Origin of the sequence: Lautropia dentalis (assembly GCF_003892345.1) — a bacterium.
Lineage (GTDB): Bacteria > Pseudomonadota > Gammaproteobacteria > Burkholderiales > Burkholderiaceae_E > Lautropia > Lautropia dentalis.
In genome coordinates this window covers 1-115,343 of the sequence record NZ_RRUE01000002.1, presented here as the reverse complement: position 1 = coordinate 115,343, position 115,343 = coordinate 1, and the positions used below count along the sequence as shown (strand labels likewise).

Sequence of the window (115,343 nt, the reverse complement as noted above, 5' to 3'; positions counted from 1 at the left end):
GGCACCTGGTTCTGCAGCACCTCACAGGCGTTCTGGCGCCGCCATTGCTGCGCGGGCTGGCGACTGGGCGTGCGGTCCATCCGGCCGTTGCGGCAGCCGGCCTTCAGGTGGACGTTCAGGATGGCCAGTGTCTGCGGTGTGCCTGCGGTCGTGTCTGCACCGCTCACTCCACTGATTCGACGGATGGCCGAAAATGGCAGATACATGGCCAGCCCGGGCCGGATGCGCCGGCCTTCGGTACTGCGAGAGATTTCCCCGATCACCTCCACCCGCGGCTCGGTACGAAAATGTCCCTGCCGCCACGCCACCGCCAGATTCTGCGAATTCTGCGCACCCCCTTCCCACAGCTCGGCCGTGGTGTGGATGGTCCAGCCGTCGCCCAGCACCTCACGCACCGCAGCGGCATCGGTCACTTCCTGCATCAGCACCACGTCCGGGTGTGCGCCATGCACCAGCTGTGCCAGCTGCCGGTATTTTGCCTGCAGGTCGTCCCGGGTGCGCAGGGGACCGAAGATCAGCCGTCCCTGCTGGTCATGGCCGTTGAGCGCATCGCAGTAGGGCAGACCCTTCGGCCGCGGATGACTGCGCCGGTCCTTCCAGCCCTGCGGGCCGCAGAACGCCTGCCATTTTTCGAAAATGGCGGGTGACATCAGGTGCTCGGCATTGAGCGTCAGGACGCGCAGGGCGTGCGGATCATCCGGATTGTCCGGCAGCTCGGCGCCGCGTTTGTGACGACCGGAGCGCTTTTTCTTGCGGTGCTTGCGGCCGGGCTGGTCCTCTTGGCCTTCTGCGTTGGCAGGGGGAGCTGACACGTCTCCCGGGAGAGCGGACGCATTACCCTGGAGAGCTGGTACCCAGGAACGCCCGGCGGCTGTGACGTGGCTTTCATCAGATGCTTCCTGACCGCCGGCCCTCGTTCGGGAGTGGGCGCGCGCATGGTTCGTCCCGTGCTGGCCCCGCAGCTTCCCGTGTGTGCTATTTGTTCCTGCTGCTGTATCTGCTGTGCGGATGATTCGGGCATGGACGGCCTCGGTTTCGGTCGAATCGGGTGACGTACAGCCGGCCAGCGGTGCACAGACGGCGAAGCCCAGCATCAGGGCCGAAATCGGAGCAGACAGGCGGAAGGGCAGGGCGTTCATCGGGACATTCCAGGGAGGTCGGACAGTGGCCGGACCGGGAGGTACCAGTGCGCCCTGCTGGCAGGGCGCACTGCCTGGCCGGCATACGGATCTGGGCCTGCACGGGGATGAATGCCTCCATGACATGCGCCGGGCCAGCCAGCGGCCAGACCGGGAATGATGCCAGCACCGACCTCCGAAAAACAATCGGCCGGATGGATATCCATATGGCCATGCTGCCCACTGGTCGGCCCGTCGTTGTTGCCGTGCCTAACGAACGCGACGCGTTCCACCACAAGGTGGATGATGCCCTCATGCACACACAGGGGCGCCCCGGCAAACGTGTCGCAGCATGGTTGCCAGGGCTTTCGAAAACGCCACGCGGCACGCTTTGAAGGATGCACCGCAGGATGCAGGACGCCTGCGATGCGGGACGTTTGCCGTGGGGCATCAGGGATGGCTCGGCCAAAGTGCTTCAGGGCTTTTGCAGAGCATACCGAGAGACACGAGGCACTATGGAATTCCACAAGGGGTTTTGGACGGCATCGCTGGGTATTGTTGGCCTGATGGGTGGGCTGGGCTACGTGGACCATGTCCGCAGCAGCCAGTTCATGGACAATGAGGCCGCCCTGCTGGCCGATGCTGACCGGCATTGCCTGCCGGCGTCTGGTGTGGTCACACCGGGGGCCTTTGCGCCGGGCGTGTTTTCGGCCAGTACCTTTTCCGGTGAGCGCACATGCGCGGACAGGAAACGCTATGCGGTGAAATCCAGCCCGTCGGCACCGGCGGGGGGCATGATGGCAGGGCCTGACGGTGCGGCATCAGCGGCCCGCAAAACCACACCGGGCGACGGCATGACTGGTGAAGGCACGACGACGGGTGACAGTGCCACAGTGGCTGACGAACAGACCGGAAATGCCCACAAGGGGGCAGGTGCCCAAAAGGGTACAGGTGAGAAAAAGAACGCCGGAGCTGATCAGGCCGCTCACGTCGCGGCAAAACGCAGGACGCAGGCAGCAGAGAATTTCCGGGCGCTGCAGGAGGCGCGCGATTATCGCGTGCTGTTCGAGTCGCTGCTGGCGCATCCCAATGATGTATCGGGCTTTTACGCCAGCTACATTCTGAACGCCTGTGGTGAAATCCGCTGGGCGCACGAGCATGACACACACACCGTGCTGCCCCCGACCTCGTCGCAGCAGGAAGAGGCCCGGCAGCTGATGAGTGCCCGCTGCGCCTCGTTTGCAGAAAATGAGCTGCCCTGGAACCGCCAGCCCCCGCTGGACAGGGACCCGCGTCTGGTTGAAAGCTACCTTGGCTGGCCGAAGCCGGGTACCGGGCTGAACATGCCGTTTTCTCCGGAAGACCGGGCGCCGGAACAGCAGGCGATTCTGGCCGTGCAGGACCCCATCGTGCTGGAAGCCTACGGTGTGCCCAAACCCCCCGAGGATAGAACCCGATACCCGTGGGTGCCTGCCTGGGGCTCGGACTCCGACAGTGCAAAGGGCACCACGTGGGTGCGCGCCTGGTACAGCGCCATGTGCGAAGCCACAAAGGCACCGTGTGGTCGTGGCGACCGCTTCGTGCTGGCACGCTGCGCCCAGGACGGCTACTGCGTGGACTCGCGCCAGCAGCTGATGCGCGACGAAGTGCTGGCCGATGAGGGCGAGGCCGAGGCCAGACGCTTCGATGCGCTGGTGGCGGGGTTTGTCGAGGCGTACCGGCAGCGATGATTGTTGAGAGGTCGCATGGTGGCGTGCGACCGGTGAGGCAAACGGGGCCAGCATTGGAGAGCGTGATCCTGTTTGTGCGATGGATGCTTACTGCACGAGGCCAGGCAAGACGACCAGCCTTGTCTGCGCGGTGCGTCTTGTCTGAATACAGCCGGGGCCGGCACGCGAACGCATGAGTCCATGACACGCCCAGCGTTGATGGCAAGGTGAAGCTTCGTGAATCTGGGCGGATGTCATGGGGTCAAAGAAGTTCTGGTTCGTTTCGGCTGCCCTGTTCGCAATCACTTTTGCCGGACTGCTCCTGTTGAATGACTGGCGGCGTGATCCGCCTCCCGAAGCGGAACATGCTGCTCATGCGCTCAGGGTGGGAGATGTCGTTCGGGAGGGCAGGTATCCATCCGGACATGTTGCGGCCGATCCCGCAGATGATGTTTCGGTTTCCGGGGCTGTCCCGGCATCAGTGAGCGATCAGGGGCTTCATGGTCGTCTGCAGAACGCCACTGACTACAGGGTTCTTTTTGAGTCTCTCCTTTCCAGTCCAGTGGATCTATCCAGCCTGTACGCCAAGCATATCCTGAAGGTATGTGCAAATGCACGCAGGGTGGATCTCGACGCGCTTTCCCAGCCCGATTCCTGGCATCAGATCGAGGCGCGGCAGCGCTGGCGTGCGCGGTGTTCCTCTTTCATCGACAGCGAGCTGACGGGGCAGCGACGAATCGAGCTGGAACACGATCCCCGAACCGCCGGTGCCGTGCGGGATATTTTTCTCTCCGATGTGTGGAGCAGGTCGGCGTTCAATTCCCCTGAGCATGACCGCATTCGTGATCAGGTCCTGGCATACGGCGATGTAATGACCCAGTAGAAATCTGCTCAGGTGTTATCGTAACGAGGAGAGCACAATGAGCACGTTGATGGACGAAGAGATCAAACGGTGGACGGCGCGGCGCAAGACCGCGCTGGTACTGGACATCATCCAGGGCAAGACCACGGTGGCCGAGGCATCCCGGGCCTACGACCTCACCCCTTCGGAGGTCGAGAGCTGGGTGGAGGATGGCAAGAAGGGCATGGAGAATGCCCTGAAGGCCAATCCGCTGGATATCCACAGCCAGTACGAGAGGCAGATCAAGGATCTGCAGGAGGCGTACGGCGAGGCGATGCTGGAGCTGCGTGCCCGAAAAAAGTTGCAATCCCTGTTGGACGAGGCAGAGAAATGATCGAGACGATCCGCCAGGGACTGGAAGAAGACGGTTTCAAGGTCTCGATCAGCAAGCTGTGCCGCTGGTTTGGCGTACCCCGGCGTACGTTCTACTACAGAACCGTCAAGGCACCGCCGAAGCTGCAGGAGCGGCTTGTGGAGCCGGTCAAGGCCATGATCGAGGAGAACCCTTCCTTTGGATACAGAACCGTAGCGGGGTTGCTGGGTATGAACAAGAATACGGTGCAGCGCATCTTCCAGATCAAGGGCTGGCAGGTCCGTAAACGGGCCGTCGGATTCCGGCCCCGGATTCAGGCACTGCCCTCCGTGGCGCAGGCCCCCAACGAGCGCTGGGCCACCGACCTGTGCCGGATCTGGGCCGGCAAGGACAAGTGGTGCACGCTGGCAGTCGTCATCGACTGCTACAGCCGGGAATTGCTGGGCTGGCAGCTCTCGCGCAGTGCCCGGGCCAAAACGCCCGAAGCAGCGCTGGAGCATGCCCTGATCGCACGGTTCGGCACCCTGGGACGGGTGCCACGGCCCTTCCTGCTGCGCTCGGACAATGGCCTGGTGTTCACCAGCCGCAGCTATACCCGTCTGGTCAGAAGCTACGGCCTGCAGCAGGAGTTCATCACCCCACACAGCCCTGAGCAGAACGGCATGGTCGAGCGGGTCATCCGCACGATCAAGGAGCAGTGTGCCCACCGGCACCGGTTCGAATCCCTGCAGCACGCCAGCCGTGTACTGGGTGACTGGATCCGGTTCTACAACCAGCAGCGCCCACATCAGGCGCTGAACATGAAGACACCCGCCGAAGCTTACGCTTTAGCGGCATGAACTGTGCAGGTTCCGCTGGGTCATTACAGCGACCCGTTGCTGCTCGAGTCCTTTGGTCCCTCGCTGTTCGTCGACATGAGCGGCGAGCGTATCGAAATTCAGGGCGAGGTCTATCCGCAATCCTGGGCAGGCGGCGTGGCCATGCTGGCCTGGATGGGGGCCGTATGTGAGGCGACCGGGGTTCATTGCGGGAGCGGAGACTACTTCGTCATGGAGCGATGCGCCATCGACGGACATTGTGCCGCTTCCCGGCAGGAACTCATGCGGGATGACGCGATGAACCATGCGGGGGAGGAGGCCGTAAAAGTCTACGATGCCATGCGCACCCAGTTCGTGAACCTCATCCGCACCCGGGGGCGGACATCGTCAGCCCCGTAGACGACTATCATTGAGGGATGAACACACTCACCCTCCGCACCCCCGACGACTGGCACCTGCATCTGCGCGACGGTGCTGCCCTGCAATCCGTGGTGGCCGCCAGTGCCCGGCAGATGGGCCGCGCCATCATCATGCCCAACCTGAAGCCGCCCGTCACCACGGTGGCCGAGGCCACGGCCTATCGTGACCGCATTCGCGCGGCGCTGAACGACGCCGTGGCGCGGGGCGAAATCGACCGCGCCCAGGCCGACAGCTTCCAGCCGCTGATGACGCTCTACCTCACCGAAAAGACCTCGGTGGCCGACATCCGCGAGGCGGTGGCCGGTGATGTGGTGGCGGCCGTCAAGCTCTATCCGGCCGGGGCCACCACCAATTCGGACGCCGGCGTGCGCTCCATCGACCGTGTGATGCCGGTGCTGGAAGCCATGGCCGAAACGGGCCTGCCGCTGCTGGTGCATGGCGAGGTGACGGATCCGGACATCGATGTATTCGACCGCGAGGCCGTGTTCATCGACCGGGTGATGATCCCGCTGCGCACGAAGCTGCCCACGCTGAAGGTGGTGTTCGAGCACATCACCACCCGGCAGGCCGCCGAATACGTGAAGGCCGACACTGCGGCGCCCGGGCTGCTGGGCGCGACCATCACGCCGCAGCATCTGATCTATAACCGCAACGCCATCTTCACGGGCGGCTTGCGGCCGCACTGGTACTGTCTGCCGGTGCTCAAGCGCGAAACCCACCGCGCGGCGCTGGTGGAAGTGGCTGCCAGTGGCGATCCACGCTTCTTCCTCGGCACCGACAGCGCGCCGCACGCGCGGATGATGAAGGAAATCGGTGCCGCCTGTGCCGGCTGCTATACCGGCCCCCATGCGCTGGCCCTCTATGCCTGGGCCTTCGAGGCGGCAGGTGCTCTGGACAGACTGGAAAACTTTGCCAGCGTGCATGGTGCGCAGTTCTTCGGCCGGCCGCTGAACGGGGGCACCATCACGCTGAAGCGCGAGAACTGGACCATTCCTGAAAGCCTGCCCTTTGCCGGTACCGAGATCGTGCCGCTGGCCGCCGGCGAGACGCTGCCGTGGCAGGTGGTGGCGCCGGGGCGCAGCGCTTGATCCGCTTTCTTTCATTTCCGGGGCCAGCGCGGGTATGAACGGGTTCGTACACGCGCTGGCGTCCGACAGCGCCGGCTTGTGTCGACGCCACTGACGTCGGGATTGTGGCAAAAATGCCGTATTCAGCCAGTCTGTCGCGCACGTGCCGCAATGAACGCCCCCCGGAATGAGAAAATGCCCGCCGCCGGCAGGAAGAACGGCAGTCCGCAGAGACAGGATGTGCTGCGCGTTTCCTGCGAAGCCAGTTGGCCGGTATCGATCTCATTCCTCTGCAGGAGAACCCTCATGATCAAATATCTGACCGCTGCCCTGCTGGGCGCTGCCGTGCTGCTGGCGGGTTGCAACACCATGGCTGGTATGGGCAAGGACATCAAGGCCGGCGGTGAAAAGCTGGAAAAGGCCGCCGACCGGTAGAACGCGTGCGTCCATGACATGCCCTGATACGGCCGGCTGACAGGCCATGGCCGGTACAGATCATGGCCGGTATAGATTGCAAACGATCGTGTCACCCCATGCTGCCCCAGTGGTACATGGGGTTTTTTGTGCCCGCATGCACGGAGCTTGGCATACTGGCCCATCTATTCCCACTGCATCTTATCTACAGGATCGAGGAGATTTCGACATGATCAAGAAACTGACCGCTGCCCTGCTGGGCGCTACCGTCGTTCTGGCCGGCTGCAACACGATGTCCGGCATGGGCGCCGATATCAAGAAAGGCGGCGAGAAGCTGGAAAAGAAAGCTGACGATGTCAAAAATGGTTCCAGCGAAACCACCGGCCACGATCACGGCTCGATGGGTGGCGATCAAGGCACCATGGGTACCGACCAGGGCGCCATGGTTCACGATCACAGCAGCATGGGTAGCGAAGGCTCGGCCGACACCATGAAGCACGAGTCGATGGACAGCACCTCGGGTTCCACCGCCCAGCCCACCGAAAGCATGACCAGCGGTTCGGACAGCAGCACCTCTTCCGATCCCTCGCTGTGGGACAAAACCAAGGAAAAAGCCTCGCAGGTGAAGAACAAGGTGAAAGGCTCCCTCAGCAAGTAAGCCTGCCGGCAAAAGCCTGATGCAGGCGGTTTGCGCCGCCTGTACCCGCGGCCTCCGTTGCCTGCCCACCCTACATCATTGGGGAGGGTGGGGTGCGGAGGCCGTTTTGCTGTTGAGAGCAGCCCGGAGGGGAACCCTCTTCGGTGTGCCTGACCCTGTTGGCAATGCCTTGAAGCCTTCGGGAATTCTGTGACCCTGCCGCCCTGTCCTGCACGCCCAACGGGTCGGCCCCTTTGACAGCTGGGTGTGATGCACAGCGCAGAGGCTTGCGCTTCGCACAATAGTTAATAAGAATACTTACTACAATACGGGTTGCTCGCTATTTGCTTTACGCCGTTTACGTTTGCCCTTCCTTTCCATGTCTGCAACAGTTTGCCGTACCCGGAGGTCTGGCGCTCCTTCGGTCTGGAGACGACGCGCGCTGATTCTTGCCCTGGCGGGCGTCTGGGGCAGTCTGCCGCCGGCCACCATGGCTGCAGATCCGGCCTCCGGCCATGTTGGCGCCACCCGCCTGAAGGACGTGGTGGTCACCGGCACCCGCACGGAAAAGGCGCGTGACGAGGCGCCCGTGCGCACGGAGGTGGTCAGTACCGAAGAACTCCGCGCCACCGGCGCCCAGACGCTGAAGGAGGCGCTGGCCAACATCAACGGCCTGCAGCTGCAGGAACTGCACGGCAAGTCCGGCTATTCGCTGGTCATGCAGGGGCTGGCGGGTGATCAGGTGCTGGTGCTCATCGATGGCCTGCCCATCTCGGCCAGTACCGGTTCGTCGGTGGATCTCAGCCAGTATCTGCTCAGTGACGTGGAGCGGGTGGAGGTGGTCAAGGGGGCGGCATCGGCCCAGTACGGCAGTGCGGCCATGGGAGGCGTGGTCAACGTCATCACGCGCCGGCCGGCCACGGGCGTGCAGGGCGCCATCCAGATGGGCGTCGGCACGCGCGGGCGCCAGAACGATTCCGGCAAGCGGATGTCGGCGGCGGTGAAGCAGCTGCAGGCTCATGTGCAGGGCGGTACCGAAAATCTGCGGGGCCGTCTGGCCTACGACCGGCTGAGTGACCAGGGTTTTTCGCCGGATCCGTCCGGCTGGACCCGCCAGGGCGACCGTATCCGTCGCGAACAGGCCACGGGCCGCGTGTTCTGGCAGGCCACGGCGCAGACCGGGCTGTCGGCCGAATTCGGTCGCTACGAGGAACACGACCTGCAGCGCTTCACCACCTTCGTGCCGCCCGTGCGGGTGCCGCAGCACAAGACGGAAGACATCGGTCGCAACCGGCTGGCGCTGGGCGGCCGGCATCGCTTCGGCCAGGGGGCGGTGCTGGATGTGCGCGGCGTGAACGAAGACTACAAAACCCACAGCCAGACCCTGTCCAACGGTGTCCGCACCATCGACCGGCATTCGCAGCAGCGCATGAACCACCTGAGCCTGCAGCTCGATCTGCCGCCGGTGCAGGACCAGCAGTGGCAGGTGGGGGCCGATTTGCACCGCGAGGCGCTGGCACAGACGCAGAACGGCAAGTCCGAACTGCAGGCCGATGGCAAGGTGCGGCGCCACAACCAGGAGCTGTTCCTGCAGGGCGACCTGTTTCTCACACCGGCCTGGGAGCTGGTGCCCGGTGTGCGCTGGCAGGACGATTCCGACTTCGGCCAGCACTGGGCACCGAAGCTGGCGGTTCGGGGCCGGGTCTGGCAGCAGGCGGACGATTCCCTCACGCTGCGGGCCAGCGTGGGACAGGGCTACCGGGTGCCCAACCTGAAGGAGCGCCACTACCTGTTCGATCACAGCGCGCTGGGCTACAAGGTGGTGGGCAACCCGGACCTGAATCCCGAATCGTCCACCAGCTTCCAGCTGGGAGCCGTGCTGGCACTGGGCAGGCAGTGGACGGTGGATGTGAATGCCTACCTGAACCGCGTGAAGGACCTGATCGAAACCGACCGCGACAACGCCCGCGAAGAGAACGGCATCTCCGTCTATACCTACGACAACGTGGCCCGTGCCCGCACGCACGGGGTGGAAACCGACATCGTCTGGCAGCCGGATGCCCGCTGGCGCATCGATGCCGGCCTCACGCTGGGGCGCACGCGCGACCTTGCCACCGGCCGGGAAATCGCCCAGCGGCCCCGTCGCATCGCCCGGCTGGGGGTGGACTGGCAGGCCACCGAAACCACGCAGCTGACGGTGCGGGTGCGCCATCAGGGCAGCGAGCTGTCGGACACGGCCAGCAACCTGCGCTCCGATCCCTGGACGGTGGTGGACCTGAACCTGCAGCAGGGGCTGACGCCTGACCTGTCGGCCTTCCTGCGGGTGGACAACCTGTTCGGCAAGCAGCGTGACTTCTCGCAGACCCACCAGCTGGGGCCGATTTCCGGCCGGATGGTGATGGTGGGGCTGCGGTATGGCTTTGGCGGCAATGAATGATGGCCCGTCATGGGCAAACGGGGGAGTTGCCCTGACAGACCGATGTGCATGACAGGTGTGCGGCATCCTGTCGGCGCACGGCTATGGCCTGCTCCCTGAGATGTTCCCATGATGGTTTCTCGTGATGCTTCTCTCTTTCAGTCTTCCTTCAACGATCGGGGTGCCGTCTGCGCCGCCGTGCCATTCGGGCAGGGGCGGGGGCGGGCGCCCACCATTCCCCTTCGAGGTGACATCTTGAACAAATCGATCAAACAGTCGGGCAAACTGGTTCTGACGGCAGGTGCACTGGCGGTGCTGCTGGCCGCCTGCGGCGGTGGCGGTGGGGATTCCACCCCCTCCACCAATACCGGCAGTTCCGGCGCCAGCAACAGCAGCGGCACGACCGGTACCACCGGCTCCACCGGCAGTACGGATTCGACGGGCACCACCGGCACCACCACCGGCAACCAGTTCACGCAGAAGGCCACCTGGAAGGTGGCCATGCCGGCGGCCGGCCAGTCGGTCTGCTACGACTTCGAGGGGGCCACCGAGGTGGCGGGCTGCACGGGCACGGCCTGGGACGTGAAACTGACGGCGCCGACCGGGCGTGGCACGCCGAAGCTGTTCACCAACAGTGGTGTCAGCGGCACCGGTCAGGGTGGCGTGTACGCGGGCAAGGGTACTGGCCTGATCGACTGGGCCGACCTGCTGAAGTGGGAAACCGGCACGAAGGTTCCGGGCGAAGGGCAGCAGCCGCCGTCGCGCATCTATTTTGCAGACGCCGCGAGCGGCACCTTCAGCGGCACCAATGCCATCGATTCGGCTGCCTTCGAATATGGTCTGGGCGGCGCCACCGATCACAAACTGTACCCGTCGTATCGCGTGTTCCTCGTCACCACCGACAAGGCCAGCAACAGCACGGCCGGTACCGTGGCCTCGCCGGTGTACGCGCTGCAGGTGACGGGTTACTACGGCGGCACGTCCGGCACGGAATCGGGCTATCCGAAGTTCCGCTGGGTGAACCGCTCGGCCTCCGGGGGCGAGCAGGTGCGTGAGGTGCAGCTCGATGCCCACAACGACAAGTGGGTGTACTTCAACCTCGAAACCGGCACCGAAGTGGCCTCCGAGAACGGCACATGGCACATTGCCTTCAACCGCTATCGCATGCGCCTGAACAGCACCGGCACGCTGGGTTCGGCCGTGGGCATCGTTCCGGCCGGCCTGTACGAGGCCGATGGTGATGCCATTGCGTCGGCGCTGATTGCCGCCACGCCGGATTCCACGCTGTCGTATCTGGCTTCGGCCGCCATCCCGGCCACGGTCCAGTGGCAGGCCGACGAAGCGGGCTCGCGCCTGAATCCGAAGGCCGAGCGCGAAAGCAGTGGCAGCTTCGACTATGGCTGGTTCAAGTATTATCCGACGGCCGCCCTGGCCCAGGCCGCCGGCCTGCCGGCCACGGCCCATACGCTGGGTGCCGACCCCGGCGAGGGGGCGATGATCAGGGGCGGTGACGGGGCCAGTTTTGCCCGCTTCCACCTGACGAAGATCGACTACGCCGATACCGCCAGCGCCACCTCGCAGCAGACCTGGACGTTCGAGTTCGACGTGCAGCCGGGCGCCGCGAAGTAAGCGCGGGATGGCCGGGGAGGCCCTGTGCTCTGATGCTTCGGTACGTCACTGCCTGGGCATCTGGCGCGCGCTGCACCATCCGCCGTCCCGGCCTGGCACTTCGGTACACCATTGCCCGGGTACGCTCGCAGGTATCCGGGCACGCCGGCTGGCCGGTGCATGGATGCCGGCGCGCCGGGCAGGGCGAATGAAGGGTGGGTTTTCCGCTTCCCTCTGCATTACAAGGATCGACATGGACACATTCAAGGACCTTGCCGCGCGGCATGACGCGCTGATGGCCGAAGCGCAGGGCATGCGCATTCGCGACCGTGCCAGAAAGCTGCGCGTGACCGAGGGCGAACTGGTGGCGCGCCAGCTGGGCGTGACGGCCCGGCCCATCGCCTGCAAGCCGGTGGAGATCTGTCCGAAGCTGGGCAGTCTGGGGCGCATCCTGTGCCTGACCCGCAATGAATGGGCCGTGCACGAGCGCTACGGCCAGTTCCAGATGGTGGAAGTCAACCCGAAGGTGGGTCTGGTGCTGGGCACCGACATCGACCTGCGGCTTTTCTTCAGCAAATGGACCCGTGCATGGGAGGTGAACGACAACGGTCGCATCAGCCTGCAGTTCTTCGACCGGGAGGGCGTGGCCATCCAGAAAATCTTCCAGACGGACGACACCGATCTGGCCGCCTGGCAGAAACTGGTGGATGAATTTGCGCTGGCGCCTGCGGCTGGCCGGGGTGCACAGGCAGCCGATCCTTCGCCTGTGCAGGCTGCTAGCGCCGCGGTGGCCGCCGGGGCGGGAGCGCCTTCGGCGGCGGCCGTTTCGGTGGGGGCTGCCGCCCAGGCCGCTGGCATCACGCCGGAGCAGGCGGCAGCCCTGCTGGCGGTGCGTGATGCGCCGGTATTCGAGCCGCTCAAACCAGCGGTGACCGACCATGGTGCCACGCTGGACGAGGCCGCCCGCCTGCACCTGCGCAACCGCTGGCTGGCCATGACCGATCCGCACCAGCTCTGGCCCATGCTGCAGGAGCTGAAGCTGAGCCGCATCACGGCGCTGGCCAACGTGGGTGAGGATCTGTGCCAGCAGACCGACCTGCTGGCCATCGAGAAGGTGCTGCAGTACGCGTCGGAACACGAGCTGCCGATCATGGTGTTTGCCGGCAACCATGCTGCCGTGCAGATCCATGGGGGCACGGTGAAGAAACTGATGCGGGCCGGTCCGTGGTTCAACATCCTGGACCCGAACTTCAACCTGCACGTCAATACGGATGCCGCCGTGTCGTCGTGGGTGGTCAACCGTCCCACGGACGATGGTCCGGTGACTTCGCTGGAGCTGTACGCCGACAATGGCGACATCATCGTGCAGTTCTTTGGCTTGCGCAAACCGGGCAACCCCGAGCTGAAGGCATGGCGCGCGCTGATGGAGGGCCTGTGCGCGAAGCCGCTGCATCGTTGATACGATGCAGGCAGGGAGGGCTCGGTGCCATGCCTGCGTACGGCGCCCTGTCAGTACGCGAATTCGGGGCCAGCGCGGGGCGCATGGGGCAGCCGTATTCGCTTCTTCATTCCATCCATGAGGAGGACATGCCATGACCGACAGGATGCAGGTATCGTTGCCTGACCGGAGACGCAGCCTGCTGCGGGGTTTGCTGGGTGCTGCCCTGCTGACCCGGGCCGGGTGGGGATTGGCAGGTGGGCCGGCCAGTACGGCCAGTGCTGGTGCCTCCCATGTTGGCGCCTCCGGTGTCAGCGGGACTCAGGGAGGGGCAGGCCATTACGCCGTGTCCGGAGGGACGCGTGCCGGTCACGCTCCCCGTCGCATCGTTTCGATGGGTGGCACGCTGACCGAAATCATCTACGCGCTGGGGGCGGGTGACCAGCTTGTGGGTACCGACGCATCCAGCCTCTATCCACCGGAGGCGCGCCAGTTGCCGCAGGCGGGCTACTACCGCGGGTTTTCCGTGGAAGGGGTGGCCTCGCTGCACCCCGATCTGGTCATTGCCGCAGCCGAATCCGGTCCGCCACAGGCGCTGGACGGGCTGAAGAAGCTGGGCATTCCGCTGGAGCTGATCGCGCTGAAGCCCGACCTGGATCATCTGGTCGAACGCATCACCGAACTGGCGAAGGTTCTCGACAGAAAGCCCGAGGGCGAGGCGCTGGTGAAGAAACTGCGCAGGCAGGTGGCCGATGCCACCCGCATCAAACGCCCGGCGCGGGTGGTGGCCCTGAGCAACCACGTGGGGCGGATGCAGGGCGCGATACCGCCATCGACGCGCTGCTGCAGATGGTGGGTGCCACCAACCTGCTGGCCGGCAGCCACAAGGGCTACAAGCCGATGTCGGCCGAGGCCGTGGCCGCGTTGCAGCCCGATGCCATCATCACGTCACGCCTGTCGCTGGGCGATGGCGGGCTGGCAGCCTATGCCGCGCAGCCCGGCATTGCCAGCACACCGGCGGCGGTGAACCGTCATATCATCGTGCTCGATGACATGCTGCTGCTGGGCTTTGGCCTGCGTGTGGGCGAGGCGCTGCAGCAGATCAGCGAGGGGCTATCCGATCTTGGGCCGGCCCAGGGCTATGCGGATGCTGGCCATGTGGTGGGCCGGACGCCCCGATGAACCGGTTGCGCCGGGGTGAACGTCTTCGGACCGAATGTTGCGGATGGGTCGTACCGGGACTGACGAGCCGAGGTCGATGCTTCCACAGGCAAAAGGACATCCGGTCGGGAAAATCAGATCGCATTCGGCGGTCGGCATACGGCAATCAAAGGCAGCGGGTGCTGCAGAGGGAAATACAGACATGAATCTGGTGGGTGTGGGTCTGGGCGTCTGGGGCGTCATGGGTGGGCTGTTCGTGATTGCCCTGTTTGCGCTGGCACTCGTCCGAAAGATGGGACGGAACGATCCGCAGCAGAAAACCTGGGTGTTTCCGCTGGCGGTGATCGTGGTGATCTGCGCCTTTGGCCTGATGATCATGTCCGTGCTGCGGCGGGATGTGGCGCTGGATGAACAGGGCCTGCAGCTCAGCGGTTACGCCCAGTTTGCCGTGCCCTATGCCGACATGGAGCGGGTGGTGGTGTATCCGGTCAGGACGGCGGCGCCCGAGCTGCGCAACAAGGTCAGTGGCCTGGCCATTCCGGGCCTGATCCATTCGGGCTGGATTGCCTGCGATGCAAAAGTGCCGTGCTATGTGGAAGCCGTTCCCACGCCCAACATCGGTATCTACCTGAAAAACAGCGCCACCGTGACGGGCTCGAAGGGCAGTGCCCTGATCCTGCTGGAAGTGACCGATCCGCAGGCGATGGCGGCGGCACTGAAGGAGAAGGGCGTGCCGGAGAATAGCAATGTGCCGGCAGCTCATGGTGCCCCGGGTGGCTGACGCCCGGATATTTCCGGCAAGCCAATGAAACCCGCCCGCTTCACGCTCCTTCTGATCACGCTGGCCGCGCTGCTGGTGCTGTCGGCTACCGGTTCTGCGCTGAGCGGGGCGGTGCGCATTCCGCTGGAGGCGTTGCCTGAGTTGCTGATGCCAGCCCCCAATCCCCAGCTTAGCCTCTGGCGCGGCGTACTGCTCGACATCCGCCTGCCCCGCATTGCGCTGGGCCTGCTGGTGGGAGGCGCGCTGGCCGTGGCGGGGGCGGTGATGCAGGCCCTGTTTCGTAACCCGCTGGCCGAGCCGGGGCTGGTGGGGGTATCGGTGGGCGGTGCCGTGGGGGCGGTGGGCGCCATCGTGCTGGGGTACGGCCAGCAGCCGCTGGTGCTGGCGGGGGCGGCCTTTGCCGGCAGTCTGCTGGCCACGCTGGCGGCCTGGGCGCTCGGACGCAAGGCGCCGGGTTCGGCGGGCATCCTGCTGGCGGGCATTGCCATCAACGCCTTTGGGGGCGCCATGCTCGGCGTGTTCACCTACATGGCCACGGACGACCAGTTGCGCAGCCTGACGTTCTGGAACCTGGGCAGTCTGGGCACGGCCGACTGGGCCATGCTGGCGTGGCTGGCCCCCTGGACCCTTGGGCTGCTGGTGTTACTGCTCTGGCAGTGGCGGGCGCTCAACGCACTGCTGCTGGGCGAGCGCGAGGCCATGCATCTGGGTTTCGATCTGGACAGGCTGCGTGGCCGGCTGATTCTGCTGGTCACCTTGCTGGTGGGGCCGCTGGTGGCGGTGTCGGGCACCATCGGATTCGTGGGCCTGATGGTGCCACACCTGATCCGGCTGGTGGCGGGGGCTGAACATCGCGCACTGTTGCCCCTGTCGCTGCTGGCGGGGGCGCTGATTCTCACACTGGCCGACTGGGTGGCCCGGCTGGTGGTACTGCCGGCGGAACTGCCCATCGGCATCGTCACGGCGCTGCTGGGAGCGCCGGTGCTGTTCATGCTGATTCGGCAGGAGACGCGGTCATGAATCTGGTAGGGGTGGGTTGGGGTGTCTGGGCTGTCATAGGCGGAATCTTTCTGATCCTGGGCATACTGCCCCTGCTTTTCGTCCACATCATCGTTCGTGCCGATGAAAAGAAGAAATCGTGGATATTCCCGCTGGCTGTCGTCATCGTGCTTTTCGTGTTCGGATTGATGGTTTTCACTGTCATGCGACGCGATGTATCACTGGAGGCGGATGGCCTGCATATTCGTGGTTACAGCGAGATGCGGGTGCCTTACGATGCCATCGAGGATGTTGTTGTGTATGCGTCTCGCGCCGAGGCGCCCAGGCTGCGTAACAAGACCAATGGGATGGCGATTCCTGGTTCCATCTACGCGGGCTGGATCAGTTGCGATGCCAGCGTGCCGTGCTATGTGGAGGCCGTCCCCAGCCCGAACCTCGGTATTTACGTGAAAGGCAGTGCAACGGTACCGGGTGCACGGGCAGGTGCCCTGATCCTGCTTCAGGTCACCGATCCGCAGGCCATGATGGCCGCGCTGAAGGAGAAGGTCCAGCCTTCCGGTGAGAGCGACCATCGGACTGATCGGTGATCAGGTTTTTGCCGCTGATGGTGAGCGTCGGGGGGAAGACGAAAGTTGATGGATGTACGCCGAATTGGGCGTCCGCATTGTGTGTTTGCGTAGCGCACAATGAAAAGCGGGGCTTTCGCCCCGCAGACTGGTACATCTGTCTTTGCCGGCGCAAGCGCCGGCCTTCTGTTATGCGTCAGTGCACTTTATGCGCGTCTGTACGATGACGCGCTGCGCAGACTCAGTTGCTCGAATCTGATGCGTTGATGCCAGGTTGCTCCGTCGTCGCTTCCTTGCCGAATCCGTTGCGGAAGTTTACATAGCAGGTGTCATCCAAAGGTCCCGTACCAAAGGCACTGTCCGTGTTGTACTGGTAGATGTCGATGGTCTGGGCCGAGGAGTTGAACTTGAAGACTGCCTGTTGGGTACGGAAGCTTTGCAATGGTTCAACGGTTTGAGTTACACCAATCGGGGTTGGATAACGACGCATCAGGTTCAGGACCATGAACATGTTGCCGCCGACGTCCAGGCGGGAGAATACCGGAACAGGAATAGGGATTGTCTGTCCATTGGCCTGGAAATATCCTTCTCCGACATGTGCTCCCAGACCCTGCTTCAGTTGCTCCTCATTAGTCGGTCCTGAACAACCCAGAATCCGCCCGCCAGCCTGCCGTTGAACGGGCTCCTGTCGAGTGGCCTGAAGTCTGAACCGACCGGGTTGGCGCTGCGCTCCACCGCCTACAACGTCATTTCCGACCGATCCGGCAGCATCAGCCGTACACAGGCCAGAATCGACAGCAAAATGAAAGCGCAAAAACGCAGCAGCCGGATGTTGTGTCCGGCACCGCACAGCACTGCGTGAAGTGCATCTCCCAATGCCCCCTTGAGCCAGTTCCGGTCAAGTTTGCCATCGGTCTTCATGTGACCTATCGTCGGTTCGATGGCGCTGCGGCGTCTGATCATCGCCTTCAGTCCCCGGGTCACGCCTCGCCTCTGTCCTGATCGCAGGATTCTCACGCCCGGCACGTCAGCACCGCGATAGCCCTTGTCCACAACGGCAGTGTCGATACGGCAATCTCCCACAATCGACGCTTGCTCCAGTGCTTCGTACAGGGTGTGGCCGTCGTACGGCCGGCCCGGCATCGATCTTGCGCCCACAACGAAACCTTCCCTGTGCGTCGTGGTGATCGAGACCTTGACACCGAACTCGTAGGGATTTCGGGCCTTGCCCTTGCTGATGCACTCCACCTCCTGCGCATGCAGTGCGTACAGCTTGTTCCTGTCTTTCGGCTGCTGCGTCAGAATCCGTTCGGCCCGTGCCATCAGGTCATCAAGCCATTGACGCAATGGGCCGGTCACCTGCTCTCGTTGCCGGTCGATATCCCGCCATATACGCCCGACCCGTTTGCGCAGCTTGCCGAGCACATTTCGCATCCGCTTGAACTGTCTCGCATGCGCATGGCGGCCCACCTGCCTCGCCAGCTGAGGGGCCACACGACTGTAGCTCTGCCGCAGTTTCAGGCCACACGCCCTGGCAGCCTTGACCAGATGCTGTCTGGTACGTTCCAGAAGCCGGGAATCCGTTGGATGCGCAATCGCCTTCGGCATGACCGTCGTGTCCACGATCACCGTCTTGAAGCTGGATTCCTTGAGCATGCCAAGTTCCTGCGCCAGAACCAGCGTCAAAGACAGCATCTCTTCCACGCCAGCCTCGCCCAGCCTTTTGCGCCAGCGCGTCAGGCTGGACGGATCAATCGGCGGCCTGGTCTGCAGGTAGGTCTCCCCGGTGAAGACCTGCCAGTACGGGTTCTCCACCCAGGTTGCCACCACTTCTTCATCAGACAGATCGAAGGCGTGCTGCAGATACAGCAGCCCCGCAATCAGACGAGGGGACGTGGCGGGCCGCCCTGTACGGGACTTGAACTGATCCGCCACCAGTTCATCGATGCGCTCCCACTGGATCCGGTCGCCCAGCAGGATCAGCGGATGCTTCAGGTTCAGGTGATCGCGCAGCGGATACCCGAACAGCTCGCCAGTCTGTGGTTGTGATGACTTTGGACCCATGAGAACCCCGGAGAATTTGCAAGAAAACGAGCCCTATGATCGCAAATCCTGCAATCTCTGCAGGGGGGGTCCCGGGCTCAGGCACTGGGAATCAAGGGGCGAAGCGGGTTGTTCAGGATGGACTTGGTATGGCTGTCGTCTGTGCGGTTGCACATTGCCGGCGGACGGCGGCGTGGGTGGTTGCGTCCCAGTCCTCATCCAGCAGCGAGACCCACGAAGGGCGAACAGGAGGAAAGCTCAGGGTGTTTTCCTCCCGGGGGGTCCGGTTTGCTCATGTTCTTTGGCTCCATGTTAATGTTCATTTTCATATTGCTTCACCGGAGGGTGTGAGGATGACAGTACACGCCACAGGCGGCATGCCCAAGGTACGGGTGTGGAGGTCCATATGCTGAAAGCCCACGGCCTTTCCATCCACCGGGGCGGGCGGCAGATCCTTGCGGATATCGATCTTGCGTTGCCTGCCGGGCAGGTGACGGGGGTGCTGGGAGCCAACGGCACCGGCAAGTCGTCGCTGCTGGCCGTGCTGGCAGGAGAATTGCGTGCGTCGGCAGGCACCGTCACGCTGCATGACCAGCCGCTGTCGGCCTGGCCGGCGGCAGCGCTTGCCCGGTGGCGTGCCGTGCTGCCCCAGAGCCCGTCGCTGCAGTTCGATCTGCCGGTGGAAACGGTGATCGGCATGGGGACGTATCCGCACGTGCACCGCGCCGGGAAGACGCCGGCGGCGGGGACGTTGGCGGGGCGCGTCGCTGTCCCCGGGGAGCAGGTGCCTGCTGCTGCCGGGGGCACAAATGCTTCTGCCGGTGCCATGGCTGGAATTGCTGTGGCTGCCGGGAACAGGCCCGCAACCGGCGTGGCGGATGCATGGACGAAGGCCACGACCCCTGCCGGGGACTCGCTTGCCGCCGGTGCCATGGCAGCCGATGCCGCCATCCTGCAGCAGGTGCTGGCACTGGCCGATGTCGGCCATCTGTACGACCGGCGCTATCGGCAGCTATCCGGCGGGGAACAGCAGCGGGTGCAGTTTGCCCGGGTGCTCCATCAGCTGCTGCTGGCCCGCTCCGGGCCGGATGAGTACCGGGTGCTGATGCTGGATGAGCCCACGGCCAGTCTGGACCCGCATCATCAGTTGACCCTGCTGTCGGCGGTACGTCGGCTGGCCCATGAAGAGAACATCGCAGCGCTGGTGATTCTGCACGATGTGAACCTGGCCGCCGGCTGCTGTGACAGGTTGCTGCTGATCGGCGAGGGGCGCGCCGTCGCGTTCGGTACGCCGTCTGCGGTGCTGACGCCCGGCACCTTGCGTGCTGTCTATGGTGTGGAGGCGCTGGTCATGCCGCATCCGGTCCACCCGGAACGTCCGCTGGTGGTGTTTTGATTTTCAGTGGGCATCGGCCCCCCGTAGCTTCTGCACTCCCATGAACACCAGCGCCAGCACGGTCCCGGCCAGCAGGCCCGCCACCCCCTGGGCGACCGGTGTGGCCAGTCCGGTCAGCCAGGCCGGCACCTGCGTCAGTGCCTGCAGGGGCGCCACCAGATGCTCGATCTGGTGATGCAGCCACGGAAAGCCGTGCACCACGATGCCGCCCCCCACCAGGAACATGGCCATGGTGCCGGCCACGCTCAGCCCCTTCATCAGCCACGGGGCGGCGCGCAGAATGCCGCGACCGATGGCGCGCAGCGGGGCTTTCAGGCCACCCCCCTGCAGCTGGCTCAGATACAGCCCCAGATCGTCCAGCTTGACGATGGCCGCCACCACGCCATACACGCCCACGGTCATGGCCACGGCGATGAGCGCCATGACCGTGACCTGCGTGGCCAGCGGCTCGCCCTGCACGGTACCCAGGGTGATGGCGATGATTTCGGCCGACAGGATGAAATCGGTGCGGATGGCGCCCTTGATGCGGGTCTTCTCGTCGAGGGGGGCTTCGGTATGGTCGGCTTGTCCGTGATCCTCCGACTTGCCATGCAGCATGGCGTGCAGCAGCTTCTCCGCGCCCTCGAAGCACAGGAACAGCCCGCCCACGGTCAGCAGCGGTGTGACCAGCCATGGTGCAAAGGCGCTGATGGCCAGCGCCAGCGGCACCAGAATCGACTTGTTGAGCAGCGAGCCTTTGAACACCGCCCACACCACGGGCAGTTCCCGGTCCACCCGGACGCCGGAGACCTGCTGGGCATTCAGGGCCAGGTCGTCACCCAGCACGCCCGCCGTCTTGGCGCCGGCGGTTTTGGTCAGCACAGCCACATCATCCAGCAGGCTGGCAATGTCGTCGATCAGGGTCAGCAGATTGGCAAAGGCCATGTGTGTCCTTCAGTCAGTGTCTGCGCGGCAGACGCAGGGTTCCCGGAAACCCGCAATGTACCGCATGCCCGGCAGGGGTGTCGTACCGGTCTGCGGGGTGAGGAGAGGCACAATGGTCGGTTTGAGTGCTTCCCGGAATCAGTTTCAGCGTATGTTGCGCGGGTTCTCGCGTTGTCCATTGACCGCCAGAACCTTTACTTGCCGGGCAACGTCGTCTACCTCGTAGAGGACGTTCTGGCCCATCACACCGATGCGCCGGACGCCACGCCCGTATTGTGGCGTTTCTTCGTACAGACGCGGGAAATCGCTCAGGTATCTGGTGGAATCGAACACCGTTGAACAGATGCGTCCGGCCTCACGGGCCGAGACGTTTTCGATCAGATAATCGAACAGATCCAGCAGATCTTCATGGGCCTCTGCCGTCCACTTGACCTCATAGACCATCTGCTGCCGCCTCGCGGATGCGCTCTTCCAGACTGGCTCGAACTTCCTCCATCGTCAGCAAGGGGCGGCTGCTGGCGCGTGCCCGGGCAACCTTTGCTCTAACCGATTCATCATGACGTGCCTGGGCGATCTGTTCGTCGGCCAGTCTCTGCAGCATCCCCTGTAGTTCAGGCGTGTAGGTGTCCGGACGGATGGAGGGCAGATTCTCGGCCAGATCACGCAGGAAACAGGCGTTTTCGTAGTGGGTAGTCAGCGTGGTCATATCTTGACTTCCTTCGATGTGGCTATCGTACCGTTGCCGGTTGCCCCGGTCGAGAGGGAGGTGGTCCAGGAAGGGGGCGAATGGTGGCCAGGGACATGCCGCAGGGCGACAGAGGATGGAACCATCGGACCAGCGCGGAAGCGACTGATTCCATGACACGCGCCACAGGCCGTATGATGCGGGCGGGGGAATGCGCCGTCCGTCCTGGGTTCATGATTCGTCCCGGGACGACAGATGGGCGTGCCCCGGCTGGTGCATCGGGACGGGTGCGTCGAAATCGTGGTAGCCGCAACGTGGAACATTTCGTGAAACAAACATCTCCCTGGCGTCTTCGTGGAACATCCCGTGAAACAGTCATGGATGGCCGCCGGGCCTGTCTGGGCCGATTGCTGGCGCTGGCCGGTGTGGGAGCCCGTGGCCTGACTGGAGGGGGGGCGTGGCAGGTCGTGTCCGCGCAGGCGGCTTCGCCAAAGGTCTGGCTGCCGCCATACCCGGCCTCGCATCCGGTACCGGGCGGCGTGGCGGTGGTGCCGCTGGGGGCTGCCCGGCAGGTACCCCGGGTGCACTGGAAGGAAGTGCCGGTGCTGGTCATCGGATCTGCTGCAGGCTGGTATGCCGTGCTGGGCATTCCGCTGCTCATCCCGCACGACCATCTGACGCTGATCGTGTCCGGCGCGCAGGATGTGTCCGATGCACAAGACTCGCCCGGTAACGCCGCCCGGCCGGGCCAAACGGGCCAGCTCTCCCGTGAAATCCGCGTGTCCATCCAGCCCCATCAGTACGCCGAACAGCACCTGAACGTGCCGCCGGGCAAGGTCACGCTCAGCCGCGAGGCGCTGGCCCGCCACCTGCGCGAACGTCAGCGCAGTGCGAAGGTGATGGCCACTTTCAGCCGCCCGCTGCCGGTGACCATGCGGCTGGCCCAGCCGGTGCCCGGCGTGCGTTCCAGCTCCTTTGGCCTGCGGCGCTTTTTCAATGGCGAGGCCCGCAATCCGCACGGGGGCATGGACATTGCTGCGCCCGTCGGTACGCCGGTGAAGGCGGCGGCCCCCGGCGTGGTCATCGACACGGGCGATTATTTCTTCAATGGCAACACGGTCTGGTTGGACCATGGTGGTGGCATGCTCACCATGTACTGCCATCTGGACCGGATCCGCGCCCGCGTGGGACAGCGGGTCAGAACCGGCCAGGTGATCGGCACGGTGGGCAAGACCGGCCGGGTGACGGGACCGCACCTGCACTGGTCTGTGTGCCTGAATCGCACGATGGTCGATCCGGCCCTCTTTCTGAAAAGTTGATGGCTTGATGGCCGGTCCACAGGCAGACCAGTGGCGTGCGGGCCTTGTCGGGTATGTCGACTCATGCGGCATGATGCAGATCCACTGGCAGACCGTGTATGGTGGTCCGTGTCAGCTGATTCGTGGGTGTACTTGTGTGTCTGGCGGTCTCAGGGAACTGTTGTTCAGCCTTTTGCCAGCATCCGGGCAATTTCCGGATGCCACACCAGCCGGCAGCCGGTGCCCCGTTCGAGGCGCACGGCCGCATTCTGGCGAAACAGCATCAGCCACTCGTCCAGCAGGTCCGGCGGCATGTCGAACACGCAGAAGCCGGGTTCGGGCTGCCAGCTGCCCTTCGGATCCTCTCCCCGCGCCGGCAGCCAGTTCAGGCCGCTGTGCAGGATGGTGGTCTGCAGCCGCGCCTGCAGCGCATCGTTCTCCGCCCGGGCCAGTTCCTGGCCAAACGGGTTCCAGGCCGTCAGAATGCTGGCCGAGTGCGCCGCGTGGCGGTCCAGCCAGGCCAGATGAACGGCGGCGGCGTCACCGATGCGCAGGCAGACGGGCGGCTGGTCCTCGGCAAAGTAGTCCGTCTGCTCATAGGCGCGGATGGTGTCGTCCGAGGGGCGGCTGATGGTGGGCACGGGGGGCTGCTGCTGTTTCATGCGTGCGGATGATCTCCCTGGTCTGAATGAGGGGGCTGCGAAGGAACCTGAGCGCGTCATGGCGTCATTCCATGGAATCATTCTTCCCCGCGCCGGCCCCTGATTCGCGTGCTGGTTCATGCGTCCATGACATGCCCTACTTGAGCGCACGCCCGTTGGGCGTGATGACCTGGCCAGCACCCGGACCCGGCATGGCGCGATCGGCCGACGGGAACGGCTGCCCGCCACGCTGCGCGTCCGGGAAGTTGGGTGACGGGCGCAGGGGATTGACCTGTGGTGCCTCCTGCTGCGGAAAATTGGGTGAGGGACGCAGCGGATTCACACGGGGCGGCTGGTAGCGTGATTCTTCCTCGAAGCGGCGGTTGTCGAAGCGCCGGTCTTCGAAGCTGCGGTCGGGGAAGGCCGGCTCATAATAGGAGGGGCCGCGGTACACGGGGGCCGGCCGGTAGACGGGCGGCGGGGAATAGACCGGTGCCGGGGCGTAGATGACCGGCGGTTCCACATACACTGGGGCCTCTTCCACGTAGACCGGCGGATAGGCCGGCTGCTGGGCCTGCCAGCTGCGCTCGTACTCGATGACGGTGTTGCCCACCCGGCTCCGGACGCGGTACGAATTCAGCGCCTGTGCATAGCGCGGATCATTGAACCAGGGCTGGTCGCTGTAGTGGGCCACCCAGTAGGGCCCCATGACGAACTGTGTCACGGGAATGCCCACCGAAGGGGCAACGGCGGGAAGCGGCCGGCCGTTGCCGTTCACGACGATGCTGAGGCGACGGGCGTCCATCCAGCCCCGTGCGCCCCCTGCCATGACATCACACCAGGCAAAGTCGGGCAGGCACCCCATGATGTTCACCTGGGTCTGCGGCGTGAAGCGCTGCACCTGCGGGTATTCCACACTGGGCCCCGCATACAGCGGCGAGAGCTGCACCGTGAAGGCTGCCGTGACATGGCTGCGGGCCTGGGCCGGTGCTGCGGCCAGTGTGGCACCCAGCCCCAGCAGCATGCCGGTGGCCAGCAGGGAACGACGAGGGATGGAAACCTTCTGGAACATGTGTGCTCCCGGGAGAAAGGGCCGGTCTGGAAAACATGGCCCGACAGAAGAAAAAACGGGGTAGAGATTCCCGGCGTTGACGGCGGTTTGTGGGCAAATTGTTATGGTTGCGTAGGGGGGATGTGACGGGTGGGGCATGCCTGTCTCCGGCAGGGCGAAAGAGCGGGCGTTTACTGGGGCTGTGCTATTGTCAAAATCTGTGCCGACACGTCGATCTTTCCATGGCCATCCTCGCCTCGTCTGGCTCCGGTGTTTCTGCTTCCCCGTTTGCCGGATTGCCCCCTCTGCTGCAGCGCCTGGCTTCGCCGGCCTGGTGCCATCCGGGCTTTGCCCCTTATTGGCCACTGCTGCGGCGGCTGTGGCATATGGCGTGGAACGAGGCCGGATGCCCCGAGGGGCCGCTGCCCGTGTTCTGCGTCACGCCGCAGGGAGGGGTGGGTGACCAGATGACGCCGGGTACCCAGATACCTGACGGCCTGTTCCAGGGGGCTTCGGCTGTGGGGGCGCAAGCTATGGGCGCCTCGTCCACCGTGGGTCCGGATGGAGCAGGGCGCGTTTCCCGGGATGCATCCCCTGTTGACCTTCCCCTGTCCACCTGGGACACGGTGCACTGGCTGCCCTTCATGAACCGTCTGGCTGCCTGGCGGGGCCTGCGTGCGCCCGATGGCACGCCGCTGCGCTTCATGGCGGGCAGTGATGTGGGGGCGGTCGATTACGAGCGCAGCGTGGCCAGTGGACAGATTCCCTGCAAGCTGGAGGGCGCCGGGGCGCGCCATGATTTTCACAATGCGCTGGTCTGGCTGCGTTTTCCCCGGCTCAAGTCGGCCATCAACCAGCTGCATTGCCGGCAGGCCGACACCGGGCGACGCCTGCGTGAGACGTCGTTGCATGGCGGGGATGGTGCAATTGGCGAGGTTTCACGATACAGCAACGAGGCATTCTCTCATGATGCCGACGCGCCGAAGGCGAGGGGCCGGGGCGCACTGCGGGACGCATTGACGCTGCTCGATGAAAACGGCGCCCTGTGGCCCGCGGCAGACCCGGCATGGGTGGCGCTGCTGGAGGCGCGTCAGTGGACGGCGCTCTTCGTGGAGAGGCGGCAGATGCTGCTGGGAGGGAAGAGTCTGGAGGGCGATGCGATACAGATGGATTGCCTGCGACCGCCGGGTACCTTCCTCGGCTCGCATGTCCCGGTCATCGTCGGCCACGGGCTGCTGGAGAAGCTGCATCAGCCCTACAAGTCGATGACCGCCAAGCTGCTGCCCTGTTCCGATCCGCGGGGTTCGCTGGACTGGGGCACGGCGCGCCGGCTGTGGACGCTGGCCCGGGAAGGCGAGTTGCGCCCGGCCCTGTTGCAGCCACTGCCCATCCAGGGCTGGCCCGGCTGGGATCCGGCCAATGCGGATCCCGCCTTCTATCGGGACGAGAAGGTGTTCAGGGGGCCGAGACCGGCCTGCGATGTGAAGTGACGGGGCTACGGCATATGTTGAAGACTGGTCCCGGTTCCGGTCACGACGGCAGGCAGGTCACATCAGCAGCGGGCCGGCCACATTGACGGCGTGTGCCTGCATCGACAACGGCCAGATCATGACGATGGCAGCGTGGCCGCACTGGTGGCGGACAGCCGGCATCGATGGCCGCAAGCTTGCGTCGATGGCTGGCTGGTCACTTCGGTGGCAGGTCCGTCCGGGCAACAGGCCCCTTCACACGGCGGAACGAGTTCCGGCCCGTGCCGGCGCGGCGGTTCTGGCTGCCGTCGGCGCTGGCCATCATCATGCGGCTGCTGCTTCCGTCGGGAATGCTCAGCTGCATCTGGTAGGGGCTGTTCGGGTCGCCGGTCACGTTGACCGTCAGCACGATCTGCGGCGCCTTCACGTCCTCGCGTGAATGAAAGATCACGTAGGGGGATGCTTCGGGACGCATCACCGTGAAGTTCTTCGCGACCGGGGCGCGGAAGCCCTCCGGCACCTCGGTGTTCTCCACCAGGAAGGCCACGGCGGTGGCCCGGTCGTTGGGCGCGCCATCGAAGGGCAGCAGCACCTTCAGGGGCTGGCCCTGCTCGGACAGCACGATAGGCTCGCCGAAATTGACGGGATACTCGACCGCAGCGGCGTTCAGGCTGGCGCCCAGACCGACAGCGGCAACGACGGCCATCGCGGCCCGCTTTGCAACGCGATTCATCAACAGATCCTCAAAAGGGTTCCTGGTCCCCCGAACCGTTCATGCCTCATCCGGCGTGACCGTGCGGCCAGCGTGCCTGTGCTGCTGCATCCTGCACCTGCCTTCAGGCATGGGGTGACAGCCCGGCACTGTTTCAGGGGATTCTTGTGCGGCGCCAGTCTCTGCCTGCGATGCGGCCGTGTCGAGTGCCGGGGGATGAGTGGTTGGCGGGGCGGTGCGACCGTCGGTGTCGCACTTTGGTGGTCTTGTTGTGCCGGATGGCCGCAGCATGATCTGTCGGGTTGTCGCTGGTTGGTATCGGTTCTGGCATCTATTAATATTGGAGCGTGGGCTAGGGCTTCGCGGGGAACGGCATGTTTTTCCGTTCACTCCCCCCTGCCAATAAGCGAACGTGAAAAGCCCACCTTTGGTGGGCTTTTCACTTATGTAGGGGCCTGTGTTGTTGGGCGGTTGCCCGTATTGATGTAGACTCCTTGCCGAAGTCAGGGGCCACGCGGGGCGCAAGCCTCCCCCCCCTGGCGCTACGAGAGAAAAGCCCGCCTTCCCCGGCGGGCTTTTCCTTATCTGGCCTACTGCGCTCGCGGCCGCCATCAGTGATACATTCCCTCTCCGGGAGCAGACCAGACGGTCGCCGGGGCAACCCGGAGGAAAGTCCGGACTCCAGCGGGCAGGATGCTGGCTAACGGCCAGGCGCCATACGGGGCAGAAGTGGGACGGCGTCCCACCAATGCCCCCAAAGCGACGGACAGTGGCACAGAAAACGTACCGCCCGGCAGCGCAAGCGGCCAGGCAAGGGTGAAAAGGTGGGGTAAGAGCCCACCGCGCGGCTGGTGACAGACGTGGCAGGCCAAACCCCATCCGGAGCAACATCATGTAGGCACGCGACGCAGCCCCGGCTGCGCAGGGCGCCCGCCCGAGCGTGCGGGTAGATGGCTCGAGCCTGCCGGCAACGGCAGGCCCAGAGGAATGACCGTCACCTCGCCAGAGGGACAGAATCCGGCTTATCGGTCCGCTCCCCCTCCTTCCATATAAACAGTCCCCGCGTAATCACTGCCGCTGTGGCATAGCGGTTACTCACTGTCGTTTTTCTGCGGACTGTCTCATTCAGGCTGCATGCACAATCACGTCCGGTGATCGCTGCCAGCACGTGTTCTGATGGTCCATCCGGCTGCGCCGGCGCTTTCGGGCCTGTCAAGCGGCTGTTCGGGTGGTGAGCAGGCGGCGCCTGTCAATCCGCATGGCAAAAAGGCTGCAAAACCTGTCGTGCGGCTGCCATAGGGTGGCATTTTCGGCCAGAAACGGGTCGCGCCGCCGCGACGGGTTGGTGGCGGCACCACAGGGCTTCGTCATCGGGGCAACGAAACGGCTACCGTTCGTCGGCCGGAAACGCCGCCAATCGCCCCCGTTTTTTTGACAATCCTTGTAGAAGTGTTGCAAATAACAGCCAGTTACTTGATGACTTACTTGCACAGAGTTCGCTAAGTGCGTGAAAAGTGGCTGGGCGGTTGCTTTCGGAGGATGAGCGATCCTCTGTAAGTCATTGTCATAGCAAGGAAAAACGTTTTCTCCAGATTTGACGCTGTCCGTAACCCCCCGTATTCTTCGAACTGGTGGGGATTTGTGGGAAAAGGTGGGCCAGAGTGGGAAAATTCACTTCTGGCGTGCCTGATCGCACGGCTCGCCACCACCGTCCGGAAGACGGCAACAGGGGTCCTGCCCGGCTCCTGTTGCCCGAATCCAGTCACTAACCGGGTTGGGCAGCCATGTTCGAAGGGAGCTTTCCGCTATCGCTGGATGCGAAGGGTCGGTTGACGATCCCCTCGCAGTGGCGCGGCATGCTCGAAGAGCAGGGCGTGACGAAGCTCGTGCTCACCCGGCACTTTGGTGACCTCCTGCGGATCTACCCGCTGCCCGAGTGGGAGAAGGTACGCGAGCACATCGCCTCCGTACTGACTTCCAAGGACGACCGCATCCGTCGTCTGCTCATCGGCTCGGCAGAGACTGTGGAGATGGATGGTGCAGGGCGCATCCTGGTCAGCCCGATCCTGCGTCGGGCCGGCAAGCTCGACCGCAAGGTGGTGATGGTCGGTGACCTGACCCGCTTCGAGCTGTGGGATGAACAGATTTGGGAAGCCTATCTGGACCAGCAGGCTGCGGCCGGCTTGCCAGAAGACTTGGGCGACATTCCGGGCCTCTGATCATGGAAAGGGGCGCGGACATGAAACCGGACGAAATGACCCAGGGTCTGCACCTGCCCGTGCTGCTGCACGAGGCGGTGGCGGGACTGGCCATTCGTCCGGACGGGGTGTACGTGGACGGCACCTTCGGTCGGGGTGGGCACAGCCGGCAGATTCTGGCGGCCCTCGGACCGGAAGGCCGTCTGTTGGCATTGGACAGGGATCCGGAAGCAGTGGCAGCAGGACAGGCATGGGCTCGTGAAAGCGCGGACGCACGGTTCGGGATCGTGCACGCCCGTTTCTCGGCGCTCGACCGTGTGCTCGACGAGCACGGTGTGGGCCGGATCGACGGCCTGCTGCTCGACCTGGGCATCTCCTCGCCGCAGGTCGACGATCCGCGCCGGGGCTTCAGCTTCTCCGGTGATGGCCCGCTGGACATGCGCATGGATCCGACCGAGGGGGTATCGGCCTACGAGTGGCTGATGCAGGCGTCGGTCGAACAGATTACCGAGGTATTGAAAAGAGATGGTGACGAACGGTTTGCTTTTCCGATTGCAAAGGAGATTGCTGCTCGCCGCGACCAGACCGACGGCCAGGGCATTCAGACAACACGACAGCTTGCCGATCTCGTGGCGGGGGTCATCCGTCGGCGGCAGAAGAATTCGGCGAAAAATCCGGCCACACGCACCTTTCAGGCTCTACGGATTCACACCAATGACGAAGGCGGCGAACTCGCGCGGATCCTGAACATCGCCCTGTCGCGCCTGAAGCCATCCGGCCGTCTGGCGGTGATCAGTTTCCATTCCAACGAGGACCGTGTGGTCAAGCAGTTCATCGCCCGCCATGCCGGCCGGGATGCCGAGCGTCACCCCGTGACCGGTGCCTGGCTGGCCGAGCCGCTGCTGAAGTCCGTCGGGCGCTGGCTGCCCGGCGAGGCCGAGCAGGCGGTCAATCCGCGGGCACGCTCGGCCATCCTGCGGGTGGCCGAGCGGCTGCCGGCGGCGGTGCACTGAGGGGGAACGGAAGATGATGCTGAACCGGATCAACATCGTGCTGGCCCTGCTGCTGATGGCAGCAGCCCTGCTGCTGGTCACCTCGCAGAACCGGGCCCGCCGGCTCAACACCGAAATGGAACAGGCGCAGGGTCAGGCCCGCGAACTGGACGTACGTTTTTCGCAATTGCAGATCGAGATCACCCGACTGGCCAAGCCCTCGCTGCTGGACGCCCGGGCCCGCCAGGATCTGGGGATGATCGCGCTGACCCCAGAGCGCACGATTTATCTGAGAGGAAGCCGCTGATGCCCAAATCAGTCAAATTCGCCGCCCCGCACCTGCTGCAGGCGCGTTTGCAGCTGTGGCGTTCGCGTTTCATGTTTGCGCTGCTGTTCGTGGCGTTCTCGGCGCTCTTTGCCAAGGCGTTCTATCTGCAGACGGCTTCCAAGCCCTTCCTCCAGGCGCAGGGTGCCCAGCGCTATGAAAAGACCATCGAGCTGCAGGCCAACCGGGGCCGCATCCTCGACCGTCATGGTGTGGTGCTGGCGTCCAGCCTGCCGGCCCGCTCCATCTGGGCCTATGCCGACCGCGTGGACCTGAACGATCCGCGCCTCGTCGACCTCGCCCGCCTGCTGGGCATGAAGTCCGAAGAGCTGCAGGGCAAGCTCACACACGGTGATCGCAACTTCACCTTCCTGAAGCGTCAGGTCGATCTGGACACCGCCGAGCGGATTGCCGCCCTGCGCATCCACGGCATCGGCCAGGACAGCGAATACAAGCGCAACTATCCCGAGGGCGAGATTGCCGCGCACCTCGTCGGCTTCACCGACCTGGCCCATGTGGGCCAGGAAGGGCTCGAACTGGCCTTCCAGTCCACACTGGCCGGCAAGCCGGGCAGCCGCCGGGTCATCCGGGATGGCAGCGGCCGCATCATCAGCGACATCGACCAGATCCGCGAACCGCAGGATGGCCGCGACCTGAAGCTCACCATCGATTCGCGCATCCAGTATCAGGCGTTCCAGGCCGTCAAGGAAGCGGTGGTCAGCCAGCAGGCCAAGTCTGGCGCAGCTGTCGTGCTCGATGCCCGCAACGGTCAGGTGCTGGCGCTGGCCAACTGGCCGTCGTACAACCCGGCCGACCGCCGCACGCTCAACGGCAATGGCCTGCGCAATCGTGCCATCACCGACCTGTACGAACCGGGCTCCACGCTGAAGGTGTTCACCGCCGCGCTGGCGCTCGACAGTGGCCGCTACACGCCCTCGTCGCTGTTCGACGCGCGTGAGGGCTTCATGAAGATCGGCCCGGATGTCATCCGTGACGCCCACCGCAACAAGGAACTGATGACGCTGCAGCAGGTCATCCAGAAAAGCTCCAACATCGGCACGGCCAAGATGGCGCTGAGCATGTCGCCCGAGGCGCACTGGAAGATGCTCGATGCCGTCGGTATCGGCCAGGCCCCGCACATCGGTTTCCCCGGTGCCGCGGCCGGTCGCCTGCGTCCGTTTGCCAAATGGAAGCCCATTGAGCACGCCACCATTTCCTACGGTCACGGCCTGTCCGTGTCGCTGCTGCAGATGGCGCGTGCCTACACCGTCTTTGCCGGTGGGGGTGATGTGCTGCCGGCCCAGCTGGTCATGCCCGAAGAAGAGCGCCGCGTGCGGGCCATTCAGGTTTCCTCGCGGGGTGCCGACCTGCGGGTTGGCCAGGGCGCTGCCGCTTCCCGTGGCACGCCGGTGATCAGCGCGAAAACGGCGGCCACCATGCGTCACATCCTCGAAATGTCGGCCGGCAACAAGGACGCCGTGGCGGCTGCGGCCGTTCCTGGCTACCGCATCGGCGGCAAGACCGGTACCACCAAGAAGCTGGAAGGGGGCCGTTACGTCAAGAAATACGTGTCGTCCTTCATCGGCATGGCGCCGATGTCCAACCCGCGCGTCATCGTGGCCGTCATGATCGACGAACCGGGGGCCGGCAAGTATTACGGGGCCGAAATCGCAGCACCGGTGTTCTCGAAAATCACCAGCGAGGCACTGCACACGCTGGCCGTCGAACCGGATGCTCCGTTCGAGACGATGATCTCGCCGATCACCCCCGAACTGACGGTTTCGCCGGGCAGCGTGCCCAGCGCGCCGGGTGACGTGGGCCGCGTGAAGAACATCAGCGTGCCGCGCCATACCCTCATCCCGCAGCCGCGTACCCGGAAGACTTCTTCCGTGGACGAACCCGGCAAGCCGCGACTGGCCGTCCGCCAGGAGAATGAACGTCCGGGCGCCGGACGCGGAGGCGCCTGATGGCCAACCGCCCACCGGGTCAGCCGGCACACATCCAGCCTGAAGCCCTGGTCGCCTGGTTGCGGGAGCATCTGCCCGCCACCGGGCGTCTCGTTTCCGACAGCCGCCGCGTGCACCCCGGAGACGCCTTCTTTGCGTTGGCGGGTCACCGTCTGCAGGGCTCGGCCTTCATCGCACAGGCGCTCGACAAGGGCGCTGCGGCGGTGGTGTTCGGCGTTTCCGCGCCGGCCGCCAGTCATGCGGCTGTGGCTGCCAGTCATGCCGTTCCGGCTGCCGGTCATGCCCAGGAGGCTTCCGGTGGCGGCGTACCGGGTGTGGCCGATATGTCCGGCACGGCAGCGGTGTCCGGTCAGGACAAGGACTTCGCACAGGCCCGGGAGCAAGAGGCGCGGGCCATCGACGACATGCTGGCCAGCCTGCATGCCACCTGGCCGTCGGGCCTGCCCGTGCCCGCCTGCGTCGTGCCCGGTCTGGCCGTCCATCTCGGCCCGGTGGCCGATGCCTTCTACGATCACCCGAGTCATGCGCTGGACGTGGTGGCCGTCACCGGCACCAACGGCAAGACCAGCACCACGCACTGGATTGCTCAGGGCATCAACGATCTGCGTGCCGAGGCACAGCGGGCGGACGGTCTGCTGGCTGCCGACAGGGGTCTGGATGATGCGGACGCAGGCGCTGCTGCCGTTTCCGCCGGGGCAGATTCGCCTGATGCAGGTTCGATCGGTGCAACGCATGGTGCCGGTGCGCATGATGCTGGTGCGCCAGGTGAACCTGTCAGGGCTGCTGCCGGGATGCGCCGGCCCGAAGCGCTGATCATGGCGCTCGATGGCGAGGCCGAACGCGACGTGCCGGTGCCGGCTGGTGCCGGCGTCGTCATTGGCACCAATGGGGTGGGCCGTCCGGGCCAGCTCGAATACGTGGGCCTGACCACGCCCGACGCGCTGACGCTGCAGACGCTGTTCCAGCAGTTTCGCTCGAACACGGACGATCCCGTGGCCGTCGTGGCCATGGAAGCTTCGTCCATCGGCATCGAGCAGGGGCGCATGGCCGGCACCGACATCCATACGGCGGTGTTCACCAATCTCACCCGCGATCACCTCGACTATCACGGTTCCATGGCCACCTACGGGGCGGCCAAGCAGGCGCTCTTTGCCTGGCCCACGCTGCAGGCGGCCGTGGTCAATCTGGGGGATCCGTTTGCGCGGCACCTCATCGATGTGCTCAACGCCCATCCGGCGGCACCGCGCATCATCGGTTACTGGGTCAACAGCGCCTATCGCAACCCCGGCGAAACGGGGCGGGCCGATGATGTGGCCGCAAAGATGGACGAGCATGCCCGCGTCCGTCTGGCGACGTTCTTCCTGCTGTCTGCCCAGTGCGACGAGGTGCTGGAGCTGACCCAGGGCGAGGCGCCCGGCCAGTTCGTGCTGATGATGTTCCCCGGCCGACATCTCACCGACTTTGCCCGGCAGACTGTCGAAGCCGACGGCCAGGAGGGCAGGGATGCGGCCCGCAAACAGCTTACCGGCTCCATGTTCCGCAACGTGGCCGCGCTGCAGCTCGACATTCTGGGTCGCTTCAACCACGAGAACGCACTGGCCGCCGCCGGCAGCTGGCGCGCGCTGGGCTGGAACTTCCCGCGCATTGCCGAGGGCATCCAGCTGCTGCAGCCCGTGCCCGGACGGATGGAAGTGGTGACGCTGCCGGCATCGCCTGCGGCGGCCGCTGCTGATGTATCCGCTTCTGATACAGCCATTTTCGACGCAGCCGTTTCCGATGCCGCTCTTTCCGGTACGACTGCTTCCGGTGCGACGGTTTCTGGTGCAGCCGCGGCCTCTTCTTCGAACATGTCCCTGCCGGAAGGCATGTACGCTGCGGCAGGGGGACCTGCTCCCATTCACGACACCACGCGCCCGTTGGTGGTGGTCGACTATGCCCACACGCCGGACGCGCTGACCAACGTGCTGTCCGCCCTGCGTGAGGTGGCCACCCAGCGTGGCGGCCGGCTCTGCTGTGTGTTCGGTGCCGGTGGCAACCGCGACCGGGGCAAGCGTCCCGACATGGCTCATGCCGTCGAGGCCCTGGCCGACCGTGTGGTGGTCACCAGTGACAACCCGCGTGACGAAGACCCGCAGCGCATCATGGCCGACGTGGCGGCCGGCCTGAAGGCACCGGCCTGGCGTACCGAGGTGGATCGCCGTGCAGCCATCGATGCCGCCATTGCCGATGCCGATGCGGCCGACGTGGTGCTGATTGCCGGCAAGGGGCGGGAAACCACCCAGGAAATCGCCGGCGTGTTCCATCCCTTCTCCGATCCGGACGTGGCCCGGGCCGCCCTGCAGCAGCACTGGTCCGCCGGCGCCGCCGAGCCCGTGCAGGGAAACACGCATCCCGGGGAATCCGGCCGGGGAGACGCCCATGTTTGATCTGCAGAATCTCGCTTCCTGGCTGCCCGAAGTCATCGTGTTCGGGGGTGACGAGGGCCGGTTCACGGGTGTCACCACCGATTCCCGCCAGGTCCGGCCGGGTGATCTGTACATCGCCCTGCGCGGCGAGCGTTTCGACGGGCACGATTTCATCGATGCCGCCATCGCGGCCGGCGCAGCCGGTGTCGCCTCCGAAGTGCGCTTCGAGCGCGCCGGTGTGCTGACCCTGTGGGTGCCCGATACCCGGCTGGCGCTGGGCGCGCTGGCGGCCGGCTGGCGTGCACGCTTCGGCCTGCCGCTCATTGCCGTCACCGGCAGCAACGGCAAGACCACCGTCAAGGAAATGATCGCCGCCATTCTGGTTGCCCACGTGGGCGAGCAGGCGGCCTTTGCCACACGCGGCAATTTCAACAACGACATCGGCGTGCCGCTCACGCTGCTGCGCCTCACCGATGCCCATCGCATGGGTGTGGTGGAAATGGGCATGAACCACTCCGGCGAGATTGCCGGTCTGGCCGCCATGACCCGCCCACAGGTGGCGCTGGTGCTGAATGCCCAGCGCGAGCACCAGGAATTCATGGATGGCCCCGAGGCCACCGCCCGAGAGAACGGCAGCGTGTTCGGCGCGCTCACCCCGGACGGCACGGCGGTCTTTCCCGGCGACGATCCCTGCACGCCCATCTGGCAGCAGCTGGCCGCCGGCAAACGGGTGATGCATTTCGGGCTGGTGGCCGATGAAGCCGCGCTGAACGGGGCCGATCCCCTGCAGGTGGCCGCCGCCCGCGACGCCCGCCCCGGGCATTTCCGTGCCCGCCTGGGCAGCGAAATGGTCGACATCCGCCTGAACATTGCCGGCCGTCACAACGTGCGCAATGCGCTGGCCGCCGCGGCATGCGCGCTGGCGCTGGGCATTCCGGCCGCCACCATCGTGCGCGGACTGGCTGCCTTCGTCCCGGTCAACGGCCGGCTGCGTCTCGTGCACACGCCTGCCGGCGTGCCGCTGATCGACGACACCTACAACGCCAACCCCGATTCGATGCGCGCCGCCATCGACGTGCTGGCCGACCAGCCGGCTCCCCGGCTGCTGGTGATGGGCGACATGGGCGAAACCGGCACGCAGGCCACCGAATTCCACCGCGAAGTGGGCGACTACGCCCGCAGCCGCGGCATCGAACACATCTGGACCGTCGGCAACGACATGCAGGCCGCAGCCGCGGCAGCCGGTGAGCGCGCCCGGCACTGGCCTACCGTGGACGCGCTGCTCGACGCACATGCAACGGCACCGCAGGCAGCGGCCAGCGTGCTGGTCAAAGGGTCCCGCTTCATGAAGATGGAGCGCATCGTCCAGGCCTGGGCAGCCCTGGCCACGCCCGCAGGAGAACACTGATGCTGTTGCTGCTCACGCAATGGTTGTCCAATGAATACCGGCTGTTCTCGGTGTTCAATTACCTCACGCTGCGGGCGGCGCTGGCCACGCTGACGGCGCTGTTCATCGGTCTGCTGTGCGGGCCGCACGTCATCCGCAAGCTCACCGCCATGAAGATCGGCCAGGCGGTGCGGCAGGACGGCCCGCAGACCCATCTGGTCAAGTCGGGCACGCCCACCATGGGTGGCGTGCTGGTGCTGATTTCCATGGGGCTGGCCACGCTGCTGTGGGCCGACCTCTCCAACCGCTTCGTCTGGGTGGTGCTGATCGTCACGCTGGGCTTCGGCATGGTGGGCTGGGTGGATGACTACCGCAAGGTCGTCTATCACGACCCGAAAGGCATGTCGGCGCGCGAAAAATATTTCTGGCAGAGTGCGCTTGGCCTGGTGGCCGCACTCTATCTTGCCTTCGCCATTCCCACCCAGTCGGTTGCAGAAGCGTTTCAGTTGTTTCACCAGTGGATGAGCAGTGGCTTTTCGTTGCCAATGCCCGACACTGTTCACCTGCAGATGCCATTCTTCAAGGAATGGAGCATTCCGCTGGGCGTGGCGGGCTTCGTGGCGCTGACGTATTTCGTCATCGTCGGCACCAGCAATGCCGTCAACCTCACGGACGGTGCCGATGGTCTGGCCATCATGCCGGCCGTGCTCGTCGGGGGCGCGCTGGGCATCTTTGCCTACGTCACCGGCAACAGCGTGTTTGCCAGATACCTGCTGATTCCCTACGTGCCCGGGGCGGGGGAGCTGATCGTGCTGTGCGGTGCCATTTTTGGTGCCGGACTGGCCTTTCTGTGGTTCAACGCCTATCCCGCCCAGGTCTTCATGGGTGACGTGGGGGCGCTGGCGCTGGGGGCGGCACTGGGCTGCATCGCCGTCATCGTGCGGCAGGAAATCATGCTGTTCATCATGGGCGGCGTGTTCGTGGCCGAAACCGTCTCGGTGATGCTGCAGGTGTCGTGGTTCAAGTACACCAAGCGCAAATATGGCACCGGCAAGCGCATCTTCCGCATGGCGCCGCTGCATCACCACTTCGAGGTGGGCGGCGTGAAGGAATCGCAGGTGGTGGTTCGTTTCTGGATCGTCACCATGGTGCTGGTACTGGTTGGACTCTCTTCCCTGAAACTGCGTTGAGATGGGCATGATCGAACTTCATCAAAAACGGGCAGCCGTCATCGGACTGGGCCAGTCGGGCCTGGCGATGGCGCGCTGGCTGGCGCGCGCCGGTTGCAGCCGCGTGCAGGTTTTTGATGACCGTGCCCAGCCGCCGGGACTGGAGCAGCTGCGCACGCTCGTGCCCGAGGCCACCTTCGAATCGCGCCCGCTGGATGCTTCGCTGCTGGGTGACGCGGCCGGGGTGTCTGCGCCGGAGGCCAGTAACGACGGAAGCGGCCCCGCACGGAACGGTACGGCCGCAGCCAGCCAGCCTTCAGCCGATGCAGCTTTGGCCGATGCAGGCGAAATTACCGTCGCACAGGCAGCATCCCCGGCGGCCGACCGCCCCGTCGTGCACCTCCCGTATGGTCAGGTCTGGCCCGACGACGAGGATGACGACGACACGGACGGCAGCACATCCGGCGCGACAGCCGGCGATGCCGCCTCTGCCGCCGAAGCTGCGCTGCCCGACCTGAGTGACCAGCCCTTCGATCTGCTGGCCTGGAGTCCTGGCGTGTCCATCGAGACCGGGGGTGGCCAGCAGCTCTTCGAGGCGGCACGCCGCCGTGGCATTCCCGTGGTGGGCGAACTGGACCTGTTCATGGATGCCGTCACCACGCTGCAGGCGCAGGGCGCCGACACGCAGGTGGTGGCCATTACCGGCACCAACGGCAAGACCACCGTGACCCGGCTGTGTGCCTTCCTGGCCAACGAGGCCGGGGTCGAGGCCGTGGCCTGCGGCAACATCAGCCCGTCGCTGCTGGATGCGCTGATGGACCGCCTGGGCGATACGCCGATAGAGGCCATGCCGGCGGATGAAGCCGAAAGCGTTCCGGCGTCCACGGCACTGGCTGCCCGGTCGGAGGAACATCTGACTCGTGTCATGCAGCCGGACACCATGCAGGCAGATGCCTCATCCCGGGCTGCGGCCAGCGTTGCAAACGATATCCAGGAAAATGCGCCTGCAGGCAGCACAGACAGCGATTCTGCGTCCGTCACGGAACAGGAAGCCACCTCGGCAAAAGCCGCCACCGAAGGCGCCGCCGCCCGCATTTCCTCCGCACTCGCCGAGGCCGAGCAGGCTTTGACTGCCGCCGATGTGCCCACCACGGACGAGGACGCCCCCGTCTTCCTCCCGCCGCCGGTGCAGCCGAAACGCGAACCCAGCGCCGCCGCGAAGAAAATGCCGCGTCTCTGGGCGCTGGAGCTGTCCAGCTTCCAGCTGGCCGTTGCACGGCCGCCTGCGGTGCAGGCCGCCACGGTGCTCAACGTCACGCCCGACCATTTCGACTGGCACGGCTCGATGCAGAATTACCGCGCGGCCAAGATGCGCATCTACGAGGCCGCCCGGCGTCGCGTCATCAATCTCGACGATTCGCTGGCCGATCCCGACATCCCCACACCGTGGGAGCTGGCCGCTGCCGAGGCCGCCGCCGCTGCAGAGGCCGCACAGCCTGTGAAGGGCCGGGGCCGCAAGGCCAGACCGAAGAAGGTGGTCGAGCCGGAGCGGGCGCCGCGTACCGATTTTTCACTGCACACACCGCACACCGCGCCGGCCTTCGGTCTGGTGCGTGAAGGCGGCCTGGCCTGGCTGACCGAAGCCATGGCCGAGGAAATGCCCACGGGCGGACGGCGCAGGAAGCAGGCCGAACCGGTGGAATTCATCCTCAACCGCATGATGCCGGCCGACGCCCTGCGCGTGCAGGGCGCGCACAACCATGCCAACGTGCTGGCGGCGCTGGCGCTGCTGCGCGCCTGCAACGTGCCGATGCGCGCCATGTTGCATGCGCTGCGTGCCTTCGTGCCCGACCATCACCGCTGCGAACCGGTGACGGTGGTCAACGGCATCGAATACATCGATGACAGCAAGGGCACCAATATCGGTGCCACGGTGGCGGCCCTGCAGGGGCTGGGCCGCCGTGCCGTGCTGATTGCCGGTGGCGTGGGCAAGGACCAGGATTTCTCGCTGCTCGCCCCGTCGGTCGCTGCCCATGCACGCGCCGTCGTGCTGATCGGCCGCGATGCACCGCTGCTGCGTGACGCGCTGGCCGATACTGGTGTACCGCTGCACGATGCCACGGACATGGATGCGGCCGTGCGCCTGTGCGCCACGCTGGCGCAGCCGGGCGACGTGGTGCTGCTGTCGCCGGCCTGTGCCAGTTTCGACATGTTCACCGGCTATGCACAGCGCGGTGATGTCTTTGCCCAGGCCGTGCGCAGCATGGCCGAGGAGGCCGGACAGCCATGCTGAACCGGCTGGGAAACCTGTTGCCCGCCTTCGGATGGCTGGGGGGCGCCGACCGGACCGAACCCGGGTCCGGCAAGGCCGTGCGCGGTCGCCGCTCGCCCGCCAGCCGTGCGCTCAGTCGCAGTGCGCTCGAAAACACCTCCGTGCAGCGTTTCGACGCCGCGCTGGTATGGATGACGGCGCTGCTGCTGGGGCTGGGGCTGGTGATGGTGTATTCCGCCTCCATCGCCATTCTGGAAAGACGCGATCCCACCGGTGGTTCGGCCACGTTCTACCTCGTTCGCCAGAGTGCCGCCATCGGCATGGCGCTGGTGGCCAGCGTGTTTGCCTATGCCGTGCCGCCCGAGCGCTGGCAGCAGCTGGCGCGGCCCCTGTTTGCCGTCGGGGCGGTATTGCTGATCCTGGTGTTCGTGCCGGTCATCGGCAAGCGGGCCGGGGGCGCGGTGCGCTGGGTCACGCTGGGCTTCACTACCATCCAGCCCACCGAGCTTATGAAGCTCTTCGTCATTCTGTACGCGGCCGATTATTCGGTGCGCAAACAGCAGATCATGGGGCAGTGGCGGGCCTTCGTGCCCATGGCCATTGCGCTGTCGGTCGTGGGCCTTCTGATCATGCGCCAGCCCGACCTGGGTGCGCTGATCGTCATCCTGATGGTGGCGATGGGCGTGCTGTTCCTTGGCGGCATGAATTCGCGGCTGTTCTTCGGCATGGTCGCCTTTCTGGTTGCGGTGTTCGCAGCCTTCATCCTGTTCGTGCCGTTCCGGCGTGCACGATTCTTTTCCTATCTGGATCCGTTCGCTCGTGCCAATGCGGAAGGCAGCAGCTATCAGCTCACCCATTCCCTGATGGCCATCGGCAAGGGCGAGTGGCTGGGCAGCGGCCTGGGGGCCGGCGTGGCCAAGCTCAATTTTCTGCCCGAACCGCACACCGACTTTCTCTTTGCCACCATCGGCGAGGAGCTGGGCATGGTGGGCATGCTGGTCGTGATCATCATGTTCTTCTGGGTGGTGCGCCGCTGCTTCGAGATCGGGCGCCAGGCCATTGCCTTCGAGGAGCTGTTCAGCGGACTGGTGGCCCAGGGTGTGGGCCTGTGGATCGGAATCCAGGTTTTCATCAACCTCGGCGTCAATCTGGGCCTGCTGCCCACCAAGGGACTGACGCTGCCCTTCATGAGTTTCGGGGGCAGTGCCATCCTGATGAACTGCGTGGCCATGGCCATCGTGCTGCGCATCGATGTCGAAAACCGCAGACTGATGCGTGGGGGAGATAAAAAACGATGAGTGCCAAACGCGCCCTGATCATGGCCGGGGGTACCGGCGGACACATCTTTCCGGGGCTTGCCGTGGCCGAAGTGCTGCGCGAGCGCGGCTGGGAAGTCTTCTGGCTGGGCAACCCCGACGGCATGGAAGCCCTGCTGGTGCCGCAGCACGACATTCCGATGAAGCATGTGCATTTCAAGGGGGTGCGCGGCAAGGGGCTGATGACCAAGCTGCGCGCACCGCTGCGCCTGAAGCACGCCTACGACGAGGCGAAGAAGGCGTTCATGGACGTGCGTCCGGACGTGGTGCTGGGGCTGGGCGGCTACGTGACGGTGCCCGGCGGGCTGGTGGCGCGCACCCTGCGCGTGCCGCTGGTGCTGCACGAACAGAATTCCGTGGCCGGCATGTCCAACCGGCTGCTGGCACGTTTTGCATCGCGGGTGCTGGTGGCCTTTCCGGGGGCGATGTCCAACGCCGTCTGGGTGGGCAACCCGGTCAACCGGGCCATTGCCGCCATTCCGGCGCCCGAGCTGCGCTACCGCGAACGCACCGGTCCGATGAAGGTGCTGGTGGTGGGCGGCAGTCTGGGGGCGCAGGTGTTCAACCGCGTCATTCCCAATGCATTCGGCCTGATCGATCCCGAGCACCGGCCGGAAATCCTGCACCAGAGCGGTCGTGCGCACCTGGAAGAACTGCGGGCCAATTACAAGGCGGCGGCCGTCGATGCGCGCGCCGTGGCCTTCATCGACAACATGGCCGAAGCCTATTCCGAGGCCGATCTGGTGATTGCCCGCGCAGGCGCCACCACGGTGTCGGAGCTGGCTGCTGCGGGGGTGGCCTCCATTCTGGTGCCCTATCCGCATGCGGTGGACGATCACCAGACCGGCAATGCCCGCTTCCTGTCCGAAACCGGTGCGGCCATTCTGGTGCCGCAGAACGAACTGACACCGTCGGGGCTGTCGTCGCTGCTCGCGCATTTCACGCGGCCTGCGCTGGCCACCATGGCGGCCAAGGCGCGCACGCTGGGCAAACCCGATGCGGCCACCATCGTGGCCGATACCTGTGAGGCCGTTGCCAGATGAAGCACAAGGTTCGCAAAATCCATTTCGTCGGCATCGGTGGCGCCGGCATGAGTGGCATTGCCGAAGTGCTGCTCAACCTCGGCTATCAGGTCAGTGGTTCCGACATGAACAGCTCGCCCGTCACGCAGCGGCTGCAGTCGCTGGGTGCCGAAGTGCACATCGGCCATCGCGCCGAAAATGCCGAGGCGGCCGATTGCGTGGTGGTGTCCACCGCCGTGCGCAGCGACAACCCGGAAGTGCGCCGTGCCCGTGCACGTCGCGTGCCGGTGGTGCCGCGTGCGCTGATGCTGGCCGAGCTGATGAAGCTCAAGCAGGGTGTGGCCATTGCCGGCACGCACGGCAAGACCACCACCACCAGCCTGGTGGCCAGCATTCTGGCCCGGGCCGGGCTCGATCCCACCTTCGTGATCGGCGGGCGCCTCAACAGCGCCGGCGTCAATGCGCGGCTGGGCAAGGGCGATTACATCGTCGTCGAGGCCGATGAATCGGATGCCTCGTTCCTCAACCTGCTGCCGATGATCGCCGCCGTCACCAACATCGACGCCGATCACATGGACACCTATGGCCATGACATGGCCCGGCTCAAGCAGGCGTTCGTCGATTTTCTGAACCGGCTGCCGTTCTACGGCACTGCCGTGCTGTGCGTGGACGATCCGCATGTGCGCGAGATCATTCCGTTCGTGTCCAAGCCGGTGGTCACCTACGGACTGGGTGAAGAGGCACAGGTCAGGGCCGTGGATGTGCAGCCCAGCGGTGACCGCATGGGCTTTACCGTGCTGCGTGAAGGCGAGGAACCGCTGGCCGTGACGCTGGCGCTGAGCGGTGAACACAACGTGCGCAACGCGCTGGCCGCCATTGCCATTGCGTCGGAGCTGGGCGTCGAAAATGCGGCCATCGTGGAGGCGCTGGCGGAGTTCCGGGGCGTCGGGCGTCGTTTTGAACGCTACGGTGAAATTCCCATACCACAGCGCGGGGCCGAAAACGCCGCATTTGCTGGTCAAGCAGCGCCTGCTTCGGGTACCTTTACGCTCATCGATGACTACGGGCACCACCCGGTGGAAATCGGCGCCACGCTCGATGCCGTGCGCGGTGCGTTTCCGGGGCGGCGCCTGGTGCTGGCCTTCCAGCCGCACCGCTACTCGCGCACGCGGGACCTGTTCGAGGATTTCGTCCAGGTGCTGGGTCGCGCCGACCAGCTGATACTGACGGAAGTATACGCAGCCGGCGAGGCGCCGATCGTGGCGGCAGATGGCCGGGCCATGGTGCGCGCCGTGCGGCTGGCCAGCCAGCGTGATCCGCTGTTCGTGGCCGACGTGAACGAGCTGCCGGCCACCGTGCTGGGGCTGGTGCAGCCGGGGGACGTGGTCATCACCATGGGTGCAGGCAGCATCGGTGCCATGCCTGCACAGATCGTGGCCCGTGCGGCGGCTGCCGTGCCCGCGCAACCAGGAGTCGATCATGACTGATTCCCTGTATCCGTTTCCCTTTCCCGCGACCATCGATCCCGCCTCGCTGGGGCGTGTGGTCGTGCTGATGGGCGGCCATTCGTCCGAACGGAACGTGTCGCTGGAATCGGGGCGCAACGTGCTCGAGGCGCTCAAGTCGCGCGGGGTCGATGCCGAGGGTTTCGATCCGGCCGAACGTTCGCTGGGCGAGCTGGAAGCATCGAAATTCGATCGCGCCTTCATCGCGCTGCATGGCCGCTATGGCGAAGACGGTACGCTGCAGGGCGTGCTCGAAATGATCGGCCTGCCGTACACGGGGTCGGGCGTGCTGGCCTCGGCGCTGGCCATCGACAAGATCGCCACCAAGCAGATGTGGCAGGCAGGGCGCCTGCCCACGCCGCCGTGGGAAGTGCTGCTCGGACCGCACCAGCTCGTGGGGTTGGCCGAACGGCTGGGGCTGCCGCTGATCATCAAGCCGCCGCACGAGGGCTCCACGCTGGGCCTGACGCGGGTCGATTCGCTCGACCGCCTGCCTGCTGCCTACGAGCGCGCAGCCGCCATCGATGCGCCGGTGCTGGCCGAACGCTTCATCCAGGGGCGTGAACTCACCGTGGCCGTGCTCGGCAATTCGGCGGCGGCACGTGCGCTGCCGGTGGTGGAAATCCGCGCACCGGGCGGCAACTACGACTACCGCAACAAGTATTTCACCGACGACACCCGCTACCTGTGCCCGGCGCCGCTGGTGCCCAACCTGGCAGCCGACATCGCCACGCTGGCCGAGGCCGCCTACCGGGCGGTGGGCTGCGAGGGCTGGGGCCGTGTGGACATCATGCTGGACGATGCCAGCCAGCGTGCCTGGCTGCTGGAAGTGAACACCTCGCCGGGCATGACCAGCCATTCGCTGGTGCCGATTGCGGCCCGTGCCGCCGGGATTTCCTATGAGGATCTGGTGTTGGGGCTGACAGCTCAGGCATCGCTGAAAATACAACGTCGTGTTGCATCGGAGGCGATTGCGTGAATTTGTGGCATGATCCGCGCGCGCTCAATGCCATGGCGAACCTGATGCTGATGGTGGCCTTTGCCTGCCTGCTGCTGGCCGGCATCTGGTGGGTCAGCCAGCGTTCGGCATTCGACCTGCTGGCCATCGAGGTCGGGCCGGTCAGCGGGCGCACGCTGGATCATGTCGATGAAGCGGCGATGGGCACCCTGGGTGCCAATCGTCTGGAAGGAAATTTCTTTACCGTGGGGCTGGATCATGTCCGCAGGCGATTCGAGGAAGTGCCGTGGGTACGGCGCGCCGAGGTTCGCCGCATCTGGCCCAACCGGCTTTTCGTCGCGCTGGAAGAGCACCAGGTGCTGGCGCGCTGGAAGGATGACAGCGGACGTTTCGTCAACACCCATGGGGAACTGTTCGCGGTGAAACCTGCCGAAGTCGCCAATCACCAGAATCTGCTGACGCTGTCCGGCCCGGACGGCAGCCAGATGCTGGTCACCCGCCGCTACGACGAGCTGGCGCACCAGCTGCTGCCGCTGTCGATGCGGCCGGTGGCGCTGGAGCTGTCCGACCGCCAGTCGTGGACGGCCCGGCTCGACAGTGGCATCACCCTGAAGCTGGGACGTGACGAGGGCGTACCGGTGGCCGATCGTGTCGCACGCTGGGTCACGGCCCACCCGCTCATCCAGGCCCGCCTCAACGGACGCGCCGAGGTCGTCGACCTGCGCTATCCCAACGGGTTTGCCGTGCGTGCGCCCGGCGCCCTGGAATCCGACGGCAATGGTGCCGCCCATCGTGACAATCTTCATTGAGTGCCCATACAGACCATGACACGTGATAACAAGGATCTGCTGGTTGGCCTGGACATCGGCACCTCGAAAGTGGTGGCGATCGTGGCCGAGCTGCATGCCGACGGCGAGATCGAGGTGATCGGCACCGGCCAGTACGAGTCCAACGGCCTGAAGAAGGGCGTCGTCGTCGACATCGAGAAGACGGTGGCCTCCATCCAGGCGGCGCTCGAAGAGGCTGAGATCACGTCCGGCCAGAAGGTGCAGCAGGTCGTCACCGGCATCGCCGGCAGCCACATCCGCAGCTTCAACTCCATCGGCATGGTGGCCATCAAGGACAAGGAAGTCACCGAGGCCGACGTGGCCCGCGTGATCGAAACCGCCAAGGCCGTGGCCATCCCCACCGACCAGCAGATCCTGCACGTGCTGCCGCAGGAATTCATCATCGACGGCCAGGAAGACATCCGCGAGCCCGTGGGCATGAGCGGCGTGCGGCTGGACGTGAAGGTGCACGTGGTCACCGGCGCCGTCTCGGCCGTGCAGAACATCATCAAGTGCGTGCGCCGCTGCGGGCTGGCCGTGCAGGACCTGATCCTGCAGCCGCTGGCTTCGGCCAACGCCGTGCTGACCGTGGATGAAAAGGAACTGGGCGTTGCGCTGGTCGACATCGGCGGCGGCACCACCGACGTGGCGGTGTTCGTCGGCGGTTCCATCCGCCATTCGGCCGTCATTCCGGTGGCCGGTGACCAGATCACCAGCGACATCGCCATGGCGCTGCGCACCCCCACGGCCGACGCCGAGGACATCAAGCTGCGCCATGGCCTGGCCAAGCCCACGCTGGCCAATCCGGGCGAGAAAATCGAGGTGCCGGGCATCGGCGACCGCGGGCCGCGTTCGCTGTCCAAGCAGGGCCTGGCCTCCGTCATCGAACCGCGGGTGGAAGAGCTGTTCCAGCTGGTGCAGCAGACCATCCGCGAATCCGGCTACGAGGATGCGCTCTCGTCCGGTATCGTGCTCACCGGCGGCTCCAGCCTGCTGCCGGGCATGGCCGAGCTGGCCGAGGACATCTTCCTCAAGCCGGTCCGTGTCGGCGCACCTTCCTACAGCGGCAGTCTGTCGGATGTGGTGCGCACCCCCCGTTATGCCACCGCGATGGGTCTGCTGGAAGAAGCACGCCAGCAGCGTCTGCGGGGGCGAAAGGTTGCGGAACAGTCGGGTTCCTTCCGGGACACGATACGCCGCATGAAAGAATGGTTTTTCGGGAGCTTTTGAGCCAAAATCGCGCTTTGGTCCCGAATGATCGCCGAAAGGGAGGGGCTTCCTTGCCCGTTGCCGCTCCCGCCAGTCCGGAGGCACGTGCCGTTGCGGCGCGCCTGACGACTGTTCATTCAAAACAGGAGGTTTTTCAGCTATGACATTCAAAATGTTGGAAACAGATGTCGACGGCGCCGTCATCAAGGTGGTGGGCGTCGGGGGCGGTGGTGGTAACGCCGTCAACCACATGGTCAACCGCGGTGTGCAGGGCGTCGAGTTCATCGCCGTCAACACCGACCGCCAGGCACTGGCCCGCTCGCTGGCCAGCCGCACCATCCAGCTGGGTGATGCCGGTCTGGGCGCCGGGGCCAACCCCGAAGCCGGCCGGGCCGCTGCCCAGGCCGAGCGCGGCAACATCCGTGCCGCCCTGGAAGGCGCCAACATGGTGTTCATCACCGCCGGCATGGGCAAGGGCACCGGAACGGGCGCCTCGCCCGTGGTGGCCGAAATTGCCAAGGAACTGGGCATCCTGACCGTTGGCGTGGTCACCAAGCCCTTCAACTACGAAGGCAGCCGCAAGCAGCGCGTGGCCGACGAGGGCATCGAGAACCTGATCGGTCAGGTGGATTCGCTGATCGTCGTGCTCAACGAAAAGCTCTTCGAGGTGATGGACGAGGACGCCACCCTGGAAGACGCCTTCAAGCGTGCCGACGACGTGCTGCACAACGCGGTGGCCGGCATTGCCGAGATCATCAACGTGCCCGGCCTGGTGAACGTCGACTTTGCCGACGTGAAGACCATCATGGGTGAGCAGGGCAAGGCGATGATGGGTATCGGCGAGGCTTCGGGGCTGGATCGTGCCCGTCTGGCAGCCGAACAGGCCGTGTCCTCCCCGCTGCTCGATGGCGTCGACCTGCATGGTGCCCGCGGCGTGATCGTCAACATCACCGCCAGCCGCTCCCTGAAGCTGCGCGAGACCAACGAGGTCATCAACACCATCAAGCAGTTCTGCGCCGAAGACGCCACCATCATCCACGGTACCGTCTACGAAGAGGACATGGAAGACTCGCTGCGTGTCACCGTCGTGGCCACCGGCATCGGCAAACTGGTGCGCAAGCCCCAGCTGGTTTCGCAGCCGGCCGTCAAGACCGGTACCGATGACCTGGCACTCGACACCGTCGATGCCATCGGCGGCCTGGACGAGCCCAACGTGTTCCGCAACCCGCGCAGCCAGGCGGCCGAGCGCGTCAACGCCATGTCGCAGAAAGGCGTCGACCGTCTCGACATCCCGGCATTCCTGCGTCGCCAGGCCGACTGATCGTCCGTCCTGGCCCTGATCGGCGGCCGGCGCAGCCAGTCCGGTGCCGCATGACAGGGCTGTTTGCCTCCGGATTTCGCGCATCTGCGCCCTCCGGCCGACAGACAGCCCCGGGAACCTCCGGGCCCTCACCCGGTGCCCCTTCCCGCAGCGGCGGTTTTACCGATGGCCTGCCCGGCACGCCGGAGGCGCCCCATGCCGGTATCATTGCCGGCCTTTTTTGTTTCTGGAGAACCCGAAGATGCTGAGACAGAAAACCCTGCGCGGGCCGGTACAGGCCATCGGCATCGGCCTGCATTCCGGTCAGCGGGTCTCCCTCAACATCAAGCCGGGCCCGGCCGATTCGGGCATCGTCTTTCGCCGCGTGGACCTCGATCCGCCGGTGGATCTGCCCGCGCTGGCGCACCGCATCACCGACACGCGACTCAACACCACGCTCTCGGCCGACACCGAAGGCCCGGGCCTGGAAGTGGCCGTCCACACCATCGAACACCTGATGTCCGCCCTGGCCGGGCTGGGCATCGACAATGCGCAGATCGACATCACCGCCAGCGAGGTGCCCATCCTCGACGGCTCGGCGGGTTCCTTCGTCTATCTGCTGCAGTCGGCCGGCCTGGAAGAGCAGGCCGCGCCCAAGCGCTTCATCCGCATCAAGCGCCCCGTACAGATCAACGACGGCGACAAGTGGGTGCGGCTCGACCCCTACGAGGGCTTCAAGCTCAGCTTCGAGATCGCCTTCGGCCAGGCGGCCATCGACGCCACCGGCCAGCGCATCGAGATCGACTTCGCCAACACTTCCTACATCCAGGAAATCGCCCGTGCCCGCACCTTCGTGATGGCCAGCGAGGTCGAGCTGCTGCGCAAGCACGGCCTGGCGCTGGGGGGCAGCCTCGACAACGCCATCGTGGTGGATGACGACCGCGTGCTCAACGCCGACGGCCTGCGCTATCGCGACGAGTTTGCCAAGCACAAGGCACTGGATGCCATCGGCGACCTGTACCTGATCGGCCACCCCATCCTGGGTGCCTACCACGCCCGCAAGTCCGGCCACCACATGAACAACCTGCTGGTGCGTGCCGTGCTGGACAATCCCGACAGCTACGAGATCGCCACCTTCACCCAGCGCAGGAACGCACCGCTGTTCTCGCTGGACTGGGGTTGAAATTTCCGCGAAGCTGGAAACGGCATGTCCCTCCCGGCAGCGTGAACCCCTTTCGTGCCGGGCAGGGTGAAACACCAGGGGAATGCCGGGCTGCCCGGGGGCACGGAATACTTCTTCCGGTCTGCGAAATGCCGTTCCCGATTCACGAAATGCTGCCCATGGCCTGTGAAATACCGTCCATGGTCCGGGGAATGCCGCCTTTTCGTACGAGTCGTGCAGTAACATGATCGCTCAAAAAAGAACAATAAAAACATTCTGTCATCAAAACAAATATTCATGTGCTGCCCATGCACTGCCTGCCCGTAATTTTTGATGGGCCGTGAACTTAACGATTTCGGGAAATAACGCCTGAGCCCTTCTTTGGCCGTGCACGGTGCCGGCAGATGACGGGCAGGCTCTCTACACTGAAAGGGTTGCCCCTGCTTCCTGCAGGGGCCATTTCCGTGGAGAGCATGGTCATGATTTCCCTGTTTCAGAAGCGTCCCCTGGTGGCGTGCATCGGCGCCATCTTCGTGCTTGGCCTGAGCGCCTGCGGTGGCGGCAGCGAGGGCAGTGCCCCGCCGGCTTCGTCATCCGGTGACATCCAGACCAAAGCCGTTCAGGGTTCGGACGCTGGCAAGGCCGCCAGCCCTGCCAGCGGGACGGACGACAGCACCGGCAGCCAGAATGCCGGCAGCACCGCTACCCGTGCTGGTGAACAGAGCGCGAGTGCAGCCGGCCAGCCGGTGGGTGCTGCGGAAGGTGCCGCCGGCACGGCACGGGCCGCAGCTGCCGACACCAGCCAGCCCGCCACCATGGAAGAACCCATCACGGCCCGGGCCGTCCGTGGTGATGTCCTGGCCACGGCCGTGGTGCAGGGTGCCAGTGCCACCCGTGCACTGGCCGCGCCGGCAGAGCAGATCTCGCTGCAACAATGGAAGGATGGCGGGTTTGCCGAGAAACCGACCGAGCCCACCGTGCTGTACAGCGAAAAACTGGCCGCGGCCGCCAATCCGGGCGATGCGCTGGGGCCGTTCACGTTCGACAGTCGGCTGTGGATCGATGCCACCCGCGTGCCGCACAGCTTCGATGCCCTGCGTGTGCGCTTCGGGCTGTCCAGCGGTTATCCGCTGGCGACGCTGCCGGCAGGGGCTGCACAGGACGCCGAGGTGCTGCGGGTGGGGCGACAGCTGCAGGCCGAGCGCCAGGTCATGGGCCAGGGCCGTACCTACGGCGAGCCCCAGGTCAAGACGGCCACGGCGGCCAGCGATACCGTCATCCGGCGCAATGCCCGGTTCCAGAGGGACGGGCAGTTCATCAGCTGGGAGGGCGACAAAAGCGACCCGAATGCCGTCAGTGTCGAGTGGTGGCTCCGGTTCCCTGCCGGTGGCAGGAACGACCGGCAGTTCGACCTGTGCATGTACGTGAGAGGCTGGGGCATGGCCGAGGGGAACGATTGCGGCACCTGCCAGGTGGCGAAGGTGGAGCGCGAGAATTGCGGCCAGTGGGAAGTGCCCCAGAACTGGCAGCCGGGCCAGCCGCTCACGTATCGGGGCCAGAAACTGCAGGAGACGCGCGAGCGCCTGCGCTTCGACAGTGACGGCAACCCCTACGACTACTACCGCTATTACCAGGACTGGAAGAGCGGCGGCCCGGACCGTAACGCGGAGGATGCCGATGTCGTACCTGCAAAGGCTACGGCACCGCTGGGTGAAGAGGGGATCAGTGGTGCCGCACTCTCGGCCATGCTGGATGGGCTGAGCGCGCGTGCCCGCAAACAGGTCAACCTGCCCCAGTACCGGGATGCCGTTGCCGCGGCCCCCCTGGGCACCCGGGTGCCCAATGCGCCCGAACCTGCCCGTATTTCCCAGGAGAGCCGGTGCGATATCGCCTCGTACGAAGATCACAAGGATTCGGGCGCTGACGGTTACTCGCCGGCGCTGGGCCCCTATACCTGCCGTGACTACACGCAGTCCCTCAGCCGGGATGCCAACAGTCCCGGCAGCCCCGCGGACTTCTATCGCCGCTTCGTCCGCGTCGGGGTGACGGCCCCGGTGGAAGCCGATGATTTCCAGGGCAGCCATGCCGTCGTGCTGGGCAAGACCGTGCAGGCAACGGTGAGCCATCTGGACGCCAGTGAAGTCGTCCAGAACTTCGACCTGACGCTGGACGCTGGCAAGCGCATGGTTCTGCATGACGATGCACTGGCCCGTTTCGGCGTGCTGCGGGAATGGCGTGCCAACGAGAACGGCCAGGATCGCCGGGTTCGCCTGATGGTCGTGCAGGGCAAGACCGAGGGAACGGCCGACCTCTGCTGGCGGGTGGAAACACCCCAGGTGCACCGCACGAGCTGCTCGGTCTGGCACATTCCTTCGGGCTGGAAACGCGGTCAGCCGCTGCAACTGCAGGACCAGTACGTGGAAGACGCCCGCGTGCACTATCCGGATGAATCCGGCATGCGCTACTGGGAGGCCGTGCCCGCCGATGGCGTGCCGGTACAGGCCGATGCCGGTGCGGCGACTGGCACGGGCACGGACGGCGCAGCAGCTGCCCGGTGATCCCTGCTGCCAGAAGCCTGAAGTCAGAAAAGCAGCCGGCCTGAAACCAGCCGACCGGAAATACCATCCGGGCGGCTCGCAAGCGGACAGGGTGGCAGGCAGCGGGATGCGGATCATGCATCCATGACCGTCCGCTGCTGCTACCCGCCCCGCTGATACCCCCGCTGCCGCGCCACGAACCGCTCGATGGCTGCGCGCAGCTCGGGGGTGATGCCGGCCGAGGCCCCCAGCGCCGCCATCGCGTCCACGGCGCGTGACGGCACCACCTCCTTCTCGCGGGGAGGCGGTGCCTCGGGCATGACCACCGTGTTCGGCCGGAACTTCACCCGGTTGACCAGCCAGCCCCGGGCCTGCAGGCCATCCACCAGCCGGGGCTCGTACTGGCGCAGCCGCGCTGCCAGCGCGGAAGAGGGGGCCGTCACCAGCAGCACCTGCTGCTCCAGCTTGATGGGAATCAGCTGCACCCGGGGCAGCAGCGTGCGCAGGTCCTGCCCCAGCCGGTCGAGCCGCTGCCAGGTCTGCCATAGCTCCGGCGTGCGCGCCTTCATGTGATCCAGCATCGGCCGGCCCTCCCGGTCGCGCTCGCGCCGGTTGCGGGCGGAGGAAAAGGCAGCGCCAGGGAAGCCGTCCTCACCATGGAAACGCCCGCTGCCACCTGTCGCGTACCCGCCCTCCCCATCTGCCTTCTGCCTGCGGCCCTGTCCGCTGTGCAACGAAAGCCGGCCGCTGGTTTCCTCCTGCCCGGCTGACGGGAACCTGAAGGCGCTGGTGTCGTCCTGTTGCTTCTGTCCCACGTCCCTGCCGCCAGCCCGGCCGCGCGTGCGCGCCGGTCGGCTGCCGGCGGAGGCAGATGGGGGTTGGCCGTTGAAATCCGGGTCGCGTGATACCATTTTCAATTCACTTTGCCCAGGAAAGCATCACGCTTTCCGAGGGGGAAGGTCTGTCAGTTTCGGCGACATGGCCGGTGTGTCCGGGGGTCGCGCGGGAAGTTGCCGGGCCTTTCCCGGGCGGGTTCCCGGCGGCCGGCCAGTCCGGCATCGTGCCTCGAGGCATGGCCGTTCGCAAACCCGCCCGGCCCGTCAACGGGTGCATGGTGCTCCCGGCATGTTGCCGGCTGCCATTATCGCCTGCCAACCCTCCTGCCCATGTTCCAGACACTACTGACCAGCATCTTCGGCAGCCGCAACTCGCGACTCCTGAAACAATACCGCCGCCGGGTGGCGCGCATCAATGCGCTGGAGCCTCAGATGGAGGCGCTGTCCGACGACGAACTGCGCGGCAAGACCCGGGAATTCCAGGACCGCATCAAGGCCGATGTCGACGCCGGCAAGCCGGTGGAAGATGCACTCGATGCCGTCCTCAACGAGGCCTTCGCCGTCTGCCGCGAAGCCTCCAAGCGCGTGCTGGGCATGCGCCACTTCGACGTGCAGATGCTGGGCGCCATGGTGCTCAACGCCGGCAAGATCTCCGAAATGCGTACCGGCGAGGGCAAGACCCTCACCGCCACGCTGGCCGTCTACCTCAATGCCCTGGCCGGCCGCGGCGTGCACGTGGTGACGGTCAACGACTATCTGGCCTCGCGTGATGCCGCCTGGATGGGCCGCCTCTATGGCTTCCTGGGGCTGACCACGGGGGTCATCGTCGCCCAGCAGCCGCCGGACGAAAAACGGGCCGCCTACCGGGCCGACATCACCTACGGCACCAACAACGAGTACGGCTTCGACTACCTGCGCGACAACATGGTCTACGACCCCGAGTCGCGCATGCAGCGCAAGCTCTTCTATGCCATCGTCGACGAGGTGGACTCCATCCTCATCGACGAGGCCCGCACGCCGCTGATCATCTCTGGCCCGGCCGAAGAAAACGCCGAACTCTACGTGCGCATGAACGCCGTGCCGCCCATGCTCACCCCCATGGAGTCGGAGCCCAAACCGGGCGAGCCCGACCCCGAGGGGGACTACTGGGTGGACCACAAGGCGCACCAGGCCTACCTGTCCGAGGCCGGTCACGAGCACGCCGAGCAGATCCTCGCCCAGCTGGGCATGCTGCCCGAGGGCGCCAGCCTGTACGACGCCGCCAACATCTCGCTGGTGCATCACCTGATGGTGGCGCTGCGGGCGCACACGCTGTTCCAGCGCGACCAGCAGTACGTGGTGCAGAACGGCGAAGTGGTCATCGTCGACGAGTTCACCGGCCGCCTGATGGCCGGCCGCCGCTGGTCCGATGGCCTGCACCAGGCTGTCGAAGCCAAGGAAGGCGTGAAGATCCAGGCCGAGAACCAGACGCTCGCCTCCATCACCTTCCAGAACTACTTCCGCATGTACGAGAAGCTGGCCGGCATGACCGGTACGGCCGACACCGAAGCCTACGAGTTCCAGGAAATCTACAACCTGGAAACCGTGGTGGTGCCCACGCACCGCCCGATGGTGCGCAACGACATGCAGGATCTCGTCTACCGTACCGCCAAGGAAAAATACGACGCCATCCTGGCCGACATCCGCGACTGCCACGAGCGCGGCCAGCCGGTGCTGGTGGGCACCACCTCCATCGAGAACTCCGAGCTGGTGTCCGGTCTGCTCAAGAAGGCCAAGCTCCCGCACAACGTGCTCAACGCCAAGCAGCACGACCGCGAGGCCGAGATCGTTGCCCAGGCCGGCCGGCCGCACCAGATCACCATTGCCACCAACATGGCCGGCCGTGGTACCGACATCGAGCTGGGCGGCAGCCGCTCGGCCGTCATCGCTGCCATCGAGGCGCGGGACGATCTGGACCCCGCCGCCAAAAAGGCCGAGATCGCCCGCTTCCAGGAAGAATGGCAGAAGGTCCACGAAGAGGTACTGGAGAAGGGCGGCCTGCACATCATCGGCACCGAGCGGCACGAATCCCGCCGTATCGACAACCAGCTGCGTGGCCGTGCCGGCCGTCAGGGCGACAAGGGTTCGTCACGCTTCTACCTGTCGATGGAAGACCCGCTGCTCAAGATCTTCGCTGGTGACCGTCTCAAGGCCATCATGGACCGGCTGCGCCTGCCCGAGGGCGAGGCCATCGAATCGGGCCTCGTGTCGCGCGCCATCGAATCGGCCCAGCGCAAGGTCGAGGCCCGCAACTTCGACATCCGCAAGCAGCTGCTCGACTACGACGACGTGTCCAACGAACAGCGCAAGGTCATCTACGCCCACCGCAACGAGCTGCTCGACGCGGAAGAAGTGGCCGAGGTCATCACCGGCCTGCGCCAGGGCGCGCTGGAAGAAGTGTTCCGCCGCCACGTGCCCGAAGGCACCGTGGAAGAACAGTGGGACATCGCCGGCCTCGAGAACGAGCTGCACAACGAATGGCAGCTGCCCGTGCCCGTGTCGCAGTGGCTGAAGGAAAATGAAGATCTGGGCGACGAGGAAATGCTCGCCCGCATCACCGCCGAGGCCGACAAGCGCTATCAGGAAAAGGTCGACCGCGTCGGCACCGGGGCGTTTGGCAACTTCGAGCGCTCGATCATGCTGCAGTCCATCGACCAGCACTGGCGCGAGCACCTGTCGGCGCTGGATCACCTGCGTCAGGGCATCCACCTGCGCGGCTATGCGCAGAAAAACCCCAAGCAGGAGTACAAGCGCGAAGCCTTCGAGCTGTTCGAGAACCTGCTGCAGGTCATCCGCACCGAAGTCAGCCGTGTGCTGATGAACGTGCAGATCCAGTCGGCCACCGAGGCCGAACAGGTGGCCGAACAGGTCGAGGACCGTGCCGAGCGCACCGCCGGTGGCGCCCGCCTGATGCACGCCGAAGCCGCGCCCGGCCTGAACCCGGACGAAGACCCGGAAGCCGTGGCCCTGCGTGCCCAGCAAATCGCCTCGGCCCCGCAGGCCCAGCGCCCCGTCGTCAACGGCCACCATGTGGGCCGCAACGATCCCTGTCCGTGCGGTTCCGGCAAGAAGTACAAGCATTGCCACGGGAAGCTGGCCTGATCCGGACCTGGCCGACGCGGTATCGCGTCGGCCGCCGGAAATCATGCGATTTTGCGCATGAAAAAACGCCCGCCATGACCTTTCAGTCTGGCGGGCGTTTTTATCCTCAGGCGCTGATGGCTGATTCAGCCATGGAGCGCACCAGATTGCGCTTTGGGGGGCGTCAACCCTCACCCTCGATAAAGCGGCCGATTTCATGGCCCGCGTAGGCGCCAGCCGCGGTTGACACTACTGTGGTAACCCCTCCCACAGGGAGGCTGGCAGCAGCTCCAATGGCTGCGCCGATACCCGTCGCTACATCGGTAATAATGCCCGCGCCTTCGACGGCGTTGATTTCCTGCTGATTCAGTTCTCGCATTTTTAGCTCCTTGAAAATTGTGTTGTGCACCTGATTCGTGACTGAAGTCGGTTAATCAAAGCGTGCAGAAGTATCCTAACATCCGGATTCGATGAATGTGCCATGGTTTGCCCTCCCATGTTTTGCTGGTTAATTTATACCAAGATTGAGGGGCGATAATCATGGCTCCTGATTCTGATTATTCCTCGCCAGCAATATCCGCGATTATGTTGCCAGCGTAGTAACCTGCCAGACTTCCCAGCCCAGAAAGTGCTGCCGATGCCAATGGGGTTCCCCCTGTGCCGACGGCGGTTCCAACAAATCCTCCAATAGCTGAGCCCCATGCTGTGTAAGTACCACGGTCGCCACCAGCAATGACGTTCAGTTCGTTTTGAGTCAGTTCACGCATGATCACCTCCTTGAAAATTGCGTTGTTCACGTGCCAGGCTGCTGCCCTTTACCTGAAATGGGCTTCCAGTCAGTGTGAGTCGTTGTGATTTATGACTTCATCGAAAGGATAGAAACCGCCTGAACGTGTGAAGGAATCTTACGTTCGAATTCGTTGCCTGATCTCACCCTCCCCTGCCATGTTTCGCGGGGTTCCTGTGCAAAGTGGTGATGGGTTCTGTCGCCTTTTCACCAATGAATGCAAAAAAAAGGGATGGGTAACCGGTTTGGTGCGGTAGGTGCTGACACATCCGTCGGCATAAAAATGGTCTTTGTCCAGAAAGTTTTATGTTTTCCTGAGATAAACAATGAAACAAAATATTGCCATGACGCTGTTCTGTTGCGGCGTATGTCGGGTCTCATTCCTCTTGTGATCTCCCACGACTAGGGGCACGGCGATCTCAAGAGTCAAGCGCAACAATGTTCCTGGCGTAGTCATCAAGAACCTTCGTCATGACTTCGTCAGGGGTCTGGCCATCACGCAGGATGCGCTGCCCCTGGGGCTGCCCTGTCGAGTCACCCGAGGGGGAGGTTCCCTCGGGTGACTCGACACCGACCCTCCATGGCCATTCTCCCTCATGTGGGTGTCTACGGAAGTCAGGCTACCTCACTACAACCTGCGCTGGCTGCTGCGGGCGGTGGCCCGTCTGGGGCTGGGGCGGTTTTTTGCGCTTTGTGCGCTGCTGCAGGGATTGCTGTTGTCAGTAGCGATCAGGCGGCCGGGGCCGGCCGCGCTGCCTACTTGTTGCTGATTCAGGATTCTGCAGGGCCGACGAATTAGAAATTTACTTTTTCAATCTGTTTATTGCATGGTAAATCTGCACGCAGCGTTGTGCAATCATCGAAACAAAATAGCAATCTGACAGGCTGGCTAGCCAATTGATACTCCAAAAGAGCCGTGTTAGGCTTCACCTTCAAGAAGGGATTGATCATCATAGATAATAGCAACATGGAATCTAGCGACCAAAAAAACATAGGAGGGTTCATTGTAAAATTAAAGTCATTCCATTCGCCTTAAAATCAGAAACCAAATTTTCGACCAGAGGAAGTCGTAAACCATATAAAAGAGGATCGTTATGAGAGAATTGACACACAAAGAAACGATGTTAATTGGAGGGGCTGGCCCACAAATTGATACCATGAATTCCACAATTACTGGGGGGGGGAGCGGGGTACGCCACAGGCCTTGCGGTGGCAGAAGCAACAGGAGCGGGCGCGCTTCAGGGGGCTAGGTTTGGCCTTGTAGGCGCAGGCGTTGGTGCTGCAATTGGCCTTGGCGTCGGACTGTACGATATGTATCACGACGACAATTGAGGTCACATTCATTCTTCGCAAGCACACCGCTTTCAGCGTGTGCTTGCGATTGACAAGGAGTACCCCGTCAGAAATCGTGAGTAGAGAGATCACACAGACTGACGAGGGAAGGACAGAATTCGTTTATGGTCCGCCGGAGTACAACCATGCCACACATCCAACAAGAACTGGGGCCACGTTCCAGTCCGAAATCTGTTGCGCTATGGGTATTCACCATACTTGCGCTGTTTTTTTCTGGAAGGACGTTTTATTTTCTGGTCACAGAAGGCTCAAACCCAATGGCAACCAGTGTGATGCTCATGTGGTTATGTCTTTTCATGATGTTCCGGCTTAAGTCTTCGGTAAACGGCCAGTTATCTACATCTTGAACGCAGCATAGCCCCCGGGCGATAGTGAACCCCCTCTCACAGAGGACCATGTTCTCAGACTCAAGTGGCAAATGCAACATGGCGATCTCAAGAGCCAAGTACAACAAGGCTCCTGATGCGGTCATTGGGATCTCCGTCATGGCTTCGTCAGGAGGGCTTCGCTCAGAACCGGTGCAGCACGGTGTAACCGCGTGATACCCTTGCCCAACATCGCCAGGCGAACGCCCAGCGCAATCACCGAGGAAGCCCCATGCCCGTCAATCTCTCCGCCCCCGACGCCGCCCGCCTGCTGCCGGTAGCCGGCGTGGAACTGGGTACCGCCCGCGCCGGTATCCGCAAGCCCGGCCGACGTGACCTGCTGGTGGTCCGCTTCAGCGAGGGAACGCGGGCGGCGGCCGTCTTTACCTGCAACCGTTTCTGCGCCGCGCCCGTGACGCTGTCGCGCGAGCATCTCCAGACCAGTGGGGGGGAACTGCGGGCACTGGTGATCAACACCGGCGTGGCCAATGCCGGCACCGGTGCCGAGGGGGTGGAAAACGCCCGCCAGGTCTGCGATGCCGTGGCCATTGCCCTCGGGGTGCCGATTCCCGCCGTGCTGCCCATGTCCACCGGCGTCATTCTGGAGCATCTGCCCGTCGAACGCATCATCGCGGCCGTTCCCGAGGCCGTATCGAATCTTGCGCCGGACCGCTGGCTGGAAGCCGCCGAGGCCATCATGACCACCGACACGCTGCCCAAGGCCGTGTCCCGTCGCATCGAGGTGCCGGGCGGTACCGTCACCATGACGGGCTTCTCCAAGGGCGCCGGCATGATCCGCCCCAACATGGCCACCATGCTTGGCATGATCGCCACCGACGCCGCCATTGTGCCGGCGCTGCTGCAGCAGTGGGTCAAGCGCGTGGCCGATGCCAGCTTCAACCGCATCACGGTGGATGGCGACACCTCCACCAACGACACTTTCCTGCTGGTGAGTACGGGTCAGGATAGCGGCACGGGCCAGCCCCCTGTGAAGATTGCCAGCGATACCGATCCCGGCGCCGCCGATGTGCTGCAGGCTCTGACCGACACGGCAATTCAGCTGGCGCAGGCCATCGTGCGCGATGGCGAAGGTGCCACCAAGTTCGTTACCATTCGCGTCGAAGGGGCAGGTACTGAGGCCGAAGCCTCTGCTGTGGCCTATGCCATTGCCCATTCGCCACTGGTCAAGACGGCCTTCTTCGCCTCCGATCCCAACCTCGGGCGCATTCTGGCAGCCATCGGCTATGCCGGCATCGATGATCTGGATGTGCAGAACCTGGAGGTCTGGCTCGATGACGTGCGCGTGGCCAGCCAGGGCGGGCGTGATCCCGCCTATCGCGAGGAAGACGGCAGCCGCGTGCTGGCCCAGGCCGAATTTACCGTGCGCGTGGTGCTGAACCGCGGCGCCGTGGCCACCACCGTCTGGACCTGCGACCTGTCGCACGATTATGTGAGCATCAATGCCGATTACCGATCCTGATACCCGCGTGCGCCTCGGCCGTCTGCTCGATGCCGTCGAACCCCTGCTGGCCCAGCTGAACCAGTCGCTGCTGGTGGCCCGCGAGCCGGACTGGACGGCCAGCGCCTTTCGCTGGCAGCGTCGCCAGACCCCGTTCGGCAGCGTGGGCGAGCTGCACGCCATCCATCGCCCGGCCACCCTGCGGCTGGAAGACCTGCAGAACGTCGACGAGCAGAAACGGCTGGTGGAGGCCAATACCCGCCAGTTCGTCCGCGGCCTGCCGGCCAACAACGTGCTGCTCACCGGCGCGCGCGGCACGGGCAAATCGTCGCTGGTCAAGGCGTGCCTGCCCACCTTTCGCGACGAGGGGCTGCGCCTGATCGAGGTGGACAAGGCCCAGCTCACCGACCTGCCCGAGATCGTCGAGTGCATCCAGCACCGCCCCGAGCGTTTCATCATCTACTGTGACGACCTGTCGTTCGAGCAGGGCGAGGGCGCCTACAAGGCCCTGAAGACAGTGCTGGACGGCTCGCTGGCCGGCCAGGCCGACAACGTGCTGATCTACGCCACCTCCAACCGCCGGCATCTGATGCCCGAGATGCTGTCGGAAAACCTGCAGGCCAGCCATCAGGACGACGGCGAGATTCACCCCGGCGAAACCTCCGAGGAAAAGGTGTCACTCTCCGAGCGCTTCGGCCTGTGGATTGCCTTCTACCCCTTCCGGCAGGACGATTATCTGGCCGTCGTGGCCCACTGGCTGCGGCATTTCGGTGCCGACGAGGCGGCCATTGGGTTGGCCCGCGCCGATGCCCTGCGCTGGGCGCTGGAGCGCGGTTCCCGCTCCGGCCGGGTAGCCTGGCAGTTTGCGCGGGACTGGGCGGGGCGGGTGGGCTTGTCCTGATCCCGTAAGATACGCCTCATGACCCAGACCAAAATCGTCAACGTTGCCGCCGGCGTGCTGATGCGTCCGGACGGCCATGTCCTGCTGGCCCAGCGCCCGGCCGGCAAGCCCTATGAAGGCTGGTGGGAGTTTCCCGGCGGCAAGTTCGAACCCGGCGAAAACGCCGAAGTGGCTGTCACGCGCGAGCTGGAAGAGGAGCTGGGCATCCGCGTGCTGGCCTCGTCGCCCTGGGTGGTACGCGAGCATGTCTACGAACACGCCCACGTGCGGCTGTTCTTCCGGCGCATCACGGCATGGGAGGGTGAGCCCCGCGGCCGCGAGGGACAGCAGCTTGCCTGGTGTGCGCTCGATACCGTCAACCTCGACCCGCTGCTGCCGGCCTCCGTCGACCTGATCCGCTGGTTGCAGCTCTCGCCGGTTTATGTCATTTCTGACGCGGCCGGGCAGGGTATCGACACGTGGCTGGCGCGCCTGTCGTCGTGGCTGGAGGGGGGGCATGCCATACCGGCATCCGCCGCTGCCTCTTCGAGAGCAGCGCCTGCCGTGCCTGGGGTGGGGGCTTCTGCTCGAGCCGTTTCTGTAGCGGCGGTGGGGCGTGATGTTTCCGTTGATGCAGAAGCGGAGCGCGACGCTCCCGCTTCGGCAGGGGCTGATGCCGGTGAGTCAGCGGTGATCCGCTGGGCAAGCCGGAGCTTGCCGCGTTTGCTGCTGCTGCGTGAGCCCGACCTGCCCGCAGACGCCTTCTCGCATCTGCTGACCGAAACCCTGGCGCGCCTCGAGGGCCATGACGTGCGCGTGCTGGTCAGCAGTCGCCATCCCGAACAGGCCGCCCGCCTTGCCGCGGAACGCACCCGAGGTGGGTTGCATCTGACCGGGGCAGATTTGCGGGCACTGTCCCGGTCGGGAGGTGATGTGCAGAATGAGATGCAGGCTTCTGCGTGCGGCTGGGCCGGCCAGAAGAATCTGCAGATATTGCGTAGTGAATACCCGCTGATCGCTGCCTCGTGCCACAGCGTGGAAGACCTGCAGCGAGCCGGCTTGCTGCAACTGGACCTGGCCGTATACGGCCCGGTGCTTCCCACGCGCAGCCACCCGGGCAGTGCCGGACTGGGCTGGGCCGCCTTTGCGCAGATGCTGGCCGCTGCCCCCATCCCCGTCTACGCACTGGGAGGTATGCTCCCTGCCCATCTGCCCAACGCCCTGCAGGCCGGCGCCCAGGGCGTGGCCATGCAGCGTGGGGTGTGGTAGAAAGGCCGGTCAGCGCCTTTTTATGCAGGCAGGATCTACCCATGGGCAAACTCGACTCAGACACCGAAGCCGCAGCTCGCAGGTTTCTCGGGCGCATTTCCGGTCAGTATCCCGTTGCTGGTGCCATTGTCTACGGCAGCCGTGCCCGGGGTACCCATCAACCGGAGAGTGATGCCGACCTTGCTGTTCTGCTCGATGGTCCGCATCTGCCTCTCATGCGTACCGCGCTGGCAATGGGCGACATCGCTTACGATGTTCTGCTGGATACCGGCATCAACATCTCGCCGCTGCCCATCTGGCTGGATGAATGGCAAAGCCCGGAACGCCACAGCAATCCGGCACTGTTGCGTAATATCGTCAGCGAAGGGGTGTGGCTATGACGCCCGAGGCACTGATGATGAAGGCAGCCCAAGCTATCCGGTCTGCCAGATTGTTGCTGGAGGCGGGGGATGCAGATGGTGCGAGCAATCGGGCGTATTATGCGATGTTCGATGCGGCCCGCGCCGCTTTGTTGACAGTTGGTTTGGACGTTGGGAAGACTCACAAAGGCGTACTGAATGCGTTCAGTAACAGCTTTGTGCGAAACGGCCCGTTACCCAAGGATACCGGCCGCATGTTGAAGCAGGCCGAAACATCCCGCCTCATTGCTGACTACAACGGCGATCCGGTGGAGAAGGAGGAAGCACGACAACTTGTCGAGCAGGCGGATGCTTTCATTTCCACCGTTTCAGCAAAGCTTCTTGGCTGAGGTTCGCTTTCTGGAGCCGGGATGCCAGCACGGATGCATTGATGTGCCGGAATTGTCCAGCCAGTAGTCGCGACAGTTCCGTTTCATCGAAGTTCAGTGTTGTCGCGGTCTGGCGTAGTGACCATCGACGGCGTTTCATGATGTCTGCAATGTATGTCACGAGCTGGGCCTTGATCTGCATCCCTTCCGGATCCTCATAACCCAGGTCGGCATAGACATTGCCGCTGCTTTGTTCAAACATTGCGCTCAATGCCGCATCCCCTCCGGCGGAATGTCATCATCCGCCTCGACGGGCTGGCCGGGCACCACGTACTCGTCATTGGCCCAGGCACCCAGATCGATCATCCGGCAGCGCTCCGAACAGAACGGGCGCCAGCGGTTTTCCGGGGCGAACAGCGCCGGTCCCTGACAGGTCGGGCAGTTGACGGTGATGCGGCGAGGGGTGGGGGCGTCGGTACTCATCGAACGGAGATGGGGACGGGGAGAGCGGCACACAACTCCCCCCGCAGAGGGAGGCTGGCCGGCATCCATCCCATCAGCACGGGCTTACAGATTGCACAGACTCAGCTCGAAGTCCACGCTGCCCTCGTAGGGCCGGGTCTGGAACTCGCGGTCCAGCCGCCCGAAGCGGATCCACAGCATGTACTTGTTGGCCGAGAACTCCGGAATGGCGCCCAGTGTCTCGTCCAGATGGATTTCGGCCAGCTGGTAGGTCTTGCCGCCCAGCTGCTGCTGGTAGCTGCCGTTCTGTGACGTGACCCGGCTGCGCTGGCCCGATTCGCGCAGCAGGCGCAGCACGATGGTCAGCGCCTCGCGTACCGGGCCGAACGGGCGCGCCCACTCGATGATGGCCTCGCGCCGTTCCTCGGGCGCCCGGTGCTGCCACGCATAATAGAAGGGCAGGTCCACCTGGAAGCTGCAGCCGGCAATCACGCTGCGGCTGCGGATGTTCATCAGCCAGTCGTTCTCGCGCAGCGACTGTCCGGCCTTGCTGGCACTGCGCTGCAGTGCGGTGGCGGCATCCTCGATCTCGTCCAGAATGGACGACAGCGCATCCACGGCCACGTCCGGATCATCCCGGAACGACATCAGCGTCTGCCGCTGGCGCTCCAGCTCGTGCAGCAGGTCCGTGCGTACCTCGGCACGCGACGACAGCTCCATGATCTCGAACAGCGCGCCCAGCGCCGCATGGTGCGACAGCGCATCGTTGCGCGACACCAGCCGCTCGAAGCGGCGATACAGCTCGTCGAGTCGCAGCATGGTGCGGACCCGTTCGTTGAAGGGGTGCAGGTAGATGATCATGGGCTTACTGGGTGAGGCAGAGGCAGTGCTGGCCGGTCATCATGCGCGGACCGGTGCAGCACGTCGAAGCTTCGAAGCAGGGGAAACACCCGTGGTGTGCCGCGGGGACGCATGCGTTCACGGCACGCGCCGTGTCTCCCCTGCCGATCCCCCCGATGATAACCTTCCCGACAGGCCGCTCCAGCCAGCCGTCGCCCGCCAGCCGCCGGATGGCTGAAAACAGGCGAAGCAGGGCGGGCTATGTCCCCAGCGTCAGATACCGCTGGTGCAGGGCCGCCACCTGCGCCGCCGTTTCTTCCAGGCTGCCGCCGTTGTCGATTACGTCGTCGGCCACGGCCAGACGACGTTCCCGGCTGGCCTGCGAGGCCATGATCGCCCGTACTTGCGCCTCTGCCAGCCCCGAGCGGGCCATCACCCGCGCCACCTGGACGTCCTCCGGGCAATCCACCACCAGCACCCGGTCCACGCGCTGCTGCCAGTGCCCCGACTCCACCAGCAGCGGCACGGCCACCAGCACGTAGGGCGGGCGGTGAACCAGGGAGGCAGGGCGTTCTTCAGCTGTCGTGGTGTGGATGTCTGCGCGTTCCACACCCGTCGTGGTCTGCTTTCCGGCAGGGGCGGTGCCTGGGGGCATGCCGGCACCGGCTGTGTCTGCCGTCTGGAGGTCTGCCGTGTGGGAAGCCGCTGTTTGAAGGCCCGCGCCTGCCAGCGCGGCCAGCTGCCGCTGCGCCTCCTGCTGGATCAGCGGATGCAGAATGCCTTCCAGCCGTTTGCGTTCGGGCGGATCGGCAAACACCCGTGCCCGCATCGCTGCCCGGTCCATGCGGCCGTCCGGGGCGATCATGCCGTCACCAAACGCCTGCCGGATGGCCCCGATGGCGCCGCCGCCCGGTGCCGTCAGTGCGTGGGCAATGGCATCGGTATCAATCAGCGCTGCGCCATGCCGGATGAAAAGGTCGGCCACCGCGCTCTTGCCGCTGCCGATGCCGCCGGTGATGCCGATGGTCAGCAGATCATGTTCTGTTTTCATGTGGTTATTGTGACGGGCAGACGTCTGGCCGTCATCCGCCTCTGGCCGTCACTCGCCCGTGGCCATTACCCGTCCGTGGCCGTCATCCACCCGTGGCCATCACCGATACGGGCGCCCCCATGCCCATCAGCGCCATCACCTGCCCGCCGAAGAACAGCATGGCCAGCCCGGCACCGGCCAGATACGGGCCGAACGGAATGGGCTGCTGGCGCCCGTGGTTGCGGAACACGATCAGCGAAACCCCCACCACCGCACCGATCACCGACGACATCAGGATGATGGCGGGCAGTGCCTGCCAGCCGAACCATGCGCCCAGCGCGGCCAGCAGCTTGAAGTCGCCATAGCCCATGCCCTCGCGGCCGGTGAGCAGTCTGAACAGCCAGTACACGCTCCACAGCGACAGGTAGCCGGCCATGGCGCCGATGACGGCATCGGACAGCGGCGCCATGGCTCCGCTGGTGAGATTGAGCAGCAGCCCGCCCCACAGCAGCGGCAGCGTCAGGCTGTCGGGCAGCAGTTGCGTGTCGAAATCGATGAAGGTCAGCGCCACCAGCACGCAGCAGAAAAGCGCGGCTGCAATGCCCGTGATGCCAAAGCCCAGGTGCCACACGCTGGCTGCAGCCAGTACGCCCGTCAGCAGCTCCACCGCCGGATAGCGCACCGGAATGGGGGTGCGGCACTGCCGGCATTTTCCGCGCAGGCACAGCCACGACAGCACCGGAACGTTCTCCAGCGCCGTGATCTGATGGCCGCAGTGCGGACAGCGCGAGCGCGGCACCATCAGGTTGAAGGTTTCCCGGGGGGCGCTGCCAGCAGGTACAGGGGACGGGGCACCAGCTGCATGTGCAGGTGCCGGGGCCTGTGCCTCGCTCGCTGCCGTGCCGGGATGTTCCTGCCGCGACATGGTTACGCCGTCTGCGGGCACGGCCGAAGCTTCCCCGGTCCCGTCTGGCGTCTGCCGTGCGGCGGTTTCCGCCATCATCGCCTGCATCTCGTCTTCCCACTGCCGCTGCATCATCAGCGGCAGCCGGTGGATGACCACGTTCAGAAAGCTGCCCACCAGCAGCCCGACGATGCCGGCCACCGCCACCGAGAATTCCGGCGTGATCCAGTAGATGTCCTCGATACCCATGTTCTGCCCTGAAAATGAACAGGGGCGGCCGGCAAAGCCTGACCGCCCCCGCGTCCTGTCGGATGTTATTACACCACCTGACCCAGCTTGAAGATCGGCAGGTACATGGCCACCACCAGGCCGCCGATCAGCGTGCCCAGCACCACCATGATCAGCGGTTCCATCAGGGACGACAGCCCCTCCACCGCATCATCCACCTCGCGCTCGTACACGTCGGCCGATTTGCCCAGCATCGAATCCAGCGAACCGGATTCCTCGCCGATCGAGGCCATCTGCAGCACCATGTTCGGGAACACGTTGGCATTGTTCATGGCCACGGTCAGGCTGGTACCGGTGGACACTTCCTGCTGGATCTTTTTGGTGGCCTGCAGGTACACCACGTTGCCGGCGGCACCGCCCACCGAATCCAGCGCCTCCACCAGCGGCACACCGGCGGCGAACATGGTGGACAGCGTGCGCAGCCAGCGGGCGATGGTGGCCTTGCGGATCACCGGACCGAAGATGGGCAGCTTCAGGAACAGGCGGTCCATGAACATCTGCATCTTCGGCGAGCGCTTCCACGCCTGCAGGAAGAAGTAGATGCCCAGACCGATACCCCCGAAGATGATGTACCAGTTGGCCACGAAGTAATCGGACAGCGCCATCACGAACAGCGTGGGGGCCGGCAGGTCGGCGCCGAAGCTCTCGAACACGCTCTTGAAGGCCGGCACCACGAACAGCATGATCACTGCCACCACGATGAAGGCCACCACCATCACGGCCGTCGGGTAGAAGAGGGCGGATTTGATCTTGGCCTTGATGGCCTCCATCTTCTCCTTGTACATCGCCAGCCGGTCCAGCAGGTCGTCCAGAATACCGGCCTGTTCACCGGCACCCACCAGGTTGCAGAACAGGTTGTCGAAATACAGCGGGTATTTGCGGAAGGCCTGCGACAGCGAGGTACCCGTTTCCACATCGGCCTTGATGTCGGTGAACAGCTTGGCCACCGCACCGTTGTCGGTCCCCTTGGCCACGATGTCGAAGGCCTGCAGCAGCGGCACGCCGGCCTTCATCATGGTGGCCAGCTGGCGGGTGAACAGCGTGATGTCCTTGTCCTGGATCTTGCCGCGCGCGGCCTTGTAGCGCTGCTTCTTGATGCGCGTCACCACGATGCCCTGGCGCCGCAGGGTGTTCACCACCACCGTTTCGCCGCTGGCACGGGTCTCGCCCTTGAGCGTCTTGCCTGCCCGGTCGCGTCCCTCCCAGACGAAGGTGTATTCCTTGACCTTCGGTTTCTCGCGCGCAGCCCTGGCTGCGGCTGTCGTTGTGGCTGCCATGTCAGTGTGTCACTCCGGTGTATGCGTTTCGGTCGTCGGGAAAACTGGCGGGATGTGCCTGTCCTTGCGGGATGCGCCTGTCTGCGGGCCATGTGCTGCTGCCAGGGGCTGGCGGTGCTCAGGGTGCGGGCGGGCGCGTCATGAAACTGCCGTTGGATGGAAGGATGTCTTATTCGTTCGTCACGCCCAGCACTTCCTCGATGGTGGTCAGGCCCTGTTTTACCTTGATCAGCCCCGAGGTCCGCAGATCGTTGACGCCCTCGCGTTTGGCCTGGGCGGCAATTTCCATGGCATTGCCGGAATTGAGGATGATGCGCTGGATCTCTTCGGAAATCGGCATCACCTGATAAATGCCCACCCGGCCCTTGTAGCCCGAGCCATTGCAGCGCTCGCAGCCCACGGCCTTGTACGGGCGCCAGCTGCCGTCCAGATCGTCTTCGGAAAAGCCGGCGGCCAGCAGGGCATCGTCGTCCAGATCCACCGGCTGCTTGCACTGCGTGCACAGGCGGCGGGCCAGACGCTGCGCGGTGATCAGAATGACCGACGAGGCGATGTTGAACGGTGCCACACCCATGTTCATCAGACGGGTCAGCGTGGTCGGTGCGTCGTTGGTGTGCAGCGTGGACATCACCATGTGACCGGTCTGCGCGGCCTTGATGGCGATGTCGGCGGTTTCCAGGTCCCGGATCTCACCCACCATGATGATGTCCGGATCCTGACGCAGGAAGGATTTCAGCGCGGCCGCAAAGGTCAGGCCCGCTTTGTCGTTGACGTTGACCTGGTTGATGCCGGGCAGGTTGATCTCGGCCGGGTCCTCTGCGGTGGCGATGTTCACCCCGGGCTGGTTCAGGATGTTCAGGCAGGTGTAGAGCGACACGGTTTTACCGGAACCGGTCGGGCCCGTCACCAGCACCATGCCGTAGGGGCGGGCAATGGCCTCGGTCAGTGCCTTTTTCTGGTCCGGATCGTAGCCCAGGGCATCGATGCCCAGCTTGGCCGACGACGGGTCCAGAATACGCATCACGATCTTTTCGCCGAACAGCGTGGGCAGCGTGGAGACCCGGAAATCGATGGCGCGGTTGCTGGAGATCACCAGCTTCATCCGGCCATCCTGCGGCACCCGTTTTTCCGAGATGTCCAGCCGCGAGATGACCTTGATGCGCGAAGCCAGCTTGTCCTTGATCACCAGCGGTGGCTGGGTGATCTCGCGCAGCTCGCCGTCCACCCGGAAGCGGATGCGATAGAACTTTTCGTACGGTTCGAAGTGGATGTCCGAGGCACCGCCCTGGATGGCGTCCATCAGCACCTTCTGCAGGAAGCGCACGATCGGGGCGTCGTCCACGTCGGCATTGTCTTCCAGAGCCACGGCGCCGTCGGTCACGCCGGCTTCCTCTTCCACGTCGCCGATCAGGTCGGCCAGCTTGTCGGCCGTGCTCTGGTCCAGGTTCTGGATCAGCTTGACCAGTTTGGAGTGCTCGACCACGATGGGGTCGATGATGGCCTGCTGCTGGAACTTCACCCGCTCGATGGCCTGGTGGTCGGTCGGGTCCGACAGCAGCACCGTGAGGCGGTTGCCGCGCTTGATCAGCGGAATCACCCGCGTCTCGGCCAGCAGCTTGCGGTCGATCTGGTCCAGCGGCAGCGTGGCAAAGTCCAGGCTGGCCAGATCCATTACCGGCATGCCGAAGGTTTCGGCCAGGAAGAGCGCCAGCCGGGCCGGGTTCAGCACCTTGCTGTTGATGACCAGCTCGTCGAGCAGGTTGCCGTTCTCGGTTGCCTGCACCTTGGCCAGCGCCTCGCGGGCCTGCTCGGCCGACAGCAGCTGGTGCTGGATCAGCACCCGGGCCAGACCCGGCATGGGCGCGGGTTCGGCCTTGCCAGCATGGTCGGGTTTTGCATGGGGTTGAAGATTTGCAGACACGGGCAACCTGTCCTCATGGAACGGAACATTTTTCAGGCCCATCAGTGTGCCGTGCCGCGCCCGTCATTGCATCCGTTGCGGCGCTTCCATGCGCCCAACGGACGGCCCCCTGCTACGAACGGTGTCTGCCTGTTCCGCCCGGCCTCAGCCGTCGCCCAGCTGCTCCGTCAGGAAGCTCTCTGCCGGCACGAAGAACGCCGAGCCCGTCACCGCCGTGCTGTAGTCGAGCAGGCGGTCGTAATTGCCCTCCGGGCGGCCGATGAACATGTTGGTCAGCATCTGCTCGATGGTGCCGAGGTTGCGTGCATAGCCGATGAAGAAGGTGCCGTATTCGTTGCGTGACGGGTTGCCGAAGGGCAGGTTGGCGCGCAGGATGGCCATCTCCTCGCCGTTCTCGTCCTCGATCACGTTCAGCGCGATGTGCGAGTTGGAGGGCTTCACGTCGTCGGCCATCTCCACGTCGTCGTACTTGGTGCGGCCGATCACCTTCTCCTGTTCGGCCACCGGCAGGGCGTTCCAGGCCGCCATGTCGTGCAGGTACTTCTGCACGATCACATAGCTGCCGCCGGAGTAGGCTGGGTCTTCGTCGCCGATCAGCGTGGCTTCGACGGCCTCGTCACCCTGCGGGTTCTCGGTGCCGTCCACGAAGCCCACCATGCTGCGGGCGTCCATGTAACGGAAGCCATGCACCTCGTCCACCGGTTCGACGGCATCGCCCAGCGATTCACGCAGCCGCATGGCCAGCTCGAAACAGGCGTCGGTGCGGGTGGCGCGGATGTGAAAGAACAGGTCACCCGGGGTGGCCGGCGCCTGGTGCTTCGCGCCGTTCAGCGGACGAAACGGATGCAGGCCGGCGGGGGCCGGCAGATCCGGGAAGAGCCGCGGCCATGCATCGGCACCGATGCCGGTGATGCAGCTCAGGTGGGCATCGGGCAGCCGCAAATTCAGGCTGCGCAGGATGGCGGGCAGCCCGCCGAGGGCCTCGCGCACCGTGTCGCAGGCGTTGCCGTGCTGGCTGATGGACATGACGATGAACATGGCCGCCTGGCCGGCCGACTGCACGACCGGCTGGGGCTGCGCGGTGGCCTGGCACTGGGCGGGTGCCCGGGACGGGGCGGTGCCATCGCTGGCCGGGCAGCGGGGAAGGGAAGAATCGCTCATGGGGTTTCGGTGTCTGGATGAATCGGAGGAAGGGGGAACGTGCGGAACCGTGAAAGGCCTGTATCCGGCCCGCGCCCTGTTGTGGCGCTGCTGCGGTACCGCATGGTCGGGTCGTACTGCCTGGCCATGCAACCGGGGTGGTGCTGACGCTACTCCGGGCTGCTGCCGCGTCGCGGCTGGAGGCGCCATTTTAGGCATGGAGCACCAGCACGCCCCGTGTACCCGGTCACCACCGGTCTGATGCCAAACCCGATGCAGACGAAAAACCGGACATCGACGCATATCGTCAATTATTTTCATTCATGACAGACTAACGACGTGCCGATTCAGGCCGTGCTGTCCTGCGAGGGTGGACAGGGCGTTCCTGGTTGCCGGCATGAATGGCCGCCATCACGGGCATGGAGGCTTGAAAACAGCGATTTGCATATGCGTTTCGTTTTTATTTGATTCATCAAATATGCGTTTCATCAATGTAGAGGCGCCGTTTTGTTAATGGATGCATGAAAGTGTATGCATTTTCATGCTGACTAGTTCTTTGGAACTAGTTCCTTCATCCGGTGTCCAGGGAAAACCTCTTCCTCTGGGGAATGGTGGCTGCTGCGCATAAAGCCTACATTTCATCCAAGGCCGGAGCAGCGCGCAGAGGTTCCGGCCGGATGGCCTGCCATCACGGCGGGCAACACCGGGAAAGTGCAGGTGCGCATCTCCCAAACCCGCTGCGGCCCTGGCGGGCAACGGGCCAACTCCTGAGTTTCCCCAGTGCTGCCCCTGTCTGCGTATATCCATCGGGAGGGCGTGCTGCTGCCGTCTTCCCGCACAAACAACGAGACCTTACGCACCATGAATGCGCACGTACAGCATTCTCCGATCCCCAAGGGGGCCTATTCCGTACTGGCTTCCAGTACCTTTGCATTTACCGTCTGTTTCGCGGCGTGGATGATGTTTGCGGTGCTGGGCATCCCCATCAAGGAACAGCTGGGCCTGAACGAAACCCAGTTTGGCCTGCTGACGGCCATGCCGGTGCTGACGGGGTCGCTGGTGCGGGTGCCGCTGGGCATCTGGACCGACCGTTTCGGTGGCCGCATCGTGCTGTTCGTGCTGATGCTCTGCACCGTACCGGCCATCTGGCTGATGTCCTACGCCACCGCATACTGGCAGTTCCTCGTGCTGTCGCTGTTCGTGGGTCTGGCCGGGGGCTCGTTCTCGGTGGGCACGCCCTACGTGGCCCGCTGGTTCCCGCGGGACCGGCAGGGGCTGGCCATGGGCATCTTCGGGGCCGGCAACTCCGGCTCGGCCATGACCAAGTTCATCGCCCCGCCGCTGATCGCCTACGCCGGCACCTGGACCTTCGTGCCGAAGGTCTATGCCGCCGGCATGGCCGCCACGGCCTGCATCTTCTGGATGTTCTCGCGCACCAACCCGGCACACAACGTACCCAGTGCCACCTCGCTGAAGGCCCAGCTGCATGTGCTGCGCGACCCGCGCGTCTGGCGCTACTGCCAGTACTACTCGGTGGTGTTCGGTGGCTATGTGGCACTGGCCCTGTGGCTGACCAAGTACTACATCAACGAATTCGGCTTCAGCATCCAGCTGGCCGCCTTCCTGGCTGCCTGCTTCTCGCTGCCCGGTGGCGTGCTGCGTGCCATCGGGGGCTGGATCTCCGACCGTGCCGGTGCCTACAGGACCACCTGGTACGTGCTCTGGATCATGTGGATCTGCTTCTTCTTCCTCAGCTATCCGCAGACCGACCTGACCATCGGCACCGTCGATGGTCCGGTGAGCTTTCACATCGGCCACAACCCGTGGGTGTTCACCTTCCTGCTGTTCCTGATGGGCATTGCCACCGCCATCGGCAAGGCTTCCGTCTTCAAGTTCATTTCCGATGACTTCACCGACAACATCGGTGCCGTCTCGGGCGTGGTCGGCCTGGCCGGCGGTCTGGGCGGCTTCCTGCTGCCGGTGCTCTTCGGCATTGCGCTGGACCTCACCGGCATCCGCTCCAGCTGCTTCATGCTGCTGTTCGGCACCGTGTCGGTCAGCCTGATCTGGATGCACTTCAGCCGCTACAGCGATGTGAAGAACCCCCGCGATGAGGCCGGGAGCCAGGCCGTTCATGCCCAGGGGGTGAAGGCCCATTGACCTTTCCCCGGCACGCCGGCGGACGGCCCTGTGCCGGTCCGCCGGTCCCCTGCCTCCCCCATCCACGCTGAACCTGCCCGCGACCCAAACCATCAGGACACCGTTCTGGCCGCCTTCCGGCAGGTCACCCCCCGAACCGAACAACCGGGTGTCATGACTCCCGGCCGTGACATCCCCCGACAAGGGGCCGCCTGCCGGGTGGCCCAACCCCGGAGACACATTCATGTCTGCTCACGTTCTCACACACTGGGATCCCGAAAATCCCGAATTCTGGAAAGAAAAAGGGGCTGCCATCGCCCAGCGCAACCTGTGGATTTCCATTTTTGCGCTGACGCTGGCGTTTGCCATCTGGGTGCTGTGGAGCGTGGTGACGGTCAACCTGAACAAGGTGGGCTTCAACTTCTCCAAGAACCAGCTGTTCTGGCTGACGGCCCTGCCGGCCCTGTCTGGTGCCACCTTCCGGGTGTTCTACAGCTTCATGGTGCCCATTTTCGGTGGACGCCGCTGGACGGTGATCTCCACGCTCAGCCTGCTGATTCCCGCACTGGGCATGGGCTTTGCGCTGCGCGACCCCTCCACCAGCTACGGCACGATGCTGGTGCTGGCGCTGCTCTGTGGTTTCGGCGGTGGCAACTTCAGCTCGAGCATGGCCAACATCAGCTTTTTCTTTCCCAAGCTGAAAAAGGGCACGGCAACCGGTCTGAACGCCGGTATCGGCAACCTGGGCGTGAGCCTGGCGCAGTTTCTGGTGCCGACGGTCATCTCGGGCGCCATGCTGGGTGGCCTCACCGGTGACGGTCTGCCCGTCAAGGATGGTGCCGGACAGCACCTGTGGCTGCAGAATGCCGGCTTCGTCTGGGTGCCGTTCATCCTGCTGGCGACCCTGATGGCTTGGTTCGGCATGAACGACATTGCCGATGCCAAGGCATCGTTCCGTGATCAGGCCATCATCTTCAAACGCAAGCACAACTGGCTGATGTGCTGGCTGTATGTGGGCACCTTCGGTTCCTTCATTGGCTTTTCTGCCGGGCTGGCGCTGCTGACGCAGTCACAGTTTCCGGATGTGAATCCCACGCAGTACGCCTTCCTGGGACCACTGGTGGGTGCTCTCACGCGACCGGTCGGTGGCTGGATATCCGACCGTTTCGGAGGTGGTGCCCATGTCACGCTCTACACCTTCATCCTGATGGTGCTGGCCGTGATCGGTGTGCTGTTCACGCTGCCTTCGGGTGACAGTGCCGGCAGTTTCCCGGCCTTCCTCGGGCTCTTCATCCTGCTGTTTGCACTGACCGGCATCGGCAATGGCTCGACCTTCCGGATGATCCCGGTGATCTTCCTGACGGCCCGGTCGCTGGATGCAGAAAAGACGGAGGAGGCACAGAAGGCAGCCATTATCCAGGGCAACAAGGAGGCCTCGGCGGTGCTGGGCTTTTCGGGAGCCGTGGGCGCTTATGGCGGCTTCTTCATCCCGAAGGCGTTCGGCACCTCGCTGGAGCTGATGGGCTCGGTGAATGGCGCGCTGTACGCCTTCATCCTGTTCTATCTGAGCTGCGTGGTGGTGACCTGGTGGTTCTATGCCCGCAAGGGGGCACGGACACCGTGCTGAACGGGGTGGGTCCGGGTGATGCCGCGAAACGCGCTTCCCCGGATCCGGCCGCTGGCCCAGCCGGAAACCGGACGGGCCGCAGGGAGCGGGTTGCCAGCCGGCAGTGCCGGGCAGCGGCCGGCTCCCGGAAAGGACGAAACGGACCGGACACGCTGCATGACGTTCCTCTCCGTTTCGGCAAATGGTTTGTGGTGGGCAGATACCGGCTGCCTGCCCTTGTGTAGATAAGGTACAGGATATGAGTTATTTTCTGGATCGGCTGAAGTTCCTGTCGCGGGTCAAGTCGACCTTCTCGGAAGGCCATGGCGAGGTCGTCAACGAAGACCGTGCCTGGGAAAAGACCTACCGCTCGCGCTGGCAGCACGACAAGATCGCACGTTCCACCCACGGTGTGAACTGTACCGGCTCGTGCAGCTGGCAGATTTATGTGAAGGGTGGTCTGATCACCTGGGAGACCCAGCAGACCAACTATCCACGCACCCGCCCGGACCTGCCCAACCACGAGCCGCGTGGCTGTCCGCGGGGGGCGTCCTACAGCTGGTACGTCTATTCGGCCCAGCGGGTCAAGCACCCGATGATCCGTGGCGAGCTGATGGCGATGTGGAAGAAATATCGCGAGAAGCTGGATCCCATCGCCGCCTGGGCGCACATCGTCGAGACCCCGAGGAGGTCACGCCGCTACAAGAGCGTGCGCGGCCTGGGCGGCTTCGTGCGGGCCGACTGGGACACCGCTACCGAGATCATCGCGGCTGCCAACGCCTACACCATCAAGCATCACGGCCCGGACCGGGTGGTGGGTTTCTCGCCCATCCCGGCCATGTCGATGATCAGCTATGCCTCGGGCGCCCGTTACCTGAGCCTGATTGGCGGGGCCTGCCTGAGCTTCTACGACTGGTACTGTGACCTGCCGCCCTCCAGCCCACAGGTGTGGGGCGAACAGACCGACGTGCCGGAATCGGCCGACTGGTACAACTCGGGCTACCTGCTGGTATGGGGCTCGAATGTGCCGATGACCCGTACCCCGGACGCCCACTTCTACACCGAGGTGCGCTACAAGGGCACGAAGACGGTGGCCGTGTCGTCGGACTTCGGCGAAATGGTCAAGTTCAGCGACATCTGGCTGGCACCGCGCCAGGGGACGGATGCCGCGCTGGCGCTCGCCATGGGCCACGTGGTACTGACCGAGTTCCATCGCGACAACCCGTCGCAGTACTTCGTCGATTACTGCAAGCAGTACACCGACCTGCCGATGCTGGTGCTGCTGAAGGATGAAGGTGGCAAGCTGGTGCCCGACTACTTCCTGCGTGCCTCGCATCTGGTCGACAACCTCGGTGAAGCCAACAACCCCGAGTGGAAGACCATCCTGATCGACGGCAAGTCGGGCCGCATGGTGGCGCCCAACGGCACCATCGGTTTCCGCTGGGGCGAGGACAAGGCCAATACCGGCAAGGTGGGCCGCTGGAACCTGGAGATGCGCGATGGCGGCACGGGGGAGGAAATCGACCCGCTGCTGAGCCTGAAGGATGCACACGACGAAGTGGTGCCCGTACACTTCGCCTATTTCGGTGGCGAGAAGGACGCCCTGCTGTCGCGCAACGTGCCGGTGAAGAACCTGACGCTGGCCGATGGCTCGAAGGTGAAGGTCGCCACCGTGTACGACCTGCAGCTGGCCAACTACGGCGTGGACCAGGGCTTCGGTGGTCCCAACGTGGCGCAGTCGTACGAGGACGATGTGCCCTGCACGCCGGCCTGGCAGGAAAAGCACACCGGGGTGCCGCCGGCACGCGTGATCCAGGTGGCCCGCGAGTTTGCGCAGAACGCGCACGACACGAAGGGCCGCAGCATGGTCATCGTGGGGGCCGGTCTGAACCACTGGTATCACACCGACATGGCCTATCGCGGCATCATCAACCTGCTGATGATGTGCGGCTGCGTGGGTCAGAGCGGGGGCGGCTGGTCACACTACGTGGGGCAGGAAAAACTGCGTCCGCAGTTCGGCTGGGCACCGCTGGCCTTCGGTCTGGACTGGTCGCGGCCGCCGCGCCACATGAACGGCACGAGCTTCTTCTACGCCCACACGGGCCAGTACCGTCACGAGCAGCTGCATGTGGAGGAAATCCTGGCACCGGGTTCCGAGGGCGAGAAGCTGAAGAACCTGTCGATGATCGACCTGAACGCCCGCGCCGAACGCATGGGCTGGCTGCCGTCGGCCCCGCAGCTCGAGACCAACCCGCTGGACATCGTCGATGCCGCCGAGAAGGCTGGCGAGAAACCGGTGGATTATCTGGTGCGCGGCCTGAAGGATGGCTCGGTGCGCATGAGCTGTGACGATCCGGAAAATCCGAAGAACTTCCCCCGCAACATGTTCGTCTGGCGCTCCAACATTCTGGGCTCCAGCGGCAAGGGGCACGAGTACTTCCTCAAGTATCTGCTGGGGGCACAGAATGCGGTCTTCTCCGACGAGAACGACGCCATCCGTCCCACCGAGGTGAAAACCCCCGACCAGATGCCGGAAGAGGGCAAGCTGGATCTGGTGACGGTGCTGGACTTCCGGATGAGCACCACCTGTCTGTACGCCGACATCATCCTGCCCACGGCCACCTGGTACGAGAAGGACGACCTCAACACGTCCGACATGCACCCGTTCATCCACCCGCTGTCCGAGGCCGTCACGCCGCTGTGGGAAAGCAAGACCGACTGGGAGATCTACAAGCTGATTTCCAAACGGTTCAGCGAGATCGGTGGTCCGTACCTGGGTACCCGCAAGGACATCGTGCTGGTGCCGCTGCTGCACGACACCCCGGGAGAACTGGGGCAGCCGTTTGCGCCGAAGGACTGGAAACAGGGTGAGTGCGATCTCATCCCGGGCAAGACGGCGCCCAGCATGGTAGTGGTCGAGCGCAACTACAACGATATCCATCGCAAGTACACCTCCATCGGCCCGCTGATGGACAAGCTGGGCAATGGCGGCAAGGGCATCAACTGGAACACCGAGCACGAGATCCACGAGCTGACCACGTTCAACCACCCGGTGCATGAGGAGGGGGTGAGCAAGGGCCGGCCACGTCTGGATACGGCCATCGATGCTGCAGAAATGATCCTGCAGCTGGCACCCGAGACCAACGGTCACGTGTCCGTCAAGGCCTGGGAGGCGCTCAGCAAGATCACGGGCCGCGACCACACGCACCTGGCGGTGGGCCGCGAGCACGACAAGATCCACTTCCGCGACATCATTGCGCAGCCGCGCAAGATCATCTCCGCACCGACGTGGTCCGGGCTGGAATCGGAAGAAGTCAGCTACAACGCCGGCTACACCAACGTGCACGAGCTGATCCCGTGGCGCACCATCACCGGCCGCCAGCAGTTCTATCAGGATCACCGCTGGATGCTGGATTTCGGCGAAGGCTTCTGTGTCTACCGTCCGGCCATCGACACCAAGTCCACGGCCAGCATGTTCGGCGCCAAATCGAATGGCAACCCGGAGATCACACTGAACTTTCTCACGCCGCACCAGAAGTGGGGCATCCACAGCACGTATTCGGACAACCTGCGCATGCTGTCGCTCAGCCGCGGGGGGCCGCACGTGTGGATCTCGGAAGAGGACGCCAAACGCGCCAACATCGTCGACAACGACTGGATCGAGGTGTTCAACAGCAACGGTGTGATCGCCTGCCGGGTGATCGTCAGCCAGCGGATCGCCAAGGGCATGTGCGTGATGTATCACGCGCAGGAAAAGATCGTGAACACCCCGGGCTCGCAGCTCAGCGGCAAGCGCGGCGGCATTCACAACTCCGTCACGCGTACCGTGCTCAAGCCCACCCACATGATTGGCGGCTATGCCCAGCTCGCCTATGGTTTCAACTATTACGGCACCATTGGCAGCAACCGTGACGAGTTCGTGGTGCTGCGCAAGATGTCGAAGGTCGACTGGATGGATACCCCGGTGGATGCCGGCGGAAAGGATCTCGTGGCCGAAACTGCACAAGGAGTTGCCTGATGAAAGTACGTGCACAGATCGGAATGGTGCTGAATCTGGACAAGTGCATTGGTTGCCACACCTGCTCGGTGACCTGCAAGAACGTCTGGACCAGCCGTGACGGCGTGGAATACGCCTGGTTCAACAACGTCGAGACCAAGCCCGGCATCGGTTATCCCAAACAGTGGGAAAACCAGAAGAAATGGAACGGGGGCTGGGTCCGCACCGAGAGTGGCAAGCTGGAACCGCGCCAGGGTGGCAAGCTGCGCATTCTGGCCAACCTGTTTGCCAACCCGAACCTGCCTGCCATCGACGACTACTACGAGCCGTTCACCTACGACTACCAGCACCTGCAGAACGCGCCGCGCATGAAAACGCCGCCCACTGCACGGCCGGTGTCGGTGCTGACCGGCGAGAAGATGGACAAGATCGAATGGGGCCCGAACTGGGAGGACGACCTGGCCGGCGAATTCAGCAAGCGCAGCCAGGACCACCTGTTCGAAGGGGTGCAGAAGCAGATGTACTCCACCTTCGAGAACACCTTCATGATGTACCTGCCGCGCCTGTGCGAGCACTGCCTGAACCCGACCTGCGTGGCCTCGTGCCCGTCCGGCTCGGTGTACAAGCGCGAGGAAGACGGCATCGTGCTGGTCGACCAGGACAAGTGCCGCGGCTGGCGGATGTGCATCTCGGGCTGCCCGTACAAGAAGATCTACTTCAACTGGCAGTCGGGCAAGGCCGAGAAATGCCTGTTCTGCTATCCGCGGATCGAGGCGGGTCAGCCCACCGTGTGCTCGGAAACCTGCGTGGGCCGTATCCGCTATCTGGGCGTGATGCTGTACGACGCCGACCGCATCGAGGCGGCTGCTGCCGTGCCCGACGACAAGCAGCTCTACAAGGCCCAGCTCGACTGCTTCCTCGACCCGAACGATCCGGCCGTCATCGAGGCGGCCCGCAAGGAAGGCATTCCCGATTCCTGGCTGGATGCGGCCCGCAAGTCGCCGGTGTACCGGATGGCCGTGAAGTGGGAAGTGGCCTTCCCGCTGCACCCGGAATACCGGACGCTGCCGATGGTGTGGTACATCCCGCCGCTCTCGCCCATCCAGAGCGCAGCCGAGAACAAGCAGATGCCGCACGAGGTGGTGGAAGGCAGCATCATCCCCAACGTGAAGAGCCTGCGCATTCCGGTGCGCTATCTGGCCAACCTGCTGACGGCCGGCGAAGAAGCACCGATCGTGAAGGCACTGGAACGGATGGTCGCCATGCGTGCCTGGAAGCGCGGCGAGATGATCAACGGCCAGGGCTCGCAGGCCGTGCTCGACCGTGTGGGGCTGGATGCCGACACGGTGGAGGACATGTACCAGACCATGGCCATCGCCAACTACGAAGACCGTTTCGTCATTCCCACCAGCTACCGCGCTGCAGTGGAGCGCAACTTCAGCAGTACCGGTGACTGCGGCTTCAGCTTCGGCAACGGCTGCTCGTCGGGCTATTCGGACGGTTCGCTCTTCGGCAAGAACAAGCAGCCGAAGGTCGATGTCATCCATCTGCAGCTGAAACGGCCGCGCCAAACTGAAAAGCAGGAGTCATGATGATCATCTATCGCATTCTGTCGGCCCTCCTCAGCTATCCGGAGGCCGAGCTGATCGGGGCGCTGCCCGAAATCGAGACGGCGCTGGACGAAACCCCCGAGATTCGCACCCAGCTGCAGCCGCTGATCGACCATCTGCGCAGCCACGATCTGATCGCGCTGCAGGAAGCGTATGTGGCCGACTTCGACCGTTCGCGCCACAACTCGCTGTACCTGTTCGAGCACATCCATGGCGAGAGCCGCGACCGGGGTGATGCGCTGCTCGACCTGCTGCGCGAATACCAGCGTCATGGCTTCGAGCCGGACGACCGGCCGGGCAGTGCCTGTGAAATGCCCGACTACCTGCCGCTGTTCCTGGAATTTCTGAGCATGCTGGAGGCCGACAGGGCCGCCCAGCTGCTCGGCGACGCCGTGAACGTGGTGGCCCTGGTGGGCGACCGGCTGGTGCAGAAGGGCAACCCCTACGCCTGCATCTTCGGCGTGCTGCAGACGCTCTCGCCCGTGGTGCCGCAGCCCATGGAAGACGCACCGGCACGCGACATGGAAACCCTGCTCGACCGGATGGGGCCGGGCGATGACGGGACCGAGCCGCTGCTCAAGCCCGACAACGGCATGGTGCAGACGGTGAAGTTCTACCGGTAAGGAGAGATGTCATGAGTTACTGGCACACGTTTTTCTTCGGGATCTACCCGTACATTGCGCTCAGCATCTTCCTGCTGGGCAGCCTGGTGCGCTTCGAGCGCGAGCAGTACACCTGGAAGAGCCAGAGTTCGCAGCTGCTCTACACGGGCACGATGCGCTGGGGGAACATCTTCTTCCACGTGGGTATCATCGGCCTGTTCTTCGGGCACCTGGTGGGCCTGCTCACGCCGGTGGCGGTCTGGGATGCACTGGGTGTGCCCCACAGCTTCAAGCAGGGGCTGGCCATGACGGCGGGCGGCATCATGGGCTCGCTGTGCCTGCTCGGTCTGGGCATGCTGCTGTACCGGCGCATCACCAACGCCCGCATCCGGGCGGTCACTTCCACCGGTGACAAGGTTCTGCTGGTCTGGATCCTGCTCACGCTGTTGCTGGGGCTTTCCTCCATCTTCGTGTCGGCCGGCCACATGGATGGCCACGAGATGGTGAAGCTGATGACCTGGGCACAGTACATCATCACCTTCAATGGCAAGGCAGCCGAGCAGATCGTCGATGTGAGCATCATCTTCAAGCTGCACATGTTCATGGGCATGACGCTGTTCATCCTGTTCCCGTTCACCCGTCTGGTGCACGTCTGGAGCGGCTTTGCCTCGCTGGGCTATCTGGGCCGTGCCTGGCAGCTGGTGCGCCAGCGCTGAACGGCACCGTCCCTGGGGCCGGCCGGGTCCATAACACACTGAACGGGCGGGTGGCATCGCTGTGGTGCTGCCTGCCCCTGATTATGGGGTCGGGCGCGGCATGGCTGCGCCCGGCACGTCTTTTGAGGACAGATCGTGGCAATTACCGTCAATGGTTCGGAATTCACCGATGCCGAAGTGGAGGCAGAACTGCCCCATCACCAGGATACGCCGCAGCCGCTGCGCAGCGCCTGCATCGCGCTGGCCCTGAAGCGCGTGATGCTGGACGAGGCGGCCGAGCTGGGGCATCCGGTGCAGGATGCCGAGGAGGCGGCCGACTGGCTGCTGTCCACGCAGGTCAGCGTTCCCACGGTGGATGAGGCCAGCTGCCGCCGCTATTACGACCAGCATCCCGAGCGTTTCCGGGTGGGCGGCTGGGTGGATGCCGACCACATCCTGTTTGCCGTGGCCGAAAACACGCCGCTCGATGCCCTGCGCGAGTTTGCCAATGAGACGCTGGCGCTGGTGCGCAGCCATCCGGAACGATTCGAGGCGCTGGCTGCCGAGCGCTCCAACTGTCCATCCTCCGAAAATGGTGGCGCACTCGGGCAGATGGTCCGGGGCGAGGCCGTGCCCGAGTTCGAGGCCGCGCTCTGGCGCATCACGCCGGGCACCATCGCCGAGGCGCTGATCGAAACCCGCTACGGCCTGCACATCGTGCGGGTCAACCGCCGGGACGAGGGGCGGCAGCTGCCCTTCGAACAGGTGCACGAAGCCATTGCACAGGCCCTGCTGGCCGCCAGTCGGGATGCCGCCTGGCGCCAGTATGTGCAGGTACTGCTGGGGCGTGCCAAAATCGAAGGGATCGATCTGGAGGGGGTCGACACGCCGCTGGTGCAGTAGGTCCACTGCAGGGGCAGGTACTGGTCGCTTGTCCGTTTCGGGGGCGACGCTGGTGGCCCACCCGTTTCAATGAACGGTAGCCTGCCCGTTTCGATGACTGGTGGGCCGGTCGGAGCCGTGCTGCTGCAATCCCGCAGGCCGGAGCAGAACAGGGTTGAACATGGACAGCGTATTGCCGCTTGATGCTTCTGCCGGGGCCGGCGCTCGTACGGGCGCCGGCCGTCTCACGGCTGGTGGTGCGTCCGGCGCCGCAGCGGATGGTGCGCTCGGCGTTGCGGCTGGTGTTTCGACCGGCGTGGGGGTATCCCGTGCAGCGGCCGGGCCGGATGACGGGTCGGGGACTCCTCGGCACGCATCAGACAGCGCCCCGAGGGAGGGTACGGCAGACTCGCCATCGCCGGATCAGGGGCCGGGCGCGCTGTCACCCGTGGCCAGCCGGCCGGCCTGGAAGAACCGGCTCTCCACCCGTATCGTCACCACCTCGGTGGTGGCGCTCATTCTCGTGCTGGGCATGGTGTTCGGTACGCTGTGGCTGTCGTGGCAGCTCGAAGGCGCGGCGGCGGCCATCAACGAAACCGGCAGCCTGCGCATGCGCGCCAACCGCATCGGCCTGCACCTGCTGCAGCGGCAGCAGGCGCTGGCGGCCCTGCAGCAGGCGTCGAACGGTTCACCGTCTCACGCGTCCGCGTCCGCGTCCGCGGCCGGGCCGGAGGCACGGCCGGCAACCGGTGCTCCGCAGCCGGCAGAGGATCACGCGCCTTCTCTTCTTCCTGCGACGCCTTCAGGCGGAACCCCGCAACCGGCAGGCGCCCGGTCTGTACCGGATGCTTCGCAGGCACAGGCCACATTCCGGCAGGCCGTGCAGGCCGCCACCCTGGATGTGCGGCACGACCTGCAGCAGCAGGGGCGCATTCTGGGCCGCTTTGCCGAGGGGGTACCCGGACGGCCCTTCTTCCTGTCTACCGATTCGGCCGTTCGCCAGCAGTTCCAGGCCGTTACCGAACGCTGGCAAGCCATGTCGCAGCTGGCGCAGCAGGCCCTGCACGATGGGGATGTGCGGGCCTACCTGAACCAGCTCGATGGCTTCGTCGATGAGGCCGACCGGTTGGTGCGCATGCTCGAAACGGGCAATGCCCGCAACACCACCCGACTGCGTGGCTCGCAGAGCGTGCTGATCGTCATGGCCTGCCTGGGCACGCTGGCGGTGGTCTTTCTGCTGTATCGCTGGATCATCCGGCCCGTACAGTCGCTGCACGACGGCATTCGCCGCATGGCGGAGCGTGATTTTTCCGTGCGGGTTCCTGTGACCAATACCGATGAGCTGGGCGTGATGGCCCAGGGCTTCAACCACATGGCCGGCCAGCTGCAGAGCCTGTACGAGGACCTGGGCGAGCACGTGCGCCAGAAAACTGCCGAACTCGAGCGTCAGAACCGTCAGCTCAGTGCGCTCTACGGCATGACGGCCTTTCTGAACAAGCCCAACGACATCGAGGCCCTGTGCCGTGGTTTTCTGGAACGGGTGATGGACGAATTCCATGCGGCGGCGGCCAGCATCCGTGTGCTGGACCCCAGTGGCGAGCGGCTGCACATCGTGGTGTCGCTGGGGTTTTCGTCGGCGCTGGAAGAAAGCGAACACTGCATGCGCACCAATGCCTGCTTCTGCGGCGAGGCCACGCAGCAGGGCACGATGGTCATCCGGGATTTCCGCAAGCTGCCCCGCCCCGAGGAAATCGGCTGCATGCGGGATGGTTTTCAGGGGGTGTCGGTATTTCAGATCGTCACACCCAAGGCCACGCTGGGTACCTTTTCGCTGCATTTCCGCGAACGCACCAGCATGACCGAACGCGAGGTGCAGCTGCTCGAGATGATGGGCCAGCACCTGGGTGTGGCGCTGGACAACCTGCGGCTGGGCGCCAAGGCCCGCCAGCTGGCGGTGGCCGAAGAGCGCAACCTGGTGGCGCAGGGGCTGCACGACAGTCTGGCGCAGGGGCTGAATTTCCTGAACCTGCAGACGCAGATGCTGGGCGGCGCCGTGCAGCACCGTCGCTGGGAGGAAGTGGAGGAAATCGTTCCGCTCCTGAAAACGGGCGTCTCGGAAAGCTATCAGGACGTACGCGAGCTGCTGCAGAATTTCCGTACGCGTCTGGCCGAGGGCTCGTTGCGCAAGGCGGTGGACGACACCATCGACCGTTTCCGCCGTCAGACCGGCACGGAAGTCGAGCTGCTGGTGGATGACCGCAATGGCGCGCCGCTGCATCCCGAGCAGCAGCTGCAGATCCTGTTCATCCTGCAGGAGGCACTTTCCAACGTGCGCAAGCATGCGCAGGCCACCCATGTCACGGTGCGTATCGACAACCACCGCGATTTCGTCATGCTCATTTTCGACAACGGCAGGGGGTATGATCCACAGGAAGTGGCTTCCCGCACGGCGCCGCACGTGGGGCTGTCGATCATGCGGGAGCGAGCTGCGCGCCTGGGCGGAAAACTGGACATGTGCAGCGCCCCGGGCAACGGTACCGAGGTGTCACTCATGCTGGCGCATGAAGACAGGCTGGTGTCCTGACCGGCACATCATGGTGTGCGCGATGGGCTGCCTTGCTGGTGGATGGCCCCGTCGTTGGCTGATCTGGATCATGGCGTATTCTTCTGGCTGTGTCATGCTGCAAAGTTCCACCTGGCCGCGGCGCTGTCCGCTTCTATCTGCATGAGCATCAGCATTCTGCTTGTCGACGATCACAACCTGTTTCGCTCGGGCGTGCGCCAGCTGCTGCAGCGCGAAACCGATCTGCAGATCGTGGCCGAAGCCTCCGACGGGCTGGAGGGGCTCAAGCGCGCCAAGGCCCTGCGCCCGGACGTGATCCTGCTCGACCTGAACATGCCGGGCCTGTCGGGACTGGAAACCCTGCACCTGCTCACGCAGGATGTGCCGCAGTCGCAGGTGGTCATTCTCACCGTGTCGGAAGAGGGCGAGGAGCTGGCCCAGGCGCTGCAGGCCGGTGCGGTGGGCTACCTCACCAAGAACATCGAGGCCGACACGCTGGTCACCGCCATCCGCAAGGCCAAGCGCGGCGAGCCGGTCATTTCCGACTCGATGACGGTCAAGCTGGTCGAGCAGTTTCGCTCACAGACGGCTGGCGGTTCGCCGCCACTGGCTGGTGATCCCGACGCCGGCATGGATGCCCTGGCGGCCGGTGGTGCTTCGGTTTCCGGCAGTACACCGATGTCCGGCAGTGCAGCAGTGTCTGGCGATGCGTCGATGCCGGGGGGCGCTTCGGTGTCCGGCCGCGCATCGCTGTCCGATGGGGCTGGTGGTAGCCCGCTGGCGGACGGGCGTACCGGTCTGTCTGGCGGACGCATGGCCGATGGCATCATGTCGCCCCCACCCATGGGTGGTGCAATGGCCGAGGCCGGTAGCGGGGGAGATGGCGGCATGGCGCCGGTGCGCCTCACGGCCCGGGAGCGCGAGATTATGCAGTGTCTGGCCCGGGGCGAGAGCAACAAGGAAATTGCCCGGCGGCTGGACGTGGCCGAGAGCACGGTCAAGATTCACGTCCAGAACATCATGAAGAAGACGGGCCTCACCAGCCGGGTGCAGATTGCCGTCTACGCCGTGGAGAACGGCCTGTCGGGCGGCGGTTGATCACCCGCGCGTCAGGAGGGTGTTCATCCCGGCCAGCAGCATGCGTGCGCTGCCGGCATTGCCCAGGGCAGGATCTGCCTGGGCCTGTGAATGGCCAATATCAGAAAAAGCGCCTCGCGAAGAGGCGCCCTGATGGGGAGATACCGGGCAAGGCGCCGGGTCGAAACGACCATGGCCGGCCCGGTGCGGAGGGGCTGCTCAGGCCGGCACGCCGATGATGACGCTGGAGGCCTTGAAGATGGCCTCGGCACGCTGGCCTTCGGCCAAGGCCAGTTCCTGCGCGCTTTCGTTGGTGACGACGGCAGCCACGGTGACGCCCGTACCGATTTCGAGGGTCACTTCGGTGTTGACGGCACCGGGTTGCACGCGGGTGATGTTGCCGGCCAGATGGTTGCGGGCAGACAGGCGCATGCCGTCGTTGCCGGTGGCCAGAATGACCGATGAGGCCTTGACCAGGGCAAACGCTTCCGAACCGACCTTCAGGCCCAGGCTTTCCGAGCTTTCGTGGGTGATGGTGGCGACGATCCGGTGGCCGCCCGGGATTTCCAGCTCGATCTCGTCATTGACAGCGCCGCGGTGGAAGGCGCTGACCTTGCCCTGGAACTGGTTGCGTGCGCTGGTTTTCATGCTCATTCTCCGTATCAGCAGGTAGTCGTCGGCGATGCCGTCTGCCTGGGCACACAGCTGTTCGACGAAGCGACGATGTTCGTTTTCGAGGATGTTGAAGTTGTCGATCAACTGCTGGCCACGCCGGGTCAGGCGTGTCCCTCCACCCCCCTTGCCGCCCACCACCCGTTCGACGAGGGGCTGGCCGGCCAGGTTGTTCATGAGGTCGATGGCATCCCAGGCGGCCTTGTAGCTCATGCCGATGGCCCTGGCTGCCTTCGAGATGGAACCGCTTTCGGCAATCTGGGCAAGCAGGCCGATGCGCCCCTTGCCGCCGAAATTCGTACCACCGACCGTCATCCAGATGGAGCCGTGCAATTCTATGGCATGACTGTTCTGTTTTTCTGTGACAGATGAGGTTTTTTCGTGAGTCATGGTGCTTTCCGGCTGAAATGGGGTGATGGATGGTGCTGAATCCAGAGAAAAAGGATTCGTTATTGGGAGTGGTTTATAGCGATTTTCGGGTATTGCGTATTGATATCTTTACACATGCCATGCTGTTCGTCATATGTTTTATTTTATGACGTCTGGTGCTGCTTCAGGGTATGCCCGGTTTTTTATGACGGAGTACCGTGTACCTCGCCCTATGGGTCAGAACAAGTCTCCAGTGGACAGACTTCCATAACCCGGGGTCGAAACAGGACAAGGAACGTGGCCAGATACGGAAAGGCATTCAAAGACAGAGCGGTAGTCCGGCTGCGGCCACCGGAGAGCGCTCCGGTGGATGTGGTGTCGCAAGAGCTGCATATCCCGGTGGCAACGCTGGAGTGCCGGCGTGTCGCTGCGCTGTCGGCACCCGAAAAAGGGTGCGTCTGGACCCCGGCCGTATGCTGGCCGCCGGCCGTGAGCTTATCGGCCGCCGGCTACCGGCCACCAGCCTTCAACCGTCGTGCAGGCGGGAGAGCAGCAGCTGTTTCCAGTTCTGGCCAATGCGCTGGCGCTCGTACAGGGGAGGGAAGCACACCTGCATCAGACGGGCGAGATCGGTCATGTCGCCCAGTCCCATGTCGCGCCAGAGTTCATGTTCGCCGTAGCAGGCAGCCGTCATGGCGTGGGCCAGCCAGCGGATCTTCTGTTCAGGCAGCTGTGGGTTGCGGCTCTGTTCCAGCAGTCTCAGCATGGACTGGAAGTCGCGTGGCTTGAGCGCCAGCAGCTGCTGGTACTGCACGTCGCGCAGGGGTTCGACTGGCTCCACTTCGGGAAACAGCCTGGCCAGAACCTCCAGCAGTTCTTCCTGCGGCAGCCCCAGCGTCCAGGCAAACAGGGGAAGGTCACCGTTCTGGGCGGCGCGCAGCACACCGGACACAGCCCGTTGCAGCAGGTAGGCGACATCATCGGGCAGGTCTTGCCCGGGCGCGAGGGAGGAAGGGGCGGTGCGGCTCATGGGGCGATGATCGCGCGTGCCGTGTATTGCTGCAAGCCCATCGGGGCATGGGAGAGGCAGCGTTTAGTGAACCCGGGTGCCATCCTGCATCTCCACCACATGCTGCCCAAGGGCATGGGCGTCTTCCGGGTCGTGGGTGATGAGGATCATCGGAACCTGCAGGCGCTCCTGCAGGGCCAGCAGCTCGGCGCGCATGGTGGTGCGCAGGGTTGGATCCAGGGCGGAGAAGGGTTCGTCGAGCAGCAGCGCGCGAGGTTCGGTCACCAGGGCCCGGGCCAGTGCCGTGCGCTGGCGCTGGCCGCCGGACAGCTCCGACGGGTACTGTCCGGCCAGCGGGGCCAGGCCGAAGATGTCCAGCCAGCGGGCCACGGAGGCCGGCCACTGGGCCGGCTGGGCATGGCACGGCGGGTTGCGCCAGCCGGTGCTCAGGGCGAAGGCCACGTTCTGGTACACCGTGAGGTGGGGAAAGAGCGCATAGTCCTGGAACACGTAGGCCAGGCGACGTTCCTGCGCGGGCAGCCAGATGTTCTGCGCCGCATCGAAGAGCGTATCGCCGTCCAGCCGGATATGACCGGAATCCGGGCGCAGCAGGCCGGCCAGCGCCTGCAGGGTCAGGCTCTTGCCGGATCCGGAGGCGCCGACGATGACGATGCGCTGGTGTTCGGACTGCAGTTGTACGGACAGCGTGAAGCTGCGGGTACCCGAGGTGAGCGTTTTCTGGATGTCGAGATCGAGCTTCACGGTGCAGGCGTCCGGAACTGAAGGTTGGGGGCAGGCAGCCGGCTGGGCCGGGGGGATGTGGTATGGCCCTGTTTTGAGATGTGCCCCGTCGGGAAAGGGAGCATGCGTGGGGGGCAATGTGTGCCGCGGCGGTGCCGGGCGCCTGCGAGGGCGGGGTTCATCGCCGCGCCAGCTGCCCCGGGGCCAGCTTGCCGGCCGACAGCAGCACGGCAATGCAGACGGCGGAGGTGACCAGTACCAGCATGTTGGCGGTGTCGTCCTGGCCGGCCTGGACGGCTTCGTAGATGGCGATGGAGAGCGTCTGCGTCTTGCCCGGGATGCTGCCGGCCACCATCAGGGTGGCGCCGAACTCGCCCAGGGCGCGGGCAAAGGCCAGCAGCAGCCCGGCCAGAATGCCACGCCAGGCCATGGGCAGCGTGACCCGGAAGAATACGGCGGCTTCCTTCAGCCCCAGTACGCGGGCGGCCTGTTCCAGCTGGCCGTCCACGGATTCGAACGCGGCACGGGCCGGCTTGAAGATCAGCGGAAAGGCCACGACGGATGCCGCGATGACGGCGCCCTGCCAGGTGAAGATCAGGTTGATGCCGAAGGTGCTGTTGAGCCATCCGCCCAGCCAGCCCCGGCGGCCGATGACCACGAGCAGGTAATAGCCCAGCACCGTGGGGGGCATCACCATGGGCAGTGTGAGGACCGTGTCGAGCAGTTCACGAACGGGGAAGCGCTTGCGCGCGAGCAGCCAGCCGACGGCCACGCCGAGAACGAGGTCGATGGCAGTGGCCAGACCAGCCACTTTCAGTGACAGCAGCAGGGCGGTCCAGGCAGCGGAATCCATGATGAGGGTAACAGCAGGAGGGTCATGCCGGGGGCTGACGTCTCAGGGTTTCCTGAAGAAGTACCTGGCCAGCACTTCCTGGCCTTCGGGGGCCAGGATGAAGGCCTGGAAGCGACGGGCCTCTTCGGGCTGGGCCGCGTCCTTCGTGATGGCCAGCGGGTACAGGATGGGCGTCTGGGTGGGAACCTCCAGCGCCGTCTTGACCTTGTCTTTCATGACGTAGGTGTCGGTGCCGTAAACGAAGCCGGCATCCACCTCACCCCGGGCCACGTAGTCCAGCGACTGGCGCACGTTCTGGGTGTTGACGGCCTTGGCGGAAACGGCCTTCCACAGGTGGGCGGCTTCCAGCGTGGCCTGGGTGTAGGCGCCGACCGGGACGCTGGCCGGATTGCCGATGGCGACCTTCTTGACATCGGCCTTCTTGAGATCGGCCAGTTTGGACAGGGTCAGCGTGCTGTCGGACGGCACGATCAGCACCAGGGTGTTCTGGACGAAGTTGTGACGGGTTTTGGGGTCGATCAGGTCCTGCTTCTCGGCCTTGTCCATGGTGGCCTGGTCGGCCGAGGCGAAGAGGTCGACCGGGGCGCCCTTGGACATCTGCTGCAGCAGGGCACCGGAGGCACCGAAGTTCAGCTGCACCTTGGCATCCGGATACTTGGCCTGGTACTTTTCGGCGATTTCCTTGAAGGCGTTGGTCAGGCTGGCGGCAGCGGAGACGGTGATGTCGGCGGCCTGGGCGGCCGTGGCAAAGAGGGACAGGGCGGCCAGTGCCAGCAGGTTCTTGCGGAAGGTCATGGTGAGTCCTGTAGATGGTTGAAGATCCCCCGACGCAATGAAGATCTCCGGGCGTAATGAAGATCCCGGACGCGGAGAAGATCCTGGGAGTGATGAAGCTCCCCGACAGGGAGGCGATCGATCACCGGAATATACACGTTTATATAACGGTGGTGCATTCAACGCATGGCTGGCGTTGATGTTGCTCAACCATCCGGGGTGTTTCTCAATTGCCCGGTGGCTCCTCAAGCGCCTGGGTGTTGTTCAACATTCGGGTGTTGCTCGAGGTCTGGAGGGACGCTCGGCCATCCGGGCAATTTCCCAGTCGTCCGGACGTTGCTCTGCCGCCTGGATGTCGTTCAACCGGCCGGGTGGTCATGAAAAAATTTTTCACGGTTGGCAGAATGGCGGTCTGTACTGTGTTTTTGTTTCAGGAGTCGAGATCATGGGTGTGCAGCTGGCAGGTCGGCGGGGCGCGGGAAGAGTGGCGCGTGGCGCAGTGGCAGAGCGCGGCGCAAGGGCGGTTGGTGGCGGGAGGCTCGGGTGTGAAGGGATGGCCGGCGGAATGGCCAGGGACGCAAGGATGCCCGGGGACGGCAGGATGATCAGGAATGACGGGGGGGCAGGAAATGACGCGAGGCTGTGGCGCGACCGGTCCGGGGCGCCCACACGCATGATGGTCGGGGCAGGCACGGTTGCACTGGCCGTGGCGGGGGCTCTGTGGACGATGACGGCAGCGCAGGCTGCATCCGGTTCTGCTGTGCCTGACGGGGATGTGTCGCTGCTGTCTGCCTCTCCGGATGGTCAGGTGAACGAGCAGGCAAATGGGCAGGTGAAGGGACAGGCATCGTCATCACAGGCAGATCATTCCTCCGCGGCGCCCATGGGCGCCGTGGTGGTGACGGCCACACGTGAAGCACAACCGCTGGCCGACAGTGTGAGTGACGTGGTACTGATCGACGGCGAGCGGCTGCATGCCAGTGGGCTGCATTCGGTGGAGGATGCGCTGCAGCGGTATGCGGGCCTGCAGCTGGCGCGCAATGGCGGCCCGGGGCAGAGTGCCGGCTACTTCCTGCGTGGTGTGGGGGCCAACGGGGTGGTGGTGCTGGTCGATGGTGTGCGCGTGGGCTCGGCCACGCTGGGGCAGACCCAGTTCGGTGCCCTGGACCTGGCCCAGCTCGAACGCATCGAGGTGGTGCGCGGACCGGCTTCCGGGCTGTATGGGGCAGATGCCGTGGGCGGGGTGATCAACCTCATTACCCGGCGTGGGCAGGGGGCGCCGAAACTGTCGGCCCATCTGGCCGTGGGGGGCTATGGCGGGCGGCAGGCCGGGGCGGACATCAGCGGTGCCGCCACCACGGGGCTGGGGCAGCTCGACTACGCGGTGAGTGTGGGGCGCGAGCAGAACCGGGGTGAATCGGCCATTCGCCCGAATGATCCCAACGGCTACTACAACCCGGACCGGGACGGCTTCCGTCGAACCGTGGGCACGGTGAACCTGGGACTGACCCCGGTGGCCGGGCACCGGGTGGGCCTGGTGGCAACGCAGTCGAAGCTGAACGCCCAGTACGACAGCGCCACCTGGGATGCCGCCACCGGCCAGAGCAATGCCCTGCAGGATTTCCGGAACCGGCTGACCACCCGCACGACGGCACTGGACTATCGTGGGAAGATGTCCGACCGCTGGACCACCTCGGCCCAGCTCGGGGCCGCCGAAGATGATGCAAAAAGTGGTGCAGCCAGTCCGGATCGCTACCGGACGGCGCGCCGCCAGTTTATCTGGCAGAACGCGCTGCAGCTGCAGCCCGGCCAGCAGCTGGTGCTGGGCTGGGAATACCTGCACGAGAAGGTGACGGCGGCCAGTTATGCCACGACCGGTGTGAACGGGGTGGGGGCGCAGCCGGATCATCGCAGCCGTCACAACCAGGGGCTGCTGGCGGGGTATACCGGCCAGTTCGGTACGGGGACCGACGTGCAGGCCAGCCTGCGGCACGATCACAATTCGGCCTACGGCAACAATACGACGGGCAGCCTGGGGGCTACCCAGGCACTGACGCAGAAGCTGAAACTGCGTGCGCAGGTGGGAACGAGCTTTCGCGCGCCCACCTTCAACGACCTGTACTACCCCAATTACGGGGTGGGCAGCCTGAAGCCGGAAAAGGGCCGCAGTGCCGAACTGGGCCTGTTGTGGCAGGCGCCGGGTACGCGCGCCGGTGTGACCGTCTATCGCAACAAAGTTCGCAACCTCATTGGTTATGACCCCGATACGACCGGAACCACGTGTCCTGCAGGCTATTTTGGCTGCGCTGCCAATACCGACCGGGCCACGCTGAAGGGGGCCACCCTCCAGACCATGCACGACTGGCGGCAGGTGCGTCTGAGTGCAGAATTCGATTTTCTGGATGCAAAGGATGATGCCACCGGCAAGCGCCTGAACCGGCGAGCGGCACACCAGCACAGTGTGGCGGCCGATTACCTGGGCGCAGGCTGGACGGCGGGCGCGACGCTCACGCGGGTGGGTGCGCGGCCCGACGGCGCGGTGCGGCTGGGCAGCTATGCCGTGCTGGATCTGCGGGCCCGCTGGGAAGTCGATCCACGCTGGACGCTGGAGGCCAGCGTGCTCAATGCGGCGGACAAGGACGTGGAACCGGTGCGCGGCTATCAGGGCCTGGGCAGGCAGTTCTGGCTGGGGGCGCGGGTAAATCTGGCGCTGTGATGTGACGCGTTCGTTCAGGCGGCCTGCTGCCGGAACCATTGCCCCATCAGCGCAAAGGCGTCCGGTACCGTGTCCAGCACGCCAGCCATTTCCACGAAGCCGTGGGTGTGGCCGGCGTAGTTGCGCAGCAGTACATCCACCCCGGCGCGTGACAGGGTCTGCGCGTAGGCGATGCCGTCGTCACGCAGCGGGTCCAGCCCGGCGGTGATGACCAGGGCTGGCGCAGCCCCCCGGTGGTCATTGGCCAGCAGGGGAGATGCCTGCCAGTGATGCGCGTGTTCTGGCTGTTCGTCCAGATAATGTCGCATGTGTTCACGCATCTGGGCCGTGGACAGGGGCGGCCGGTCGGCGTTGTCCGTCAGGGACGGATAGTGGGGCTCGAAGCCGCTGCGCAGGTCGGTTGCGGGGTAGATGAGCAGCTGGGCGACCAGCGGAGGAAGGTTTTCAGGCTGCGGGCTTTGGGACTGGGGTGGACTGTCCGGTGGAGGCAGGTTTTCCGGCTGGGCGTGACCATTGCCGGGAGACGGGCGATCTGTCCTGTGCCGATTGGCTGGCCGGTGTTGACTGTCTGTCCGGGCCTGATCGTCGGACTGGGGCAGGATATCTGCGGCCGGGCGCAACGCCAGGGCCACGATGGCTGCCAGATTGCCGCCGGCGCTGTCGCCAGCCACGCCGACCCGGTGTGCATCGATGGCCAGTGAGCCGGCGCTGGCCTGTATCCAGCGGGTGGCCGCGATGGCATCATGCGCGGCCTGGGGCCACGGCAGCTCAGGGGACAGCCCATAGTCCACCGAAATGACCACTGCCTGTGCGGCCAGTGCCAGCCGCCGGCAGACCCGGTCGTGTGTATCCAGATCGCCCATCGACCAGCCGCCGCCATGAAAATAGACGAGACAGGGGGGCGCCGCAAGGTCTGCCTGTGGCCGGTACAGCCGCATGTGCAGCGGGCGTTCATCGGTTTCGGCCACGAAATCGCGCACCTCGGCCACCTCCAGGACCGGACCGCCCACGCGCTGGCCAAACATTTTGTACCAGGCGCGCAGTCCCTTCAGGTCGGGCATGGGCATGACGGCGCCGGGGCCGTCCAGCTGTTCCAGCAGTTTCTGCTGCTCGACACGGTACTGGAAAAAGGCGGCCAGCTGGGGATGCATGTGGGAAAGCATGGATGAGCCCTGTTCGTGGCGGTTTGTGGGGGAGCATGGCGGGTTCTGTGGCGGATAGACGATGTTACCCGGCTGCTTGTCTTCGGCTTGTCATGCGCATATAGTATGCGCATGATCCATGCATGAGGGCCAGACAATGCCGATGGCAAACATGACCATATTCGATGCGCAGGCGCCCAAACGGGCCACCAATGTCAGTATCAACAGTGATCTGCTGGCAAAGGCTCGTGCGCTGAAAATCAACCTTTCAGCCACCCTGGAAAGGGCCTTGAGCGAGCAGCTGGCCCGGCAGCAGGAGGCTGCCTGGCGGCAGGAAAATACCGAGGCCATCGAGGCCTACAACCGCTTTGTCGAGATGCACGGCTGCTTCAGTGACGCAACACGGAGTTTCTGATCATGCAATTCTGGCTGCATGAGAATGCGAACCCTGCAACGCGACGTACGCATCCGTGGCTTCTTGATGTGCAGTCACCCCTCTTGGATGATCTGCGTACCGTGGTTGTCGTTCCACTGGTGCCACTGCGCACAGTGGCCAACAGGAAGGTAACACGCCTGACACCGGTGGTGGATGTGCAGGGAGAGCCCCATATCCTGATGGTTCCTTTGATGGCCGGTATTGATCGGCGGTATGTGGGGCGTCCTGTACATGATCTGTCCTTCTGTCGGGATGAGATCGTGGGTGCTTTGGATTTCCTGATCTCCGGAGTTTAGAGTGTGTCGTGAACTGGTTCGTCCCAATGTTCTCATGAGGGCGCGCGAGGACGCACGAGTCCATGACATGCCCTGGGGGGTACACCATCAAAAAAGGGGCTTCAGCCCCTTTTTTGATGTGTGATCAGGCTGATTTGCCAGAATCACAGCACGGCCAGCGCCGCCGCATAGTCCGGCTCGTGGGTCAGCTCGGACACCAGTTCGCTGTGCAGCACCTGGTCATTCTCGTCCAGTACCACCACCGCGCGGGCGGTCAGGCCGGCCAGCGGGCCGCTGGTCATGTCCACGCCGTAGTCCTTGCGGAACGTAGGGCTGCGGAAGCACGACAGGGTGACGACATTTTTCAGGCCCTCGGCGCCGCAGAAGCGGTTCTGCGCAAACGGCAGATCGCCCGAAATGCACAGCACGACGGTGTTGTCCAGTTTGGATGCCTCGGTGTTGAAGCGGCGTACCGAGGTTGCGCACACGCCGGTGTCCACGCTCGGGAAGATGTTCAGCACCTTGCGCTTGCCGGCATAGGTGGCCAGCGTGGATTCGCCCAGTTCCGCGTTGACGAGGCTGAAGGCCGGTGCCTTGCTGCCTTTGGCCGGCAGGGTGCCGGCTACATCGACGCTGACGGTATCGTGGAAAGTGACTTTGCTCATGAGGTTCTCCTGTGAGGGATGCGAATGGGACACGCCCGTGTGGCGATGATACCGGTCTGCGACATCAGGTGCGGAGCGCGGCCGCGCGGACGGTGCGTGCATGACATGACCCGTCCGCCAGCGCGCGTTGCCGTTCACTCGCCAGCCAGCTGCTGGTAGTAGCGCAGGCCGTCGCGCAGGTTGGGCAGGTGTTTGTTCACGTACGCCAGCCAGACGGTGGCGTTGCCGAGGTTTTCCTTCGCCCTGGCCAGCGCGGCGCGGGATTCCTTGCCGGGCTTCTGGGCGGCCTGCTGGCGGGCTGCCTTCAGGTCGGCCTCGGCCTTTGCCTTGAAGGCCCGGGCGCCCTTGAGACTCTTTTCCATGGCGGGCAGCGACACGTCGCGGATGCGGCGATACTGGGCCTTCCAGGTGTCTGCAGCGTTCATCAGCGGGCAGGCCACAGGGGCCGATACCGTGTTGTCGCGCATGTCGAAGGTGGTGATGGTGCAGGCGCCGGCGCGGCCGATGCCGTCGATGCCCTTCACGCTGCTGTCCAGATGGATCCGGTGCAGCAGGGCGCCGCGGGTGGCGTTGTCACCTTCCCAGGTCTTGGTGGTCACGTAGACATCGGTGCCCTTGCCGGTGTGGCGCACGTACAGGTTCGAGGGGGAATCCTGGAACGTGATGTTGACGAACTGGCCGGGCTGGAAGGCTTTGCGTTCGGGGGACAGGGCGGCCACCGTCACGGTGTTGCTTTCGTAGTTGGTGGTGAAGGCCTGCTGGCTGTCGGGGCTGTACCCCACTTCCACACTGCCCGAACCGGTGAGCAGCGCGCTGCGGGCGCCGCTCACCGGATCGATCACCATCAGGTTGGGGCGACCGGACACGTCATTGTTGCTGGCCACCAGCGACATGCCGGGGCCGGACACATAGTTGTAGATGTTGAGGCTTTCGAAGGTGGGCGAGAGCTGGTTCACGGTGCCGTTCTGGGCATCCACCGAGGTCACGGCACGTCCGCCGGTGATCAGGCTGCCCATGCGGTAGAGCATTGGGATGACCAGCCGGGCCTTTTCGGTGGGCTCGACGGCATAGCCTGCGGCGTGATCCCCCGCGGGGGTGTACTTCATGATGTAGCCCGACGGATCCTTCGCGCCGAAACTGTTGTAGTTGATGTAGAAGTTGCCCATTTCATCCATCTGCACATAGCGGCCCCGGTAGGTGTCGCCATGGATGGTGCTGTCGGGCTTGCGGCAGGTGCTGGTGTGCTTTTCCAGGTCGACCAGGCTGAAGGCGCTCTGGTGGGTGTGGGTCACGACGGCCTTCCTGCCCAGCCGGTCGATGGCAATGGCGTGGGCCGCAAAGGGCAGGGGCATGGCCTGTTTGAAGGCCAGCGTGTCTGCATCCAGCATCACCAGGGCGCCGGGTGTCACACCGGGGGCCGAGGCGCCGCCGAAGGTGGCGTACAGGGTGCCGCCGTGTTCGGTCATTTGGTAGAAACCATTCATCAGGATGGGCTGGCCAGCCTCGGGATCGTTCCTTTTCCCCTTGGGCACCGGCCGCTTCGTGCCGGCCAGGGTGAAGCCATAGTCGTCACCGTGGCTGGCCCATTTGGCATCGTAGCCTTCCAGTCCTTCGCAGCCCGTGGTGGGTTTGAAGCTCAGTGGCCTGGTGGCCCTGTTGCCGGAACCGTGGGTGGTGCCGTCTGCCAGCGGGGCGGCCTGGCTGGTGGTGCTGATCAGGGTGCTGCTGGCAAGGGCCATGGCAACAGCCAGGCCAACGCGTGAAATGCGTGGGTGCATGGAGGAAATTTCCTGGGAAATGGGCGTACCGGGAGCGTGCCGGGGGGCGTGTACCGGGACCGGCCGTGCCGGAACGGAAAGGAGGCTAATGATAGTGAGAGAGATTATTATGCCCTATTCAAAAGAAAAACATCCCGGTTTTGACATTGTTTTGCCGATACTTCCGGGTGGGCAGTTTCAGTATTAACTATTCTTCACAATCGGGTTCGGTCACGGTGGACGGGGCCGATCTTGTCAGGCAGGAAATCCGAAAGCGCCGGGCAGGTTGCCCAAAAGCGTCGGGCTGGCTGGAAGGCTGTGGAAGGTGCAGGAGGAGGGTGGCTCGTGGCAGCTGCAGGGCTGCGGGCGGTCGGGCAACAGGGGCCTGCTCATTGCGGACTGGCCGACCGCCGCTGTGCAGGGCCAGGAGAAGAGAAACTGGCTGTGATGGCAGGGGGGCGCAGGCACCGGGCACAGGCAGCAGGCACAGGCACAGGCGACAGGCGACAGGCGACAGGCGACAGGCGACAGGCGACAGGCGACAGGCGACAGGCGACAGGCGACAGGCGACAGGCCGGCGTGATGGTGGAAGACGGTCGGGAAGAGAGAGGAGGCGTATCAGATGAAGGCCAGAAACGAAAAAACCGGACCAGCCTTGCGGCGGATCCGGTTTTTGATGTTCTGGTCGGGGTGAGAGGATTCGAACCTCCGGCCTCTACGTCCCGAACGTAGCGCTCTACCAGGCTAAGCTACACCCCGATGGTCTTACCCGTTCCTGCCAAACACCAAAGCTTACTTGTTACGCGAGATCGAGTAAGAAGATAAGTATAGCAAGGCTTCCTTGAATTGGGAAGGGGGTACGTGGATCAGTGCATCGCGTGCCCGTTGCGCCTCCTGTTCGGCCAGGGTGCGGGCATAGCCCAGGGCGTCGCAGCGCAGGATGGCCTGGTGGATGGCGTCGAAGTGCTCGGTCTCGCCATTGATGATGGCCTGGCGGACGATTTCGCGGTCGGCGGGCGCTCCCACTTCCATCACACGGATGAGGGGCAGGGTGGCCTTGCCCTCGCGCAGGTCGTCGCCGATGTTCTTGCCAAGGGTGTCGCGCTCGCCGGAGTAGTCCAGCACGTCGTCGATGATCTGGAACGCCGTGCCCATGTGGCGGCCGTAGGTTGCAGCAGCGTCTTCCAGCTCGGGCGTGGCACCGGCCAGGATGGCGCCGATGCGTGCCGACGCCTCGAACAGCTTGGCCGTCTTGAAGCGGATGACCTGCAGGTAGGCGGCTTCGTCCACGTCGGGGTCGTTGCAGTTGAGCAGCTGCAGCACCTCGCCCTCGGCAATGACATTGGTGGCGTCGGCCAGCGTCTTGAGGATGCTGATTTGCTCCACTTCCACCATCATCTGGAACGAGCGGGAGTAGAGGAAGTCGCCCACCAGCACCGCGGCCGGGTTGCCGAACTGGGCGTTGGCCGTGGGGGCGCCGCGGCGCAGCGTGGATTCGTCGACGATGTCGTCGTGCAGCAGCGTGGCGGTGTGGATGAACTCGACCACCGCAGCCAGCAGCCAGTGATGGCCTTCCTTCTGGTGGGCGTCGGAGTTGCCGTAGCCCAGCGCACGGGCAAACAGGGTGAGCAGCACCGGCCGCAACCGCTTGCCGCCTGCGCCGATGATGTAGCTGGCGATGGTGCGGATGAGGGCGACGGGGCTGTCGAGACGTTCCTTGATGACCCGGTCGACCTGGGCAAGATCGTCTGTGATGATCGGATAGGCGTCGTAGGGCTTCAAGATGTCGTGCTGGTTGGCGTTGGCCGGAGGATGGTCTGCCGGAAAGTTGCCTATTGTAGAGGGGAAGGCGCGGGCCGGTGCCGCGGATCCGCAGGGATCCCTGCAGGCAGGGGCGGCAGCGTCCCCGGTACAGGCGTTTTCCGACAGGAGGAGACCGGCTGTGGCAACTCTGCCACGCCGGACCGATGTCCGGAAAGGTCCGATTATATGGGCGGAAGACAGGGGCCGGCCGGGCGGCGCCGTTACAGCCGCTGCCGTCCTGTCCTGCACACCCAACGGGAGGCGGGGATGAGCGGGTCCATGACACGCCCCAGGGCGTTGGGGGCTGCTTTCACGGCCGGGCCGCCGTCGCGCCTTCTTTTCACGTTTGATGTGTCACATTGGTTGACATGGTGCGGGAGCAGAGGCGTGTGCCGGAAGTGGAGGCGTGGAGGCAGGAAGAAGGCAGGTGGCCCAGACGGTGGCCCAGGCGTGGGACAGGCGTGGGACAGGCGTGGGACAGGCGTGGACAGGCGTGGACAGGCGTGGGACAGGCAGGGTACAGGCAGGGTACAGGCAGGGTACAGGCAGGGTACAGGCAGGAAGGGCGCGCGGCGTTTGACGCTGCCTCAGTCCCGACCCTATAATTTCAGGTTGCGCCTTCCTGGGTGGGAAGGTGTGTTCTTTGGAGGTTTCCATGTACGCGGTCATAAAAACCGGTGGCAAGCAATACAAGGTTGCTGCCGGCGACAAAATCAAGGTAGAACAGATATCCGCAGACATCGGAGCCGGCATCGAGATCGACCAGGTGCTCGCCGTCTACGATGGCGACAAGGTGAAGATCGGTGCGCCGCTGGTGGGTGGTGCAAGCGTGTCGGCTGTCGTCCTGTCTCAGGGTCGTCACAAAAAAGTACGCATCTTCAAGATGCGCCGGCGCAAGCACTACCAGAAGCGCCAGGGCCATCGCCAGAACTACACCGAGCTGTTCATCGCGCAGGTGTCGTCCGAGCTGGGCACCGACAAGGCCGAGGCACCGGCTCCCGTTGCTGCCTGAGTCATTTGGGCAATGCCTGAATAACCACAGTCCAAAGTATCAACCCGCCCTGTCCCGGGCCGCGTCCCGGGGCCTTCAGGGCATCTCGTGCAGGTAATCAGTCATGGCACAGAAGAAAGGCGGCGGCTCTACACGCAACGGCCGCGATTCCAAGCCAAAGATGCTGGGTGTCAAGGCCTACGGCGGTCAAACCGTGTCGGCCGGCTCCATCATCGTCCGTCAGCGCGGCACCCGTGTGCACGCGGGCCGCAACGTCGGCGTGGGCAAGGATCACACCCTGTTCGCGCTGATCGACGGCGTGGTCACCTTCGGTACCCACGGTCCGAAGAGCAACAAGGTGGTGAGCATCACCCCGCTGCTGGCCGAAGCTGCCTGAGCATCTTCACCGGCAACCATCAGGCGGCACCTGTGGGCTTGGCTCCAGGTGCCGCTGGTGTTTTCTGGGGTTCGTCTGCCGGTGGCCGCACTCGCGGCCGTACCCGCCGGGCGGGACGGCATGATGTGGGGCTTTTGGGGCACGCTCCATGACCGCTCTCCTACAATGCGGAAAGCAGACACACGCAAGAGGCGTGAAGATTCATGAAGTTCATCGATGAAGCCCGGATCGAAGTGATGGCCGGCAATGGCGGCAACGGGGCAGCGTCGTTTCGTCGCGAGAAGTTCATCCCGTTCGGCGGCCCCGACGGCGGTGATGGTGGCCGGGGCGGTTCGATTCTTGCCGAGGCCGACCGCAACATCAACACGCTGATCGACTTCCGCTACACCCGCAAGTACCAGGCGCGGCGGGGCGAAAACGGCCGTGGTTCCGACCAGTACGGCAAGGGCGGCGACGACATCCTGCTGCGCATGCCAGTGGGCACACAGATCTACGATGAAGATTCGGGTGAACTGCTGTTCGACCTGACCACCCATGGTGAGCGCGTCGTGCTGGCAAAGGGTGGGGATGGAGGGCTGGGCAACCTGCACTTCAAGAGCAGTACCAACCGTGCCCCCCGCAAGTCCACGCCGGGCTGGCCGGGCGAGGAGCGGCGCCTGAAGCTGGAGCTGAAGGTGCTGGCCGACGTGGGGCTGCTGGGCATGCCCAACGCCGGCAAATCCACTTTCATTTCGCAGGTATCCAATGCGCGACCGAAGGTGGCAGACTACCCGTTCACCACGCTGCATCCCAACCTGGGTGTGGTGCGCATCGACGAGGGGCGCAGCTTCGTGGTGGCCGATGTGCCGGGGCTGATCGGCGGCGCTGCCGAGGGCGCGGGCCTGGGGCACCGTTTTCTGCGGCACCTGCAGCGTACCCGGCTGCTGCTGCACCTGGTGGACATCTTCCCGTTCGACCCCGACCGTGATGTGGTGGACGAGGCCCGGACCATCATCGATGAACTGCGCAAGTACGACCCGGCGCTGTACGAAAAGCCACGCTGGCTGGTGCTGAACAAGGTCGACATGATGGCGCCGGACCAGGTGGCCGAGGTGCGCGAACGTCTGGTGCAGGCGCTCGACTGGCAGGGGCCGGTGTTCGAGATCTCGGCCATTGCCGGCCAGGGCTGTCGCGAGCTTTGTTATGCCATCTGGGACTATCTCGAATCGTTGCGTCCCCCCGAGGCCGTCGATCCGGATGTGCGCTTCGACCGCGATGCAGAAGTGCCAGATGGTGGTGCAGACGCGCGAGGTCGCGATGTGGACGTGCCAATCGGCGATGCAGAAGCGCAAGGCAGCGATGTGGGCGCGCCAGAAGGCGATTCGGAAGCGCGAGGCCGCAATGCGGAAACGCCAAACGTTTTGTCCGGCAATGCTGAGGGTACGGATCGCGCACCGGCTCACGACAGGGTCTGATCGGTGCCTGATTCCGCCGGCACGGAAAAGCGGCGAAAGCCGGTGCCGCAGTCGCAGCCGGTTTTTCCTTTCTGTCCGCGCCGGCGTCCGTCATGTCACGTGACGCAACGCGCCGGTTCTGCTGGCGCAATGCATCGGTTCTGCCGGTGCAACGCACCGGTTTTGCTGGCACAATGCATCGGCTCTATGCAGGATCAATTTCAAAAACGCAATACCCTTGGGTGCATATAAGACACATCTGGTGTTTTTCTGTTGTATTGGCGTGGTTTTGTCGCGACACGACAGGTGTTGCGCTAAAATTACATCCGCTCGAGGCGTTATCGCCCGGGGCACTATTTTTTCCGTGCGCTGATAATCCATGTGCCTCATGACATGATCGCCGGCGTGGCACTGCATGGTCGCTGGCGTGATACTTCCGTACCGGACGTTGCACGGACAGTCATGTCGGGCAGCAGTTCAATGGTTCCCAATCATGGAGCAGGCCAATGGCTCCTGAAGCCAATATGAATGGCGAGTTCGATTATGTGGTGGTGGGTGCCGGCACGGCCGGCTGCCTGTTGACCAACCGTCTGAGCGCCACCGGGGCAAGCGTGTGCCTGCTGGAGGCTGGCGGGGCCGACTGGAGTCCGCTCATTCACCTGCCGGTTGGCTACGTCTGGAACGTGCACAGCCGCCGGCTTACCTGGAACTTCACCACCGAGCCGGGCAGGGTGGTCCAGCGCAGCATCCGTCTGCCGCAGGGGCGCGTGCTCGGCGGCAGCAGCTCGATCAACGGCATGTCGTTCGTGCGCGGTCCGCGCGAAGACTACGACGCCTGGGCCGCTGCCGGCAACCCCGGCTGGTCCTATGCCGAGGTGCTGCCGTACTTCCGCCGCCTGGAGCAGAAGATCGGGGTGGGAGACGACCTCTACCGGGGCCGCGAAGGCGAGCTGCGCGTCACCGACCTCGACTGGCATCACCCCCTGTGCGACGCCTTTCTGGCCGGCATGGACGAACTGGGCATCCCGCGTACCTCCGACTACAACGGTGAACAGTACGAGGGGGCCGGATTCTTCCAGCGCACCATCCATGGTGGTCGCCGCCAGAGTTCGGCCGTGAGCTTTCTGCGGCCGGCGCGCCGGCGTCCGCAGGTCGATGTGCGTACCCGCGCCCAGGCCAGCCGCGTGCTGTTCGAGGGCCGGCGCGCGGTGGGCGTGCGCTATGTGCGGGGCGGGCCGAATGGCAGGGTCGAAACCGTGCGTGCCCGGCGGGAGGTCATTCTGGCGGCCGGCAGCATCAATTCGCCGAAGCTGCTGCAGATCTCCGGGGTGGGGCCGCGCCCGCTGCTCGAAACGCTGGGCGTGCCGGTGGTGCACGAACTGCCCGGCGTGGGCCAGAACCTGCAGGATCATTACCGCGTCCGGCTGGTGTCGAAGCTGCGCTATGTGCGCACCATCAACGAGCTGGTGAAGTTCCCGGGCGTCATTGCCCAGGGCTGGCGCTGGCTGCGCGGCAAGCCCAGCGTGCTGGGGCTCAGCGCCTCCATGGCACATGTGTTTGCCCGCAGCAGTGCCGAGGCAGTACGACCCGACATGGAGTATGTCTTTGCGCCGGCCAGTTTCCGCGGGGGCATCGTCGGCCTCATCGATGGCTGGCCGGGCATGACGATCGGCGCCTGGCAGTCGCGCCCCCTCAGTACCGGCCATGTCCACGCCATCAGCGACGACCCCTTCGAGGCGCCCTGCATCCAGCCCAACTACCTGAACGACGAACGCGACCAGCGCGTGCTGATCAACGGCATCCGTCTGGGCCGGCGCATGCTCGAAACTTCCTACCTGCGTCCCTTCCTCGACAGCGAGCAGGTGCCGGGGCCGGACTGCCGCAGCGACGACGAAGTGCTCGACTTCGCCCGGCGTACCGGCGAAACCGTCTACCACGTGGTGGGCAGCTGCCGGATGGGCCCCGCCGACCGGCCGGACTCGGTGGTCGATGCCTCGCTGCGCGTGCACGGCCTCGAGGGCCTGCGCGTGGTGGATGCCTCGATCATGCCGTCTCTGCCCTCGGTCAACACCAACGCCCCGTCGTTCATGATTGCCGAGAAGGGTGCAGACCTGATTCTGGGTACCTCCCCGCTGCCCCCGGCGCCCGTGTCCTGAGTGGCGCCCCGTCCCCTGCCCGTGTATTCCGACCTGTCCGGTAACCGGCAGGCGGGCGGCACGTCAGCAGTGGGCGTTCGGGGACGGACAGCAGGCGGGCGGGCTGGACATGGGCCAACCACCACACTGTCGGCAGGGCAACAGGCAGCGTGAGCAGTGGCAGGCGGTGCGCGGGCAGGAGGGCTTCTCCACCGGGCGGCAGGCGCGATCCGTCTGGCCGAAACCGTGGCGTAGTTCATTGCCTGCACCATCGAGTATTCGGCAAGATTCGTCGCATGAAAGCGACACACTTCACCCTCACGGCCGTTTCCGCACTGCTGGCCACAGTGCTTGCGGGCTGCGGCGGCGGCGGTGGCGGCGCCGGCGGGGTGGGCACACGGAGCCTCTCCGATGCCCCGGGCGACCTTGGCGCCTCCGCCCAGTACGCCAACCAGTGCGCGGTCGACAACACGCTGGCCCACAGCAGCAGTGGTGACTGGCTGGAAGGCTATCGCAAAGGGTCGCGCCAGACCGAACAGCAGTTCATCCGCGCCTACATGCAGGAAAGCTACCTCTGGTATGCCGACATGCCGCAGGTGAACGGGCAGCTGCCAGAATATCTGCAGGTCGGGCACGAAGAAGGGATGCAGAACTATTTCCGGGCGCTGCTGTCGCCCAAACTGACGGTCCGCGGCGCCCGCAAGGACCGCTTCAGCTTTGCCATACCCACCGCGGAGTGGAAGGCTTCCTCGCAGGCCGGTACGGCCAGCGGTTACGGGGTGGATCTGGGCATCCTGAAAAACGAAGTGCCGCGGGATGTGCGTGTGCTGGTGGTTCACGAGGGCACACCGGCTGCCCAGCAGGGCGTTTCGCGTGGTGACATGCTGGTGACGGTGACCACCGCCAGCGGCAAGCGTATCGACGTGGTCAACACCCAGGACGCCGCCGAGGTCGAGGAGCTGAACCGCGTGCTGTTCTCGGCCAATGATGGCGAGAAAACCGGCTTCGAACTCAAGCCGGTGGATGCGGAACAGCCCAACCGCCAGACCGTGCTCAGCGCCGGTGAATACCAGAAACCGCCGGTCCAGACGGCCAGTGTGATCACCACCGACGATGGTGCAAAGATCGGCTACCTGCAGTTCAACGGCTTTACCCTGCCGGTGGAATCGCAGCTCTTCAAAGCCGTTACCGACATGAAGAACCAGCAGGTGCAGGACGTGGTGGTGGACCTGCGCTACAACGGCGGCGGCTATCTGTACCAGTCGGCCCAGCTGGCCTACATGCTGAGCGATACTTCGCTGACCCAGGGCAAGGTGTTCGAACGCCTGCAATACAACGACAAGCGCAGGCGTGAAACCGAGGCATCCCAGAGCCAGATGCGCTTCATGTCCCAGACCACGGGCACCGAGGGCACGGGCACTAAGGCTGGCCAGTCCCTGCCCAACCTGGGCCTGAAGCGCGTGTACGTGCTGACCAGCAACAGCACCTGCTCGGCCAGCGAGTCGCTGGTCAATGGCCTGCGGGGTGTTGATGTGGAGGTGGTGCAGATCGGCAATACCACCTGCGGCAAGCCCTACGGCTTCACCGCGAAGGACAACTGCGGTATGTCATACTTCCCCATCGAGTTCGACGGCGTCAACGACAAGGGCGTCGGCGGCTTCGATGCCGGCTTCACGCCCAACTGCATGGTGGCAGACGATGTCACCCACCAGCTGGGCGACGTGAAGGAAAGCCTGCTGGCGGCGGCCCTCCATTACCGCCAGCATGGCAGCTGCCCGGCTTCTTCCGCAACCGTCCAGGGCAAGCAGCTGGGTGCGACCGGTGCCGATGGCACAGCCCGGCCGGCTGGCCGCATCCATGACCCGCGCATGGTGCGCAGCCCTGCCCTGACCAACAAGTTCCTGCTGCCATGACGTTCTCTGCGCTGCCCGCCACCGCCTCCCGATTCACTTCACACGTTGCCGGAGGGGGCGCGAGGGCAGCGCTGCTGGCACTGCTGGGCGCTGCCGTGCTGTCCGGCTGCGCCGCATCGGGCGAGCGCGCTGCCGGCGATGCTTCCGGCAGCTCGCGCCACGAGTCGCTGGAAGAGCGCATCCACCGTGAGGGCGCACACGAAGACGCGATGCAGGAACAGCAGGCGCGCGCCGCCGAACAGCTGTCGCAGGATCCGGGCGTGTCGCTGTCGGACCTGCCGCCCGCCCGGCTGGCCTCGCAGACCAGCAGATCCTGCCTGGCCGCCATCGAGACCGTGGCCGAGCGATTCAGTGGCCAGCGCGTGCTGCTGGGCAATGCGGCCTTTGTCGACAGCAGCGAGCTGGTTCTGGACCAGACCTTTGCCAAAGGGAAGGACGGGCAGATTCTCGACGGCAAGCGCCTGACCCCGCAGCCCTTCCTGATGCAGCTGCGCTTTGGCCCCCGCGGCTGCATGGTGGTCGTTCCGGCGCAATCGTCCGCCACCCGGCCCGTGCCCGCCTCGCAGCTGCTGCGCGAGTGCCGCTGCCTGCCGCCGCCGGTGAAACAGTAAGCGCCGCCAGACTTCCTGTTCCGTTCATGTTCTGTGCCGTTCCTGGCTGTCGGGGCCTGCCCCCTGATTGCGAACGAACAGGTTCATGGCACGCGCCTGGCTGTCCTGATGGAGGCAGGCGAGCGCCGGCGGAATCATGTGACGTTTGGCCCGTGTGGCCCCCTCTGCGATAATGCCCGGATTGCATACCATCTCACCTATCCGGCAGCGCAGACTGCCGCAGCTACATGGCCCAATACGTCTACACCATGAACCGGGTCGGCAAGACCGTCCCGCCCAAACGGCAGATCCTGAAGGATATATCGCTCAGCTTTTTCCCCGGTGCCAAGATCGGCGTGCTGGGTACCAACGGCGCCGGCAAATCCACCCTGCTCAAGATCATGGCAGGGCTCGACAAGGACATCGAGGGCGAAGCCACCCCCATGCCCGGCATCAAGGTGGGCTATCTGCCGCAGGAGCCGCAGCTCGACCCCGAGGACACCGTCCGCGAAGCCGTTGAAGGGGGCCTGGGCGAAATCGTCGAGGCCAAGCAGAAGCTGGAAGAAATCTACGCCGCCTACGCCGAGCCGGACGCCGACTTCGACGCCCTGGCCGCCGATCAGGCCAAATACGAGGCCATCATCCAGGCCGCCGGTACCGACAACATCGAGCTGCAGCTCGAAGTGGCCGCAGATGCCCTGCGCCTGCCGCCGTGGGATGCCAAAATCGGCAATCTCTCCGGCGGTGAGAAGCGCCGCGTGGCCCTCTGCCGCCTGCTGCTGTCGCGCCCCGACATGCTGCTGCTGGACGAGCCCACCAACCACCTCGATGCCGAAAGCGTCGACTGGCTGGAACAGTTCCTGCAGAAATTCACCGGCACCGTCGTGGCCGTCACCCACGACCGCTACTTCCTCGACAACGCCGCCGAGTGGATTCTGGAACTGGATCGTGGCAGCGGCATTCCCTGGCGTGGCAACTACAGCTCGTGGCTGGACCAGAAGAGCAATCGCCTGCGGCAGGAAGAGGCCGCCGAGTCCGCCCGCCAGAAAGCTCTGAAGAAGGAGCTGGAATGGGTGCGCCAGAACGCCAAGGGCCGTCAGGCCAAGAGCAAGGCCCGTCTGGCCCGCTTCGACGAACTGTCGTCCTACGAATACCAGCGCCGCAACGAGACGCAGGAGATCTTCATCCCCGTGGCCGAGCGCCTGGGCGATCAGGTCATCGAATTCAGCAACGTCTCCAAGGCCTACGGTGACCGCCTGCTGGTCGACAACCTCAGCTTCCAGATTCCGCCGGGGGCCATCGTCGGCATCATCGGCCCCAACGGCGCCGGCAAATCGACCATTTTCCGGATGATCACCGGCCGCGAAAAACCCGACAGCGGCGAAATCAAAATCGGCCACACCGTGCACATCGCGTACGTGGACCAGTCGCGCGAATCGCTGCAGAGCGACAAGACCGTCTGGGAGGACGTGTCCGGCGGGCTGGACATCATGAACGTCGGCAAGTTCGAAATGCAGTCGCGCGCCTACATCGGCCGCTTCAACTTCAAGGGGCCGGACCAGCAGAAACTGGTGGGCCAGCTTTCCGGCGGTGAACGCGGCCGCCTGCATCTGGCCAAGACGCTGCTGGAAGGCGGCAACGTGCTGCTGCTGGACGAACCGTCGAACGACCTGGACGTGGAAACCCTGCGTGCACTGGAAGACGCGCTGCTGGAATTTGCCGGCTGCTGCCTGGTCATTTCCCACGACCGCTGGTTCCTCGACCGCATTGCCACCCACATCCTGGCCGCCGAAGGCGATTCGCAATGGACCTTCTTTGCCGGCAACTACCGCGAATACGAAGAAGACAAGCGCCGCCGCCTGGGCGACGAGGCCGCCAAGCCGAAGCGTTTCCGGTACAAGTCGATTCACGTGTGATTGACGCAGGGGGGGCCTTCGGGCGCCCTTTGCGCATCTCTGGAGGGCTGACAATGGAAACCATCAAATACGATCAGGACATCGTGGCATGGGCCAGTCAGCAGGCCGAATTCCTGCGCGCAGGGCGATTCGACCTGCTCGATCTGAAAAATATTGCAGATGAGGTCGAAGACGTGGGCAGGAGCGAAAAACGGGAATTGCTGAGCCGGATGGCCGAGCTGATGGCGCATCTGCTGAAGTGGCATTTCCAGCCGGAACGGCGCGGGGCAAGCTGGGAAACCAGCATCCGCAAGCAGCGCAAGGGCATTGCACGTGCCCTGGAAGAAACGCCCAGCCTCAAGGCGGAGCTTGCCAGCGAGCGCTGGCAGCAGAACGCCTGGGATGAAGCCGTGAAACGTGCGGCCGACCAGACCGGCATTGGTTATTTTCCTGAATCCTGCCCATGGACGATGGCGCAGGTGCGCGACGAAGACTGGTTTCCGTCCTGAAAACTTCAGACCAGAATGGCTGTTCGATGGACAGGCCTCTGCGACCCGAGCGTGAAAGCGCTATCGCCAGCAGGACGGTGCTTCCGGGGCCAGGCGTTTCCGCTACAAATCAATTCATGTGAGACTGATCATGACCACCATCCACGACCTGCAGCCTGCCCGTGTCTGGCAGTATTTTCACCAGCTCACGCAGATTCCGCGCCCTTCGTTTCATGAAGAGGCCGTGCAGCAGTACGTGCTGGAAGAAGCCAAACGGCTGGGCCTGCCGGCCGAGCGCGATGCGGCCGGCAACATCCGCGTACGCAAGCCGGCCAGCCCCGGCCATGAAAATGCTCCCGGCGTGATTTTGCAGTCGCACCTCGACATGGTGCCGCAGAAAAATGCCGACAAGGTGCACGACTTCGAAAAGGATCCCATCACCACGAAAGTGCGGGAAGACGGCTGGCTGACGGCCGACGGCACCACGCTGGGCGCCGACAACGGCATTGGTGCAGCCACCGCACTGGCCGTGCTGGCCGATGAAACACTCGAGCATCCACCGCTGGAAGCCCTGTTCACGTCCACCGAAGAAACCGGCATGGTGGGGGCGCAGGGCCTGCAGCCCAACTGGCTGAATGGCAAATACCTGATCAACCTCGACACCGAGGAAGAGGGAGAACTGTGCATCGGTTGCGCGGGCGGCGTGGATGGTACCTACCGCATTCCGTACAGCACCCGCCCCGTGCAGCTTCCCGGCTGGCAACTGACCGTGAAAGGGCTGAAGGGCGGCCACTCCGGCATGGACATCATCAAGGGCCGGGGCAATGCCATTCTGGTGCTGGTGCGGGTGCTGGAAGCGCTGCAGCTGCATCTGAACGGGCAGGATGGTGAATTCGATGCCGCGGCCGTACCCGGTTCGCGTGAGGCACTGGCCCGGGGCAGCAAACAGACGGGGGCCGCTGCAGTCGCATCCGTAGCCGCGCCTGTGGCCGCTGCAGGCAAGGATGTATCCCTGTCCGGCGACATGTCTGCTCCGCCGGCGGTACGCGTGGTGCTGGCTGATCTGCAGGGCGGCAACCTGCGCAATGCCATCCCGCGTGAGGCGCATGCACGGATCGGCTTTCTGGTGTCCGCACCGGGTATGGCGTGTGAAAATGAACGGGCAGGAGCAGGTGCCTCAGCCCAGGGGTCTGGCTCCGCCGCCAGCGTGGAAGCCCTGGTGGCCGATGTGCAAGCCTGGCTGCAGGAACTGCAGCAGACCCTGCGTCGTGGACTGCCGCCCGAAGATGCCGGCCTGAGCATCACGCTGGAACCGGCTGCAGAAATTACCGAAGAGCTGGCGGATGCGCCACGGGTACTGGATGCGCTGCGCGCCATGCCCAATGGTGTGGACCGCATGACCGTTTCCATGCCGGGCCTGGTGGAAACCTCCACCAATCTGGCCGCCGTGGCATGCGACGGCAAGGCCGTGCACATCCGCTGCCTGCTGCGCTCATCCGACGATGCCCAGAAAACGGACCTGGCGCGCCGCATGGCCAGCGTAGTGCGACTGGCCGGTGGCACGTCGGAATATGCAGCCGATTACAGTGGCTGGCAGCCCAAACCGGATTCTGAGCTGGTGCGCCTGTTCGTGCGTACCGGAGAAAAGATGTTTGGACGCAAGCCGCTGGTGTCGGCCATTCATGCCGGGCTGGAATGCGGCATCATGGCAAGGAACTACCCGCACTGGGAGATGATCTCCTTCGGCCCCACCATTACCGGTGCACATTCGCCAGACGAGGCCGTGAAAATCGATACGGTGGGGCGGTTCTACGACTGGCTGAAGCTTTGCCTGCGGGAGCTGGCGCAGGAAAAGGTTTGATTCGGGCGTACCTTTACGAAGCCTGGCCGGCCTTCTGCAGGAGCAGGCTGCTGAACTGCAGAAGGTCGTCCAGGTGATGCTGGATGATGTCGATGGCCACGGGAATGATGACCGACTGGTAATCGTGCACCACCAGATTGCGGAAACCGGCCATGCGCTTGAGTGTGTCGGCCAGCGACGGCGGAATCCAGCCGTGCTGGGCGAGCAGATCGAATGCATCACGTGCCCTTTGAGGAACCCCCAGGTTCTTCTGGCGAACCAGATGGAAGGCCAGATCGATGGCCGCTTCGCAGGCCCGCTGAATGTTCAGGATGGCGGCATCCTGATGGGTGTAGTCGGTGGCAAACCCGGCGGGGTTGGCGTTGTACTCGGACCGTGCGCGGGCAACACACCGTTCGATGGTGGTGCTCTTGTTGATCAGGATGTCGTCGGTCATGTCAGATGGCGTCCGTTTGCAGAGAGGGACAAGGGGTATTGGTTGACCCTGGACAGCGCGGTCATGTCAGTAAACTGAACCACGTTGACGGATGTCTTCCAGAATGCCGGCGCGCCGTTCGTCAAGATCGATTTTTTCCCTGAGCACAAAAATTTCGAAAAGATCGGCTGGATAGTCCACGGCCCACCAGCGCTCCCCGGTTGTCAGTATCTGGTACTGCATGACGGTGGACGCAGCCCGAATGTCCAGCAGATCGACATCACAGCCAGCCAGATCGGCCAGATCACTGGACAGGTTGAACAGGGTCAGTGCGTCTGCGCGTCTCTTCATCAGAACGGCCAGATCCAGATCGCTGTCGGGCCGCGCGTGGCCGGTGATCTGGCTGCCGAATGCGTAGACCGCCTGCAGGTCCGGGATGCGGGTGCGCAGGTATTCGACCATCGATGCTGCATGGCTGCGAGGGAAGCCTGTGCGGACTTTGCCAGGGGGGCTGCTGTTCACTGGGCGCTCCTGTGGTTGTGTGGTGTGCGCGCGGTGTGGAAGGGCGTAGGTGTCGAAGTAACTTCTGGCGGTTTCAGTGCCTGTATGGTCTGCGCTGCAGTGCGGACATGTTGCCGGGCTGCCATGGCTGTTTCATCGGTTTGATGCGAATGTCAGGCTGCCACCGCGGCTGCATCGGCTGGGCTGGTTTGGGGGGCGTTTTCGGGGTGCGGGGTGTGTGCCAGCGGAACGACCGCCAGACGCAGGCCCAGCGCGTGCAGAATGGCATTGAGGCTGCTGAGGCGCGGGTTGCCCTGGCCGGAAAGGGTGCGATAGAGGCTTTTTTCGTTGAGGCCGGCACGGGCGGATATCTGGCTGATGCCGCCCTGGGCCTGAGCCAGCTGGCGCAGGATGACAAGAAGCTCTCCCTGTGTGCAGCCTTCTTCCAGCAGCGTGTTGAGAGACTCGACCGCAAGAGCAGGGTCATCACGGAAGACCTCTGCCATGACATCGTCATACAGTTTGTCTTTCATCGGGTTTTCCATTCCATGAAGTAGCGGATTGCCGTCTGGATGTCGGCGCTCTGGGTTGATTTGTTGCCGCCGGTCAGGAGCAGTATCACGACATCTCCATCGCGTGCGTAGTAGATCCGGTAGCCGGAACCCGTGGGGATGCGGAGTTCGTGCACCCCATGCCCAACGGGCTTGTGGTCGCCGAAGTGCCCATTGGCGACACGTGAAAGCCGGGCAACGATGGCCCGCCTGCCGACGGGATCCCGCAGGCTGGTCAGCCAGTCCTGAAAGAGGTTTCGACCGCTTTGGGTGATATAGGTTTTGAGAATGTACATGACATTGTCGCTTATAGGCTACTTTCCGTCAATGTGTGCCCGGCAGGCTGATGCATTCCGGTTGTGACGCTGTGCGGTACAGGGCAGCCAGGTCCCGTCAGGTCTGGAGGAGGCCGCAAGGGGCCTGCCTTGCCGGTGCAGAGCGCCGTGAGCCCACAGACTGAGGCCCGTGCAAGGACGAAGAGAAGAGCCCATGACATACTCAGGGTGCCGGACCACGGAGTGCATTCAACAGACAAGCATGATACTGTTTATTTTGTCAGTTGTATTGACAGAATGTGCTTTGCGAGAGGCGGGGGCTGTCCGTCACAGATACGCTCGCGTTGTGCCTGAATGCAGGCATTTCAGGCAACCCACGGAGGTGCAAGATGCCATCAGTGACCATCCGGAATGTTCCTGACGAGGTGTACAGGGCCATTCGTGCGCAGGCTGCCCTGAAGGGACGCAGCCTGGAAGCGGAGCTGCTCGATATCATCGCAAGGGCTGCCAGACCAGAGCATCGTATCCGTTTCGGCTCGATGATGGCTGGGCTCAGTCGTCGTGATGGCGGGCTTAGTGACGAGGAGCTGGCGGTGTTTGAAGGTAGCCAGCAGGGCGGTCCGGCCGGAGCGGCCGTTTTTGAATGATTCTCCCGGACGCAAACGTCATCGCGGAGCTGATGCGGTATGTGCCGGACCAGAGGGGCTGCCACCGGGTCAGTGTTTTCAGTTGGCCCAAGATGGACGATCAAGGCTGTGCTTCGAAGGGGTGTACCTGAATATCGGCGTCGGGGAACGAGGCAACCAGTTTCAGCTCGCCACCAAGCGCCCTGATGTAATCGCGCAATGTGCTGACATACATGTCTTCCCGACGCTCGAGTCTGGAAATGGCAGCCTGCTCCACGCTCATGGAACGGGCTACTTCAATCTGGGTTATGCTGCGAGCCTTGCGAAGCTCCTGAAGCTGCATCTCCAGAAGCATGGCTTCGGCACGAGCCGCTGCGCGAGCTTGAGAATCGGGTGACATTCTGGCGCGCAGTTCACTGAATTTCTTTGCCATCGAAATATCCTTCGTTCTTCAGGGTATCAAGGTGTACGCTGTACAGGCTGTCTGCGACAGGAACGTGGGTGGAGTACCAACGTTTGTCCCCTGTCTTGTCACCCCCGATGAGGAGGATGACGAAACGCCGGGGGTCGAATGCATAGAGGATCCGATATGGGCGCCCTTGGTGCTGGATACGAAGCTCCCGCATGTGCGGGTACCTTGAACCATGGATGCTGGATGTGTGAGGAAAGCCGAGATCTGGCCCTCGTTCTTCAAGTAGCTGGACAGAAGCCGCGATTGATTCCTGCTCCGCCTCATTCAACCCCTCCCACCATATGCCTAACTCGTCTGTGTACTCAACCTCCCACTTCATGTAAAGTATTCCTTACAAAGCATATGATGTCAAGAGCATATTATACATCCAATTACGTGGGAATAACCGCTGGCCAATTGGCCGGCCGGGAGGAGGGGAAGAAGGGCGCGGTGAAGGGGGTACTGGGAAAAGAGTGTTCTTTCCGCAATGTGTGCGCAGCGTATAGATTGGATCAAGGCGACGCTGGAGAGCCCTGCTGCCCCGTTGTTCGAATGCTGGACAAGTAGCGGTCTGGCGGCCGCGCGCTGGATTGGCTTCTTCCACGGAGCAGGGAAGCCACCAGCGCCTGTGCCGTCACCGGTATACCCTCCGCAAGCGGCACACCTCACTGCAGCCGGAACACCTCTTCCAGCGACTGTGCCGTCAGGATGCTGTCGGTCCAGCGATCCAGCTCGCCCTGGGTGGCACCCTGCAGCCGGGTTTCGGTGGCTTTGTCGAGTGTGCCGAACCGGCGGGTCAGCTGCCGGACCAGCGTCTTCAGCTGGCCTTCGAGGCGGCCTTCCTGCTGGCCTTCAAGACGACCCTGTTGCCGCCCCTCGATGCGGCCCTCTTCGTACCAGCGTGCTGTCAGTTGGTTCATGCGTTGTTTCTCCTGTGGGTATTGCTGCCCGAGCAGTTGCCGTTCTTCGGTGTTCAGTGTCAGATAGAGTTCCATGATGCTCAGTTGCTCAGAGCGTGTCATGGACTCATTCGTCCCCGCGAAACCCCCTTTGGGCGTGCAGGACAAGGCGGCAGGGCCGCAGAATCCTGGATGGCTTCAAGGCACTGCCAACGCAGTCATGCGCGCCCAAAGGGGGTTTCCCTCCGGGCTGGCCCCAAATCCGCGCGCTGCCGGCGTTGCCCTGCTTGGCAAGGCGACCAGCCTTGCCTGCGCAGTGCGCCTTGTCAGCACACGGATTTGAGGCCAGCGCGGGGACGAATGAGTCCATGACACGCTCTAGCTGCCGGTCGGGGTCGGGCTCCAGCGCCAGAATCCCCTTCCAGGCCTGGCCGTATACCCGGACCCGGGCTTCTGGGGTGTGGGGGTAACACATCATCACCGTCATGATGCGGGCGAGGATGTTGGGGCTTTCGGCGTAGGCGGCGGCGTCCATCGAGGCCAGGTGCCAGTGCGGGATGCGGAACTGCAGCGGGTACAGGTGGTCGCCCCCAAGTGATAGCTGCGCTTCCATTTTGCCACGCTTGAGGCAGATGACAATGGGCAGTGCCCGCCGGGTGCCCTCGCGGCGCATGACGCGCACGGTGTAGCTCAGCAGACGCTCGGGGTTGAAGCGGGAGGGGATGGTTTCTTCTTCCAGCAGGATGACCAGGTCCTCGCGGGAACCGTCGCGCCAGCGTACGCGCATCGGCATGTCGAGGATCTGCTTGCCCTCGGTCATCTGCTCTTCGAGCGGTTCCTGCCCGAGGAAGGTGATCTCGATGTCGTCGTCGAGGCCGATCTTCTCACCGGCGGCAAAGAAGGCCAGTGCCGCCTGCGGGTAGTCCTGGACCAGGTTCTTGAATACCCAGTCGTGGTCGACGGCCGGCGTTCTGGCCGGAGCCGATGCTGGCGCGGGGGCAGATGGCGTGCGACCGGGGGCGTCCGGATTGGGAGGCGCTTGCCCTGTCCCTTCAGGAATCGGGTCGGGTGGAGCCTGGGGGTTTGGGGTTTTGTCGGAATCGTGACCGGCGCTCATGTTGAATGCCCGTGGGTGTTCGTGAAAACAGCCCGGACATTTCAGTAGGAAGGCAAGGGGATGGCATGGGCAGGATGCCGGTTCTGGCCATCTGGTCTAGGCCGGATGGAGAATTGGGGGGAGCGTATCCCGCGGTACTGTTGGTCGTGCAGACGGCTGGTTTGCTGGATGGGGTGTTTGGGCTGCACTGAGGAGTGATGACTGTTCGACCTTGAGATACCCGTGATATGGTGCATACAGAAAGCCAGCAGGGATGAGCGGGAAGCCCTTCGACTTCCCGCTCGTGCGGGTACTAACAAGCTACAGAATTACTTGCCGTTACGCGCAGCAGAACTTTGGGCGCGGGAGGCGAAGCTTCCACTGGGGACGCTACCACCGTTTTCTCAGGCTGTGGATGATAGAGGATCTGAACAACAAGGTTCAGCTCATTCAGCGCCGTGCTTACGTATATTGGGATGAGGGCCATCTGAGGCTAAAGGTCATCGCCATCCATCACCCGAAAACGCCCAATTGCACTCATGCTTATCCGCGAAGCATCGTAAGTGGTCCATTATGAACATTCTGTTCATCTGACTTGCGTTCAGTCATAGTTGCCTCCTTTGCAACCCGATCAGGATGGAGGCATTCA

At 64.4% G+C, this 115,343-nt stretch carries 99 protein-coding genes, 1 tRNA gene, 1 other RNA gene and 4 pseudogenes (1 of these 105 running past the window's edge); 67 read left to right on the top strand and 38 right to left on the bottom strand.

The window, feature by feature from the left end:
- On the bottom strand, positions 1-812 hold the 5' portion of the coding sequence (locus EHV23_RS08530; RefSeq protein ID WP_125095705.1) for an endonuclease/exonuclease/phosphatase family protein. 430 nt of this gene lie to the left of the window's left edge; 812 of the gene's 1,242 nt are visible here — the first part of the coding sequence; its start codon is at positions 810-812; its stop codon lies off the left edge, out of view.
- 821 nt (positions 813-1,633) lie between these two features.
- On the opposite strand from EHV23_RS08530, the gene EHV23_RS08525 reads away from it, so the two are divergent.
- From EHV23_RS08525 to EHV23_RS08450, 17 genes and pseudogenes are all read left to right on the top strand, one after another.
- Positions 1,634-2,848, top strand: a complete 1,215-nt coding sequence (locus tag EHV23_RS08525; RefSeq protein ID WP_125095704.1) for a hypothetical protein — start codon at positions 1,634-1,636, stop codon at positions 2,846-2,848.
- 235 nt (positions 2,849-3,083) lie between these two features.
- Positions 3,084-3,710: a hypothetical protein gene (locus EHV23_RS08520; RefSeq protein ID WP_125095703.1), complete on the top strand. Its 627-nt coding sequence runs from the start codon at positions 3,084-3,086 to the stop codon at positions 3,708-3,710.
- Positions 3,711-3,747: 37 nt separating this feature from the next.
- Entirely contained in the window at positions 3,748-4,062 is a 315-nt protein-coding gene (locus EHV23_RS08515; RefSeq protein WP_125095702.1) for a DUF1153 domain-containing protein, read from the top strand.
- A complete protein-coding gene (locus EHV23_RS08510; RefSeq protein ID WP_125094679.1) occupies positions 4,059-4,880 on the top strand; it encodes an IS3 family transposase in 822 nt (273 codons plus the stop codon). Before EHV23_RS08515 ends, EHV23_RS08510 begins: the two co-directional genes overlap by 4 nt.
- 3 nt (positions 4,881-4,883) lie before the next feature.
- Complete coding sequence (locus EHV23_RS08505) at positions 4,884-5,258, top strand: hypothetical protein (RefSeq protein WP_125095701.1); 375 nt, start codon at positions 4,884-4,886, stop codon at positions 5,256-5,258.
- 17 nt (positions 5,259-5,275) lie between these two features.
- Positions 5,276-6,367, top strand: a complete 1,092-nt coding sequence (gene pyrC, locus EHV23_RS08500) for a dihydroorotase (protein ID WP_125095700.1) — start codon at positions 5,276-5,278, stop codon at positions 6,365-6,367.
- Positions 6,368-6,652: 285 nt separating this feature from the next.
- Entirely contained in the window at positions 6,653-6,781 is a 129-nt protein-coding gene (locus EHV23_RS08495; protein WP_125095699.1) for an entericidin A/B family lipoprotein, read from the top strand.
- A gap of 208 nt (positions 6,782-6,989) precedes the next feature.
- On the top strand, positions 6,990-7,418 hold the full coding sequence (locus EHV23_RS16630) for an entericidin A/B family lipoprotein (protein ID WP_420813049.1): 429 nt from the start codon (positions 6,990-6,992) through the stop codon (positions 7,416-7,418).
- 469 nt (positions 7,419-7,887) lie between these two features.
- On the top strand, positions 7,888-9,834 hold the full coding sequence (locus EHV23_RS08485; RefSeq protein WP_238990396.1) for a TonB-dependent receptor plug domain-containing protein: 1,947 nt from the start codon (positions 7,888-7,890) through the stop codon (positions 9,832-9,834).
- Between the two features lie 234 nt (positions 9,835-10,068).
- Positions 10,069-11,442 carry an HmuY family protein gene (locus EHV23_RS08480; RefSeq protein WP_238990395.1) on the top strand — a complete coding sequence of 458 codons (1,374 nt, stop codon included), beginning with the start codon at positions 10,069-10,071 and terminating at the stop codon, positions 11,440-11,442.
- A 232-nt stretch (positions 11,443-11,674) separates the two neighbouring features.
- Positions 11,675-12,880 (top strand): hemin-degrading factor, encoded by a 1,206-nt coding sequence (locus EHV23_RS08475; protein WP_158615895.1) that lies wholly within the window; start codon positions 11,675-11,677, stop codon positions 12,878-12,880.
- A gap of 133 nt (positions 12,881-13,013) precedes the next feature.
- Positions 13,014-13,559, top strand: a pseudogene (locus tag EHV23_RS16625) (ABC transporter substrate-binding protein); the annotation flags it as partial.
- Between the two features lie 149 nt (positions 13,560-13,708).
- Positions 13,709-13,852, top strand: a pseudogene (locus EHV23_RS16620) (heme/hemin ABC transporter substrate-binding protein); the annotation flags it as partial.
- Between the two features lie 30 nt (positions 13,853-13,882).
- Positions 13,883-14,041 carry a hypothetical protein gene (locus tag EHV23_RS15575; protein WP_203229047.1) on the top strand — a complete coding sequence of 53 codons (159 nt, stop codon included), beginning with the start codon at positions 13,883-13,885 and terminating at the stop codon, positions 14,039-14,041.
- Positions 14,042-14,222: 181 nt separating this feature from the next.
- Positions 14,223-14,801 (top strand): hypothetical protein, encoded by a 579-nt coding sequence (locus EHV23_RS08460; protein ID WP_125095695.1) that lies wholly within the window; start codon positions 14,223-14,225, stop codon positions 14,799-14,801.
- Positions 14,802-14,825: 24 nt separating this feature from the next.
- Complete coding sequence (locus EHV23_RS08455) at positions 14,826-15,821, top strand: FecCD family ABC transporter permease (RefSeq protein ID WP_125095694.1); 996 nt, start codon at positions 14,826-14,828, stop codon at positions 15,819-15,821.
- A complete protein-coding gene (locus EHV23_RS08450) occupies positions 15,818-16,387 on the top strand; it encodes a hypothetical protein (RefSeq protein WP_125095693.1) in 570 nt (189 codons plus the stop codon). The genes EHV23_RS08455 and EHV23_RS08450 overlap by 4 nt, the downstream gene beginning before the upstream one ends.
- Before the next feature lie 220 nt (positions 16,388-16,607).
- On the opposite strand, the gene EHV23_RS08445 is transcribed toward EHV23_RS08450, so the two are convergent.
- A complete protein-coding gene (locus tag EHV23_RS08445; protein WP_125095692.1) occupies positions 16,608-16,871 on the bottom strand; it encodes a hypothetical protein in 264 nt (87 codons plus the stop codon).
- A gap of 233 nt (positions 16,872-17,104) precedes the next feature.
- Entirely contained in the window at positions 17,105-18,430 is a 1,326-nt protein-coding gene (locus EHV23_RS08440) for an IS5 family transposase (protein ID WP_125095691.1), read from the bottom strand.
- A 385-nt stretch (positions 18,431-18,815) separates the two neighbouring features.
- Here EHV23_RS08440 and EHV23_RS08435 point away from each other — a divergent pair, with 385 nt between their 5' ends.
- The gene (locus EHV23_RS08435; protein ID WP_125095690.1) at positions 18,816-19,805 is read left to right on the top strand and encodes an ATP-binding cassette domain-containing protein; all 990 of its coding nucleotides are present in this window, start codon (positions 18,816-18,818) and stop codon (positions 19,803-19,805) included.
- A gap of 3 nt (positions 19,806-19,808) precedes the next feature.
- Here the strand turns inward: EHV23_RS08435 and EHV23_RS08430 are convergent, their stop codons facing one another.
- The 3 genes from EHV23_RS08430 to EHV23_RS08420 form a co-directional block, all read right to left on the bottom strand.
- Positions 19,809-20,729, bottom strand: coding sequence for a DUF808 domain-containing protein (locus EHV23_RS08430; RefSeq protein ID WP_125095689.1), 921 nt, complete (start codon positions 20,727-20,729; stop codon positions 19,809-19,811).
- 144 nt (positions 20,730-20,873) lie between these two features.
- Entirely contained in the window at positions 20,874-21,173 is a 300-nt protein-coding gene (locus EHV23_RS08425; RefSeq protein WP_125095688.1) for a type II toxin-antitoxin system RelE/ParE family toxin, read from the bottom strand.
- Positions 21,163-21,435 carry a plasmid stabilization protein gene (locus EHV23_RS08420; RefSeq protein ID WP_125095687.1) on the bottom strand — a complete coding sequence of 91 codons (273 nt, stop codon included), beginning with the start codon at positions 21,433-21,435 and terminating at the stop codon, positions 21,163-21,165. The genes EHV23_RS08425 and EHV23_RS08420 overlap by 11 nt, the downstream gene beginning before the upstream one ends.
- A gap of 356 nt (positions 21,436-21,791) precedes the next feature.
- On the opposite strand from EHV23_RS08420, the gene EHV23_RS08415 reads away from it, so the two are divergent.
- Entirely contained in the window at positions 21,792-22,733 is a 942-nt protein-coding gene (locus EHV23_RS08415) for a peptidoglycan DD-metalloendopeptidase family protein (protein WP_125095686.1), read from the top strand.
- A gap of 164 nt (positions 22,734-22,897) precedes the next feature.
- Here the strand turns inward: EHV23_RS08415 and EHV23_RS08410 are convergent, their stop codons facing one another.
- A complete protein-coding gene (locus EHV23_RS08410) occupies positions 22,898-23,374 on the bottom strand; it encodes a DUF3293 domain-containing protein (RefSeq protein WP_125095685.1) in 477 nt (158 codons plus the stop codon).
- A 136-nt stretch (positions 23,375-23,510) separates the two neighbouring features.
- The gene (locus EHV23_RS08405) at positions 23,511-24,425 is read right to left on the bottom strand and encodes an SH3 domain-containing protein (protein WP_125095684.1); all 915 of its coding nucleotides are present in this window, start codon (positions 24,423-24,425) and stop codon (positions 23,511-23,513) included.
- Between the two features lie 221 nt (positions 24,426-24,646).
- Here EHV23_RS08405 and EHV23_RS08400 point away from each other — a divergent pair, with 221 nt between their 5' ends.
- Positions 24,647-25,894, top strand: coding sequence for a DUF3025 domain-containing protein (locus EHV23_RS08400; RefSeq protein ID WP_125095683.1), 1,248 nt, complete (start codon positions 24,647-24,649; stop codon positions 25,892-25,894).
- 196 nt (positions 25,895-26,090) lie between these two features.
- Here EHV23_RS08400 and EHV23_RS08395 read toward each other — a convergent pair whose 3' ends face one another.
- Complete coding sequence (locus tag EHV23_RS08395; RefSeq protein WP_125095682.1) at positions 26,091-26,606, bottom strand: hypothetical protein; 516 nt, start codon at positions 26,604-26,606, stop codon at positions 26,091-26,093.
- Between the two features lie 612 nt (positions 26,607-27,218).
- Between EHV23_RS08395 and rnpB the strand changes: the two genes are divergently transcribed.
- The 18 genes from rnpB to EHV23_RS08295 all read left to right on the top strand — a co-directional run bounded on the left by rnpB (position 27,219) and on the right by EHV23_RS08295 (position 51,157).
- An RNA gene (gene rnpB, locus EHV23_RS08390) (RNase P RNA component class A) lies at positions 27,219-27,626 on the top strand.
- Positions 27,627-28,369: 743 nt separating this feature from the next.
- Positions 28,370-28,804, top strand: coding sequence for a division/cell wall cluster transcriptional repressor MraZ (gene mraZ, locus EHV23_RS08385; protein WP_125095681.1), 435 nt, complete (start codon positions 28,370-28,372; stop codon positions 28,802-28,804).
- Positions 28,805-28,839: 35 nt separating this feature from the next.
- A complete protein-coding gene (gene rsmH, locus EHV23_RS08380) occupies positions 28,840-29,796 on the top strand; it encodes a 16S rRNA (cytosine(1402)-N(4))-methyltransferase RsmH (protein ID WP_203229027.1) in 957 nt (318 codons plus the stop codon).
- A gap of 13 nt (positions 29,797-29,809) precedes the next feature.
- Positions 29,810-30,082, top strand: coding sequence for a cell division protein FtsL (ftsL, locus tag EHV23_RS08375; RefSeq protein ID WP_125095679.1), 273 nt, complete (start codon positions 29,810-29,812; stop codon positions 30,080-30,082).
- Positions 30,082-32,067, top strand: coding sequence for a peptidoglycan D,D-transpeptidase FtsI family protein (locus EHV23_RS08370; protein WP_125095678.1), 1,986 nt, complete (start codon positions 30,082-30,084; stop codon positions 32,065-32,067). Before ftsL ends, EHV23_RS08370 begins: the two co-directional genes overlap by 1 nt.
- The gene (locus tag EHV23_RS16070; protein WP_238990393.1) at positions 32,067-34,493 is read left to right on the top strand and encodes a Mur ligase family protein; all 2,427 of its coding nucleotides are present in this window, start codon (positions 32,067-32,069) and stop codon (positions 34,491-34,493) included. Before EHV23_RS08370 ends, EHV23_RS16070 begins: the two co-directional genes overlap by 1 nt.
- The gene (locus EHV23_RS08350; protein WP_125095677.1) at positions 34,486-35,880 is read left to right on the top strand and encodes a UDP-N-acetylmuramoyl-tripeptide--D-alanyl-D-alanine ligase; all 1,395 of its coding nucleotides are present in this window, start codon (positions 34,486-34,488) and stop codon (positions 35,878-35,880) included. The genes EHV23_RS16070 and EHV23_RS08350 overlap by 8 nt, the downstream gene beginning before the upstream one ends.
- Entirely contained in the window at positions 35,880-37,049 is a 1,170-nt protein-coding gene (gene mraY / locus EHV23_RS08345; RefSeq protein ID WP_125095676.1) for a phospho-N-acetylmuramoyl-pentapeptide-transferase, read from the top strand. Before EHV23_RS08350 ends, mraY begins: the two co-directional genes overlap by 1 nt.
- A gap of 7 nt (positions 37,050-37,056) precedes the next feature.
- Positions 37,057-39,321, top strand: a complete 2,265-nt coding sequence (locus tag EHV23_RS08340) for a Mur ligase family protein (protein WP_125095675.1) — start codon at positions 37,057-37,059, stop codon at positions 39,319-39,321.
- Positions 39,315-40,598 (top strand): putative lipid II flippase FtsW, encoded by a 1,284-nt coding sequence (gene ftsW / locus EHV23_RS08335; protein ID WP_125095674.1) that lies wholly within the window; start codon positions 39,315-39,317, stop codon positions 40,596-40,598. The genes EHV23_RS08340 and ftsW overlap by 7 nt, the downstream gene beginning before the upstream one ends.
- On the top strand, positions 40,595-41,659 hold the full coding sequence (murG, locus tag EHV23_RS08330; protein WP_125095673.1) for an undecaprenyldiphospho-muramoylpentapeptide beta-N-acetylglucosaminyltransferase: 1,065 nt from the start codon (positions 40,595-40,597) through the stop codon (positions 41,657-41,659). Before ftsW ends, murG begins: the two co-directional genes overlap by 4 nt.
- On the top strand, positions 41,656-43,125 hold the full coding sequence (murC, locus tag EHV23_RS08325; protein ID WP_125095672.1) for a UDP-N-acetylmuramate--L-alanine ligase: 1,470 nt from the start codon (positions 41,656-41,658) through the stop codon (positions 43,123-43,125). The genes murG and murC overlap by 4 nt, the downstream gene beginning before the upstream one ends.
- Positions 43,118-44,122 (top strand): D-alanine--D-alanine ligase, encoded by a 1,005-nt coding sequence (locus EHV23_RS08320; RefSeq protein WP_125095671.1) that lies wholly within the window; start codon positions 43,118-43,120, stop codon positions 44,120-44,122. Before murC ends, EHV23_RS08320 begins: the two co-directional genes overlap by 8 nt.
- On the top strand, positions 44,119-44,910 hold the full coding sequence (locus EHV23_RS08315; protein WP_125095670.1) for a cell division protein FtsQ/DivIB: 792 nt from the start codon (positions 44,119-44,121) through the stop codon (positions 44,908-44,910). The genes EHV23_RS08320 and EHV23_RS08315 overlap by 4 nt, the downstream gene beginning before the upstream one ends.
- Positions 44,911-44,925: 15 nt before the next feature.
- Positions 44,926-46,158, top strand: coding sequence for a cell division protein FtsA (gene ftsA / locus EHV23_RS08310; RefSeq protein ID WP_125095669.1), 1,233 nt, complete (start codon positions 44,926-44,928; stop codon positions 46,156-46,158).
- 139 nt (positions 46,159-46,297) lie between these two features.
- The gene (ftsZ, locus tag EHV23_RS08305) at positions 46,298-47,458 is read left to right on the top strand and encodes a cell division protein FtsZ (RefSeq protein ID WP_125095668.1); all 1,161 of its coding nucleotides are present in this window, start codon (positions 46,298-46,300) and stop codon (positions 47,456-47,458) included.
- A gap of 241 nt (positions 47,459-47,699) precedes the next feature.
- Positions 47,700-48,620, top strand: coding sequence for a UDP-3-O-acyl-N-acetylglucosamine deacetylase (lpxC, locus tag EHV23_RS08300; protein ID WP_125095667.1), 921 nt, complete (start codon positions 47,700-47,702; stop codon positions 48,618-48,620).
- 458 nt (positions 48,621-49,078) lie between these two features.
- The gene (locus EHV23_RS08295; protein ID WP_125095666.1) at positions 49,079-51,157 is read left to right on the top strand and encodes a hypothetical protein; all 2,079 of its coding nucleotides are present in this window, start codon (positions 49,079-49,081) and stop codon (positions 51,155-51,157) included.
- Between the two features lie 140 nt (positions 51,158-51,297).
- Here the strand turns inward: EHV23_RS08295 and EHV23_RS08290 are convergent, their stop codons facing one another.
- Complete coding sequence (locus EHV23_RS08290) at positions 51,298-51,951, bottom strand: DciA family protein (RefSeq protein WP_125095665.1); 654 nt, start codon at positions 51,949-51,951, stop codon at positions 51,298-51,300.
- Between the two features lie 351 nt (positions 51,952-52,302).
- Here EHV23_RS08290 and secA point away from each other — a divergent pair, with 351 nt between their 5' ends.
- On the top strand, positions 52,303-55,113 hold the full coding sequence (gene secA, locus EHV23_RS08285; protein ID WP_125095664.1) for a preprotein translocase subunit SecA: 2,811 nt from the start codon (positions 52,303-52,305) through the stop codon (positions 55,111-55,113).
- 163 nt (positions 55,114-55,276) lie between these two features.
- Here secA and EHV23_RS08280 read toward each other — a convergent pair whose 3' ends face one another.
- Both EHV23_RS08280 and EHV23_RS08275 read right to left on the bottom strand, forming a co-directional pair.
- A complete protein-coding gene (locus EHV23_RS08280) occupies positions 55,277-55,471 on the bottom strand; it encodes a hypothetical protein (RefSeq protein ID WP_203228952.1) in 195 nt (64 codons plus the stop codon).
- Positions 55,472-55,649: 178 nt separating this feature from the next.
- Positions 55,650-55,889 (bottom strand): hypothetical protein, encoded by a 240-nt coding sequence (locus EHV23_RS08275; protein WP_125095662.1) that lies wholly within the window; start codon positions 55,887-55,889, stop codon positions 55,650-55,652.
- Between the two features lie 1,940 nt (positions 55,890-57,829).
- Between EHV23_RS08275 and argJ the strand changes: the two genes are divergently transcribed.
- From argJ to EHV23_RS08250, 5 genes are read left to right on the top strand one after another with little or no spacing between them, the layout of a single operon-like run.
- Positions 57,830-59,077: a bifunctional glutamate N-acetyltransferase/amino-acid acetyltransferase ArgJ gene (gene argJ / locus EHV23_RS08270; RefSeq protein ID WP_125095661.1), complete on the top strand. Its 1,248-nt coding sequence runs from the start codon at positions 57,830-57,832 to the stop codon at positions 59,075-59,077.
- Positions 59,058-59,957: an ATP-binding protein gene (locus EHV23_RS08265; protein WP_125095660.1), complete on the top strand. Its 900-nt coding sequence runs from the start codon at positions 59,058-59,060 to the stop codon at positions 59,955-59,957. The genes argJ and EHV23_RS08265 overlap by 20 nt, the downstream gene beginning before the upstream one ends.
- Positions 59,958-59,975: 18 nt before the next feature.
- Complete coding sequence (locus EHV23_RS08260; RefSeq protein WP_125095659.1) at positions 59,976-61,205, top strand: NUDIX domain-containing protein; 1,230 nt, start codon at positions 59,976-59,978, stop codon at positions 61,203-61,205.
- Positions 61,206-61,246: 41 nt separating this feature from the next.
- Positions 61,247-61,585: a nucleotidyltransferase domain-containing protein gene (locus tag EHV23_RS08255; RefSeq protein ID WP_125095658.1), complete on the top strand. Its 339-nt coding sequence runs from the start codon at positions 61,247-61,249 to the stop codon at positions 61,583-61,585.
- Between the two features lie 14 nt (positions 61,586-61,599).
- Positions 61,600-61,953 carry a HEPN domain-containing protein gene (locus EHV23_RS08250; RefSeq protein WP_238990392.1) on the top strand — a complete coding sequence of 118 codons (354 nt, stop codon included), beginning with the start codon at positions 61,600-61,602 and terminating at the stop codon, positions 61,951-61,953.
- On the opposite strand, the gene EHV23_RS08245 is transcribed toward EHV23_RS08250, so the two are convergent.
- From EHV23_RS08245 to EHV23_RS08205, 8 genes are all read right to left on the bottom strand, one after another.
- Entirely contained in the window at positions 61,919-62,194 is a 276-nt protein-coding gene (locus EHV23_RS08245) for an XRE family transcriptional regulator (protein ID WP_125095656.1), read from the bottom strand. The two genes, EHV23_RS08250 and EHV23_RS08245, sit on opposite strands and share 35 nt — an antisense overlap.
- A gap of 5 nt (positions 62,195-62,199) precedes the next feature.
- Positions 62,200-62,415, bottom strand: a complete 216-nt coding sequence (locus EHV23_RS08240; protein ID WP_125095655.1) for a DNA gyrase inhibitor YacG — start codon at positions 62,413-62,415, stop codon at positions 62,200-62,202.
- An 84-nt stretch (positions 62,416-62,499) separates the two neighbouring features.
- Complete coding sequence (zapD, locus tag EHV23_RS08235) at positions 62,500-63,255, bottom strand: cell division protein ZapD (RefSeq protein WP_125095654.1); 756 nt, start codon at positions 63,253-63,255, stop codon at positions 62,500-62,502.
- Positions 63,256-63,493: 238 nt separating this feature from the next.
- Positions 63,494-64,285, bottom strand: coding sequence for a dephospho-CoA kinase (gene coaE, locus EHV23_RS16065; RefSeq protein WP_238990391.1), 792 nt, complete (start codon positions 64,283-64,285; stop codon positions 63,494-63,496).
- Between the two features lie 82 nt (positions 64,286-64,367).
- Positions 64,368-65,417: a prepilin peptidase gene (locus EHV23_RS08220; RefSeq protein WP_125095653.1), complete on the bottom strand. Its 1,050-nt coding sequence runs from the start codon at positions 65,415-65,417 to the stop codon at positions 64,368-64,370.
- A 68-nt stretch (positions 65,418-65,485) separates the two neighbouring features.
- A complete protein-coding gene (locus EHV23_RS08215; RefSeq protein WP_125095652.1) occupies positions 65,486-66,733 on the bottom strand; it encodes a type II secretion system F family protein in 1,248 nt (415 codons plus the stop codon).
- Between the two features lie 169 nt (positions 66,734-66,902).
- Entirely contained in the window at positions 66,903-68,591 is a 1,689-nt protein-coding gene (pilB, locus tag EHV23_RS08210) for a type IV-A pilus assembly ATPase PilB (RefSeq protein WP_125096767.1), read from the bottom strand.
- A gap of 207 nt (positions 68,592-68,798) precedes the next feature.
- Positions 68,799-69,815, bottom strand: a complete 1,017-nt coding sequence (locus tag EHV23_RS08205) for a Dyp-type peroxidase (RefSeq protein ID WP_125095651.1) — start codon at positions 69,813-69,815, stop codon at positions 68,799-68,801.
- Between the two features lie 840 nt (positions 69,816-70,655).
- On the opposite strand from EHV23_RS08205, the gene EHV23_RS08200 reads away from it, so the two are divergent.
- The 9 genes from EHV23_RS08200 to EHV23_RS16060 all read left to right on the top strand — a co-directional run bounded on the left by EHV23_RS08200 (position 70,656) and on the right by EHV23_RS16060 (position 84,986).
- Positions 70,656-71,954, top strand: coding sequence for an MFS transporter (locus EHV23_RS08200; RefSeq protein WP_125095650.1), 1,299 nt, complete (start codon positions 70,656-70,658; stop codon positions 71,952-71,954).
- Between the two features lie 223 nt (positions 71,955-72,177).
- Complete coding sequence (locus EHV23_RS08195; protein WP_125095649.1) at positions 72,178-73,560, top strand: NarK family nitrate/nitrite MFS transporter; 1,383 nt, start codon at positions 72,178-72,180, stop codon at positions 73,558-73,560.
- A 238-nt stretch (positions 73,561-73,798) separates the two neighbouring features.
- Positions 73,799-77,557, top strand: coding sequence for a nitrate reductase subunit alpha (locus EHV23_RS08190; protein WP_125095648.1), 3,759 nt, complete (start codon positions 73,799-73,801; stop codon positions 77,555-77,557).
- On the top strand, positions 77,557-79,128 hold the full coding sequence (gene narH, locus EHV23_RS08185) for a nitrate reductase subunit beta (protein WP_125095647.1): 1,572 nt from the start codon (positions 77,557-77,559) through the stop codon (positions 79,126-79,128). Before EHV23_RS08190 ends, narH begins: the two co-directional genes overlap by 1 nt.
- Positions 79,128-79,769: a nitrate reductase molybdenum cofactor assembly chaperone gene (narJ, locus tag EHV23_RS08180; RefSeq protein WP_203229026.1), complete on the top strand. Its 642-nt coding sequence runs from the start codon at positions 79,128-79,130 to the stop codon at positions 79,767-79,769. The genes narH and narJ overlap by 1 nt, the downstream gene beginning before the upstream one ends.
- An 11-nt stretch (positions 79,770-79,780) precedes the next feature.
- Complete coding sequence (gene narI, locus EHV23_RS08175) at positions 79,781-80,464, top strand: respiratory nitrate reductase subunit gamma (protein WP_125095645.1); 684 nt, start codon at positions 79,781-79,783, stop codon at positions 80,462-80,464.
- A gap of 135 nt (positions 80,465-80,599) precedes the next feature.
- Positions 80,600-81,346, top strand: coding sequence for a peptidylprolyl isomerase (locus tag EHV23_RS08170; protein WP_125095644.1), 747 nt, complete (start codon positions 80,600-80,602; stop codon positions 81,344-81,346).
- Positions 81,347-81,506: 160 nt separating this feature from the next.
- A complete protein-coding gene (locus tag EHV23_RS08160) occupies positions 81,507-83,909 on the top strand; it encodes a HAMP domain-containing protein (RefSeq protein ID WP_238990390.1) in 2,403 nt (800 codons plus the stop codon).
- A gap of 141 nt (positions 83,910-84,050) precedes the next feature.
- Positions 84,051-84,986, top strand: a complete 936-nt coding sequence (locus EHV23_RS16060) for a response regulator (RefSeq protein WP_238990389.1) — start codon at positions 84,051-84,053, stop codon at positions 84,984-84,986.
- A gap of 198 nt (positions 84,987-85,184) precedes the next feature.
- Here the strand turns inward: EHV23_RS16060 and EHV23_RS08145 are convergent, their stop codons facing one another.
- Complete coding sequence (locus tag EHV23_RS08145) at positions 85,185-86,027, bottom strand: TOBE domain-containing protein (RefSeq protein ID WP_203228951.1); 843 nt, start codon at positions 86,025-86,027, stop codon at positions 85,185-85,187.
- 276 nt (positions 86,028-86,303) lie between these two features.
- Here EHV23_RS08145 and EHV23_RS16055 point away from each other — a divergent pair.
- Positions 86,304-86,471: pseudogene (locus EHV23_RS16055) on the top strand (IS3-like element ISAzo10 family transposase); the annotation flags it as partial.
- A 61-nt stretch (positions 86,472-86,532) separates the two neighbouring features.
- On the opposite strand, the gene EHV23_RS08140 reads toward EHV23_RS16055, so the two are convergent.
- The 4 genes from EHV23_RS08140 to modA all read right to left on the bottom strand — a co-directional run bounded on the left by EHV23_RS08140 (position 86,533) and on the right by modA (position 89,404).
- Entirely contained in the window at positions 86,533-87,036 is a 504-nt protein-coding gene (locus tag EHV23_RS08140) for a nitrogen fixation protein NifQ (protein WP_125095643.1), read from the bottom strand.
- A gap of 63 nt (positions 87,037-87,099) precedes the next feature.
- On the bottom strand, positions 87,100-87,777 hold the full coding sequence (locus tag EHV23_RS08135; RefSeq protein WP_125095642.1) for a sulfate/molybdate ABC transporter ATP-binding protein: 678 nt from the start codon (positions 87,775-87,777) through the stop codon (positions 87,100-87,102).
- 157 nt (positions 87,778-87,934) lie between these two features.
- Entirely contained in the window at positions 87,935-88,609 is a 675-nt protein-coding gene (modB, locus tag EHV23_RS08130) for a molybdate ABC transporter permease subunit (RefSeq protein WP_125095641.1), read from the bottom strand.
- A 42-nt stretch (positions 88,610-88,651) separates the two neighbouring features.
- The gene (gene modA / locus EHV23_RS08125; RefSeq protein WP_125095640.1) at positions 88,652-89,404 is read right to left on the bottom strand and encodes a molybdate ABC transporter substrate-binding protein; all 753 of its coding nucleotides are present in this window, start codon (positions 89,402-89,404) and stop codon (positions 88,652-88,654) included.
- Positions 89,405-90,056: 652 nt separating this feature from the next.
- Here modA and EHV23_RS08120 point away from each other — a divergent pair.
- Positions 90,057-92,099, top strand: a complete 2,043-nt coding sequence (locus EHV23_RS08120) for a TonB-dependent receptor domain-containing protein (RefSeq protein WP_158615894.1) — start codon at positions 90,057-90,059, stop codon at positions 92,097-92,099.
- Between the two features lie 14 nt (positions 92,100-92,113).
- Here the strand turns inward: EHV23_RS08120 and EHV23_RS08115 are convergent, their stop codons facing one another.
- Positions 92,114-93,262 (bottom strand): alpha/beta hydrolase, encoded by a 1,149-nt coding sequence (locus EHV23_RS08115; protein ID WP_125095638.1) that lies wholly within the window; start codon positions 93,260-93,262, stop codon positions 92,114-92,116.
- 151 nt (positions 93,263-93,413) lie between these two features.
- Between EHV23_RS08115 and EHV23_RS08110 the strand changes: the two genes are divergently transcribed.
- Positions 93,414-93,656, top strand: a complete 243-nt coding sequence (locus EHV23_RS08110; RefSeq protein WP_203228950.1) for a type II toxin-antitoxin system CcdA family antitoxin — start codon at positions 93,414-93,416, stop codon at positions 93,654-93,656.
- A 2-nt stretch (positions 93,657-93,658) separates the two neighbouring features.
- Positions 93,659-93,973, top strand: a complete 315-nt coding sequence (locus EHV23_RS08105) for a CcdB family protein (RefSeq protein WP_203228949.1) — start codon at positions 93,659-93,661, stop codon at positions 93,971-93,973.
- 143 nt (positions 93,974-94,116) lie between these two features.
- Here EHV23_RS08105 and tpx read toward each other — a convergent pair whose 3' ends face one another.
- From tpx to EHV23_RS08085, 4 genes are all read right to left on the bottom strand, one after another.
- Positions 94,117-94,617, bottom strand: coding sequence for a thiol peroxidase (tpx, locus tag EHV23_RS08100; protein ID WP_125095635.1), 501 nt, complete (start codon positions 94,615-94,617; stop codon positions 94,117-94,119).
- A 134-nt stretch (positions 94,618-94,751) separates the two neighbouring features.
- A complete protein-coding gene (locus EHV23_RS08095) occupies positions 94,752-96,395 on the bottom strand; it encodes a YncE family protein (protein ID WP_125095634.1) in 1,644 nt (547 codons plus the stop codon).
- Between the two features lie 661 nt (positions 96,396-97,056).
- A tRNA-Pro gene (locus EHV23_RS08090) sits at positions 97,057-97,133 on the bottom strand.
- Between the two features lie 33 nt (positions 97,134-97,166).
- The gene (locus EHV23_RS08085) at positions 97,167-98,156 is read right to left on the bottom strand and encodes a polyprenyl synthetase family protein (protein ID WP_125095633.1); all 990 of its coding nucleotides are present in this window, start codon (positions 98,154-98,156) and stop codon (positions 97,167-97,169) included.
- Between the two features lie 676 nt (positions 98,157-98,832).
- Between EHV23_RS08085 and rplU the strand changes: the two genes are divergently transcribed.
- The 9 genes and pseudogenes from rplU (at position 98,833) to EHV23_RS08040 (ending at position 109,880) form a co-directional block, all read left to right on the top strand.
- Positions 98,833-99,189 carry a 50S ribosomal protein L21 gene (gene rplU / locus EHV23_RS08080; RefSeq protein WP_125095632.1) on the top strand — a complete coding sequence of 119 codons (357 nt, stop codon included), beginning with the start codon at positions 98,833-98,835 and terminating at the stop codon, positions 99,187-99,189.
- 103 nt (positions 99,190-99,292) lie between these two features.
- The gene (gene rpmA / locus EHV23_RS08075) at positions 99,293-99,565 is read left to right on the top strand and encodes a 50S ribosomal protein L27 (RefSeq protein WP_125095631.1); all 273 of its coding nucleotides are present in this window, start codon (positions 99,293-99,295) and stop codon (positions 99,563-99,565) included.
- Positions 99,566-99,768: 203 nt separating this feature from the next.
- A pseudogene (gene obgE, locus EHV23_RS08070) lies at positions 99,769-100,866 on the top strand (GTPase ObgE); the annotation flags it as partial.
- 638 nt (positions 100,867-101,504) lie between these two features.
- Positions 101,505-103,154 (top strand): GMC family oxidoreductase, encoded by a 1,650-nt coding sequence (locus tag EHV23_RS08065; RefSeq protein WP_125095630.1) that lies wholly within the window; start codon positions 101,505-101,507, stop codon positions 103,152-103,154.
- A 275-nt stretch (positions 103,155-103,429) separates the two neighbouring features.
- On the top strand, positions 103,430-105,046 hold the full coding sequence (locus EHV23_RS08060) for a S41 family peptidase (RefSeq protein ID WP_125095629.1): 1,617 nt from the start codon (positions 103,430-103,432) through the stop codon (positions 105,044-105,046).
- Complete coding sequence (locus EHV23_RS08055; protein WP_125095628.1) at positions 105,043-105,657, top strand: hypothetical protein; 615 nt, start codon at positions 105,043-105,045, stop codon at positions 105,655-105,657. Before EHV23_RS08060 ends, EHV23_RS08055 begins: the two co-directional genes overlap by 4 nt.
- A 227-nt stretch (positions 105,658-105,884) precedes the next feature.
- A complete protein-coding gene (gene ettA / locus EHV23_RS08050) occupies positions 105,885-107,552 on the top strand; it encodes an energy-dependent translational throttle protein EttA (RefSeq protein WP_125095627.1) in 1,668 nt (555 codons plus the stop codon).
- Positions 107,553-107,605: 53 nt separating this feature from the next.
- Entirely contained in the window at positions 107,606-108,040 is a 435-nt protein-coding gene (locus EHV23_RS08045) for a DUF29 domain-containing protein (protein WP_125095626.1), read from the top strand.
- 130 nt (positions 108,041-108,170) lie between these two features.
- On the top strand, positions 108,171-109,880 hold the full coding sequence (locus tag EHV23_RS08040) for an aminoacyl-histidine dipeptidase (protein ID WP_125095625.1): 1,710 nt from the start codon (positions 108,171-108,173) through the stop codon (positions 109,878-109,880).
- A 13-nt stretch (positions 109,881-109,893) separates the two neighbouring features.
- Here EHV23_RS08040 and hepT read toward each other — a convergent pair whose 3' ends face one another.
- From hepT to EHV23_RS08020, 4 genes are all read right to left on the bottom strand, one after another.
- Positions 109,894-110,316 carry a type VII toxin-antitoxin system HepT family RNase toxin gene (gene hepT / locus EHV23_RS08035; protein ID WP_125095624.1) on the bottom strand — a complete coding sequence of 141 codons (423 nt, stop codon included), beginning with the start codon at positions 110,314-110,316 and terminating at the stop codon, positions 109,894-109,896.
- A 66-nt stretch (positions 110,317-110,382) separates the two neighbouring features.
- The gene (mntA, locus tag EHV23_RS08030) at positions 110,383-110,757 is read right to left on the bottom strand and encodes a type VII toxin-antitoxin system MntA family adenylyltransferase antitoxin (RefSeq protein WP_125095623.1); all 375 of its coding nucleotides are present in this window, start codon (positions 110,755-110,757) and stop codon (positions 110,383-110,385) included.
- A gap of 212 nt (positions 110,758-110,969) precedes the next feature.
- Positions 110,970-111,329 carry a helix-turn-helix domain-containing transcriptional regulator gene (locus EHV23_RS08025; protein WP_125095622.1) on the bottom strand — a complete coding sequence of 120 codons (360 nt, stop codon included), beginning with the start codon at positions 111,327-111,329 and terminating at the stop codon, positions 110,970-110,972.
- Positions 111,326-111,643 (bottom strand): type II toxin-antitoxin system RelE/ParE family toxin, encoded by a 318-nt coding sequence (locus tag EHV23_RS08020; RefSeq protein WP_125095621.1) that lies wholly within the window; start codon positions 111,641-111,643, stop codon positions 111,326-111,328. The genes EHV23_RS08025 and EHV23_RS08020 overlap by 4 nt, the downstream gene beginning before the upstream one ends.
- A 368-nt stretch (positions 111,644-112,011) precedes the next feature.
- Here EHV23_RS08020 and EHV23_RS08015 point away from each other — a divergent pair, with 368 nt between their 5' ends.
- Positions 112,012-112,269: a FitA-like ribbon-helix-helix domain-containing protein gene (locus tag EHV23_RS08015; protein ID WP_125095620.1), complete on the top strand. Its 258-nt coding sequence runs from the start codon at positions 112,012-112,014 to the stop codon at positions 112,267-112,269.
- 100 nt (positions 112,270-112,369) lie between these two features.
- On the opposite strand, the gene EHV23_RS08010 is transcribed toward EHV23_RS08015, so the two are convergent.
- The 4 genes from EHV23_RS08010 to EHV23_RS07995 all read right to left on the bottom strand — a co-directional run bounded on the left by EHV23_RS08010 (position 112,370) and on the right by EHV23_RS07995 (position 114,715).
- Entirely contained in the window at positions 112,370-112,681 is a 312-nt protein-coding gene (locus tag EHV23_RS08010; protein ID WP_125095619.1) for a helix-turn-helix domain-containing protein, read from the bottom strand.
- Entirely contained in the window at positions 112,662-113,039 is a 378-nt protein-coding gene (locus EHV23_RS08005; protein ID WP_125095618.1) for a type II toxin-antitoxin system RelE/ParE family toxin, read from the bottom strand. The genes EHV23_RS08010 and EHV23_RS08005 overlap by 20 nt, the downstream gene beginning before the upstream one ends.
- Before the next feature lie 325 nt (positions 113,040-113,364).
- Entirely contained in the window at positions 113,365-113,619 is a 255-nt protein-coding gene (locus EHV23_RS08000) for a DUF4351 domain-containing protein (protein ID WP_158615893.1), read from the bottom strand.
- Positions 113,620-113,725: 106 nt separating this feature from the next.
- Entirely contained in the window at positions 113,726-114,715 is a 990-nt protein-coding gene (locus tag EHV23_RS07995; RefSeq protein ID WP_125095616.1) for an RpnC/YadD family protein, read from the bottom strand.
- Positions 114,716-115,343 lie beyond the last annotated feature (628 nt).

Excerpts from the sequence above, each read along its gene's own strand:
- EHV23_RS08525 (WP_125095704.1), top strand. The coding sequence starts at position 1,634 with ATGGAATTCCACAAGGGGTTTTGGACGGCATCGCTGGGTATTGTTGGC.
- EHV23_RS08520 (WP_125095703.1), top strand. The coding sequence starts at position 3,084 with ATGGGGTCAAAGAAGTTCTGGTTCGTTTCGGCTGCCCTGTTCGCAATC.
- EHV23_RS08515 (WP_125095702.1), top strand. The coding sequence starts at position 3,748 with ATGAGCACGTTGATGGACGAAGAGATCAAACGGTGGACGGCGCGGCGC.
- EHV23_RS08510 (WP_125094679.1), top strand. The coding sequence starts at position 4,059 with ATGATCGAGACGATCCGCCAGGGACTGGAAGAAGACGGTTTCAAGGTC.
- pyrC (WP_125095700.1), top strand. The coding sequence starts at position 5,276 with ATGAACACACTCACCCTCCGCACCCCCGACGACTGGCACCTGCATCTG.
- EHV23_RS08495 (WP_125095699.1), top strand. The coding sequence starts at position 6,653 with ATGATCAAATATCTGACCGCTGCCCTGCTGGGCGCTGCCGTGCTGCTG.
- EHV23_RS16630 (WP_420813049.1), top strand. The coding sequence starts at position 6,990 with ATGATCAAGAAACTGACCGCTGCCCTGCTGGGCGCTACCGTCGTTCTG.
- EHV23_RS08485 (WP_238990396.1), top strand. The coding sequence starts at position 7,888 with ATGGCTGCAGATCCGGCCTCCGGCCATGTTGGCGCCACCCGCCTGAAG.
- EHV23_RS08475 (WP_158615895.1), top strand. The coding sequence starts at position 11,675 with ATGGACACATTCAAGGACCTTGCCGCGCGGCATGACGCGCTGATGGCC.
- EHV23_RS08460 (WP_125095695.1), top strand. The coding sequence starts at position 14,223 with ATGAATCTGGTGGGTGTGGGTCTGGGCGTCTGGGGCGTCATGGGTGGG.
- EHV23_RS08455 (WP_125095694.1), top strand. The coding sequence starts at position 14,826 with ATGAAACCCGCCCGCTTCACGCTCCTTCTGATCACGCTGGCCGCGCTG.
- EHV23_RS08450 (WP_125095693.1), top strand. The coding sequence starts at position 15,818 with ATGAATCTGGTAGGGGTGGGTTGGGGTGTCTGGGCTGTCATAGGCGGA.
- EHV23_RS08445 (WP_125095692.1), bottom strand. The coding sequence starts at position 16,871 with ATGGTCCTGAACCTGATGCGTCGTTATCCAACCCCGATTGGTGTAACT.
- EHV23_RS08440 (WP_125095691.1), bottom strand. The coding sequence starts at position 18,430 with ATGGGTCCAAAGTCATCACAACCACAGACTGGCGAGCTGTTCGGGTAT.
- EHV23_RS08435 (WP_125095690.1), top strand. The coding sequence starts at position 18,816 with ATGCTGAAAGCCCACGGCCTTTCCATCCACCGGGGCGGGCGGCAGATC.
- EHV23_RS08430 (WP_125095689.1), bottom strand. The coding sequence starts at position 20,729 with ATGGCCTTTGCCAATCTGCTGACCCTGATCGACGACATTGCCAGCCTG.
- EHV23_RS08425 (WP_125095688.1), bottom strand. The coding sequence starts at position 21,173 with ATGGTCTATGAGGTCAAGTGGACGGCAGAGGCCCATGAAGATCTGCTG.
- EHV23_RS08420 (WP_125095687.1), bottom strand. The coding sequence starts at position 21,435 with ATGACCACGCTGACTACCCACTACGAAAACGCCTGTTTCCTGCGTGAT.
- EHV23_RS08415 (WP_125095686.1), top strand. The coding sequence starts at position 21,792 with ATGGATGGCCGCCGGGCCTGTCTGGGCCGATTGCTGGCGCTGGCCGGT.
- EHV23_RS08410 (WP_125095685.1), bottom strand. The coding sequence starts at position 23,374 with ATGAAACAGCAGCAGCCCCCCGTGCCCACCATCAGCCGCCCCTCGGAC.
- EHV23_RS08405 (WP_125095684.1), bottom strand. The coding sequence starts at position 24,425 with ATGTTCCAGAAGGTTTCCATCCCTCGTCGTTCCCTGCTGGCCACCGGC.
- EHV23_RS08400 (WP_125095683.1), top strand. The coding sequence starts at position 24,647 with ATGGCCATCCTCGCCTCGTCTGGCTCCGGTGTTTCTGCTTCCCCGTTT.
- EHV23_RS08395 (WP_125095682.1), bottom strand. The coding sequence starts at position 26,606 with ATGAATCGCGTTGCAAAGCGGGCCGCGATGGCCGTCGTTGCCGCTGTC.
- mraZ (WP_125095681.1), top strand. The coding sequence starts at position 28,370 with ATGTTCGAAGGGAGCTTTCCGCTATCGCTGGATGCGAAGGGTCGGTTG.
- rsmH (WP_203229027.1), top strand. The coding sequence starts at position 28,840 with ATGACCCAGGGTCTGCACCTGCCCGTGCTGCTGCACGAGGCGGTGGCG.
- ftsL (WP_125095679.1), top strand. The coding sequence starts at position 29,810 with ATGATGCTGAACCGGATCAACATCGTGCTGGCCCTGCTGCTGATGGCA.
- EHV23_RS08370 (WP_125095678.1), top strand. The coding sequence starts at position 30,082 with ATGCCCAAATCAGTCAAATTCGCCGCCCCGCACCTGCTGCAGGCGCGT.
- EHV23_RS16070 (WP_238990393.1), top strand. The coding sequence starts at position 32,067 with ATGGCCAACCGCCCACCGGGTCAGCCGGCACACATCCAGCCTGAAGCC.
- EHV23_RS08350 (WP_125095677.1), top strand. The coding sequence starts at position 34,486 with ATGTTTGATCTGCAGAATCTCGCTTCCTGGCTGCCCGAAGTCATCGTG.
- mraY (WP_125095676.1), top strand. The coding sequence starts at position 35,880 with ATGCTGTTGCTGCTCACGCAATGGTTGTCCAATGAATACCGGCTGTTC.
- EHV23_RS08340 (WP_125095675.1), top strand. The coding sequence starts at position 37,057 with ATGATCGAACTTCATCAAAAACGGGCAGCCGTCATCGGACTGGGCCAG.
- ftsW (WP_125095674.1), top strand. The coding sequence starts at position 39,315 with ATGCTGAACCGGCTGGGAAACCTGTTGCCCGCCTTCGGATGGCTGGGG.
- murG (WP_125095673.1), top strand. The coding sequence starts at position 40,595 with ATGAGTGCCAAACGCGCCCTGATCATGGCCGGGGGTACCGGCGGACAC.
- murC (WP_125095672.1), top strand. The coding sequence starts at position 41,656 with ATGAAGCACAAGGTTCGCAAAATCCATTTCGTCGGCATCGGTGGCGCC.
- EHV23_RS08320 (WP_125095671.1), top strand. The coding sequence starts at position 43,118 with ATGACTGATTCCCTGTATCCGTTTCCCTTTCCCGCGACCATCGATCCC.
- ftsA (WP_125095669.1), top strand. The coding sequence starts at position 44,926 with ATGACACGTGATAACAAGGATCTGCTGGTTGGCCTGGACATCGGCACC.
- ftsZ (WP_125095668.1), top strand. The coding sequence starts at position 46,298 with ATGACATTCAAAATGTTGGAAACAGATGTCGACGGCGCCGTCATCAAG.
- lpxC (WP_125095667.1), top strand. The coding sequence starts at position 47,700 with ATGCTGAGACAGAAAACCCTGCGCGGGCCGGTACAGGCCATCGGCATC.
- EHV23_RS08295 (WP_125095666.1), top strand. The coding sequence starts at position 49,079 with ATGATTTCCCTGTTTCAGAAGCGTCCCCTGGTGGCGTGCATCGGCGCC.
- secA (WP_125095664.1), top strand. The coding sequence starts at position 52,303 with ATGTTCCAGACACTACTGACCAGCATCTTCGGCAGCCGCAACTCGCGA.
- EHV23_RS08280 (WP_203228952.1), bottom strand. The coding sequence starts at position 55,471 with ATGCGAGAACTGAATCAGCAGGAAATCAACGCCGTCGAAGGCGCGGGC.
- argJ (WP_125095661.1), top strand. The coding sequence starts at position 57,830 with ATGCCCGTCAATCTCTCCGCCCCCGACGCCGCCCGCCTGCTGCCGGTA.
- EHV23_RS08265 (WP_125095660.1), top strand. The coding sequence starts at position 59,058 with ATGCCGATTACCGATCCTGATACCCGCGTGCGCCTCGGCCGTCTGCTC.
- EHV23_RS08260 (WP_125095659.1), top strand. The coding sequence starts at position 59,976 with ATGACCCAGACCAAAATCGTCAACGTTGCCGCCGGCGTGCTGATGCGT.
- EHV23_RS08255 (WP_125095658.1), top strand. The coding sequence starts at position 61,247 with ATGGGCAAACTCGACTCAGACACCGAAGCCGCAGCTCGCAGGTTTCTC.
- EHV23_RS08250 (WP_238990392.1), top strand. The coding sequence starts at position 61,600 with ATGATGAAGGCAGCCCAAGCTATCCGGTCTGCCAGATTGTTGCTGGAG.
- EHV23_RS08245 (WP_125095656.1), bottom strand. The coding sequence starts at position 62,194 with ATGTTTGAACAAAGCAGCGGCAATGTCTATGCCGACCTGGGTTATGAG.
- EHV23_RS08240 (WP_125095655.1), bottom strand. The coding sequence starts at position 62,415 with ATGAGTACCGACGCCCCCACCCCTCGCCGCATCACCGTCAACTGCCCG.
- zapD (WP_125095654.1), bottom strand. The coding sequence starts at position 63,255 with ATGATCATCTACCTGCACCCCTTCAACGAACGGGTCCGCACCATGCTG.
- coaE (WP_238990391.1), bottom strand. The coding sequence starts at position 64,285 with ATGAAAACAGAACATGATCTGCTGACCATCGGCATCACCGGCGGCATC.
- EHV23_RS08220 (WP_125095653.1), bottom strand. The coding sequence starts at position 65,417 with ATGGGTATCGAGGACATCTACTGGATCACGCCGGAATTCTCGGTGGCG.
- EHV23_RS08215 (WP_125095652.1), bottom strand. The coding sequence starts at position 66,733 with ATGGCAGCCACAACGACAGCCGCAGCCAGGGCTGCGCGCGAGAAACCG.
- pilB (WP_125096767.1), bottom strand. The coding sequence starts at position 68,591 with ATGCCGGGTCTGGCCCGGGTGCTGATCCAGCACCAGCTGCTGTCGGCC.
- EHV23_RS08205 (WP_125095651.1), bottom strand. The coding sequence starts at position 69,815 with ATGAGCGATTCTTCCCTTCCCCGCTGCCCGGCCAGCGATGGCACCGCC.
- EHV23_RS08200 (WP_125095650.1), top strand. The coding sequence starts at position 70,656 with ATGAATGCGCACGTACAGCATTCTCCGATCCCCAAGGGGGCCTATTCC.
- EHV23_RS08195 (WP_125095649.1), top strand. The coding sequence starts at position 72,178 with ATGTCTGCTCACGTTCTCACACACTGGGATCCCGAAAATCCCGAATTC.
- EHV23_RS08190 (WP_125095648.1), top strand. The coding sequence starts at position 73,799 with ATGAGTTATTTTCTGGATCGGCTGAAGTTCCTGTCGCGGGTCAAGTCG.
- narH (WP_125095647.1), top strand. The coding sequence starts at position 77,557 with ATGAAAGTACGTGCACAGATCGGAATGGTGCTGAATCTGGACAAGTGC.
- narJ (WP_203229026.1), top strand. The coding sequence starts at position 79,128 with ATGATCATCTATCGCATTCTGTCGGCCCTCCTCAGCTATCCGGAGGCC.
- narI (WP_125095645.1), top strand. The coding sequence starts at position 79,781 with ATGAGTTACTGGCACACGTTTTTCTTCGGGATCTACCCGTACATTGCG.
- EHV23_RS08160 (WP_238990390.1), top strand. The coding sequence starts at position 81,507 with ATGGACAGCGTATTGCCGCTTGATGCTTCTGCCGGGGCCGGCGCTCGT.
- EHV23_RS16060 (WP_238990389.1), top strand. The coding sequence starts at position 84,051 with ATGAGCATCAGCATTCTGCTTGTCGACGATCACAACCTGTTTCGCTCG.
- EHV23_RS08145 (WP_203228951.1), bottom strand. The coding sequence starts at position 86,027 with ATGACTCACGAAAAAACCTCATCTGTCACAGAAAAACAGAACAGTCAT.
- EHV23_RS08140 (WP_125095643.1), bottom strand. The coding sequence starts at position 87,036 with ATGAGCCGCACCGCCCCTTCCTCCCTCGCGCCCGGGCAAGACCTGCCC.
- modB (WP_125095641.1), bottom strand. The coding sequence starts at position 88,609 with ATGGATTCCGCTGCCTGGACCGCCCTGCTGCTGTCACTGAAAGTGGCT.
- modA (WP_125095640.1), bottom strand. The coding sequence starts at position 89,404 with ATGACCTTCCGCAAGAACCTGCTGGCACTGGCCGCCCTGTCCCTCTTT.
- EHV23_RS08120 (WP_158615894.1), top strand. The coding sequence starts at position 90,057 with ATGATGGTCGGGGCAGGCACGGTTGCACTGGCCGTGGCGGGGGCTCTG.
- EHV23_RS08115 (WP_125095638.1), bottom strand. The coding sequence starts at position 93,262 with ATGCTTTCCCACATGCATCCCCAGCTGGCCGCCTTTTTCCAGTACCGT.
- EHV23_RS08110 (WP_203228950.1), top strand. The coding sequence starts at position 93,414 with ATGACCATATTCGATGCGCAGGCGCCCAAACGGGCCACCAATGTCAGT.
- EHV23_RS08105 (WP_203228949.1), top strand. The coding sequence starts at position 93,659 with ATGCAATTCTGGCTGCATGAGAATGCGAACCCTGCAACGCGACGTACG.
- tpx (WP_125095635.1), bottom strand. The coding sequence starts at position 94,617 with ATGAGCAAAGTCACTTTCCACGATACCGTCAGCGTCGATGTAGCCGGC.
- EHV23_RS08095 (WP_125095634.1), bottom strand. The coding sequence starts at position 96,395 with ATGCACCCACGCATTTCACGCGTTGGCCTGGCTGTTGCCATGGCCCTT.
- rplU (WP_125095632.1), top strand. The coding sequence starts at position 98,833 with ATGTACGCGGTCATAAAAACCGGTGGCAAGCAATACAAGGTTGCTGCC.
- rpmA (WP_125095631.1), top strand. The coding sequence starts at position 99,293 with ATGGCACAGAAGAAAGGCGGCGGCTCTACACGCAACGGCCGCGATTCC.
- EHV23_RS08065 (WP_125095630.1), top strand. The coding sequence starts at position 101,505 with ATGGCTCCTGAAGCCAATATGAATGGCGAGTTCGATTATGTGGTGGTG.
- EHV23_RS08060 (WP_125095629.1), top strand. The coding sequence starts at position 103,430 with ATGAAAGCGACACACTTCACCCTCACGGCCGTTTCCGCACTGCTGGCC.
- EHV23_RS08055 (WP_125095628.1), top strand. The coding sequence starts at position 105,043 with ATGACGTTCTCTGCGCTGCCCGCCACCGCCTCCCGATTCACTTCACAC.
- ettA (WP_125095627.1), top strand. The coding sequence starts at position 105,885 with ATGGCCCAATACGTCTACACCATGAACCGGGTCGGCAAGACCGTCCCG.
- EHV23_RS08045 (WP_125095626.1), top strand. The coding sequence starts at position 107,606 with ATGGAAACCATCAAATACGATCAGGACATCGTGGCATGGGCCAGTCAG.
- EHV23_RS08040 (WP_125095625.1), top strand. The coding sequence starts at position 108,171 with ATGACCACCATCCACGACCTGCAGCCTGCCCGTGTCTGGCAGTATTTT.
- hepT (WP_125095624.1), bottom strand. The coding sequence starts at position 110,316 with ATGACCGACGACATCCTGATCAACAAGAGCACCACCATCGAACGGTGT.
- mntA (WP_125095623.1), bottom strand. The coding sequence starts at position 110,757 with ATGGTCGAATACCTGCGCACCCGCATCCCGGACCTGCAGGCGGTCTAC.
- EHV23_RS08025 (WP_125095622.1), bottom strand. The coding sequence starts at position 111,329 with ATGAAAGACAAACTGTATGACGATGTCATGGCAGAGGTCTTCCGTGAT.
- EHV23_RS08020 (WP_125095621.1), bottom strand. The coding sequence starts at position 111,643 with ATGTACATTCTCAAAACCTATATCACCCAAAGCGGTCGAAACCTCTTT.
- EHV23_RS08015 (WP_125095620.1), top strand. The coding sequence starts at position 112,012 with ATGCCATCAGTGACCATCCGGAATGTTCCTGACGAGGTGTACAGGGCC.
- EHV23_RS08010 (WP_125095619.1), bottom strand. The coding sequence starts at position 112,681 with ATGGCAAAGAAATTCAGTGAACTGCGCGCCAGAATGTCACCCGATTCT.
- EHV23_RS08005 (WP_125095618.1), bottom strand. The coding sequence starts at position 113,039 with ATGAAGTGGGAGGTTGAGTACACAGACGAGTTAGGCATATGGTGGGAG.
- EHV23_RS08000 (WP_158615893.1), bottom strand. The coding sequence starts at position 113,619 with ATGAACCAACTGACAGCACGCTGGTACGAAGAGGGCCGCATCGAGGGG.
- EHV23_RS07995 (WP_125095616.1), bottom strand. The coding sequence starts at position 114,715 with ATGAGCGCCGGTCACGATTCCGACAAAACCCCAAACCCCCAGGCTCCA.